Origin of the sequence: Bradyrhizobium sp. 482_C4_N1_8 (genome assembly GCF_052075965.1) — a bacterium.
Taxonomy (GTDB): Bacteria; Pseudomonadota; Alphaproteobacteria; order Rhizobiales; family Xanthobacteraceae; genus Bradyrhizobium; species Bradyrhizobium barranii.
In genome coordinates, this window is the sequence record NZ_CP197231.1 from 339,674 (window position 1) to 450,168 (window position 110,495).

General features: G+C 64.8%; 109 protein-coding genes and 1 tRNA gene (2 of these 110 running past the window's edge). 55 read left to right on the forward strand and 55 right to left on the reverse strand.

From position 1 onward, the window contains the following. The 6 genes from AB7Z56_RS01575 to AB7Z56_RS01600 all read left to right on the forward strand — a co-directional run. Nucleotides 1–706, forward strand: partial view of a cytochrome P450 gene (locus AB7Z56_RS01575; RefSeq protein ID WP_063980337.1) — the 3' portion only. 662 nt of this gene lie to the left of the window's left edge; 706 of the gene's 1,368 nt are visible here — the last part of the coding sequence; its start codon lies off the left edge, out of view; it ends in the stop codon at nt 704–706. Nucleotides 707–757: 51 nt separating this feature from the next. Then, complete coding sequence (locus AB7Z56_RS01580) at nt 758–2,167, forward strand: adenylate/guanylate cyclase domain-containing protein (protein ID WP_063980338.1); 1,410 nt, start codon at nt 758–760, stop codon at nt 2,165–2,167. A gap of 121 nt (nt 2,168–2,288) precedes the next feature. Next, nucleotides 2,289–2,777, forward strand: coding sequence for a TerB family tellurite resistance protein (locus tag AB7Z56_RS01585; RefSeq protein WP_063980339.1), 489 nt, complete (start codon nt 2,289–2,291; stop codon nt 2,775–2,777). Nucleotides 2,778–3,008: 231 nt separating this feature from the next. After that, nucleotides 3,009–3,788: an SDR family NAD(P)-dependent oxidoreductase gene (locus AB7Z56_RS01590; RefSeq protein WP_063980340.1), complete on the forward strand. Its 780-nt coding sequence runs from the start codon at nt 3,009–3,011 to the stop codon at nt 3,786–3,788. Nucleotides 3,789–3,979: 191 nt separating this feature from the next. Then, on the forward strand, nt 3,980–4,774 hold the full coding sequence (locus tag AB7Z56_RS01595; protein ID WP_063980341.1) for a glutamine amidotransferase: 795 nt from the start codon (nt 3,980–3,982) through the stop codon (nt 4,772–4,774). A gap of 112 nt (nt 4,775–4,886) precedes the next feature. Continuing rightward, nucleotides 4,887–5,699, forward strand: coding sequence for an enoyl-CoA hydratase (locus tag AB7Z56_RS01600; protein WP_063980342.1), 813 nt, complete (start codon nt 4,887–4,889; stop codon nt 5,697–5,699). Between the two features lie 242 nt (nt 5,700–5,941). On the opposite strand, the gene AB7Z56_RS01605 is transcribed toward AB7Z56_RS01600, so the two are convergent. Further along, a tRNA-Ala gene (locus AB7Z56_RS01605) sits at nt 5,942–6,017 on the reverse strand. A 184-nt stretch (nt 6,018–6,201) separates the two neighbouring features. On the opposite strand from AB7Z56_RS01605, the gene AB7Z56_RS01610 reads away from it, so the two are divergent. Genes AB7Z56_RS01610 through folD form a run of 3 tightly spaced genes read left to right on the forward strand, consistent with a single transcriptional unit; the run spans nt 6,202 to nt 7,762 of the window. Further along, nucleotides 6,202–6,492 (forward strand): YggT family protein, encoded by a 291-nt coding sequence (locus AB7Z56_RS01610; protein ID WP_441256144.1) that lies wholly within the window; start codon nt 6,202–6,204, stop codon nt 6,490–6,492. A 15-nt stretch (nt 6,493–6,507) separates the two neighbouring features. Then, nucleotides 6,508–6,876, forward strand: coding sequence for a DUF167 domain-containing protein (locus AB7Z56_RS01615; RefSeq protein WP_063980343.1), 369 nt, complete (start codon nt 6,508–6,510; stop codon nt 6,874–6,876). 1 nt (nt 6,877) lies between these two features. After that, nucleotides 6,878–7,762, forward strand: coding sequence for a bifunctional methylenetetrahydrofolate dehydrogenase/methenyltetrahydrofolate cyclohydrolase FolD (folD, locus tag AB7Z56_RS01620; RefSeq protein ID WP_231143756.1), 885 nt, complete (start codon nt 6,878–6,880; stop codon nt 7,760–7,762). Nucleotides 7,763–7,947: 185 nt separating this feature from the next. Here folD and ppa read toward each other — a convergent pair whose 3' ends face one another. Together ppa and AB7Z56_RS01630 are read right to left on the reverse strand one after the other, a co-directional pair. Further along, complete coding sequence (gene ppa / locus AB7Z56_RS01625) at nt 7,948–8,484, reverse strand: inorganic diphosphatase (protein WP_014490715.1); 537 nt, start codon at nt 8,482–8,484, stop codon at nt 7,948–7,950. A 178-nt stretch (nt 8,485–8,662) separates the two neighbouring features. Then, a complete protein-coding gene (locus tag AB7Z56_RS01630; protein ID WP_014490714.1) occupies nt 8,663–9,172 on the reverse strand; it encodes a GNAT family N-acetyltransferase in 510 nt (169 codons plus the stop codon). Nucleotides 9,173–9,433: 261 nt separating this feature from the next. Here AB7Z56_RS01630 and AB7Z56_RS01635 point away from each other — a divergent pair, with 261 nt between their 5' ends. Genes AB7Z56_RS01635 through AB7Z56_RS01650 form a run of 4 tightly spaced genes read left to right on the forward strand, consistent with a single transcriptional unit; the run spans nt 9,434 to nt 12,593 of the window. Next, a complete protein-coding gene (locus tag AB7Z56_RS01635; RefSeq protein WP_441256145.1) occupies nt 9,434–10,333 on the forward strand; it encodes an alpha/beta hydrolase family protein in 900 nt (299 codons plus the stop codon). Next, on the forward strand, nt 10,330–10,797 hold the full coding sequence (locus AB7Z56_RS01640) for a DUF2269 family protein (protein ID WP_063980345.1): 468 nt from the start codon (nt 10,330–10,332) through the stop codon (nt 10,795–10,797). Before AB7Z56_RS01635 ends, AB7Z56_RS01640 begins: the two co-directional genes overlap by 4 nt. Nucleotides 10,798–10,805: 8 nt before the next feature. Further along, nucleotides 10,806–12,125 carry an SDR family oxidoreductase gene (locus AB7Z56_RS01645; RefSeq protein WP_063980346.1) on the forward strand — a complete coding sequence of 440 codons (1,320 nt, stop codon included), beginning with the start codon at nt 10,806–10,808 and terminating at the stop codon, nt 12,123–12,125. 60 nt (nt 12,126–12,185) lie between these two features. Continuing rightward, a complete protein-coding gene (locus tag AB7Z56_RS01650; RefSeq protein WP_063980347.1) occupies nt 12,186–12,593 on the forward strand; it encodes a thiol-disulfide oxidoreductase DCC family protein in 408 nt (135 codons plus the stop codon). 12 nt (nt 12,594–12,605) lie between these two features. Here AB7Z56_RS01650 and AB7Z56_RS01655 read toward each other — a convergent pair whose 3' ends face one another. From AB7Z56_RS01655 to AB7Z56_RS01665, 3 genes are all read right to left on the reverse strand, one after another. Further along, nucleotides 12,606–13,853 (reverse strand): flavin monoamine oxidase family protein, encoded by a 1,248-nt coding sequence (locus tag AB7Z56_RS01655; RefSeq protein WP_063980348.1) that lies wholly within the window; start codon nt 13,851–13,853, stop codon nt 12,606–12,608. A gap of 216 nt (nt 13,854–14,069) precedes the next feature. Further along, nucleotides 14,070–15,896 carry a translational GTPase TypA gene (gene typA, locus AB7Z56_RS01660; protein WP_063980349.1) on the reverse strand — a complete coding sequence of 609 codons (1,827 nt, stop codon included), beginning with the start codon at nt 15,894–15,896 and terminating at the stop codon, nt 14,070–14,072. Nucleotides 15,897–16,185: 289 nt separating this feature from the next. Continuing rightward, nucleotides 16,186–16,962 (reverse strand): Crp/Fnr family transcriptional regulator, encoded by a 777-nt coding sequence (locus tag AB7Z56_RS01665; protein ID WP_135213906.1) that lies wholly within the window; start codon nt 16,960–16,962, stop codon nt 16,186–16,188. A 136-nt stretch (nt 16,963–17,098) separates the two neighbouring features. Between AB7Z56_RS01665 and AB7Z56_RS01670 the strand changes: the two genes are divergently transcribed. After that, on the forward strand, nt 17,099–17,533 hold the full coding sequence (locus AB7Z56_RS01670; RefSeq protein WP_231143759.1) for a response regulator: 435 nt from the start codon (nt 17,099–17,101) through the stop codon (nt 17,531–17,533). A gap of 24 nt (nt 17,534–17,557) precedes the next feature. Here AB7Z56_RS01670 and AB7Z56_RS01675 read toward each other — a convergent pair whose 3' ends face one another. Both AB7Z56_RS01675 and AB7Z56_RS01680 read right to left on the reverse strand, forming a co-directional pair. Then, nucleotides 17,558–19,099 (reverse strand): alkaline phosphatase D family protein, encoded by a 1,542-nt coding sequence (locus AB7Z56_RS01675; RefSeq protein ID WP_063985982.1) that lies wholly within the window; start codon nt 19,097–19,099, stop codon nt 17,558–17,560. Nucleotides 19,100–19,264: 165 nt separating this feature from the next. After that, a complete protein-coding gene (locus tag AB7Z56_RS01680; RefSeq protein ID WP_084794917.1) occupies nt 19,265–20,710 on the reverse strand; it encodes a TAXI family TRAP transporter solute-binding subunit in 1,446 nt (481 codons plus the stop codon). Between the two features lie 151 nt (nt 20,711–20,861). On the opposite strand from AB7Z56_RS01680, the gene AB7Z56_RS01685 reads away from it, so the two are divergent. Then, complete coding sequence (locus tag AB7Z56_RS01685; protein WP_354124616.1) at nt 20,862–21,164, forward strand: 4a-hydroxytetrahydrobiopterin dehydratase; 303 nt, start codon at nt 20,862–20,864, stop codon at nt 21,162–21,164. Between the two features lie 91 nt (nt 21,165–21,255). Further along, entirely contained in the window at nt 21,256–21,639 is a 384-nt protein-coding gene (locus AB7Z56_RS01690) for a YkvA family protein (RefSeq protein WP_063980352.1), read from the forward strand. 253 nt (nt 21,640–21,892) lie between these two features. Here the strand turns inward: AB7Z56_RS01690 and AB7Z56_RS01695 are convergent, their stop codons facing one another. The 3 genes from AB7Z56_RS01695 to AB7Z56_RS01705 form a co-directional block, all read right to left on the reverse strand. Next, nucleotides 21,893–23,047, reverse strand: coding sequence for a TAXI family TRAP transporter solute-binding subunit (locus AB7Z56_RS01695; RefSeq protein ID WP_028152802.1), 1,155 nt, complete (start codon nt 23,045–23,047; stop codon nt 21,893–21,895). An 18-nt stretch (nt 23,048–23,065) separates the two neighbouring features. Continuing rightward, on the reverse strand, nt 23,066–23,926 hold the full coding sequence (locus tag AB7Z56_RS01700; RefSeq protein WP_063985984.1) for a hypothetical protein: 861 nt from the start codon (nt 23,924–23,926) through the stop codon (nt 23,066–23,068). A gap of 395 nt (nt 23,927–24,321) precedes the next feature. Continuing rightward, entirely contained in the window at nt 24,322–25,296 is a 975-nt protein-coding gene (locus AB7Z56_RS01705; protein ID WP_014490699.1) for an NADPH:quinone oxidoreductase family protein, read from the reverse strand. A 235-nt stretch (nt 25,297–25,531) separates the two neighbouring features. Between AB7Z56_RS01705 and AB7Z56_RS01710 the strand changes: the two genes are divergently transcribed. The 8 genes from AB7Z56_RS01710 (at nt 25,532) to AB7Z56_RS01745 (ending at nt 34,452) form a co-directional block, all read left to right on the forward strand. Then, a complete protein-coding gene (locus AB7Z56_RS01710) occupies nt 25,532–26,371 on the forward strand; it encodes an SDR family oxidoreductase (RefSeq protein ID WP_063980354.1) in 840 nt (279 codons plus the stop codon). A gap of 105 nt (nt 26,372–26,476) precedes the next feature. Then, entirely contained in the window at nt 26,477–27,124 is a 648-nt protein-coding gene (locus tag AB7Z56_RS01715; protein WP_063980355.1) for an invasion associated locus B family protein, read from the forward strand. A gap of 217 nt (nt 27,125–27,341) precedes the next feature. Next, a complete protein-coding gene (rlmN, locus tag AB7Z56_RS01720; protein WP_063980356.1) occupies nt 27,342–28,544 on the forward strand; it encodes a 23S rRNA (adenine(2503)-C(2))-methyltransferase RlmN in 1,203 nt (400 codons plus the stop codon). A 169-nt stretch (nt 28,545–28,713) separates the two neighbouring features. Beyond that, a complete protein-coding gene (locus tag AB7Z56_RS01725) occupies nt 28,714–29,208 on the forward strand; it encodes a hypothetical protein (protein ID WP_063980357.1) in 495 nt (164 codons plus the stop codon). Between the two features lie 54 nt (nt 29,209–29,262). After that, nucleotides 29,263–30,039, forward strand: a complete 777-nt coding sequence (locus AB7Z56_RS01730; RefSeq protein ID WP_063980358.1) for a phosphatase PAP2 family protein — start codon at nt 29,263–29,265, stop codon at nt 30,037–30,039. A gap of 93 nt (nt 30,040–30,132) precedes the next feature. Next, on the forward strand, nt 30,133–31,470 hold the full coding sequence (gene argG / locus AB7Z56_RS01735) for an argininosuccinate synthase (RefSeq protein WP_063980359.1): 1,338 nt from the start codon (nt 30,133–30,135) through the stop codon (nt 31,468–31,470). Between the two features lie 163 nt (nt 31,471–31,633). Continuing rightward, a complete protein-coding gene (locus AB7Z56_RS01740) occupies nt 31,634–33,391 on the forward strand; it encodes an alkaline phosphatase (RefSeq protein ID WP_063980360.1) in 1,758 nt (585 codons plus the stop codon). A 104-nt stretch (nt 33,392–33,495) separates the two neighbouring features. Further along, nucleotides 33,496–34,452 (forward strand): homocysteine S-methyltransferase family protein, encoded by a 957-nt coding sequence (locus tag AB7Z56_RS01745; RefSeq protein ID WP_063980361.1) that lies wholly within the window; start codon nt 33,496–33,498, stop codon nt 34,450–34,452. A gap of 54 nt (nt 34,453–34,506) precedes the next feature. On the opposite strand, the gene AB7Z56_RS01750 is transcribed toward AB7Z56_RS01745, so the two are convergent. The 10 genes from AB7Z56_RS01750 to sdhC form a co-directional block, all read right to left on the reverse strand. After that, a complete protein-coding gene (locus AB7Z56_RS01750) occupies nt 34,507–36,672 on the reverse strand; it encodes an OmpA family protein (RefSeq protein ID WP_084794918.1) in 2,166 nt (721 codons plus the stop codon). A gap of 186 nt (nt 36,673–36,858) precedes the next feature. Further along, a complete protein-coding gene (locus AB7Z56_RS01755) occupies nt 36,859–37,101 on the reverse strand; it encodes a hypothetical protein (RefSeq protein WP_063980365.1) in 243 nt (80 codons plus the stop codon). An 83-nt stretch (nt 37,102–37,184) separates the two neighbouring features. Then, entirely contained in the window at nt 37,185–37,571 is a 387-nt protein-coding gene (locus tag AB7Z56_RS01760) for a VOC family protein (RefSeq protein WP_441256146.1), read from the reverse strand. Nucleotides 37,572–37,593: 22 nt separating this feature from the next. After that, the gene (locus tag AB7Z56_RS01765; RefSeq protein WP_063985985.1) at nt 37,594–38,418 is read right to left on the reverse strand and encodes an FkbM family methyltransferase; all 825 of its coding nucleotides are present in this window, start codon (nt 38,416–38,418) and stop codon (nt 37,594–37,596) included. 165 nt (nt 38,419–38,583) lie between these two features. Continuing rightward, complete coding sequence (locus tag AB7Z56_RS01770) at nt 38,584–40,542, reverse strand: ABC transporter ATP-binding protein/permease (RefSeq protein ID WP_063980366.1); 1,959 nt, start codon at nt 40,540–40,542, stop codon at nt 38,584–38,586. 52 nt (nt 40,543–40,594) lie between these two features. Continuing rightward, the gene (locus tag AB7Z56_RS01775) at nt 40,595–42,751 is read right to left on the reverse strand and encodes an ATP-binding protein (protein ID WP_354234259.1); all 2,157 of its coding nucleotides are present in this window, start codon (nt 42,749–42,751) and stop codon (nt 40,595–40,597) included. Between the two features lie 165 nt (nt 42,752–42,916). Continuing rightward, nucleotides 42,917–43,699, reverse strand: coding sequence for a succinate dehydrogenase iron-sulfur subunit (locus tag AB7Z56_RS01780; protein ID WP_028151918.1), 783 nt, complete (start codon nt 43,697–43,699; stop codon nt 42,917–42,919). A 25-nt stretch (nt 43,700–43,724) separates the two neighbouring features. After that, nucleotides 43,725–45,560, reverse strand: a complete 1,836-nt coding sequence (sdhA, locus tag AB7Z56_RS01785) for a succinate dehydrogenase flavoprotein subunit (protein WP_063980368.1) — start codon at nt 45,558–45,560, stop codon at nt 43,725–43,727. Between the two features lie 3 nt (nt 45,561–45,563). Continuing rightward, nucleotides 45,564–45,968, reverse strand: coding sequence for a succinate dehydrogenase, hydrophobic membrane anchor protein (sdhD, locus tag AB7Z56_RS01790; protein WP_063980369.1), 405 nt, complete (start codon nt 45,966–45,968; stop codon nt 45,564–45,566). Further along, on the reverse strand, nt 45,965–46,363 hold the full coding sequence (sdhC, locus tag AB7Z56_RS01795) for a succinate dehydrogenase, cytochrome b556 subunit (RefSeq protein WP_028151914.1): 399 nt from the start codon (nt 46,361–46,363) through the stop codon (nt 45,965–45,967). The genes sdhD and sdhC overlap by 4 nt, the downstream gene beginning before the upstream one ends. 508 nt (nt 46,364–46,871) lie before the next feature. Here sdhC and AB7Z56_RS01800 point away from each other — a divergent pair. Further along, nucleotides 46,872–47,732, forward strand: a complete 861-nt coding sequence (locus AB7Z56_RS01800; protein ID WP_441256147.1) for a sulfite exporter TauE/SafE family protein — start codon at nt 46,872–46,874, stop codon at nt 47,730–47,732. A 192-nt stretch (nt 47,733–47,924) separates the two neighbouring features. Here AB7Z56_RS01800 and AB7Z56_RS01805 read toward each other — a convergent pair whose 3' ends face one another. Continuing rightward, the gene (locus AB7Z56_RS01805; protein ID WP_063980371.1) at nt 47,925–49,454 is read right to left on the reverse strand and encodes a malonate--CoA ligase; all 1,530 of its coding nucleotides are present in this window, start codon (nt 49,452–49,454) and stop codon (nt 47,925–47,927) included. Nucleotides 49,455–49,549: 95 nt separating this feature from the next. On the opposite strand from AB7Z56_RS01805, the gene AB7Z56_RS01810 reads away from it, so the two are divergent. From AB7Z56_RS01810 to AB7Z56_RS01825, 4 genes are all read left to right on the forward strand, one after another. After that, entirely contained in the window at nt 49,550–50,311 is a 762-nt protein-coding gene (locus AB7Z56_RS01810; protein WP_063980372.1) for an SDR family oxidoreductase, read from the forward strand. Between the two features lie 321 nt (nt 50,312–50,632). Continuing rightward, nucleotides 50,633–51,187, forward strand: a complete 555-nt coding sequence (locus tag AB7Z56_RS01815) for a fasciclin domain-containing protein (RefSeq protein ID WP_063980373.1) — start codon at nt 50,633–50,635, stop codon at nt 51,185–51,187. A 183-nt stretch (nt 51,188–51,370) separates the two neighbouring features. Continuing rightward, nucleotides 51,371–52,000, forward strand: a complete 630-nt coding sequence (locus tag AB7Z56_RS01820; RefSeq protein ID WP_014490675.1) for a cytochrome b/b6 domain-containing protein — start codon at nt 51,371–51,373, stop codon at nt 51,998–52,000. Nucleotides 52,001–52,014: 14 nt separating this feature from the next. Then, on the forward strand, nt 52,015–52,797 hold the full coding sequence (locus AB7Z56_RS01825; RefSeq protein ID WP_063980374.1) for a molybdopterin-binding protein: 783 nt from the start codon (nt 52,015–52,017) through the stop codon (nt 52,795–52,797). Between the two features lie 120 nt (nt 52,798–52,917). Here the strand turns inward: AB7Z56_RS01825 and AB7Z56_RS01830 are convergent, their stop codons facing one another. Next, nucleotides 52,918–54,120 (reverse strand): YbfB/YjiJ family MFS transporter, encoded by a 1,203-nt coding sequence (locus AB7Z56_RS01830; RefSeq protein ID WP_063980375.1) that lies wholly within the window; start codon nt 54,118–54,120, stop codon nt 52,918–52,920. A gap of 131 nt (nt 54,121–54,251) precedes the next feature. On the opposite strand from AB7Z56_RS01830, the gene leuB reads away from it, so the two are divergent. Continuing rightward, nucleotides 54,252–55,364 carry a 3-isopropylmalate dehydrogenase gene (leuB, locus tag AB7Z56_RS01835; protein ID WP_231143761.1) on the forward strand — a complete coding sequence of 371 codons (1,113 nt, stop codon included), beginning with the start codon at nt 54,252–54,254 and terminating at the stop codon, nt 55,362–55,364. Nucleotides 55,365–55,505: 141 nt separating this feature from the next. Then, on the forward strand, nt 55,506–56,144 hold the full coding sequence (locus AB7Z56_RS01840) for a DapH/DapD/GlmU-related protein (RefSeq protein ID WP_231143762.1): 639 nt from the start codon (nt 55,506–55,508) through the stop codon (nt 56,142–56,144). 73 nt (nt 56,145–56,217) lie between these two features. On the opposite strand, the gene AB7Z56_RS01845 is transcribed toward AB7Z56_RS01840, so the two are convergent. Both AB7Z56_RS01845 and AB7Z56_RS01850 read right to left on the reverse strand, forming a co-directional pair. Further along, nucleotides 56,218–56,604, reverse strand: a complete 387-nt coding sequence (locus tag AB7Z56_RS01845; protein ID WP_028158592.1) for a hypothetical protein — start codon at nt 56,602–56,604, stop codon at nt 56,218–56,220. Between the two features lie 157 nt (nt 56,605–56,761). Next, nucleotides 56,762–57,550 carry a hypothetical protein gene (locus AB7Z56_RS01850; RefSeq protein WP_063980377.1) on the reverse strand — a complete coding sequence of 263 codons (789 nt, stop codon included), beginning with the start codon at nt 57,548–57,550 and terminating at the stop codon, nt 56,762–56,764. 116 nt (nt 57,551–57,666) lie between these two features. On the opposite strand from AB7Z56_RS01850, the gene AB7Z56_RS01855 reads away from it, so the two are divergent. Further along, a complete protein-coding gene (locus AB7Z56_RS01855) occupies nt 57,667–58,701 on the forward strand; it encodes an aspartate-semialdehyde dehydrogenase (protein ID WP_063980378.1) in 1,035 nt (344 codons plus the stop codon). Between the two features lie 112 nt (nt 58,702–58,813). Here AB7Z56_RS01855 and AB7Z56_RS01860 read toward each other — a convergent pair whose 3' ends face one another. Next, complete coding sequence (locus AB7Z56_RS01860) at nt 58,814–59,458, reverse strand: carbonic anhydrase (RefSeq protein WP_063980379.1); 645 nt, start codon at nt 59,456–59,458, stop codon at nt 58,814–58,816. Nucleotides 59,459–59,627: 169 nt separating this feature from the next. Here AB7Z56_RS01860 and AB7Z56_RS01865 point away from each other — a divergent pair, with 169 nt between their 5' ends. After that, complete coding sequence (locus AB7Z56_RS01865) at nt 59,628–60,509, forward strand: HpcH/HpaI aldolase/citrate lyase family protein (RefSeq protein WP_071908673.1); 882 nt, start codon at nt 59,628–59,630, stop codon at nt 60,507–60,509. A gap of 116 nt (nt 60,510–60,625) precedes the next feature. On the opposite strand, the gene AB7Z56_RS01870 is transcribed toward AB7Z56_RS01865, so the two are convergent. Next, nucleotides 60,626–61,426, reverse strand: coding sequence for a Crp/Fnr family transcriptional regulator (locus tag AB7Z56_RS01870; RefSeq protein ID WP_063980381.1), 801 nt, complete (start codon nt 61,424–61,426; stop codon nt 60,626–60,628). 424 nt (nt 61,427–61,850) lie between these two features. On the opposite strand from AB7Z56_RS01870, the gene AB7Z56_RS01875 reads away from it, so the two are divergent. Then, nucleotides 61,851–63,542 carry a caspase family protein gene (locus AB7Z56_RS01875; protein ID WP_187387861.1) on the forward strand — a complete coding sequence of 564 codons (1,692 nt, stop codon included), beginning with the start codon at nt 61,851–61,853 and terminating at the stop codon, nt 63,540–63,542. A gap of 21 nt (nt 63,543–63,563) precedes the next feature. Here the strand turns inward: AB7Z56_RS01875 and AB7Z56_RS01880 are convergent, their stop codons facing one another. From AB7Z56_RS01880 to AB7Z56_RS01895, 4 genes are all read right to left on the reverse strand, one after another. Further along, complete coding sequence (locus AB7Z56_RS01880) at nt 63,564–63,983, reverse strand: hypothetical protein (RefSeq protein ID WP_063980383.1); 420 nt, start codon at nt 63,981–63,983, stop codon at nt 63,564–63,566. A gap of 246 nt (nt 63,984–64,229) precedes the next feature. After that, nucleotides 64,230–65,015: a hypothetical protein gene (locus AB7Z56_RS01885; protein WP_063980384.1), complete on the reverse strand. Its 786-nt coding sequence runs from the start codon at nt 65,013–65,015 to the stop codon at nt 64,230–64,232. Between the two features lie 80 nt (nt 65,016–65,095). Continuing rightward, nucleotides 65,096–65,701 (reverse strand): 3-isopropylmalate dehydratase small subunit, encoded by a 606-nt coding sequence (gene leuD / locus AB7Z56_RS01890; RefSeq protein ID WP_014490662.1) that lies wholly within the window; start codon nt 65,699–65,701, stop codon nt 65,096–65,098. A gap of 105 nt (nt 65,702–65,806) precedes the next feature. Beyond that, nucleotides 65,807–66,376 carry a pyridoxamine 5'-phosphate oxidase family protein gene (locus AB7Z56_RS01895; protein WP_063980385.1) on the reverse strand — a complete coding sequence of 190 codons (570 nt, stop codon included), beginning with the start codon at nt 66,374–66,376 and terminating at the stop codon, nt 65,807–65,809. 99 nt (nt 66,377–66,475) lie between these two features. On the opposite strand from AB7Z56_RS01895, the gene AB7Z56_RS01900 reads away from it, so the two are divergent. Further along, nucleotides 66,476–67,276: a helix-turn-helix transcriptional regulator gene (locus AB7Z56_RS01900; protein ID WP_283017913.1), complete on the forward strand. Its 801-nt coding sequence runs from the start codon at nt 66,476–66,478 to the stop codon at nt 67,274–67,276. A 4-nt stretch (nt 67,277–67,280) separates the two neighbouring features. On the opposite strand, the gene AB7Z56_RS01905 is transcribed toward AB7Z56_RS01900, so the two are convergent. Further along, the gene (locus tag AB7Z56_RS01905) at nt 67,281–67,679 is read right to left on the reverse strand and encodes a metallopeptidase family protein (RefSeq protein ID WP_063980387.1); all 399 of its coding nucleotides are present in this window, start codon (nt 67,677–67,679) and stop codon (nt 67,281–67,283) included. A 166-nt stretch (nt 67,680–67,845) separates the two neighbouring features. On the opposite strand from AB7Z56_RS01905, the gene AB7Z56_RS01910 reads away from it, so the two are divergent. After that, on the forward strand, nt 67,846–68,127 hold the full coding sequence (locus AB7Z56_RS01910; RefSeq protein ID WP_063980388.1) for a hypothetical protein: 282 nt from the start codon (nt 67,846–67,848) through the stop codon (nt 68,125–68,127). 49 nt (nt 68,128–68,176) lie between these two features. Then, nucleotides 68,177–68,437: a hypothetical protein gene (locus AB7Z56_RS01915; RefSeq protein ID WP_084794921.1), complete on the forward strand. Its 261-nt coding sequence runs from the start codon at nt 68,177–68,179 to the stop codon at nt 68,435–68,437. A gap of 9 nt (nt 68,438–68,446) precedes the next feature. On the opposite strand, the gene AB7Z56_RS01920 is transcribed toward AB7Z56_RS01915, so the two are convergent. After that, nucleotides 68,447–68,746: a DUF1330 domain-containing protein gene (locus AB7Z56_RS01920; RefSeq protein ID WP_063985986.1), complete on the reverse strand. Its 300-nt coding sequence runs from the start codon at nt 68,744–68,746 to the stop codon at nt 68,447–68,449. A gap of 163 nt (nt 68,747–68,909) precedes the next feature. On the opposite strand from AB7Z56_RS01920, the gene AB7Z56_RS01925 reads away from it, so the two are divergent. Then, nucleotides 68,910–69,470 carry a hypothetical protein gene (locus tag AB7Z56_RS01925; RefSeq protein ID WP_063985987.1) on the forward strand — a complete coding sequence of 187 codons (561 nt, stop codon included), beginning with the start codon at nt 68,910–68,912 and terminating at the stop codon, nt 69,468–69,470. Between the two features lie 51 nt (nt 69,471–69,521). Here AB7Z56_RS01925 and AB7Z56_RS01930 read toward each other — a convergent pair whose 3' ends face one another. The 9 genes from AB7Z56_RS01930 to ffh form a co-directional block, all read right to left on the reverse strand. Next, nucleotides 69,522–69,731, reverse strand: a complete 210-nt coding sequence (locus AB7Z56_RS01930; protein ID WP_063980389.1) for a hypothetical protein — start codon at nt 69,729–69,731, stop codon at nt 69,522–69,524. A 94-nt stretch (nt 69,732–69,825) separates the two neighbouring features. After that, nucleotides 69,826–71,232, reverse strand: a complete 1,407-nt coding sequence (leuC, locus tag AB7Z56_RS01935) for a 3-isopropylmalate dehydratase large subunit (RefSeq protein ID WP_063985988.1) — start codon at nt 71,230–71,232, stop codon at nt 69,826–69,828. 322 nt (nt 71,233–71,554) lie between these two features. Further along, nucleotides 71,555–71,935, reverse strand: a complete 381-nt coding sequence (gene rplS, locus AB7Z56_RS01940) for a 50S ribosomal protein L19 (RefSeq protein WP_063980390.1) — start codon at nt 71,933–71,935, stop codon at nt 71,555–71,557. 108 nt (nt 71,936–72,043) lie between these two features. Then, complete coding sequence (trmD, locus tag AB7Z56_RS01945; protein WP_063980391.1) at nt 72,044–72,799, reverse strand: tRNA (guanosine(37)-N1)-methyltransferase TrmD; 756 nt, start codon at nt 72,797–72,799, stop codon at nt 72,044–72,046. 55 nt (nt 72,800–72,854) lie between these two features. After that, nucleotides 72,855–73,520: a TapB family protein gene (locus tag AB7Z56_RS01950; protein ID WP_187387862.1), complete on the reverse strand. Its 666-nt coding sequence runs from the start codon at nt 73,518–73,520 to the stop codon at nt 72,855–72,857. A 53-nt stretch (nt 73,521–73,573) separates the two neighbouring features. Next, nucleotides 73,574–74,254, reverse strand: a complete 681-nt coding sequence (locus AB7Z56_RS01955) for a TapB family protein (RefSeq protein WP_187387863.1) — start codon at nt 74,252–74,254, stop codon at nt 73,574–73,576. A gap of 119 nt (nt 74,255–74,373) precedes the next feature. Continuing rightward, nucleotides 74,374–74,916 (reverse strand): ribosome maturation factor RimM, encoded by a 543-nt coding sequence (gene rimM / locus AB7Z56_RS01960; protein ID WP_063980394.1) that lies wholly within the window; start codon nt 74,914–74,916, stop codon nt 74,374–74,376. 9 nt (nt 74,917–74,925) lie between these two features. Beyond that, complete coding sequence (gene rpsP, locus AB7Z56_RS01965) at nt 74,926–75,258, reverse strand: 30S ribosomal protein S16 (RefSeq protein ID WP_063980395.1); 333 nt, start codon at nt 75,256–75,258, stop codon at nt 74,926–74,928. 85 nt (nt 75,259–75,343) lie between these two features. After that, nucleotides 75,344–76,888 (reverse strand): signal recognition particle protein, encoded by a 1,545-nt coding sequence (gene ffh / locus AB7Z56_RS01970; RefSeq protein WP_063980396.1) that lies wholly within the window; start codon nt 76,886–76,888, stop codon nt 75,344–75,346. Between the two features lie 448 nt (nt 76,889–77,336). Between ffh and AB7Z56_RS01975 the strand changes: the two genes are divergently transcribed. Next, a complete protein-coding gene (locus AB7Z56_RS01975; RefSeq protein WP_441256148.1) occupies nt 77,337–78,401 on the forward strand; it encodes an MBL fold metallo-hydrolase in 1,065 nt (354 codons plus the stop codon). Between the two features lie 158 nt (nt 78,402–78,559). Here AB7Z56_RS01975 and AB7Z56_RS01980 read toward each other — a convergent pair whose 3' ends face one another. After that, nucleotides 78,560–79,279, reverse strand: coding sequence for an SIMPL domain-containing protein (locus tag AB7Z56_RS01980; protein ID WP_063980398.1), 720 nt, complete (start codon nt 79,277–79,279; stop codon nt 78,560–78,562). 5 nt (nt 79,280–79,284) lie between these two features. Further along, entirely contained in the window at nt 79,285–80,028 is a 744-nt protein-coding gene (locus AB7Z56_RS01985) for a GyrI-like domain-containing protein (RefSeq protein WP_071908659.1), read from the reverse strand. A gap of 206 nt (nt 80,029–80,234) precedes the next feature. Here AB7Z56_RS01985 and dapF point away from each other — a divergent pair, with 206 nt between their 5' ends. Both dapF and mtaB read left to right on the forward strand, forming a co-directional pair. Next, complete coding sequence (gene dapF / locus AB7Z56_RS01990; protein WP_063980399.1) at nt 80,235–81,110, forward strand: diaminopimelate epimerase; 876 nt, start codon at nt 80,235–80,237, stop codon at nt 81,108–81,110. Beyond that, nucleotides 81,110–82,363 (forward strand): tRNA (N(6)-L-threonylcarbamoyladenosine(37)-C(2))-methylthiotransferase MtaB, encoded by a 1,254-nt coding sequence (gene mtaB / locus AB7Z56_RS01995; protein ID WP_063980400.1) that lies wholly within the window; start codon nt 81,110–81,112, stop codon nt 82,361–82,363. Before dapF ends, mtaB begins: the two co-directional genes overlap by 1 nt. A 133-nt stretch (nt 82,364–82,496) precedes the next feature. On the opposite strand, the gene AB7Z56_RS02000 is transcribed toward mtaB, so the two are convergent. Continuing rightward, a complete protein-coding gene (locus AB7Z56_RS02000; RefSeq protein ID WP_071908656.1) occupies nt 82,497–83,606 on the reverse strand; it encodes a DUF2336 domain-containing protein in 1,110 nt (369 codons plus the stop codon). Nucleotides 83,607–83,854: 248 nt separating this feature from the next. Further along, the gene (locus AB7Z56_RS02005; RefSeq protein ID WP_063985990.1) at nt 83,855–84,556 is read right to left on the reverse strand and encodes an RluA family pseudouridine synthase; all 702 of its coding nucleotides are present in this window, start codon (nt 84,554–84,556) and stop codon (nt 83,855–83,857) included. 60 nt (nt 84,557–84,616) lie between these two features. Between AB7Z56_RS02005 and ftsY the strand changes: the two genes are divergently transcribed. Further along, nucleotides 84,617–85,564, forward strand: coding sequence for a signal recognition particle-docking protein FtsY (ftsY, locus tag AB7Z56_RS02010; protein ID WP_063980402.1), 948 nt, complete (start codon nt 84,617–84,619; stop codon nt 85,562–85,564). 2 nt (nt 85,565–85,566) lie between these two features. Then, a complete protein-coding gene (locus AB7Z56_RS02015) occupies nt 85,567–86,169 on the forward strand; it encodes a septation protein A (RefSeq protein WP_063980403.1) in 603 nt (200 codons plus the stop codon). A gap of 196 nt (nt 86,170–86,365) precedes the next feature. On the opposite strand, the gene AB7Z56_RS02020 is transcribed toward AB7Z56_RS02015, so the two are convergent. From AB7Z56_RS02020 to ccmA, 5 genes are all read right to left on the reverse strand, one after another. Continuing rightward, a complete protein-coding gene (locus AB7Z56_RS02020; RefSeq protein ID WP_063980404.1) occupies nt 86,366–86,959 on the reverse strand; it encodes a DsbE family thiol:disulfide interchange protein in 594 nt (197 codons plus the stop codon). Between the two features lie 10 nt (nt 86,960–86,969). Then, nucleotides 86,970–87,155, reverse strand: coding sequence for a heme exporter protein CcmD (ccmD, locus tag AB7Z56_RS02025; RefSeq protein ID WP_014490637.1), 186 nt, complete (start codon nt 87,153–87,155; stop codon nt 86,970–86,972). Further along, nucleotides 87,152–87,883, reverse strand: a complete 732-nt coding sequence (locus AB7Z56_RS02030) for a heme ABC transporter permease (RefSeq protein ID WP_063980405.1) — start codon at nt 87,881–87,883, stop codon at nt 87,152–87,154. The genes ccmD and AB7Z56_RS02030 overlap by 4 nt, the downstream gene beginning before the upstream one ends. A gap of 90 nt (nt 87,884–87,973) precedes the next feature. Continuing rightward, nucleotides 87,974–88,642 carry a heme exporter protein CcmB gene (gene ccmB, locus AB7Z56_RS02035; protein WP_028150494.1) on the reverse strand — a complete coding sequence of 223 codons (669 nt, stop codon included), beginning with the start codon at nt 88,640–88,642 and terminating at the stop codon, nt 87,974–87,976. Between the two features lie 277 nt (nt 88,643–88,919). Continuing rightward, nucleotides 88,920–89,522, reverse strand: coding sequence for a heme ABC exporter ATP-binding protein CcmA (ccmA, locus tag AB7Z56_RS02040; protein ID WP_063985991.1), 603 nt, complete (start codon nt 89,520–89,522; stop codon nt 88,920–88,922). A gap of 243 nt (nt 89,523–89,765) precedes the next feature. Here ccmA and acnA point away from each other — a divergent pair, with 243 nt between their 5' ends. From acnA to AB7Z56_RS02055, 3 genes are all read left to right on the forward strand, one after another. Then, complete coding sequence (gene acnA, locus AB7Z56_RS02045) at nt 89,766–92,486, forward strand: aconitate hydratase AcnA (RefSeq protein ID WP_063980406.1); 2,721 nt, start codon at nt 89,766–89,768, stop codon at nt 92,484–92,486. A 217-nt stretch (nt 92,487–92,703) separates the two neighbouring features. Then, nucleotides 92,704–93,480, forward strand: a complete 777-nt coding sequence (locus AB7Z56_RS02050; RefSeq protein ID WP_063985992.1) for a DUF1223 domain-containing protein — start codon at nt 92,704–92,706, stop codon at nt 93,478–93,480. Nucleotides 93,481–94,092: 612 nt separating this feature from the next. After that, entirely contained in the window at nt 94,093–94,464 is a 372-nt protein-coding gene (locus AB7Z56_RS02055) for a DUF2794 domain-containing protein (RefSeq protein ID WP_063980407.1), read from the forward strand. 148 nt (nt 94,465–94,612) lie between these two features. Here the strand turns inward: AB7Z56_RS02055 and AB7Z56_RS02060 are convergent, their stop codons facing one another. The 4 genes from AB7Z56_RS02060 to AB7Z56_RS02075 form a co-directional block, all read right to left on the reverse strand. Then, the gene (locus tag AB7Z56_RS02060) at nt 94,613–95,140 is read right to left on the reverse strand and encodes a GNAT family N-acetyltransferase (RefSeq protein WP_063980408.1); all 528 of its coding nucleotides are present in this window, start codon (nt 95,138–95,140) and stop codon (nt 94,613–94,615) included. 303 nt (nt 95,141–95,443) lie between these two features. Beyond that, nucleotides 95,444–96,235 carry a Bax inhibitor-1/YccA family protein gene (locus AB7Z56_RS02065; protein ID WP_014490629.1) on the reverse strand — a complete coding sequence of 264 codons (792 nt, stop codon included), beginning with the start codon at nt 96,233–96,235 and terminating at the stop codon, nt 95,444–95,446. Between the two features lie 270 nt (nt 96,236–96,505). Next, the gene (locus tag AB7Z56_RS02070) at nt 96,506–99,076 is read right to left on the reverse strand and encodes an ABC transporter permease (protein WP_063980409.1); all 2,571 of its coding nucleotides are present in this window, start codon (nt 99,074–99,076) and stop codon (nt 96,506–96,508) included. Next, nucleotides 99,073–99,795 (reverse strand): ABC transporter ATP-binding protein, encoded by a 723-nt coding sequence (locus AB7Z56_RS02075; RefSeq protein ID WP_063980410.1) that lies wholly within the window; start codon nt 99,793–99,795, stop codon nt 99,073–99,075. The genes AB7Z56_RS02070 and AB7Z56_RS02075 overlap by 4 nt, the downstream gene beginning before the upstream one ends. Nucleotides 99,796–99,850: 55 nt before the next feature. Between AB7Z56_RS02075 and AB7Z56_RS02080 the strand changes: the two genes are divergently transcribed. The 9 genes from AB7Z56_RS02080 to odhB all read left to right on the forward strand — a co-directional run. Further along, nucleotides 99,851–100,486 carry an arylesterase gene (locus AB7Z56_RS02080; protein WP_063985993.1) on the forward strand — a complete coding sequence of 212 codons (636 nt, stop codon included), beginning with the start codon at nt 99,851–99,853 and terminating at the stop codon, nt 100,484–100,486. Nucleotides 100,487–100,660: 174 nt separating this feature from the next. Then, nucleotides 100,661–101,197, forward strand: a complete 537-nt coding sequence (gene thpR, locus AB7Z56_RS02085) for an RNA 2',3'-cyclic phosphodiesterase (protein WP_063985994.1) — start codon at nt 100,661–100,663, stop codon at nt 101,195–101,197. Between the two features lie 240 nt (nt 101,198–101,437). Further along, nucleotides 101,438–102,622 carry a cell division protein ZapE gene (zapE, locus tag AB7Z56_RS02090; protein ID WP_063980411.1) on the forward strand — a complete coding sequence of 395 codons (1,185 nt, stop codon included), beginning with the start codon at nt 101,438–101,440 and terminating at the stop codon, nt 102,620–102,622. A 264-nt stretch (nt 102,623–102,886) separates the two neighbouring features. After that, a complete protein-coding gene (gene mdh, locus AB7Z56_RS02095; RefSeq protein WP_063980412.1) occupies nt 102,887–103,855 on the forward strand; it encodes a malate dehydrogenase in 969 nt (322 codons plus the stop codon). A gap of 205 nt (nt 103,856–104,060) precedes the next feature. Then, nucleotides 104,061–105,257: an ADP-forming succinate--CoA ligase subunit beta gene (sucC, locus tag AB7Z56_RS02100; protein WP_063980413.1), complete on the forward strand. Its 1,197-nt coding sequence runs from the start codon at nt 104,061–104,063 to the stop codon at nt 105,255–105,257. Nucleotides 105,258–105,261: 4 nt separating this feature from the next. Next, nucleotides 105,262–105,741, forward strand: coding sequence for a DUF1579 family protein (locus AB7Z56_RS02105; RefSeq protein WP_063980414.1), 480 nt, complete (start codon nt 105,262–105,264; stop codon nt 105,739–105,741). A 33-nt stretch (nt 105,742–105,774) separates the two neighbouring features. Then, a complete protein-coding gene (gene sucD, locus AB7Z56_RS02110; RefSeq protein WP_025575976.1) occupies nt 105,775–106,659 on the forward strand; it encodes a succinate--CoA ligase subunit alpha in 885 nt (294 codons plus the stop codon). 137 nt (nt 106,660–106,796) lie between these two features. Next, on the forward strand, nt 106,797–109,766 hold the full coding sequence (locus AB7Z56_RS02115) for a 2-oxoglutarate dehydrogenase E1 component (protein ID WP_063980415.1): 2,970 nt from the start codon (nt 106,797–106,799) through the stop codon (nt 109,764–109,766). Between the two features lie 176 nt (nt 109,767–109,942). Further along, nucleotides 109,943–110,495, forward strand: partial view of a 2-oxoglutarate dehydrogenase complex dihydrolipoyllysine-residue succinyltransferase gene (gene odhB / locus AB7Z56_RS02120; RefSeq protein WP_028150479.1) — the 5' end (the start) only. 695 nt of this gene lie beyond the right edge of the window; only the first 553 of its 1,248 coding nucleotides appear in the window; it begins with the start codon at nt 109,943–109,945; the stop codon falls past the right edge of the window.

Genomic DNA, 110,495 nt, shown 5'->3' on the forward strand with positions numbered 1-110,495 from the left:
GATGCTGATCGCCGAGCGCCGCACGATGGGCAAGAAGGACGGCGCGCCGCCGCGCGACCTGTTCGATCTCATGGACGCGGCGCGCGATCCCGAAACCGGCAAGGGCTTTTCGGACGCGCAACTCGTCGACGAGGTCGCGACCATGATCCTGGCGGGTCACGAGACCACGGCGACGGCGCTGTTCTGGGCGCTCTATCTGCTCGCGCTCGATCCGGAGACGCAGGAGGAAGTTGCCTCCGAGACCCACGGCGAGCACCTCGACAGCATGGCCGACATCGATCGCCAGAAGTTCACCCGTGCGGTGATCGAGGAGACCATGCGGCTCTATCCGCCGGCCTTCCTGGTCGCGCGCGCCGCGCGCGAGAAGGACAATGCGGCCGGCGTCGAGATCGGCAAGGGCGACATCATCATGATCGCGCCCTGGCTGCTGCACCGGCATGAGAAGCTGTGGGATCAGCCGAACGCCTTCATTCCCAAACGCTTCATGTCGAACGAGGCGCCCGACCGTTTCGCTTACCTGCCGTTCGGCGCGGGTCCGCGCGTCTGCATCGGCGCGCCGTTCGCGCAAGCCGAATCCGTGCTGGCGCTGGCCCGGTTGATCGGCGCCTTCCGTATCGAGCTTGCCGACAGGGTTCCGGTGATCCCGCTCGGCGTCGTGACGACCCAGCCGGACCACTCACCCTTGTTCCGCATCACGCGTCGGTGACAGACATTCGTCTGCCCGATGGCGCGATCCACCCCAGATAGAGCCTCCGCCATGAGCGACATCCAGGCCCAGTTTTCCGTTCTGAAGCAGACCGCCGACGCCAAGGTGGTCGACGCGATTGCACACCTCATCGAGAACGGCGAGGATCACGAGCTCAACCGCGTCAATGTCCTCGATTTCTCCAGGCAGCATGGCCTCGACGAAGAGCACACGATCTCCACCTTCCTGCATGCGGCGCGGCTCGGACTGTTCGATCTCGGCTGGAATGTGCTCTGTCCGGGCTGCGGCGGCGTGCTGGGTGCCCATTCGACGCTGAAGGCGCTCAAGCCGGACGATTATCACTGCGCGCTCTGCGCCTGCGGCTACAAGGCGTCGGTCGACGATCAGGTCGAGGTCTCCTTCACCGTCAATCCGCGCGTGCGGCGCATCGCAGCGCACGATCCCGATACGCTTCCGGTGTGGGAATATTTCAAGCAGGTATTCTGGAGTTCCGGCGTCGACTTCAACAAGGAATCCTTCGCGACGCTCGCCAACGAGGTGACGCTCGATACACTCGAGCTTCCGGCGGGCGAGAAAGCGACCATGTCGCTGCAACTGCCGGGCGACTTCATCATCATCTTCGAGCCGGTGACGCACGCAGCCCATTTCATCGACGTCCAGGGCGAGCCGACCAAGGAGCGCCAGCAGTTCGCGATCATGTACAACAAGGTGCAGGCTCCGACAGGGACGACGACCATGCGGCCGGGGCCGCTGCGGCTGTCGCTGGAGAACCAGGCCGGCGTGCGCGTGTTGCCGTCGGTGTTCATCGCGGCCGAGGCGCTCCATCATCTCATCGGCAAGCGCAAGCCGTTCCTCACCGCCAAGCGCATGCTGTCGAACCAGACGTTTCGCGATGTCTTCAAGGCGGACAATCTCAGCCTCGACCAGCGGCTCCAGATCACGTCGCTGACATTCCTGTTCACCGATTTGAAGGGCTCGACCGCGCTCTACGAGCGCGTCGGCGATCTCGCCGCCTTCGATCTCGTGCGCGCGCATTTCCATGCGCTGCTCGAGATCATCTCCTCCGAGAAGGGCGCGGTGGTGAAGACGATCGGCGACGCCGTGATGGCGACCTTCGTCCGCCCCGAGCACGCCATCGTCGCGGGCCTGCGCATGCGGTCCGCGATGGACGAGCTCAACAGGCAGCGCGGCACCGACGATCTCATCGTCAAGATCGGCATCCATGAAGGCCCGTGCCTTGCGGTGATGCTCAACGAACGCCAGGATTATTTCGGCCAGACCGTCAACATCGCCGCTCGCGTCCAGAGCCTGTCGACGGCGCAGGAGATCCACATCACGGGCCCCGTGCTCGATGCGCCCGCAGTCGCCGAGGTGCTCGAGCAGCGCGCGATCAAGCCGATCCAGAAGCAGGCGGCCCTGCGCGGCATCGCCGACAAGATGGTGGTGTACGAGATACCGTGACAGATTGCCGAAAGGTAATGCCCGCGCGGAGCTGACGCACGTTGCGGCGGTTGAGTTTCCCACTCATATAACGCTGGTGGCGGCCGCACCCCCGCGGCTTCATCGTTTTCGGTAGGATCCTATGCTCGACGGCCTGCGCCAATTCATCGCTGACATTGTGGCTCCTCATGCCGCGGATCGTGCTTTCGGCGATGGCGATTACCGGCTTGCGGCCACCGCGCTGCTGGTTCACGTGGTCTCGCTGGACGGTCAGCCGACGGCGACCGAGCAGCGCAAGCTGCACAGCCTGATCGAAAGCCATTTCGGGCTGGATCGCGGTACCGCCGATCGCCTGATTGCGGACGCTACCCAGGTCGAGGGCGAGGCCGTCGACCTCTATCACTTCACCAGCGTCATCATGCGCTCGCTCGACGAAGAGGGCCGCAAGCGCATCGTCCAGATGATGTGGGAGCTGGTCTATGCCGATGGCCAGGTGTCCGAGTTCGAGGATAACGTCGTCTGGCGCGCGTCCGACCTGCTCGGGATCGCCCAGCGCGACCGGATCGACCTCAAGCATGCGGTCGCAAATCGCGCCGGTGGTCAGGTCAAGGACGGCGCCGTCGGGGGTTGAGCCGTCTCGACGCGGTATTATCGGCGGTTGTGCTGACCACATGACGAAACTTTAATATACCCCCGTCGGCCAGCCCGGCCCCGGATTTCCCCGTAAAATCCGTGGTTTTCCTGCTTCCCTGTTGCCCGCTCAAGCAGCCATGCTGCCGGTGACGCTTGCCTGTCGCGCTCGGCCTATGCTCTCGTTCCGCCATTGCGGGGCCAAAAAACTTCAATTCAAGAGACTTCGATCGTGACTGAGCGGGTAACGTTGATCACCGGTGCGTCGGCGGGCATCGGCACGGAGCTGGCGCGTGTGTTCGCCGCCAACGGGCATCGCCTCGCGCTGACGGCGCGACGCGCAGACCGGCTGGAGGCGCTTGCGAACGAGCTCGCCGCCAAGGGTGGCAAGAAGCCGATCGTGATCGCCTGCGACCTGCAGGAGGCGGATGCGGGCGAGAAGATCGCCGCCGCGCTTGCCGCCGAAGACGTCGAGCTCGACCATCTCGTCAACAATGCCGGCTTCGGCGTGTTCGGCGATGCGATCGAGCGCGACCGCGTCGAACAGGTCGGCATCGTCGATGTCAACGTCCGGGCTCTGACGGATCTGTCGCTGCGCTTTGCCGATCAGCTGATCAGGAACAAGGGCGGTCTTCTCAATGTCGGATCGGTCGCGGGCTTTCTGCCCGGCCCCGGCATGGCCGTGTACTACGCGTCCAAGGCCTATGTGATTTCCCTCACCGAGGCCTTGCGGGCGGAGCTCGCGCCGCGCGGCGTTCGCGTCACCGTACTTTGCCCGGGTCCGGTGCCCACCGAATTCCAGGCGCGCGCCGGCGTCGGGTCCGGTCATGATACGGCTCTTCTCAACGTGTCTGCCGCCGAAGTTGCGCAACAAGCTTATCGCGGCCTGATGGCCAACAAACGGGCAGTGTTGCCTGGTCTCGGCATCAAGATCGTGCCGTTCGCGCTGCGTTTCTTCCCGCGCGGCTTCATCCTGTCCGCCACCAGCCGGTTCCAGAGGCAGAGGCACTGATTCCTTGTTTTGACGCGTTTTCTTTACGCGAACCGGTACCCACTTCGCTCGAAAACGCTTTAAAGAAAGCTCAGAGCTCCGTAGTGGCCCGGAGCTTGCTTCAATATCGGGACGCGTGTGCGCGAACTCACACGATGTTAACTACCGCTTAGTTATGCTGGCGGTCTGAACCGATAGCACTCGCAGAGGCCATGTCGTTCCGGACGGACAGGTTTGGTGGCGCAGAATTGGTGCCCTTCCCAAGAAGGACGCCGAGCGCCGCCGCCTCCGAAGCCCGGTTGCCGGTTCTGATCATCCTGCATCAGGAATCCTCGACGCCCGGCCGCGTCGGCAATGGGCTGCGCGCGCTCGGCCATCGCCTCGACATTCGCCGGCCGCGCTTCGGCGATCCCCTGCCCGACACGCTCGACCAGCATGCCGGCGCTGTTTTTTTCGGCGGTCCGATGAGCGCCAACGATCCCGACGACTACATCCGCCGCGAGATCGACTGGATCGAAATTCCGCTCCGCGAACAGCGGCCGTTCCTTGGTATCTGCCTCGGCGCGCAGATGCTGGCGATGCAGTTGGGGGCCCGCGTCGCACCGCATGCGCAGGCGCTGACCCAGATCGGCTACTATCCGATCCGCCCGACCGCGGCGGGCCACGCGCTCTGCCCGAATTGGCCGGCGCAGGTCTATCACTGGCATCGCGAAGGATTTGAACTGCCCGTCGGCGCTGAGCTGCTTGCGGAAGGCGATGATTTTCCGATCCAGGCGTTCCGCACCGGCAATGCTTTCGGGGTGCAGTTTCATCCTGACGTGACCTGCGCGATGATGCATTGCTGGACCACGCGCGGCTATGACGGCCTCAGCGCGCCCGGCGCGCGCGAGCGGCATCATCATTTCGCGGACCGTGCCGTGTACGACGTTGCGGAGCGGGCCTGGCTCGATCATTTCATCGATGGCTGGCTGGCGCGCCGGCAGGTGCTGGCGCAAGCCGCCGAGTGATCGCGCCTCTGCGCAAGGCCTTCGCGCAAGGCCTTGCCTGATCCCTGGATATGCTAGGCTCGTTCCTAACGAGCGCGCGCGAACGCGTGCCGGCAGACACAGGGAGAGCGTCATGGCCTATGAACACATTTTGTATGAGGTGAGCGACAAGGTCGCGACCATCACGCTCAATCGCCCTGATCGCATGAATGCGTGGACGCCGACGATGGAGCGCGACGTGCGCCATGCGATGGAAGCATCGAGCGCCGATGACGATGTCCGCGTCATCGTGCTCACCGGCGCGGGCCGCGCCTTCTGCGCCGGCGCCGACATGGATGCGCTGAAGGGGCTCGACCCCAACGACGTCAGGCGTGCCTCGAACCTGCCGCCCTTCGACATGAATCGCCGGCCGGACTGGCAGACGCGTTACGGCTTCTATCCATCGATCGGAAAACCCGTCATCGCCATGCTCAACGGCGCGACCGCCGGCATCGGCCTCGTGCACGCGCTTTATTGCGACCTGCGCTTTGCCGCCGACAATACCGTCTTCACGACAGCCTTCGCGCGGCGCGGACTGATCGCCGAGCATGGCATGTCCTGGATGCTGCCGCGCATCGTCGGCCACGCCAATGCGATGGATCTGCTGCTCTCGGCCCGCCGCGTGTCGAGCGAGGAGGCGCTGCGGATCGGCCTGGTGAACCGGCTCTGCTCGCCGGAGAAGCTGCGCGAGGAGACCTACGCCTATGCGCGCGACCTCGCCGACATGGTTTCCCCGAGCGCGATGGCCGTGATCAAGCGCCAGCTCTACGAGGTGCCGTTCCAGACCCTGGCGGAGGCCACGATCGAGGCCAACCGCGAGATGATGGTCGCGTTGAACGGCAGCGATTTCCGGGAGGGGGTCGCGAGCTTCATGGAGAAGCGGCCGCCGAGGTTCACGGGGAAGTAGGGGGGCTGGCTGAACTCGGGGAAAAGGTCCGCCGTCGCCCTTCGGGCTATGGCGGGACAGCCTTCGCTCACTTCGCTACGAGGGAGCTTGGCTGGCTTGCCTAGCGGTAGCTCGCGAATGTCAGTGATGGTGGATGGGGTCCGCCGTCGCCCTTCGGGCTATGGCGGGACAGCCTTCGCTCGCTTCGCTACGAGGGAGCTCGGCTGGCTTGCCTAGCCGTAGCTCGCGAAGCGAGCGAAGGCTGGTGGAGCCAGGCGGGATCGAACCGCCGACCTCGTCATTGCGAACGACGCGCTCTCCCAGCTGAGCTATGGCCCCGTTTGGCGGCCGCTCTGGTGAATGCGGCCGACAACCGGGCGCCATTTAAGTCCCCGCCAAGGTCAAGTCAAGGACGGGTGTGACCCGGTTTTAACCATCCCCGGCACTGACTTCCCTTGTTTGGGCCGGGGGGAACCGATATCTAGCAAAAAGCGTCAATCCCGACCGAAAGCCAGAGTCTTCAATGCGTGCCGTTCTCGACATCGTCATCATCGTGCTCGACCTCTACGTCTGGCTGCTGATCGCCTCCGCGATCCTGTCCTGGCTGATCGCTTTCAACGTCGTGAACACCCGCAACCAGTTCGTTTCGGCGGTGGCGGAGTTCCTGTACCGGATCAGCGAGCCGGTGCTGGCGCCGATTCGCAATTTCCTGCCCAGCCTCGGCGGCCTCGATATCTCGCCGATCATCCTGATCCTGCTCATCATGTTCATCGAGCGGGTGATCCTGTATTACATCTACCCGAACGTGATCTAAGCAGGCGGGAGCGCCTTGGTTGCGAAAGAGGCCTTCAAGGAACCCTGGCGCTATTCGGTCGCAGGAATCAGCATCGCGCTGCGGGTGACGCCGCGCGGCGGCCGCGACGACATCGACGGGATCGAGCAATTGGCCGACGGCCGCAGCGTGCTCAAGGTGCGGGTGCGCGCGATCGCCGATGGCGGCGAGGCCAACAAGGCCGTTCTGGTGCTATTGGCGAAATCGCTCGGCGTCCCCAAGGCCAGTGTAAAGCTGCTATCCGGTGCCACCTCGCGGCTGAAGCAGATCGCGGTCGACGGCGATCCGGCGCGACTCGGCGAAGCCCTGCGCAAGCTCGCCCAAGCCAGATCGGCAGACGCCAAACCGACAGACCAAGGGAACTGACATGACGGCCAAGATCATCGATGGAAAAGTCATCGCTGCGGAACTCCGCGCGCGCGTCGCTGACGAGGTTGCCCGCGTCAAGCGCGAACACAATCTGGTGCCGGGCCTCGCGGTGGTTCTGGTCGGCAACGACCCCGCCAGCGAGGTCTATGTCCGCTCCAAGCACACCCAGACGCAGGCGGCCGGCATGGCCTCGTTCGAGCACAAGCTGCCGGCCGACGTGTCGCAGGCCGATCTGCTGGCCGTCGTCGCAAAACTCAACCGCGATCCCGCCGTGCACGGCATTCTGGTGCAACTGCCGCTGCCGAAGGGCCTGAACACCGAGGCCGTCATCAACGCCATCGATCCCGCCAAGGATGTCGACGGCCTGCATCCGAACAATGCCGGCCGGCTCGCCGGCGGCTTTGAAGCGCTGTCGCCTTGCACGCCGCTCGGCTCGATCATCCTGACCAAGAGCGTCCACGCCTCGCTTGAAGGCATGAATGCCATCGTGATCGGCCGCTCCAATCTGGTCGGCCGTCCGCTGGTGCAATTGCTGCTCAACGAGAATGCCACGGTGACCATCGCGCATTCGCGCTCGCGCGATCTGCCCGGGCTCGTGAAGCGCGCCGACCTTGTTTATGCCGCGGTCGGCAAGCCGGAGATGGTGCGCGGCGACTGGTTGAAGCCGGGCGCGACCGTGATCGATATCGGCATCAACCGTATCCCCAAGGACGACGGCAAGACCCGTCTCGTCGGCGATGTCGCGTATCAGGAAGCACTCGCCGTTGCCGGCGCGATCACGCCGGTGCCGGGTGGCGTTGGCCAGATGACGGTCGCCTGCCTGCTGGTGAATACGCTGCGCGCGGCGTGCGCGATCGCAGGGCTGCCGAAGCCGGCGGGTTAGGTTTTCTTCACCTCTCCCCGCTTGCGGGGAGAGGTCGGAATTCAAGCGTAGCCTGAATTCCGGGTGAGGGGGACTGTCCGCGAATCTAAGTCTCACCGTCCTTGCGGAGACTCCCCCCTCACCCCGACCCTCTCAGCGCGAGCGAAGCTCGTCGCGGCCCCGCAAGCGGGGCGAGGGAGCAGAGCTCACGCCTTCTTTTTCTTCTCGCGCTCGATGCCTTCGAGGATCAGCTTCTGCGCGTCTTCCGGGCCGCCCCAGCGCAGAATCTTCACCCACTTGCCCTTCTCGAGATCCTTGTAGTGCTCGAAGAAGTGCTGGATCTGCTGCAGCGTGATGTCGGGCAGGTCGGAGTACGACTTCACCTTGTCGTAGCGCTGCGTCAGCTTCGACGACGGCACCGCGAGAATCTTCTCGTCGCCGCCGGCTTCGTCTTCCATGAACAGCACGCCGACCGGGCGCACGCTCATGACGGCGCCGGGGATGATGGCGCGGGTGTTGATGATCAGCACGTCGCAGGGATCGCCATCATCGGACAGCGTGTGCGGGATGAAGCCGTAGTTACCGGGGTAACGCATCGGCGTGTAGAGGAAGCGGTCGACAACGAGCGTGCCGGCTTCCTTGTCCATCTCGTATTTGATCGGTTCGCCGCCCACGGGGACTTCGATGATGACGTTGACGTCGTGGGGTACGTTTTTTCCGATCGAGACCGCATCGATACGCATTCAAGGCTCCGTTGTTGCCGAGGTTAAATCGCGCCCGGCAGCGATTTTGGCGCTGTCATACGCGGGCTTGGCGCGCCAATCCATCGTGTTTTTGTGAAATAATGAATCCAGCGACTACCGGCTCAAAAGGCAACGGTATCGACGGATGGGAAGCGCTGCCGGCTAGACTTTCAGCAGCTCAATTGGTCCAAGCGAAGGCAACCTTGTCGAGCGACTTCGGCCCGAAACGCTCGGAGGAGCGCGCCACCATGCGGCCGCCCAAGGCGCGGTAGAACTCGGTCGCTGGATCGTTGTCCGAGAGCGCCCACACCACCATGCTCTTCAGGCCGCTCTGCATCAGGTCGCGGCGGGCTGCGGTGAACAGGCGGCGGCCGAAGCCGAGACCCTGGAATTCCGGACGCAGATAGAGCTCGTAGATCTCGCCGTCGAAGTGCAGGCTGCGGGCGCGGTTGCGGCCGTAATTGGCATAGCCGGCGATCTTGTCGCCGAACACGAGCACGCTGACGCGGCTGCCTTTGCGAATCGCACTGTCCCACCACTGCGGACCGCGGCGGTTGATCAGCTTTTCCAGTTCGCCGCCGGGAATGATGCCCTGATAGGCGGAGCGCCAGGCTTCGTCATGGGTGGACGCCACCGCAGTTGCATCTGCAGCTTTGGCCGGCCGGACCTCGATCAGGGTTGTGCTCATGGATACGATCAAACCAAGTCGCCGCGCCGGCGGCAAGACCTATCGTTAATTATCGGTTAACGTGTGGATTTTGTGCATCAGTATTTTAACCATGTTGTACCGAAAGAAGACAAGACGCCATTTCGAACGGCACCGGCCTGCCATTGCCGGTGCAAAACTGCCCTGCGGCAACCAATGAACCGCGATGGCAACGCAAAAAGTCCGCCGAAAATGATTCGTTCCTGCAGATCCGTCGCTGTCCGTGTTCGCCTGCGGCGATTCATGCGCCTCTTCAACATCTTCGCCCTCCTGCCTGTGCTGGCCTTGTTGATGGCGTCCCCTCTGTGCGCGCAGGTCACGTTTGGGTCATCGGGTGAGGAGGGCGAGCCGCTTCGCCGGCAACAATGGCGCGTGCCATCGCCGGATACCGACGTTGCCGCGCATGCGCTGCTGTTTCGTCCCGTTGGCGCCGGTCCGTTCCGGCTTGCGGTGATCGCGCATGCCTCGACGCAGAATGTGCTGCGTCGGGCGCAAATGCCGCAGCCTGAATACCGCGCGCTGGTCGCGTTTCTCGTCGCGCACGGCTTCGCCGTGCTGGTGCCGGAGCGGCTCGGCCATGGTGCGACCGGCGGCCGCTATGTCGAGGACCAGGGCGGCTGCGACGAGGCGGATTACGCGCGCTCGGGTCGCGCGACGGCCACCGAAATTTCGCTCGCGCTGGATTTTTTGCGAAAGCAGGATTTCGTTCGTCAAGACTCGGCCGTCGTGCTCGGCCATTCCGCCGGCGGTTGGGGGGCGTTGGCGCTCGCGAACGCCGATCCGAACGCGATCTCCGCGATCATCGCGCTTGCGCCGGGGCGCGGTGGCCACGCCAACGACGAACCGAACCGGATCTGCGCGCCGCAGACGCTTCTCGCCGCGGTGGCCGAGTTCGGCAAGGCGGCGCGCATTCCGGTCACATGGCTCGTGGCGACCAATGACAGCTATTTTGCGCCGGCGTTCTCGTGCCAATTGGCCGATGCGTTTCGCGGTGGAGGCGGCAAGGTGGACTTCCGCACATTGCCGGCCGTCGGCAGCGAGGGGCATTGGATGATCGAGAGCGAAGCCGGCGTCAAAGCCGCCAGCCGCGAGCTCGGGCTTGCGCTGAACCAGTCCAAACCTGCGGCGGCCAAGAAGCCATGACGCTGTATCTCCTGGTCAAATACCTCCATGTGCTGGGCGCCATCGTCATTCTCGGCACTGGCACCGGCATCGCCTTCTTCATGCTGATGGCGCACCGCACGAGCGACGCCGAATTCATCGCGCGTACCGCTTCGGTGGTGGTGATTGCGGACGCGATCTTCACGCTGTCGGCCGTGATCCTCCAGCCGGTGACGGGCGGCCTGCTGATGATGCTTTCGGCCATGCCGATCACGGAACGCTGGCTGCTGGCCTCGCTTGGGCTCTACGTCTTTGCGGGCCTGTTCTGGGTCCCCGTCGTCTTCATGCAGATCGAGATGCGCGATCTCGCGCGCAAGGCGGCCGAGCAGCGCGGCGCTCTGCCTGAACGCTACTTCGTGCTCTACCGCCGCTGGTTCGCGTTCGGTTTCCCCGGCTTCGGCGCGACGATGTTGATCCTGTGGCTGATGATCGCGAAACCGTTTTGAGAGATGCGATGACCCAGCCAACCGTTTTGGTGCTCGGCGCCTCCGGCCTGATCGGGCGCTTCGTCACCGACGATCTGCGCGTGCGGGGATTTCGCGTGGTCGGCGTCGCACGCAGCCTGTCGCCCGCGCAGAAGATGAGCGCACGGGACATCGAGCAGCCGATCTTGTCGCTCGACGCAGCCGCGCTGATGCGCCTCTTCCGCGAGCATGCCGTCGACGTCGTCGTGAACTGTCTTGGCGTGCTCCAGGATGGTCCCGGCAGCGACACCGGCGCGGTGCATCGCGATTTCGTCGCGCGCCTGCTTGAGGCGATCGCCGACAGCGGCCGCGCGATCCGGCTGGTGCACATCTCGATCCCCGGGACCGCGGAGGCGGATCGCACCGCCTTCGCGACGACCAAGCGCGAGGCCGAACGCCTGATTGCAACCTCCGGCATTCCCCACGCTGTCCTGCGGCCCGGCTTCGTCGTCGCACCGTCAGCCTATGGCGGCAGCGCCATGCTGCGTGCGCTCGCCGCCTTCCCGCTCGACCTGCCGCAGAAGGAGATGTCGACGCCATTCCAGTCCGTCGCAGTCGAGGACATTTCGGCCACCATCGCCTGGCTCGCCGCGCGCGATATCGACGACGCCTCAGTCAAAGCCGTGACGTGGGACCTGATGCAGGCCGAGCCGGTCACCATGGTGGGCGTCATCAAACAGTTCCGCCACGCCTTCGGCACAGCCGGCTGGCCGCGCCTCGTGATGCCATCCTTCATGCTCGATCTCGGCGCGAAGATCGGCGATCTAGCCAATTATCTCGGCTGGGTGCCGCCGATGCGCTCCACCGCCATCGCCGAGCTGCGCCGCGGCGTGACTGGCGATCCCTCCGCCTGGATCGCCGCCACGGGCATCGCGCCGAAGACGTTGACTGATGCGATCGGGCGCCATCCCGCCACCATCCAGGACAAATGGTTCGCGCGGCTGTTCCTGATCAAGGCGCTGATCTTCGCCAGCCTCGTTGCGTTCTGGCTTGTCTCCGGCTTCATCGCGCTGTTCGTCTCCTACCGCGCCGCCGCCGGCATCCTGACCGCGCACAATTTTTCGCCCGCGCTGGTCGATCCCATCACCATCGGCACCAGCCTGATGGACATGAGCATCGGCGCGCTGATCGCCTTCCGCCGCACCGCGGCGATCGGCCTGCTCGCAGGCATCGTCGCCTCGCTCGGCTATATGTTCGGCGCGGCAATCCTCACGCCCGACCTCTGGATCGAGCCGCTCGGCGCGCTGGTGAAGACAGGCCCCGCGATCGTGCTGATGCTGGCCGCGCTTATGATGCTGGATAATCGATAGCGTTTTCACGCGAAGTGGATCCCGGTTCGCGCCCAGAAAACGCGTAAGATAGAGAGACTGATGAGCAAATGGCCCGATGATGACGTAATTCTGTTCGACGGCGTCTGCATCTTCTGCTCGCGCTGGGTCCGCTTCGTCGCCAAGCGCGACACGTCGAAGCGGTTTCGCTTCACGCCGATCCAGTCGGATTATGGGGCGCGGCTTGCCCGTACGTTTGGCATCGATCCTGACGATCCCGACACCAATGCCGTGGTTCATGACGGAGAGGTCTTTATGAAGTCCGACGCCGCGCTGATCGTGCTGTCGCATCTGCCGGGATGGCGTTGGGTGCGCGCGTTGTTCGCCGTGCCAAAACTGCTGCGAGACCCCGTGTACAGCCTCATCGCGCGCAATCGCTACCGCATCTTCGGCAAGTACGACGCCTGCTTCGTTCCCGATGCGGATTTGCGGGCGCGGGTGATTGAGTGACGTAGCCGGCGCTTACGGCTTGCCTGAAGCCGCCAGCACTTCCTTCGCCGCGCGCTCCCCGCTGTCCCTGGCGCCATGCGCCGTCGTGAAGAAGCTTGGCGACGTCGCTTCTCCCGCGAAGAACAGCCGCCCATCCACCGGCGCGGCCAGCACCGCGCGGTCTCCAGCGTGCCCTGGCAGTGCGTGTGAATACGATCCTCTCGCGAAGGGGTCGTGGGCCCAGCGCGACTCGTAGAGCGGCTTGAGCTTTCGCCTGATGTCGTTGCCGAGGAAGCCTGCGATCTCGTCGATGCTGTGCGCGGCAATGGCGCCGTCGCCGGCGTCTTCCAGCCCGCGGGCAAAGCTGCCGCCGAAAAAGCCTTCGATGCAGGGCTGTCCGAACGGGCGGATGTGATAGGTGCCCATCTCGGTGCGCATGGTGGCGCCGCGCAGATTGCCCTCTTTCGGAAAGGCTTCTGCATCGTCGAGCGCCAGCGTCACCTTGTCGTCGACGCCGAGCGGCAGGCCGGCTGCCGCATCGACCTTGGCGGGCAGCGGCGGTGAGAAGCGGATCGCCTCATCGGCGATCAGATTGGTCGGAACGGTGACGATCACCTTGTCGGCGGTCAGCGTACCCTGCGATGTCTCGATGCGGAGGCGCTGGCCGGAATGATCGATCAGCGTGACATTGCAGCCCAGGGCCACCGGGCAGGGGGCGCCATAGGCCGCGATCAGTGCGCCATAGCCACGGCGGACGCGCCAGTTGAGATCGCTGTCCTCGTAGGCGTCCCAATCCAGTGTCGACATGTCCTTCAGTTCGCAGCCGTTGATGTAGGTCGAGACGGCGTCGATCATGGGATTCCAGCGATTGCCCGGATCGAGGCTCAGGCTTGCGGGCTCGTCCTTGCCCTTTTGCGCGGCCTGCCACAGCCGCTCGTAGAATGCGTCCATCGCGCGCATGAAATCGTCGCGCTCGGTCTGCGGAAACGCGTTGCCGAAGGCGCGCTCGCGCCAGGGCGGCAGGTCCTTGTTGACCTCGAAGCCGAGCTGCTTGGCGATGTCGACGAAGGAATTCTTGTCGGCCGAGTGCAGCCAGCCGCAGCCGACGTCGAAGGTCACCTCAGGCGAGGCCTGCACGGTCCAGGCACGTCCGCCAATCCGGTCGCGCGCCTCCAGCACGATCATGGAGAGGCCGGAGCCATGCAGCGCATGCGCCGCGCCGAGGCCGGCTGCGCCGGCGCCGATGATCGCGACGTTGACGGAGGAGGGCAGGGAGGTCATCAGCGGGCTCTAGCACGTTCGCGAAGAGCGCTGAAGCCACCACAAAGTGAGGTGTCATCACCCGCCTTGTGCGCACGTTGTGCACTGGGGCGAGTGATCCATCTTCGTAGGGTGGGCAAAGGCGCTCTTGCGCCGTGCCCACCATTGTCGACCGGGATTTCAAGTGGTGGGCCCGCTACGCTTGGCCCACCCTACGGCACTACGGTATGGAGCGGCTTACGCCACCGCTTCCTTGGACTTTTCCGCGCGCTTGCGCTCGTTCGGGTCGAGGTGCTTCTTGCGCAGGCGGATCGACTTCGGCGTGACCTCGACGAGCTCGTCGTCCTCGATATAGGCGAGCGCCTTTTCCAGCGTCATGCGGATCGGCGGGGTCAGGCGCACCGCTTCGTCCTTGGACGTGGTGCGGATGTTGGTGAGCTGCTTGCCCTTGAGCACGTTGATCTCGAGATCGTTGTCGCGGGTGTGCTCGCCGACGATCATGCCCTTGTAGACCTTCCAGCCCGGCTCGATCATCATCGGGCCGCGGTCTTCCAGCTTGAACATGGCGTAGGCCACCGCTTCGCCCTGGTCGTTGGAGATCAAGACGCCGTTGCGGCGGCCCTGGATCTCGCCCTTGTACGGGGCGTAGCCGTGGAACAGGCGGTTCATGATCGCCGTGCCGCGGGTGTCGGTGAGCAGTTCGCCCTGATAACCGATCAGGCCGCGGGTCGGCGCGTAGAACACCAGGCGCAGGCGGTTGCCGCCGGACGGCTTCATCTCGACCAACTCGGACTTGCGCTCGCTCATCTTCTGCACGACGACGCCGGAATGCTCCTCGTCGACGTCGATCACGACTTCCTCGATCGGCTCCATGGTGGCGCCGGTCGCTTCGTCCTTCTGGTACACGACGCGCGGGCGCGACACCGAGAGCTCAAAACCTTCGCGGCGCATGGTCTCGATCAGGATCGCGAGCTGCAATTCGCCGCGGCCCGAGACTTCCATCGCGTCCTTGTCGGAGGCTTCGACGACGCGCAGCGCGACGTTGCCTTCGGCTTCACGCAGCAGACGGTCGCGGATCATGCGGCTCGTCACCTTGTCGCCTTCAGTGCCGGCGAGCGGGGAGTTGTTGACGATGAACGACATCGACACGGTCGGCGGATCGATCGGCTGCGCCGGCAGCGGCACCTCGACGGTCGGATCGCAGAAGGTGTCGGCGACGGTGCCCTTGGTCAGGCCGGCAATGGCGACGATGTCGCCGGCTTCGGCTTCATCGAGCGGCGTGCGCTCGAGACCGCGGAATGCCAGGATCTTGGTGATGCGCCCGGACTCGACCAGCTTGCCGTCGGCATGCAGCACCTTGACCTGCTGGTTCGGCTTGAGCACGCCGGACGAGATGCGGCCGGTGATGATGCGGCCGAGATAGGGGTTGGCTTCCAGGATGGTGCCGATCATCCTGAACGGACCTTCCTCGACCGTCGGCGGCGCGACGTGGCGCAGGATCAGGTCGAACAGCGGCTCCATACCCTTGTCCTGCGGACCCTCGGGGCTTTCAGCCATCCAGCCCTGCTTGGCCGACCCGTACAGGATCGGGAAGTCGAGCTGCTCCTCGCTGGCGTCGAGCGCCGCGAATAGGTCGAACACCTCGTTGATGACTTCGGTCGGGCGCGCGTCGGGGCGGTCGACCTTGTTGATGACGACGATCGGCTTCAGGCCGACCTTGAGCGCCTTGGAGACCACGAATTTGGTCTGCGGCAGCGGGCCTTCGGCGGCGTCGACCAGCACCAGGGCGCCGTCCACCATGTTTAGGATGCGCTCGACCTCACCACCGAAATCGGCGTGGCCGGGGGTGTCGACGATGTTGACGCGGGTGTCCTTCCACTGCACCGAGGCCGCCTTGGCCAGGATGGTGATGCCGCGCTCACGCTCCAGATCGTTGGAGTCCATGGCGCGATCCGTCACCTTCTGGTTCTCGCGGAACGTACCGGATTGCTGGAGGAGTTTGTCGACCAGGGTCGTCTTGCCGTGGTCGACGTGGGCGATGATGGCGACGTTACGAAGGTTCATGAGTGAGCTTCTTTGCGGTCGGACAATGGGTTAAGCGCGATCTCGCCGGTCGGACCGGGACCTCTTCTCGAAACAACGCTGGAAGACTGGAAACGGGCGCTTTCCGCCCAAAAAGGGCCGCCCGGTCATCTCGACCAGGCACCCTACGCGTTGCGGCGCAATATATGCAAAAACCGCCAAAAAACAATGTGTTCTTTGCTAGTTGGTTGACTGAATTTTGTCAGGGAATCTCCGGGGGTTAGGGTAAATTCAGCACCAAACCGGCCTTTGCTCGGGGACGGGGCCTCGATCAGCCCTGCGCCGAGCCGGGGCTGGTCTCCTCGGTCGGATAGACCCCGCGCAGCACTTCCTCGAAGTGCATCTTCACCGCGTCGTTGCACAGGCAGGCGCGCAGGCGCAAGCCGTCGAGATTGCGGACCAGGATCGCGCCGCGTCTTGTATCGAGCACGCCCTCGGCCTTGAACGACTGGAGCACGCGGCTCGCATAGCTGCGGCCGACCCCGAGCAGCGTCGCGAGTTGCTCATGCGTCAGCGGCACGCTGCTCTCGTCGCCGGTCCGCTCCATCGCCGCAATGATCCACTTGGCCGTACGCTGCTCGATGGAGTGGATGGCGTTACAGGCGGTGGACTGGAACATCTGCGCCAGCATGCAGTCGGCATAGCGGGCGAAGATGTTGCGCAGCGAGGCCGAGCGCATCTTGGCAGCGTCCAGCTTGGCGACGTGAATGCGCGCGAATGGTCCGCCGAATTTCACGCAGATGCGGGTATAGGCCGGCAAAAATCCCTCGCTGACGATGCCGCCCACTGCGCCTTCGCGGCCGACCAGGATGGTCTCGACGTCGCGGCCGTCCTCATTGGGAACGAGAAATGTCGCGAGCGACGGCCCACAGGGGAAGTGCACGACCTGGACATCGTCGCCGGGACTGTAGAGCAGCTCGTTGGCCCCGGCGGTGTCCAGGGTGACGTGCGGTGCCAGCAGCGCGTAGTCAGCCGGACTCAAGCGCCGCAGCAGATTGTTGGCCGGCCGGCTGCCGACTTCGGTTGTCTTGCTGATACGCGCGTCCATCGTAAATCCCCTGCTCTCCTTTCAACACTAGCGAGGTCCGATCATGGGCTATGTGCACAAGTGGACAGACGTGAAAACTGTTCTGTGGTGAGTTTCGTTCCGGGAACCCTCCGATGCGCTGGGCGCAGGCGTCGGGATGAGGCTGTCCTCGATCGGTAAGAACATGCAGCCCTCGATATCCACCATCATGATACCTGCTCCCCCGGACGGCTCGACCGGCATGCCCGCCGATGTTCTGATCGTTGAGGACGATCCGATCATTGCGATCGATTTCGAGGATCGCCTGCTCGGATTTGGCGTGAGGAGCGTGCGCACCGTGGGGTCGGTGGCGCAGGCGCTGGCGGCGATCGCAGCGCGCGCGCCGGATTTCGCGCTGCTCGACGTCGAGCTCGGCCGCGAGAAAAGCTTTGCCGTCGCCGACCGGCTGGCGGCTGCGCAAATTCCCTTCGTCTTCGTGACGGGCTACGGCGCCGAGGATCGGATCGCTCCCGAATTCAAGACGCGGCCGCGGCTGCAAAAGCCGTGTTCGAGCGAAGCGCTGGAGGCCGCGCTGCGCTCGGGCGGCTCCTGATCGCCCGTCGGCGTTCTCCCGGCTTCAGGCCAATTTCGGATCGAGCGTGGTCGACCACAGCGCGACGTCGGCGCGGTCGCGCAAGGTCACCGTCATCTGGCCGGATGCGCCGTCGATCTTGACGTGACCGAAGAACTGCATGCCTGCGGACGGCGGCAGGTTCTGGTTGTCCTTGCCCGGCGCTTTGACGAAGCGCACCTCTGGCCCAAAGGTGTTGTCGAGCGCGTTCGGACCGAAGGTGCCCGCATGCAGCGGGCCCGAGACGAATTCCCAGAACGGCTCGAACTCCTGGAATTGCGCCTTGTTCGGATCGTAATAATGCGCGGCGGCGTAGTGCACGTCCGCGGTCAGCCACACCGTGTTGTTGATCGGCGCCATCTTGATGAAGCGCAGGATGTCGGCGATCTCGAACTCGCGGCCGCGCACCGGGCCGTCGCCCTGCGCAATGGCTTCCGATCCGCCCTTCGGCGTGTCCGACACGACGAGACTGATAGGCATGTCGGAGGCGATCACTTTCCAGGTCGCACGCGAATTCAGAAGGCCGCGCTTGAGCCAGGCGACCTGGTCCGGGCCGAGAAAATAGCTCGCGGGCCCGTAAGCGGTTTCGAGATTGGCGCCGTTCGGGCCGCGATAGCTGCGCTCGTCGAGCACGAACACGTCGAGATGCGGGCCGTAGGAGATCTGGCGATAGACGCGGCCCGGCTCAACGATGCTCTCCCGCATCGGATACATCTCGTGAAAGGCGCGGCCGGCGCGGGCTGCCAGCAGGGAGATGTCGCGCACCTTGTAGGACGCCGGCAACTCCTTCGACAGCGACCAGTTGTTGGTCACTTCATGGTCGTCCCACTGCACGAAGATCGGCACTTCGGCATTGAAGGCGCGGACGTTGTCGTCGGTGAGATTGTATTTGTGTGCGGCGCGGTACTCGTCCAGCGTCTCCGCGACCTTGGCCTTTTCGGGGATGGTGACGTTCTTCCAGGTCTTGCCGTCGGTGAGCTTCACCTCGGATTCGATCGGACCGTCGGCATAGATCGTGTCGCCGGAATGCAGGAAGAAATCCGGGCGATGCTTGCGCATCGCGGAGAAAGTGAACATGCCGCCATCATCGGGATTGATGCCCCAGCCTTGCCCTGCGACGTCGCCGCCCCAGACGAAGCTGACGTCGCGACGGTCGGCCGGAGCGGTGCGGAAGCGGCCGACCACCGGCTCGCCCTCGATCGCGGTATGCGAGAGATCGCGAAAGCGGACGCGATAGAAGATGTCCTGTCCGCCCGGCAGGTTCTCGATCAGCATCTTCGCGGTGAAGTCGCTCTCCGGCAGTGCCGCGATCGGCGGCAGTGCGCGGACATCCTTGAAGGACTCGGTCGTGGCCACCTCGACCAGCATCTGCGATGGCCGGTCAGTGCGCGCCCAGACCACGCCACCGTCGACCGTGACGTCGCCGGACTGCACGCCATGCGTAACCGCCGGCCGGTCGGCCGCGCGCGAGAGATGGGGCATCGCGATCGCGCCGAGTGCGCCGGCGCTGGTGGTGAGGAAGCGGCGGCGGGAGAATTTGATGTTCATGGCGGCTTCGCTTTTTGTCTCGTGCGCATCTCGCGTCGTCATTCCGGGACGGTCCGAACGACCGGACCCGGAATCTCGAGATTCCGGACTCGCGCTGCGCGCGCTCCGGAATGACAGCGAAAGCTATACTGAGACAGTATGACGCAGCAATAACGCGGCAAGCGTTTACGCGTTGCCGGCGGCCCTGAATTGCGCGCCTGCGCGCTGCAGGCTTTGCGGCATGGCAAACAGCACGGCCTTGCGGTCGGCGACGGCGGCGTGGAACTGGTCGAGCACGATGTTGATGGCGGTGAGCCCGCCCTCTTCGATCGCGCCGTGATCGAAGCAGCGCAGCGTGTCGCGCAGGATTTCGTCAGCCTCGGTTTGCATCTGGTCGAGCTCGTCGGTCGTCTCGCTCTTGCGCGCCGCCGCGATCAGGTCGAACAGGCGGTCGCGCAAATGGCTGTTGTTGTCGCGCTCGTCCTTCTTCAGGTAGCCCGCGAACCAGGCGCCGATCGAGCCCATCGCCGAGAGCGCCATCAGGGTCCACCAGATGTAATCGCTGTATTTGTCGAGGAAGGTCTTTTCCTCGCCGTCGACGAAGGCGGCGGCGCCCGGATGCACGGGGATCACCGCATCCTTGTCGGTGTCGGGCGTCTCGATCTTCGCCGCCATCGGGAATTCCGCCACCAGTTGCTGGCGCACGGCGAAGAGCTGGCGCGTGAATGCCGCGATGGTGGTATCGGACACCCCTTTGCGCGCCACGATGTGGTGCGAGAAGCTGATGGTCTTGACCTCGTCATCGGGGCGATCGGGCGAGCCGCCATAGGTGCCGGCGGGAATCTCCGATGCTTCGTAGACGGGATGGTTTTGCGCGATCGCGTCCGCGGAATCGATCGCGAGGAAGGTCGGCGTGCCGCTGTCCTTGGCGGAAGCCGCGATCGCATCCGACGTGATCTTGCTGTTGACGGGGCCGGCTGCGAGATAGGCATCGGCCTTCTGGGCCTTGATCGCCTCGGCGGCTTCATTGGCCGGGAACTGTATGACCTCGACCTTGGCGGGATCGACGCCGTATTGCTGGAGGATCACCTTGAGCAAATTGACGTTGGCCTGGGTTCTGCCGATCACCCCGACGCGATGGCCGGCGAGCTGCGCGATCTTGGTGATCTTCGCGCCCTTCTTCTTGCCCTTGCCGGGCACGGTCCACAGCACCACGACGTTCTTGCGCAGGGTCGCGACGGCTTGCGCGTTCTTCGGCACGTCGACGTCGCCGCGCACGATGGCGAGATCGACCTTGTTTTCCGCGAGCGCATCGGCGCTGGCGGTGGCACCGTCGGTCTGGATCGGGCGTAGCCGCACAAAGCTCTTGTGCTGCGCGAAAGCCTGCGTCAGCGCCTGCACCACCTTGAGGTCGTCGCTATTGGCCGGACCGACCGCGATCTTCAACGTCACCGGCCGCATCGCGAAATAGTATCCGCCGACGAGCGCGCCGATGATCGCAAGCACCAGCGCCAGAGACACAAGCGCCGTCTTCCGCGCCGCTGATCGCGGCGAAGGCGGGGTGGGCGCTTCGGCCAGGTCCAATCCCCCGGTCATCGATCTCCCAAACAGGCGCTTGAGGCTCAGTTTCATCTTGGCCGGCGATTTACACCTGCAATCATAGCAAATTTCTTGTCCCGCGGGGTTACATCTCCGTCATGGTTAGCGGATGGACGAAATCCGGTCTGAACCAGGGCCATACGCACGGTGTTAGGGTAAAGTTCCCCTGAAAATGGAGGCGATCATGGCAGAGCGGCTGACGCCGGAAGCACGCAAGCAGGCACTGGGCGCCATATCGGGCTGGACCGAGGTTCAGGGCCGCGACGCCATCGGGAAGACCTTTGTCTTCAAGGATTTCAACGAGGCGTTCGGGTTCATGACCCGCGCGGCGCTGGTTGCCGAGAAAATGGATCACCACCCCGAATGGCGCAACGTCTACAAGACGGTGGAGGTGGTGCTGTCGACCCATGACGCCGGCGGCGTCACCAAGCTCGACATCGAGCTGGCCAGGACGATGAACACGATCGCCAAGCTGACAGCTACCTGACACCTTGCGAGGATCGGCTGCATCCCCATGTTGTGATCAGCAGGAGATGCGGCCATCTGCCGCCCCTGGCTGAATGGGGAGTTTGTCGAACATGGCTGCCGAACACAGCGTCGGCTTCGAGCCGGCCGATCGGCTCGCGGAGGATCATGAGAGCGTGCGCCGCGGTTTCTGGCGCAAGCTGAAGCGTGTCGCCGCGCAATTGCCGTTCGCGGAAGACCTGCTCGCGGCCTATTACTGTGCGTTCGACCGGCAGACGCCGCGCCATGTCCAGGCGTCGCTGCTCGGAGCGATCGCCTATTTCATCCTGCCGTTCGATTTCGTCCCCGACGTGATGCCGATCCTCGGCTTCACCGATGACGCCGCCGTGCTCGCCACCGCCATCCGCATGGTCGCCAGCCACATCACGACGGAGCACCGCGAAGCCGCCCGCGCCGTGCTGAAGCGTGGGGTGGATGGTGCGGAGGCGGCGCAGTAGGCGTTGTTGGCTACACGCCGTAGCCACGCCCACCGCTGTCATTCCCCGCGACCCGGCCACGCCAAGGCTTCGCCGGGGTTGCGGTCCAGGGCAGCCGAAGCTTTAGCGTAGGTGGCAGGCGGGGAATCCGGTAGGCCGCGGCCTCTCGATTCAATCACTGACGTCACGGAGTACTGGATCGCCCGGTCAAGCCGGGCGATGACAGCGAGTGTGTGGGTGCCGCTTGCGACACCATCGGCCGCAATGCCGCTCGTTACTTCTTCTCCGCCCGCGCGTTCCCCGCGTCCCACGCCTGGAATTGCTTGAACAGCGCTTCCCTGTCTGCGTCGGACACCTTCTGGGCCGCGGGGTTCTGCTTGAGGAACGCCTCGAAGCGCTCCCGGGTCACCGGTTCGACGCCGTGCTTGTCGAGCCATTGCTGCGCCACCGGCAATCTGTTCCAGCCCGTCAGAGGTGCCGGGAGCGAGACTTCCTTCCACTTGGGATGGAAAGGCGGGTTCTGCAGGGTCGGGAATTTCGTGAAGAACGCATCCACGAACAGCGCAAGCTTACGGTAACGGTCGGTGTTGGGCGCCCAGTTGTAGGCCGCGAGCACCGCCGGCACCGCGATGGTGTCCACGTTCTCGCCTTCCTTGATCAGGTTCGGATAGTCTTTGGCGGTCAGCGTCGCCGGCAGATAGTCGCTCTGGAGCGGCTTTGCATAGTCGACCCCCGCGAGGTGGAAGCGGCCGTCATTGCTGAAGGTCGACACTGACTTGTACGGCTTGCCGCCGACCACGATGACGGCGTCGATCTCGCCGGCTTTCAGCTTCTCCATCGCGATGCGCTGCTCGACATAGACGAAGTTCGCCTTGATCCCGAGCCGTTCGAACACCGTCAGCGCGGTGACGAAGGTCCCGCCATTGGGCAGATCGACGCTGACCTTCTTGCCCTCGAGATCCTTCAGCGTCGCGACCGATTTCGGCGCGATCACCTGCATCTCTTCATTGTAGAGCTTGGTCACATAGGTGAACTGCTTCTTGATGTCCTTGGCAAAGCCCTTGCGCTCGAGATAGTCGAGCGTGTCCGCCCGCACGATGCCGAGATCGACGCCTTGCAGGAACAGAATGTCGGCGACGCTCTGCACCGAGCCGCGGCCGACGATCGGTAGCACGCGGATCTTGTTGCCGTCGTCGAGCACGGAGGCGAGGTCGGCGCCGAACTGCACGTAGGTGCCGCCGATCGTGCCGGTGATCAGCGTGACCGTATTGGCGTTCAGCGACTGCTTGGTCGAGGTCGAGCCGAACTGGAAGATGGCCTTCAGGCCGTCCGAGACCTTGGCCGGATCGTACTCGGTCTGCTCGGCGCGTGCCGCGAAGGCGCAAATCGTCATGATGGCGGCAACCGCCATTCCCAAAGCGTTACGCATAATACCCTCTGAAAAGTTCTAGTTCTGAAGCTGAGCGAGGCGCTGCCGCGCCTCCGCCGATCCGAGTGCCGCGGCCTTCTGGTACCAGTCACGCGCGACGGTCGCGTCGCCGGCGATGCTCCGCGCGTCGCTGGTGCCCAGCACGGCCGGGTCATAGGTCTGCGCCAGCAGAAACGCGGCCGTTGCATCCTGTGCATTGGCCGCGCGCTCGAGCAGCAGGCGGGCTGCAACAATATCGCCGATCCTCAACAGGCTCTTCGCGCGTGTCATCAGCCCGGCCAGCGTGTCGGCATCGAGCGTCTTGGCTAGCGTCTTGGCGGGCGGAGTGGGCGCCGGCGGCGCCGCGACGGGTGCGGGCGCAGGTATGGGTGCCTGGGCTTGCAGCGCCGTCTGATAGGCGGTCGCGATCGCTTCGCGGCTCGGCGTTGACGGTGCAGGGGGAACCTGCGTGTCGGCGCTCGCCAGCGTCGTGTTGGTCGCGCGGTCCGAATCCTTCAGCGAGCTCTGCGTCATGGCCGGCGTGTTGGCCGACGCCATGGCTTGCTCCGGCGCGATGCCCATCCAGCTAACGGCATTGGCGGGGAAGAGGCCGCGAAAGTCGGACTGATACAGTGTGACCAGAATTGCCAGGGTGGATGCCGTCAGAACGGCCGCGAGAACGCGCGGGACAATTCTGGAGCGCACCTCAATGGGCGCATATTCGCCTGGGTCCGGCGCACCGAGCGGATCGGACAGGAAGAGTGGAATTGGATCGTCCTGCGAAAGATCGGCCCGCGCGGCGCGCGCACGGATAAAGGACGCGGTCGGCGGATGTGATGTGGCTCGATCGGAGTCGAACGCCTTCGACTCCTTCGACGGGCGATGTGCCGTCGTCTCCATGGTCATGCTCCCCATTACCAACGCAACGCAGGGGCAATTCGGCTTAAGTCTTCTTGCTTTTGTCCAAAGTGTCCCGCAAATGGAACCGGTAAAACGCAGTTGGAATCAGCCCAAAAAACGACGACGGTTTGCGCGAATTAGGAAATATTTGGGTTTGATTGAGGCGGAGCGGAGGAATGCACCACGATTTTGGCGGTGATGGTTGAGGAAGGTTTTCCTAGACTCCGCTGACTTTGACCCCGGGGCATCCAGTGGGCCGCGGCGTCTCGGCTGAAATCTCTGGCGTCTCTGAAATCTGGACCGCCCGCCTCAGTACGCAATTGCGCAGAAGGCGGGCGACGACGGTCGCATATGTGGCGAGTGCGTGTGGCAGGCAAGCGCTGCGGCTCACACCATCACGGATGCAGGATCACCTTGCCCATGGCCTGGCGTCCCGCCAGAACCTTCAGTGCGTCGGCGGTTTGTGCCAGCGGGAAGGTGCGGTCGACATGCGAGGAAATCTTTCCTTCCGCGGTCCACTTCACGAGCTTCTCGAGATTGGCGCGGTTCTTGGCCGGGTTGAGCCGGGTCCATGCACCCCAGAACACGCCGCGGATGTCGCAGCCCTTCAGTAGCGCGAGGTTCAGCGGCATCTTCGGAATGTCGCCGGCGGCAAAACCGATCACCAGGAAGCGGCCTTCCCAGGCGATCGAGCGCAGTGCCTGCTCGGCATAGGCGCCACCAACCGGATCGAAGATGATGTCGACGCCCTTGCCGCCGGTGAGCTTGCGCAGGCCCTCTTTCAAATCTTCCTTGCCGTAGTTGAGCGTCAGCTCGGCGCCATGCGCTTTCGCGAATTCGAGCTTCTCGTCCGACGAGGCACAGGCGATCACCTTCAGGCCCATCAGCTTGCCGAGCTCGCAGGCAGCCAAGCCGGTGCCGCCGGCTGCTCCCAGCACCGCGAGCGTCTCGCCCGGCTTCGGGCTCGCGCGGTCTTCCAGCGCATGCAGCGCGGTGCCGTAGATGATGATGATGCCGGCCGCGCGGTCATAGTCGAGATTGTCGGGAATCTTCACGATCGATGCCGCCGGCAGCGCGATCTTTTCGCGCGCGCCGTTGTGGCCGCAGGACGCAACGACGCGATCGCCGACCTTCAGATCAGTCACGCCGGGACCGATGCTCTCGATCACGCCGGCGACTTCGGCGGCGGGCGAGAACGGGAACGGCGGCTTGATCTGGTACTTGCCCTGAATCATCAGGATGTCGAAGAAGTTCAGCGCCGCCGCCTTGATCGCGATCACCGCTTCGCCGGGACCTGCCACCGGATCCGGCACGTCGGCAAGCACGAGATCATCGGGCTGGCAATATTGCGAGCAGAGGATGGCTTTCATGGCGGCACCTTCTTGAGAATACTGGGCGTTTCGAGGCGGAATTATAGTTGGTCCGTTTCTGCCGGATTTAGTGCGGTCCGACAATCCGGTTTCTTTGTCTAGCGCAGCGTGAAGGCCTATCCTCGCGTCATTGCGAGCGCAGCGACGCAATCCAGAATCCGTCCTGCGGAAATAGTCTGGATTGCTTCGCTGCGCTCGCAATGACGAAGTAAGAAGAAAAAGAAGGATTCAAACGATGTTTGAAACGGGTCTGCTCAGGGATAAGCGCATCCTCGTCACCGGCGGCGGCTCCGGCCTTGGCGCCGCGATGGGACGTCGCTTTCTCGCGCTTGGCGCCGAGCTCGTGATCTGCGGCCGCAAGCTCGACCGGCTGGAAGCGACGGCGAGCGAGATGCGCGCGCAGACCGGCGGCAAGGTCACCACGATCGCCTGCGATGTCCGTGACGGTGGCGCCGTCGAGAGCATGATGGACGCGATCTGGCGCGAGGCGCCACTCGATATTCTCGTCAACAACGCTGCCGCAACCTTCATCGCGCAGAGCGAGCATCTGTCGTTTCGCGCCGCGGACGCGATCCTCGCGCCGACGCTGCATGGCGCGATGTATTGCACGCTCGCCGCCGGCAAGCGCTGGATCGACGGCAAGCATGGCGGTGTCGTGCTCTCGATCCTCTCGACCTCGACCATCACCGGCCGCGCCTTCACGGTTCCCTCGGCGATGGCGAAGTCGGCGGTGCTGGCGATGACCAGGAGTCTCGCGGTCGAGTGGGGCCCGAAGGGCATCCGTACCGTCGCGATCGCCCCGGGCCCGTTCCCGACCGCTGGCGCCTCGGGGCAACTCCGTCCTGAGGGCCGCGACGAAGGCTGGACCGCCCGGAACCCGATGGGGCGTACCGGCGAGCACAGTGAGCTCGCCGACCTCGCCAGCTTCCTGGTCTCGGACCGTGCCGGTTACATCAATGGCGAGATGGTCGTGATCGACGGTGGCGCGCATTTGCGCAGCTCGGGCGCCGAGGATTTGTTGCGCTGGACCGACGCGCAATGGGCCGAGCAGCGGGCTGCGCGATCCAAAGGCTAAGCCGCTAACTGCCTTCCCAAATTGGACTTTCCCGGTTATCCCTGCCGGGGGACAAAGCGCGGCCGGGCCATCTTCCAGTCACAATATTGAGGGAACCACTCCAGCATGTGGCGGGTGCTGATTTTAGCCTTGATGACGGGCGTTATGGCCGTGGGAATCACCGATTCCGCGCGGGCGCAGACGGCGCAACCGGCGCCCAAAGCCGCGCCAAAGGCGGCTGCACCGGCGGCCAATCCGGCTGCAAAGACAGTAGCAAAGCCCGAGAGCAAGCCGGTGGCTCCAGCCACCGCAGTTGCGGGCGGCGCGGAGCCGACCCTGATCGGCCAGTTCGGCACCTGGGGCGCCTATTCGGCCACACCGAACGGCAAGAAGGTCTGCTTCGCGCTGGCCAAGCCGTCGTCGTCGAAGACCAACCCGCCGAACCGCCCGCGCGATCCCGCCTATGCCTTCGTTTCGACCCGGCCGGCGGAAAAGGTGAACAACGAAGTCTCGGTCATGATCGGCTATGCGCTGAAGCCGGGCTCGGAATCCTCGGTCGAGGTCGGCGGCGCCGCTTTCGCGATGTACACGCAGGGCGACGGCCTCTGGATCAAGAACGCGGCCGAGGAAGAGCGGATGGTCGAGGCCATGCGCAAATCCGCCGATCTTGTGGTCAAGGGCGTCTCGGCCAAGGGAACGGAGACAACCGATACCTTCTCGTTGAAGGGCCTCGCCCAGGCGCTGGACCGGATTTCCCAGGATTGCAGGCGGTAAACCAGCCGCGTTAAGGCTGCGGTCGGTATCACGGTCGCAATCGGCGGTTCCGGTTGCTATATTGGGGTATCCCAAAGGTGCAGCCGACATGGCCGGGCTAAAGCGCGAAGCGCGTCTTCGCACCAGATGTCCCGGCCATCCACGCGCTAGCAACGGGCGGAATAGAACGTGGATGCCCGGGACAAGCCCGGGCATGACGAGAGATATCAGGCAACCAATGCAACCGACGACCGAGCCGCACAACGCAATACTGGTGGAGAAGACTCCGCTCGAAACCTATGTGCCGCCGGCCAGGCCCTCGCTGATCGGCCTGTCGCGCAGCGAGCTTGCCGACCGCCTCGGCGAGATCGGCGTCGCGCCCGCGCAGCGCAAGATGCGCGTCCAGCAGCTGTGGCACTGGCTCTATTTCCGCGGCGCCCAAAGCTTCGACGATATGACGTCGATCTCGAAGGGCATTCGCGGCGAGCTCGCGCAGCACTTCACCGTCGACCGTCCCGAAGTCGTGGCCGAGCAGATCTCGAACGACGGCACCCGCAAATGGCTGCTGCGGCTGCCGAGCGGCGACAACGTCGAGCGCGCGCATGAAGTCGAGTGCGTCTACATTCCCGAGACCGATCGCGGCACGCTTTGCGTCTCCTCCCAGGTCGGCTGCACGCTGAACTGCTCCTTCTGTCACACCGGCACGCAGCGGCTGGTGCGCAATCTCACCGCCGGCGAGATCGTCGGACAGGTGATGGTCGCACGCGACCGCCTCAATGACTGGGCCGATCGCGAAGACGGCACGCGCCGCGTCACCAACATCGTGATGATGGGCATGGGCGAGCCGCTCTACAATTTCGACGCGGTGCGCGATGCGTTGCTGATCGTCGGCGACAATGAAGGCATCGGCATCTCCCGTCGCCGCATCACGCTGTCGACCTCGGGCGTGGTGCCGAACATCGTGCGCGCGGGCGACGAGATCGGCGTCATGCTCGCGATCTCGCTGCATGCGGTGCGCGACGAGCTGCGCAACGAGCTGGTGCCGCTCAACCGCAAATATCCGATCAAGGAGCTACTGCAGGCCTGCCGCGACTATCCCGGCGCCTCGAACGCACGCCGCATCACCTTCGAATATGTGATGCTCAAGGGCGTCAACGATTCGCTCGACGATGCGAAGCTGCTGGTGAAGCTGCTCAAGGGCATTCACGCCAAGATCAACCTGATCCCTTTCAATCCCTGGCCCGGCACGGCCTATGAATGCTCGGACTGGGACCAGATCGAGAAATTCTCCGAATACATTTTTAATGCCGGCTATTCTTCGCCGGTGCGCACCCCGCGCGGCCGCGACATCCTCGCCGCCTGCGGCCAGCTCAAGTCGGAGACCGAGAAGCTCTCGGCCCGCGAACGTCAGGCGCTCCGCGCCATGGCGATGACGGATTGATAGTTCATGCCTTCGCTCTCGCATCCTCGTCATTGCGAGCGCAGCGAAGCAATCCAGAATCTTTCCGTTGAGACAGTCTGGATTGCTTCGTCGTGGAGCCTGTCATCCGGCCCGCCGAAGGCGGGACCGGGTGGCTCCTCGCAATGACGGCGGAATTGGCATTTCTGTCATGTCCCTGATCGGCCGCCTCATCGTCATCTTCATCGGCTTCCTCGCCGCCTGCTTCGTCGGCGGCATGATCGTCGTCGTCGCGCTGTTGTTTCCGGAGTTTGCCGATCTCGGCGCCGGTCCGGTCGACCAGGGCGCGATCGACATTCTGCTCGGCTTCGGCTTCATCTTCGTCTCGGGCTTTGCGCTGGTTCCGGCGGCGGTGATCGTCGCGATCACCGAAGCGCTCTATATCCGCAGCGCGCTCGCTTATGCCGTGGGTGGCGGCGTAGTTGGCCTAGCCTGCTATCTCGGCCTCATCCCCTTCCACTCCGATACACTCCAGTTCGAAGGCATCGTGCGGCGGCATCTGGAGATCATGACAGGCGCGGGCATCGTCTCCGGCGTGGTCTACTGGCTGATTGCCGGCCGCAATGCCGGCGCCTGGCGCAATCCGCCGCCCCCGCACAAGCCGCCTCCGCCGCTGCCGTCGAATTCGCGGCCGGATGCGCGATGAGTCGCGCCGCTTCCGGGGTTTTCATCTCCTCCCCACTCCGCTAAACCGCGCGCCATGAACCGGACTGGACTCTTCATCGCCCTGGCGCTGTGGCTTGTGATCGGCGTCGTTTTCGGCCTCTATCCCGAGCTCGATCTCAAGCTCGCCGCGCTGTTCTTCGACCCCGAGACGAAGACGTTTCCGCTCAAGCTGAATGAGTGGGCGGGCGTCGCGCGCGACGCCGCCATGTGGGTCGCCTGGGCATTCGTGCTGCCGCCGCTGGTCGCGCTTGTGGTCAAGATGATCCGACCCGACCGGCCGCTGATGGTATCGGGGCGCGCGATCGTATTCCTGCTGGTCACCATCATCATGTCGGCAGGCATCCTCACCAATCTCACCTTCAAGACCTATTGGGGACGGCCGCGTCCGGTGGTGGTGACTGAGTTTGCCGGCGACCAGCAATTCGTGCCGTGGTGGGATCCGCGCGGCGATTGCGCGCGCAACTGCTCGTTCTTCTCGGGCGAGGGCGCGACCGCGTTCTGGACGCTGGCGCCGGCTGCGCTGGCGCCGCCGGCATGGCGGCCGCTCGCCTATGCCGGTGCGGTTATGTTCGGCATGGTCACCAGCGGGCTGCGGATGGCCTTCGGCGGCCACTTCTTCACGGACGTCTCGATCGCCGGCCTCGTCACCTTCGTCGTGATCTGGTTCGCCTACGCGCTGATTTACCGCTGGCCGCGGACCCGGTTCTCGGACGAGGCGGTCGATGCCGCCCTGACCCGGCTGAACATGCCCGCCTACCGGCTCCGCCAGCGCCTGTTCGGCCGCAAGACAGGCCCCGAGCCGTCGATTTGAGCCATTAAATGCGTGCCGAGGCGCGCGAAATTTGATATTCGCGCGGTCAACCCACGAACGCCATCCGCCCCTTGAGACCCGATTGGAAGCCCCATGACCACGATCCTGAAAAGCCTGCCCAAGGGTGAGAAAGTCGGCATCGCTTTTTCGGGCGGTCTCGATACCAGCGCGGCGCTGCTCTGGATGAAGCAGAAGGGCGCGCGCTGCTACGCCTACACGGCCAATCTCGGCCAGCCCGATGAAGCCGACTACAACGAGATCCCGCGCAAGGCCGAGGCGTTCGGCGCCGAGAAGGCGGTGCTCGTCGATTGCCGCACGCAGCTCGTCCACGAGGGCATCGCCGCGATCCAGTCGGGCGCCTTCCACATCTCGACCGGCGGCATCACCTATTTCAACACTACGCCGCTCGGGCGCGCCGTCACCGGCACGATGCTGGTCGCGGCGATGAAGGAAGACGGCGTCAACATCTGGGGCGACGGCTCGACCTTCAAGGGCAACGACATCGAGCGTTTCTATCGCTACGGCCTGCTGACCAATCCATCCTTGCGCATCTACAAGCCCTGGCTCGACCAGCAGTTCATCGACGAGCTCGGCGGCCGCGCCGAAATGTCGGCGTTCATGACCGCGCAGGGCTTTGCCTACAAGATGAGCGCGGAGAAGGCGTACTCGACCGACAGCAACCTGCTCGGCGCCACGCACGAAGCGAAGGATCTCGAAAGCCTCGACAGCGGCATCAAGATCGTCAACCCCATCATGGGCGTGCCGTTCTGGCGTGACGACTGCAACGTCAAGGCCGAGAAGGTCGTGGTGCGTTTCGAGGAAGGCCAGCCCACGGCGCTGAACGGCCAGACCTTCAGCGACCCCGTCGCGTTGTTCCTCGAAGCCAATGCGATCGGCGGCCGCCACGGACTCGGCATGAGCGACCAGATCGAGAACCGCATCATCGAGGCGAAGAGCCGCGGCATCTACGAGGCGCCCGGCATGGCGCTGCTGCACATCGCCTATGAGCGCCTCGTCACCGGCATCCACAACGAGGACACCATCGAGCAGTACCGCATCAGCGGCATGCGCTTGGGACGCCTGCTGTATCAGGGTCGCTGGTTCGATTCGCAGGCCCTGATGCTGCGCGAGACCGCGCAGCGCTGGGTCGCACGCGCCGTCACCGGCGAGGTGACGCTGGAGCTGCGCCGCGGCAACGACTATTCGATCCTCAACACCGAGAGCCCGAACCTCACTTATGCGCCGGAACGGCTCAGCATGGAGAAGGTCGAAGACGCCGCATTCACGCCGGCCGATCGCATCGGCCAGCTCACCATGCGCAACCTCGACATCGCTGACACGCGCACCAAGCTGAAGCTCTACACGGATACCGGCCTGCTGTCGGGCAGCGAAGGCTCGCAGATCTTCAAGCTCGAGAGCGACAAGGGTTGATCTTGTAGCCCGGATGGAGCGAAGCGAAATCCGGGGCCTCTCGTCCAGCCGCTAGATTCCCGGATTGCGCTTCGCTCCATCCGGGCTACGCGCTTAATGACGATGTCATGCGCGACCGCTAGGGTTCCGCTCCTGTTGTGAACGGGATTGCGGAGCATCGAGCATGGTCAAGGGATCGGCACTCGCCTCACTCATCGTCCTCTGTTGGACAACGTCGCTGTCGGCGCAGACGATCTATCCGATCGATCGTGCCGAGATCCTGGCTGGCGCCCGGTTCGACTTCAAGGTCGAGTTTCCCGGGCCGGTCGATCCGGCCAGGCTGAAGGTGACCGTGAACGGCGCGGACTATGCTGCCGCGTTCGGACGTAGCGGGACCTTCATCGATCGCGAGGACGGCAAGGACCAGTCGGCGCTGATTTTGCGCGACGTCACGCTGGCCAAGCCCGGCACCGTCACGGTGGATGTCAGCGATGGCACGCAGCAGCGCAGCATCGCATGGACGGTTTACGACACCGGTCCGCGCAAGGCGAAGAACGTCATCCTGTTTATCGGCGACGGCATGTCGCCAGCGCATCGGGTCGCAGCGCGAATCCTGTCCAAGGGGATTGCGGAAGGCAAGAGCCGCGGCAAGCTCGCAATCGACGACATGCCCCATATGGCGCTGGTGGCGACCGCGGGCTCGGACTCGATCATCACGGACTCCGCGAACTCGGCCAGCGCCTATGCGACCGGCCACAAGAGCGCCGTCAACGCCCTGGGCGTCTATGCGGACCGCACCGCAAGTCCGTTCGACGATCCCCGCGTCGAAACCATCACGAGTCTTGCCAGGCGGAGGCACGGCATGGCGATCGGTGTCGTCACCAACACCGAGATCGAAGACGCAACACCGGCCGCGATGGTCGCGCACACCCGCCGGCGCGCCGCCTATGACGAGATCGTCGAGCAGTTCTTCGCGGCGAAGCCGGATGTGCTGATGGGCGGCGGCAGCGCGAATTTTCTGCCGAAATCCGCGGCCGGCTCCAAACGCAAGGACGAAGCCGACTACATCGCGAAATTTCGCGAAGCAGGCTATCAGGTCGCGACGACCGCGAGCGAGCTCGGCGCTTCTGCCGCAAAGCCGGAGACAAGCAAGCTGCTCGGCCTGTTCGCGACCGGCAACATGGATGGCGTGCTCGACCGCAAATTCCTCAAGGGCGGCGGCGTGAAGAAATTTCCCGAGCAACCTGATTTGACCGAGCAGGTGCGGGCGGCGCTGAACATGCTCTCGAAGAACGAGACCGGCTTCTTCCTGATGGTCGAATCCGGACTGATCGACAAATATGCGCATGTCCTCGACATGGAGCGCGCCGTCTACGATACGATCATGCTCGACAACGCAGTGCGCCAGACGCGCGAATGGGCACGGGCGCGCGGCGACGACACCCTCATCCTGGTGCTGGCGGACCACAATCATCCCAACAGCCTTGTCGGCACAGTGAATGACGACATGGGCACCACGCCCAACGTGCCGCTGCGCGAGCGTGTCGGCGTCTACGAGCAGGCTGGATTTCCCAATTATCCGGCGCCGGATGCCGAGGGCTATCCGTCACGCGTCGATGTGAGCCGCCGGCTCGCCATCTTCTCGGCCAGCCTGCCGGATCACTACGAGACGTTCCGCCCGAAGCTCGACAATCCCAACGAGCCGACCGTCAAGGCCGGTGACGACGGGACCTTCAAGGCCAACGACAAATACAAGGACGTCCCCGGCGCGGTGCTGCGCCCGGGCAATCTGTCGGCGATGATCGGCGCCAGCGTGCATTCGGGCGAGGACGTCATCCTGACGGCGACCGGGCCGGGCAGCGAGCGCGTGCACGGCTCGATGGACAACACCGAGGTGTTTCGCGTGATGGTCGATGCGCTTGGGCTCGCCGCAGGGCAGTAGGAGCAGTCGCGTACCGCGCGACATTATGCGGCACCATCTCGCATGAGACCGGAAGGAGGTTGAAACGACCGAATGAGTGGGGCCTCGCAGCGACGGAGCGACCAATGGCGAAGTACAGAGACAATCTGCCTCAGCGCCGCGGCGGTATCTTCCTGACCGACGGCGGCATGGAGACGACCCTGATCTTTCACAAAGGTCTGGAGCTTCCTCACTTTGCTGCCTTCGTGTTGCTCGAGAGCGAGGCCGGCCGCTCGCATCTGAGGCAGTATTACGAGGCCTATCTTGCGATCGCGCGTCAGCATGGGCTCGGCTTCGTGCTCGACAGTCCGACCTGGCGCGCCAATCCTGATTGGGGTGTCAAGCTCGGCTACGATATGGACGCGCTCACGGCGATCAACGTGCGGGCAATTCTTTTTCTCGAGGAATTGCGCGGCACATGGGAGACCTCCGGCCTGCCCTGTGTGATCAACGGTGCGATCGGTCCGCGGGGCGACGGCTACAAGGCCGGCAACATGGATGCGACGGAGGCGATGGACTATCATTCGTCCCAGATCGCCTCCTTCGCCGAGGCCGGCGCCGACATGGTGACCGCGTTCACGCTGAACAGCGTCAATGAAGCCATCGGCGTGGTGCGTGCTGCAAAGATGCACGCGATCCCGGTTGCCATCTCCTTCACGGTCGAAACTGACGGTTGCCTGGTCAGGGGAGAGACCCTGCGGGAGGCGATCGAAGTCGTCGATCGTGCAACGGAAAGCGCCTGCGAATATTTCCTGATCAACTGCGCTCATCCGACCCACTTCGAGAGTGCCCTCCAAGCCGGCGAGCCATGGGTCGAACGCATTCATGGCGTCAGGGCCAATGCGTCGGCCAAGAGCCATGCCGAGCTCGATGAGTCCGAGGTGCTCGACAGCGGCGATCCCGCCGATCTCGGCCGCCGTTATGTGGCGCTCAGGCGGGCATTCCCGCGCATGCAACTGCTCGGCGGCTGCTGCGGTACCGATCACAGGCATGCCGCAGCCATCTGCGCTGCCTGCGTGCCGCTTCAGGCAGCGGGCGCCTGATCCAAACAAAAATGGCCGGGATTGCTCCCGGCCATTTTGCATTTGTGCTTCGCCTCAGCGCGGCGGCGCGGTGCCGGGCGGGGGCGGCGGCAGCGAGGCCTGGCCACCGTTGAGCAGCGGCGTGATGTTGCGGACGGTGACGCGCCGGTTGATCAGGCTCGGTCCTTGCGTCTGCTCCTTCAGATACTGCTCGCCATAGCCCTGCGAGGTCAGGTTCTCGGCGGGCACCCCGAACTGCTGGGTCAGCAATTCGGCCGCGGACTGCGCACGGCGATCCGACAATGACAGATTGTCGACCTCGTTGCCGACCGCGTCGGTGTGTCCCTCGATCAGGAACACCGCACGCGGGTTGCGCTGGATCGCACGGTTGAGACCGTCGGCGATCCCCTGCAGCCGGGCCGCCTGGTCCGGCGGGATGGTCCACGAGCCCGTCTCGAAGGTGATCGTGTTGACGTCGATGCTCGGCATCTGCATGCGAACATTGGGGCTGTAGCGGATCTCGTCGAGCGTGTAACGCCGATCGATCCGCTGTACCGGCGGTGCCTCCATGGTCTGGTAGATCACGTCCGGCGATGCTTCCTCGGCGTCGACGATGTAGCGATCGTAGGGAATGTTCACGACCGGCGGCGGCGCATCGACATAGAAGCCGCCGACCGACCGCGGATCGCGGTAGCTGTTGTCGATGATGATGATCTCGCGCCCGCCGGGGTCCCTGCGGATTCGCCGCAGCAACGAACCGTCGGGACCGACCACGGTGATGACCTCGCTGCCATCAGGACGGATCACGACCGTGCGGGTCTCGCCGCCGACGGTGTCGGTGCGGATGTCGCGGGCGCCATAGCGGAAGCGATAGAGGTCGTTGCCGCGGACGTAGGCCTGTCCGCCCGGATCGCGGATGATGATGCGATCCGGTTCGGTGTAGACGGTGCGGCCGCCTTCGATGGCCTCGCGTCGCTGGTTGTGCAGGTCGGCAATGGTGGCTCCGATCACGGCGCCGGCCACCACGCCCGCACCGATCGCGAGCGGTGTCAGGTCACGCTGCGGCGGGCGCGGCGGAGGTGGCAGCGGTGCGACGACTGTCGGCCTGGCCTGGAAGGCAGGCGTAACCGTCGGCGGAGCGAATTGCGCCCGGTTGGGCGGCGGCGTTGCGGCCGCCGAGCCTGGGACTGTGCTCGGCGCAGCGGCACCGGCGGGCGCCGCGGGCCGCGGCGGGAGGCCGCCGGCCTGGGGCGGCGCAGCCGGAGTTCCGGCTGCGGGCGCGCCCGCGGGAGGCGTTCCGCCCTGTTGACCAGGGGTCGGCGTCGCCGCTGGAGCTGTGCCGGGGGCGGGCGTCGGTCCTGCACCGGGACGGCCCGGCAGCGGCGTCGGAGCGCCACCGGGGGCCGGCGTGGCCGTTGGAGCGGGCGCGGCACCGGGGGCCGGTGTCGGTGATCCTGCAGCCGGAGGCGTGCCGGGACGTCCGCCGGGCGGCGGGGTGCCCGGGCGTCCAGTCGGCGGTGCGCCGGGCGTGGCGCCCGGTGCCGGCGTTGCCGTCGGAGCAGGTGTTGCCGTCGGAGCAGGCGTGGCGGTCGGTGCAGCCGCGCCAGGGCGGGCCGCAGGCGCGGCCGGTGAAGGCGACGGCGTAGCCGCAGGTGCCGGCGCCGGACGTGCGGGTGCTGCTGCGGGCGGCGTTGCTGCTGCCGGCGGAGTCGGAGCGGGACGCGCGGCAGGCGGAGCTGCGGCGGGAGGCGGCGTCGGCGTGTGCTGCTGCGCGGCCGGGGGCGGCGGAGTTGGCGCAGGCGCATGCTGCTGGGGTGCCGCAGCCGGAGGCGGCGACGGCTGCTTGGGAGCTGCCGGCGGTGGGGGTGGCGGCGGAGGCGGAGGTGTCGGACGTGCCGCAGGCGGAGGAGGCGGTGGTGGGGTCGGGCGCGATGGCGCGGCAGCCGGCGGCGGCGGAGCGGGAGGATGCGGAGGTGCAGCTGCGGGCGGCGGCGCCGTGGGGCGCGCAGGAGCTGCAGGCGGTGCCGCGGCAGGAGGAGGTGGTGCGGCAGGACGTGCGCCAGGCGGCGGTCCCTTCGGCGCTTCCTTCGGAGGCTGCTTCGATTTGTCGGTCTCTGGTGGTTGTGTCTGCGCTTGCGCGACCACGAGCGGCGGCGCGCTTTGCGCATGCGATGCGGAGCTTGCGAATTGCATCGCGGTCAGAGCCGTCGTTGCAAGCAGCACGAAACGAAGGTTGGTCATGATGGTGAACTTCCCCGGAAGGTTCTTTGACGAAGTGTCGGGATGAACAGCTACGCGTTAGGCCGGAATGTGGCGGGCGAAGAGGTCGCGGGCCGATTTATTTCTGCACGCAAATCACCTCACTATGGTGACGTTCATTGCGCATTCAGACGCAGGTTGCAATTGCCTCACATGTGATGCTTCGCCTCACATGTGATCGCGCAGCGAACTTGCATCCGTCGCGGGATTCGGCGTGAGCGGTCCGTTCTGTCCGCGCGATGGAATCTCTTCCGGCACGTGGCCCGGCAATTCGTCGGGCCGCGGTGATTCGCCGGGCTCGCGCACGGGCGGCGCGATTTCAGGCTGCGGATTGCCCGGCGGAATTCCAGGCGGCGGCTCGGTGGGCGTGCCGGGCGTCGACGGTGGAATCTCGGGCGGTTCGATCGGCATCACATCATCGAGGTCAGTTGTCTGGAGAATGACAACGATGATGCCGCGCCGATGTTCCTTGTCGTGTCGTGCCTGAACGCGCGCTATTCCGGCGCGTGGCAGACGGCCTCGATGTTGTGTCCGTCAGGGTCGAGCACGAACGCGCCGTAATAGTTCGCATGATAATGCGGGCGGATGCCGGGTGCGCCGTTGTCGCGGCCGCCGGCGGCAATCGCCGCCTTGTAGAAGGCGGCGACCGTGGCGCGATCCTTGGCGAGAATCGCGATATGCACCGGCTTGTTCATCGCGCCTTCCGCACCGAACCAGAGGTCCGGCTTGCCGTTGGCGCCGAAGCCTGCCGCCGCAGCGTGGCCAGTCTGCTCCGCCGTTACCTCCATGATCAGGCTGTAATCGAGTGGTGCCAGCGCCTTGGCGTAGAACGCTTTCGCGCGCTCATAGTCGGAGACCGAAAAACCCAGATGGTCGATCATCGCAAATCTCCCTTGCTCACGGCTAGCGCGACAGGAACGTATTGCTCCGTGTCTTGCGCGCGATCGCAAAGCCGCGCGCGACCATGTCAGCGATACAATCCTGCTGCCATTCGTTTTGTGACAGATGCTCGATCACCACCGCGCGCGGCCACAGCGATTGCGGCGCGTCGCGGAAGAAGCCGATCAGCACGCGGTCCTCGAACCCCTCGACGTCGATCTTGAGCGAATCGACTTGGCCGACGCCGGCCTCGTCCAGAATGCGTGTCAGCCGCAGCGACGGCACCTTGATGGCCTCCGCGCTGGCCGTGCCGGTGACGACGTGCGTGGCGCCGAGATTGCCGCCGCCGCTCTCGATCATGAGCTCGCCGTCGCTGTCACCGGCGGCAGCCTGCACCAGGCGCACCTGCGTCGTCTTCGACGCGGCGTGGTTGAACGAGAGCCGTCCAAACGTCATCGGATGCGGTTCGATCGCGACCACCTTGCCATTGGTGCCGACCTGCTGCGCCATCACCAGGGCAAAGGTGCCGACATTGGCGCCGACGTCGACGAACACGCCGCCTGCCGGGGTGTGTCGGCGCAGGAAGTCGAGCTCGTCGAGATTGTAGTCGGGATTGAACAGCGCGCCGCGCTCGGTCGCGCTGCCCTGGTGATAGAAGCGGAACGAGGCGCCCTGGTACTGCACATCGATCGGCCCGCCGCGTATCAGGTTGACCAGCCGCGACATCCACGGGCGGAACGCACCGCGCTTCAGCCCCGACTGTTGCGCAAGGCGGATGATCGCAGCCTGTGCCGCGTTCGGCGCAAACGCGCCAAACGGCGCGGACGAAGGGGCGTTGTCGGGCGTCAAGCAGGTGGTCCTCGTTGCAGGCGGCGCATGCATAGCCGGTTTTGATGAGGACTCCAATGTTGCGGGAAAAGAATGTAGCCCGGATGGAGCGCAGCGAAATCCGGGGTTCTCGCCGCTCTGATGGACCGTCCCGGATTGCGCTTCGCTCCATCCGGGCTACGGACCTCACGCCGCCTTTTTTGGCGCGGCCTTGCGCTGCCTCAGGAATCGCCCGAGCAGCTTGCGCTTGCCCTTGCGCGGGATCAGGTCGATATCGCTGACGAGCTTGGCGCCGCCCTTGCGGCGTTCCAGCACGATCTTGCGGCTGTGGAAGGCTTCCAGTTCGACGCGATGGGCGACGCTGACGATGGTCGCCTTCGGCAGCTCGTCGGTGACCATCTGCATCATCTTGTCCTGGCTCTTCTCGTCGAGCGCGGAGGTCGCTTCATCGAGCACGACGATGTCGGGATTGTGCAGCAGCAGCCGCGCGAAGGCGAGGCGCTGCTTCTCGCCGCCTGACAACGTCTGATCCCACGGTCCCTCTTCCTCGATCTTCTCCTTGAGGTGGTCGAGGCCGACCTTGTGCAGGGCTTCGCCGATCTCCTCCACGGTCCAGTCGTCCTCGGCGCCGGGATAGGCGACGGCGCGGCGCAGGCTGCCGGACGGCACGTAAGGCCGCTGCGGCAGCATGAACAGGCGCCGGTCGGGATGGAAATTGACGCTGCCGCCGCCCCATGGCCAGAGCCCCGCGATGGCGCGCACCAGCGTGCTCTTGCCGGTGCCGGATTCGCCCGCGACCAGCAGCCGCTCGCCCGGCTCGATCACCACCTCGGTCTCGCCGACCACGGCCGTGCCGTCGTCGAGCGTGACGGAGAGATCCTTCATCTCCAGCATGGCGTCGTTGCTGGTCTCGCCGCGCTTGATGCGGCCGAGGCCGTCGCCCTGCTCGGCGCGCTCGAGGCCGTCGAGCGACATCATCAGCGAGGCGATGCGCCGGGCGCAGGCGTTCCAGTCGGCGAGCCTGGGATAATTGTCGACCAGCCAGCCGAACGCGCTCTGCACGATGGTGAAGGCGGAGGCCGCCTGCATCACCTGTCCGAGCGTCATGCTGCCGTCGAGGAATTTTGGCGCGCAGAGCAGGAGAGGGACCACGGGAGCGACAAGGCTCGAGCCTTGCGAGACCAGCGTTGTGCGCATGTGCTGGCCGGCCAAACGCGCCCACTGCCGCAGCACGTTGGTGAAATTGCGGTCGATGCCGCCGCGCTCCTCCTCCTCGCCGCCGAGCAGCGCGATGCTCTCGCCGTTCTCGCGCACGCGCGTCAGCGTGTAGCGGAAATCCGCCTCGGCCTGGTTCTTGTCCTCGGAGACCTGCACGAAGCGCCGGCCGATCACCAGGATCGAACCGGAGGCGATCGCGGCGTAAAGGATCGCGGCGATGACGAGGAAGCCGGGGATGGTGATGGCGGAGCCGCCGAGCGTGACCGTGAGCGCGCCGCCGATGGTCCAGAGCACGATGATGAAGGTCGCAGCCGACAACAGCGCCGACGTGACGCCGGCGAGGAAATCGACCGGGGAATCGGTCGCCACGCGCAGATCCTCGGCGATCCGGTATTCTGGATTCTTGTGGTCGCCGCCGACCAGGTTGAGCTGATAATAGCGCCCGTTGGCCAGCCAACGCGTCAGCACGCTTGCCGTGAGCCAGGCGCGCCAGCGGCGCTGAATGCCCATGCGCGCGAACACCTGCGCGACGCCGAGCACGATGCTGCCGATCGCGAGCGGGAAGAACACCGCGGTGAGATGGAAGACGGTGGTCGCCTCGCGCTTCTCGATGGCGTCGAAGATCGCGCGATTCCAGACATTGATGCCGTATTGAAAGCCGACGGTGAGGACGATCAGCACGACGAGGCCGATCGAATAGAGCCACGCCAGCCGGTCGCCGTTGCGGCCCCAGAAGCCGCGTGCGCTGATCCAGAAGCGCGTCAGCAGATAGTCCTTGCGAACCTGCTCGGCCTCCTCGGGCGAGAGTGCGGGATCGGGCTCAATAACCTCCGGCGGCGGCGGCGTGACCTCGTCGCCGTTCTCGCCCTTGATCTCGACAATGGGGGGCTTCCTGCCCTGTTCGCGCTTTGCGGCCGGCTTGTGCATGAGCGGATAACGCGAACCAAATCAATCGGTTCCCGTTGGTTCCGTGCCGCCCTCACTCGGCGGCGCCGTCGCGGACCGGCCGGAGCCTCGCGGCCCGATGGAGAACCCGCGACAATTCCTCGATCGAATAGGGCTTTTGCACGAGATCGAAGCCGGCGGCGCCATCTTGTGACAGGGCCTGACTGTAGCCCGTGGTCAGCACGATCGGCACGCGGATGCCGCGCTCGCGGATCGCTTGCGCCAGATCGAGCCCGGTCATCCCGGGCATCACCACGTCGGAGAACACGACGTCGAAGCGATCTGTGTCCACGGTGAGCTCGGCAAGTGCGTCGGTGGCGTTGTCCACCAAAGTGATGCTGTAACCGAGCTCGGTGAGACCGTCGGCAGCGAAATTGGCGAGCTCGATATTGTCCTCGACCAACAGCACCGACATGCCGCTGCCGGCCACCGCCGGCGCGGTGTTGGGCGCCTGCCGCTGCGGCAGCAGGTCCGCCGGCACGCGCGGCAGATAGAGTGAGAAGGTGCTGCCCTGGCCGACCTCGCTCTCGACGGTCACCTCGCCGCCGGATTGGCGGGCGAAGCCGAACACCTGCGACAGGCCGAGACCGGTGCCCTGGCCGACCTGCTTGGTGGTGAAGAACGGCTCGAAGATGCGGCCCAATCGTGCGGCGGGAATGCCGATGCCGGTGTCGCTGACGGCGACACTGACGAAGCCATCGTTGCCTGCAAGATCATGGCTGCCCGAGACGTGCACCAATGTATCGGGTACGGTCGCCGCCGCCTGCACGGCGAAGGTGATCCTGCCTTTGCCCTGCATGGCGTCGCGCGCATTGGTCGCCATGTTGATCAGAGCCGTCTCGAACTGGCCGGCATCGGCCTTGACGAGGCAGGACTCGGTCGGCAGCCGGATTCCGATCTCGATCGCCGGCCCGAGCAGCGTGGCGAGCATGTCGTGCAGCGACTGCATCCGCTCCCCGACGTCGAACACTTCCGGTTTCAGGGTCTGGCGCCGCGCGAACGCCAGCAGCTGCGAGGTCAGCTTGGCGGCGCGCGCGACCGCGTCCGCAATGGCATTGATGTAGCGCTGCCGCCGCTCCTCGCTCAGCTGCGGCCGGTTCAACAAGTCGACCGAGGCACGAATCACGGTGAGGAGATTGTTGAAGTCGTGCGCGACACCACCGGTGAGCTGGCCGAGCGCTTCCAGCCGCTGGCTGTGCTTGAGCGCCTCCTCGGCCTCGCGTCGCGCCGTGGCCTCGGCGTGGAGATGCTGGGTGCGCCGGAACGCGAGCGCAAGCAGCAGAAACAGTAGCGCCGTGGCGGGAATGCCGAACACCAGATGCTGGCCCATGGTGGCGAGCCAGCGCGCGCGGATCGCCGAGGTCTTGAGCCCGGCGCTGACATAGATCGGATATTCGGCGACGCGCCTGTAGCCGACGCGCCGCTCGATTCCGTCCGAGGGCCAGGCGATGGTGATGAGGCCGTGCTCGGGGTGAGCGGCGATCTGCTGCCCGACCGGTCCGGTCGGATCGAGCCGGAAGTCGCGGTCGAGCCGGGGAAAATGAGTGAGCACCACGCCGTCCGTGCGTCCCATGGCGAAGAAGCTGCCGGGATCGGAGCCGATCCTGGCATAAAAGCTCTCGAAATATTCCGGCAGGACGGAGGCCTGGATGACGCCGATGAAGCTGCCATCGTCGGTTTCGCGGCGCCGGCTCATGCCGAAGAAGCGTGCCCCCTGATAGGGCGGACGCGGCGTCAGGGCTGCGCCGACGAACGTGCCAATGTTCTGGTCGACATGGGCGTAGAAGTAATCGCGGTCCGCAAAACTCAGATCCTGCGGTGGCGAGGCGAGGCTGTTGACCAGCGATTTCCCGTTCGAGTCGAAGATCCAGGCCGATTTGAGCTGCGGCAGCGCATCGGTCAGCCGTTTCAGGCGGCGATGCAGCGCCGGTTCGCGCGAGCGGATGACCTCGTCGGGAAGGCCGCGCACGACTTCGTTGAGTTCGGCCAAGCTGCGGTCGATGGTCTCGAACACCTTGAGCGCGTGCTCATGGGCGACATCGAGCGTGCGCTCGATCTCGCGGTCGGCGATGTCCTTCGTCGATGTGTAGGAGATCGTGGAGGTGAAGACGAACAGTGCAATCGGCAGCGCCAGGGATGCCGCCATCATCCACTGCAACAGTCTCAGCGAGTTGCGTTGCGCACCCTGCACAGTCGCTCCGGTCCCTGACCGGAGAGCTTACTTGAAATTCCCGCTGGGAAGGAAGTGGCCTGTCGATGGAACCGGAGGTTGTAATCCGGACGTTCGCGCGTGGTGCGGGCTATGGCGTAGAATGCCCCGGCCGTCGCGGCCGGGGAGCCGTAGCATGAATGAGGCCTAGATCTGGCGCTCGACCATCTTGAGCTTGAGCTCGGCGATGGCTTCCGCCGGATTCAGGCCCTTCGGGCAGGCCTTGGCGCAGTTCATGATGGTATGGCAGCGGTAGAGGCGGAACGGGTCCTCGAGATTGTCGAGCCGCTCGCCGGTCGCCTCGTCGCGGGAGTCGGAGACCCAGCGGTTGGCCTGGAGCAGGGCGGCCGGGCCGAGATAGCGATCGCTGTTCCACCAATAGCTCGGGCACGAGGTCGAGCAGCAGGCGCAGAGGATGCACTCGTAGAGGCCGTCGAGCTTCTCGCGGTCCTCATGGCTCTGGCGCCATTCCTTCTGCGGCGTCGGCGAGGTCGTCTTCAGCCACGGTTCGACCGAGGCGTACTGCGCGTAGAAATTGGTGAGGTCAGGAACGAGGTCCTTCACGACCGGCTGGTGCGGCAGCGGGTTGATCTTGACCGCGCCGTCCTTGACGTCATGCATCGAGCGCGTACAGGCGAGCGTGTTCTGGCCGTCGATGTTCATCGCGCAGGAGCCGCAGACGCCTTCACGGCAGGAGCGGCGGAAGGTCAGCGACGGGTCGATGTTGTTCTTGATCCAGATCAGGCCGTCCAACACCATCGGACCGCAATCATGGGTGTCGACGTAATAAGTGTCGACGCTCGGATTCTTGCCGTCGTCCGGATTCCAGCGATAAACGCGGAATTCGCGAACGTCTGTCGCGCCCGCCGGCTTCGGCCAGGTCTTGCCGCCGGTGATCTTGGAGTTCTTCGGAAGTGCGAATTCAACCATTTCGATTAAGGCCTTCGCTGTTCGCTCAGTACACGCGCGCCTTGGGCGGGATGTACTGCACGTCGTTGGTCATGGTGTAGTCGTGAACGGGGCGGTACTCGATCTTGACCTTGCCGGCATCGTCCAGCCAGGCCAGCGTGTGCTTCATCCAGTTCTTGTCGTCGCGCGCGGAGAAGTCCTCGCGGGCGTGGGCGCCACGGCTCTCGGTGCGGTTGGCGGCGGAGTCCATCGTCACCACTGCCTGCGAGATCAGATTGTCGAACTCGAGCGTCTCGATCAGGTCGGAATTCCACACCAGCGAGCGGTCGGACACGGCGATGTCGGTGATGCCGCTGTGGACCTTCTCGATCAGGTTCTGGCCTTCGCTCAGGATGTCGCCGGTGCGGAACACCGCGCAATTGTTCTGCATCACGTGCTGCATGCCTTCGCGCAGCTTCGCGGTCGGCGTGCCGCCGGAGGCGTAGCGGTAATGGTCGAGGCGGCCGAGCGCGAGCTCGGACGAGTTCGCCGGCAGCTCCGGCTGCTTGGCGTTGGGCGTGAGCTTTTCGGCAAGACGCAAAGCGGCGGCGCGGCCGAACACCACGAGGTCGATCAGCGAGTTGGAGCCAAGGCGGTTGGCGCCGTGCACGGAGACGCAAGCCGCTTCGCCGATCGCCATCAGGCCTGGGATGACGGCGTTGTCGTCGCCGTCCCGCTTGGTCAGCACTTCGCCATGATAGTTCGTGGGGATGCCGCCCATGTTGTAGTGCACGGTCGGCACGATCGGGATCGGCTCGCGCGTCACGTCGACATTGGCGAAGATTTTTGCGGATTCGGAGATGCCCGGCAGGCGCTCGGCCAGCACCGCGGGATCGAGATGGTCGAGATGCAGGAAGATGTGGTCCTTCTTCTTGCCGACGCCGCGGCCTTCGCGGATCTCGATGGTCATCGCGCGCGAGACGACGTCGCGCGAGGCGAGGTCCTTCGCGGACGGCGCATAGCGCTCCATGAAGCGCTCGCCCTCGGAATTGACGAGATAGCCGCCTTCGCCGCGCGCGCCTTCGGTGACGAGACAGCCCGAGCCGTAAATGCCGGTCGGGTGGAACTGCACGAACTCCATGTCCTGCATCGGCAGGCCGGCGCGCAGCACCATGCCGCCGCCGTCGCCGGTGCAGGTGTGTGCCGAGGTGCAGGAGGCGTAGGCGCGGCCGTAGCCGCCCGTTGCCAGGATCACGGTCTGGGCGCGGAAGCGGTGCAGCGTGCCGTCGTCCAGCTTGAGCGCGATGACGCCGCGGCAGGTGCCCTGGTCGTCCATGATCAAATCGATGGCGAAGAACTCGATGAAGAACTCGGCCGCGTGACGCAGCGACTGGCCGTACATCGTGTGCAGCATGGCGTGGCCGGTGCGGTCGGCGGCGGCGCAGGTGCGCTGCGCCTGGCCCTTGCCGTAGTCCATGGTCATGCCGCCGAACGGGCGCTGGTAGATCTTGCCGTCCTCGGTGCGCGAGAACGGCACGCCCCAATGTTCGAGCTCGTAGACCGCCTCGGGCGCGTTGCGCACCATGTATTCGATCGCGTCCTGGTCACCGAGCCAGTCCGACCCCTTCACGGTGTCGTACATGTGCCAGCGCCAGTCGTCCTTGTGCATGTTGCCGAGGGAAGCCGAGATGCCGCCCTGGGCCGCGACCGTATGCGAGCGGGTCGGAAACACCTTGGTGATGCAGGCGGTGCGCAGACCGGCTTCGCTGCAGCCGACCACGGCGCGCAGGCCCGCGCCGCCGGCGCCGACCACGACGACGTCATAGGTGTGGTCTTCGATCGGATAGGCTTTGCCGTTGGTGGCGGGAGCGCCGTTGCCCTTGCCATTCGTCGCTGTGGCCATGGGTTACACTCCGGATGAAAGCTTGAGGATCGCGTAGGTCGAGGCGAGCGCCACAGCGATCGAGAAGAAATTGTTGAGCATGATCGAGATGAGCTTCAGCTTCTCGTTATGGATGTAGTCCTCGATCACCACCTGCATGCCGATCTTCATGTGCCAGGCGCTGGCGGCGATGAAGAGCAGCAGGATCACCGCGATCGGCAGCGAGCCGAGGATCTGTGCGGCACCGGCCTGGTTGCGGCCGAGCAGCATCATGATGATCACGAGCACCGGAATCATCAGCAGCGTCATGGCGACGGCGGTGATGCGCTGGCGCCAGAAATCGGACGTACCCGAATGCGCCGCACCGAGATTGCGGACGCGGCCGAGCGGGGTGCGCATGCTGCGCTTGGGCGTATCGGTCGCGCTCATCGTCCGCCTCCGATCGCATAGGCGATGATCCAGATCAGGACCGTGAGCACGATGCCGCCGATCAGCGCGCCCCAGGTCAGGGCCTCGCGCTCATTGGGCTTGAAGCCGTAGCCGAGGTCCCACACGAAGTGCCGGATACCGCTCAGCATATGGTGCATCAGCGCCCAAGTGTAGCCGAACACGATCAGCCGGCCGATGATGCTGCCGGTGAAGGCCTGGACGTGGGAATAGGCGGCGGGGCCGGAAGCCGCCGCGATCAGCCACCAGGCCAGCAGCAGGGTTCCGACGTAGAGCGCGATACCGGTGGCGCGATGGACGATGGACAGCGCCATCGTCAGCGTCCAGCGGTAGACTTGCATGTGGGGGGAAAGCGGTCGTTCGATCCGTGCGGTCATGGGCTTTTGATGTTTATTGCGGCCCAGCAGGGGGCACGCGGGGATCGCGAAAGGTCGGCTCTATTTACGGAGTCGATTTCGCCTGCGCAATCACCAAATCGCCATAAATCGAACCGCGGTTCAGCTCTAGAGCGTTGATGATGCAAGGCCAATCAGTGGCTTGGTATACCAGCACTTCTGTCCGCCAACGAAAAACAGAATATAGATTCATTTGTTCTGAAGGGACCGATGCGCGTTGAAATTGCTATTGGAACGCCTCTAAACGGACCATGCCGTCCAAACCCGCCCGGGGCCGGTCTTTTGAGCCGCTAACGCCTTTCGGACGGCACCAAACAGCTCCCGCCCCGGCCCGTTTTGGCCCCTGTCCGGATATGCGCACCTTGCATTCCACCCCAGCCGCAAGATGTGGCGTGTCGACCGCGAGAATCAGATCGCCTAAAGCTCCGCACGCAGCTTTCCGAAGGCATGTTTCGGAGAAGTTGCGACCAGTCGCCGGGGCAGGTCAGGGGTGATTGCAGGTCTTGATATCAAGGAGATCGTCGAGCTCGCGCTGTTGCTGATCGCAACCGGCGCGCTCTCGGGATTCCTGGCCGGCGTGTTCGGCATTGGCGGGGGCGCGATTCTCGTGCCGGTGTTTTACGAATGCTTCCGGATCGCCGGCGTGCCGCTCGAAGTGCGCATGCCGCTCTGCATCGGCACCTCGCTCGCGGTGATCATTCCGACCTCGATCCGTTCGTTCCAGGCGCACTACAAGCGCGGCGCCGTCGATATGACGATCCTGCGCGTGTGGTGGCTGCCGATCGTGATCGGCGTCGTCGCCGGCAGCGTCATCGCGCGTTACGCGCCGGAGAAGCTGTTCAAGATCGTGTTCGTCTGCGTCGCCTATTCCGCGTCGGCGCGTCCCATCTTCGCGCGCGAGGGCTGGAAGTTCGGCGATGATCTGCCCAAAGGCCCGCTGATGCGCGTCTACGGCTTCTGCGTCGGTATCCTCTCGACGCTGATGGGCATCGGCGGCGGCTTGTTCTCGAACCTGCTGATGACGTTCTACGGCCGGCCCATCCACCAGGCAGTGGCGACCTCGTCGGCACTCGCGGTCCTGATCTCGATCCCCGGCGCGCTCGGCTACATTTATGCCGGCTGGCCGGCGGCGGCGACCTATCCGGCCGTCGCAGCGCTGCAAGTCCCGTTCGCGCTTGGCTACGTCTCGCTGATCGGCGCCGTGCTGGTGATGCCGATGAGCCTCGTGACAGCGCCGCTCGGCGTGAGAGCCGCGCATGCGATGTCGAAGCGAACGCTGGAGGTGGCGTTCGGCTGCTATCTGTTCATCGTCGGAAGCCGGTTTGTGATGAGCTTGGTGGGCGGACAGTGAACGGCTTCGGCTGAACTCCGCGCCACATCCTCCGCTGTCATCGCCCGCGAAGGCGGGCGATCCAGTATTCCACCAGCGCCGGTGATTGATCCGAGAGGCCGCGGCGTACTGGATGCCCCGCCTTCGCGGGGCATGACAGCGTACCGGGTAGAGGCTCCTCGCAATGACGGCGAGAGAGCAGAGCTCCCCCACTCATTTCTTCGCGTAAATATCCTTGTACGTATCCCGCAGCACGTTCTTCTGCACCTTGCCCATCGTATTCCGCGGCAATTCGTCGACGACGAACACGCGCTTGGGCATCTTGAACTTTGCCAGCCTTCCGTCGAGCGCCTTCAGCACCGCGGCCTCGGTGACGTCGGCGCCCTTGTTGCAGACCAGAACCGCCGTGACGCCTTCGCCGAAATCGGCATGCGGCACGCCGATCACGGCGGATTCGACCACGCCGGGCATGGCGTCGAGCTCACTCTCGATTTCCTTGGGGTAGACGTTGAAGCCGCCGGAGATCACGAGATCCTTGCCGCGGCCGAGAATGTGGACGTAGCCCTTGTCGTCGATCTTGCCGAGGTCGCCAGTGATGAAGAAGCCGTCGGGCCGGAATTCGGACTTGGTCTTCTCCGGCATGCGCCAATAGCCCTTGAAGACGTTCGGGCCCTTCACCTCGATCATGCCGATCTCGTCGCGCGGCAGCTCCTTGCCGGTCTCGGGCTCGGTCACGCGCACGGAGACGCCGGGGAGGGGAAAGCCGACCGCGCCGGGCACGCGCTCGCCGTCATACGGGTTCGACGTGTTCATGTTGGTCTCGGTCATGCCGTAGCGCTCGAGCACCGCATGGCCCGTGCGCGCCGACCATTCGCGATGGGTTTCGGCGAGCAGCGGTGCGGAGCCCGAGATGAACAGCCGCATGTGCTTTGTGGTCTCGCGCGACAGCGCGGAGTTCTGGAGCAGCCGCGTGTAGAAGGTCGGCACGCCCATCAGCACCGTGGCGCGCGCCATCAGCTTGATTATGAGATCGGGGTCGAGCTTCGGCAGGAAGATCATCGACGCCCGCGAAAACAGCGTGACGTTGGTCGCCACGAACAGGCCGTGCGTATGGTAGATCGGCAGCGCGTGGATCAGCACGTCCTTGTCGGTGAAGCGCCAATAGCCGACCAGGCTCAGCGAGTTCGACGCGAGATTGTCGTGCGTCAGCATCGCGCCCTTGGAGCGGCCGGTGGTGCCTGACGTGTAGAGGATCGCGGCGAGATCGTCGTTTGCCCGTGAGACGGTCGCGAATTCGCTGCTGGCCTTGTCGGCGGCTTCCGTCAGCGAGCCCTTGCCGTCGGGCCCGAGCGTCTCGACCTTGGCCTTCACCTTGGCGGCGATCGGGGCGAGGCCCTCGGCCTTGGAGGGATCGCAGACCACCAGCGACGGCTCGGCATCGCCGATGAAGTAATCGAGCTCGTTCAGCGTATAGGCCGTGTTCAGCGGCAAATAGACCGCGCCGGCCCGCACGGTGGCGAGATACAGCACGATATTGGCGACCGATTTCTCCACCTGCACCGCGACGCGGTCGCCGGGCTTCACGCCGCGCGCGACCAGCACGTTCGCCATCTGCCCGGCCCGCGCGATCAGGTCGCCATAGCTGATATGGGCGCCGTCCTGCGTCTCGACCGCGAGGCGTTTGGGATCGTCCAGACCGTCGAACAGGCGGGAAAACAGGTTGGCGTTGGCAGCTTGGTTCATGCAAGATTTCCTCGACCGCAAGGCAAACAAGGCCGGTCAAAACCGAGGGCTGGATTAGCAAAAACCGCCCCAATGAAGCAACGGAGACAGTTTGCATGACCAAAAACGGGAAACGCGTGGCCTGGGTGACGGGCGGTGGCAGCGGCATCGGGGAGGCCGGCGCCGAGGCGCTCGCGGCCGACGGCTGGATAGTCGTGGTCTCGGGCCGCCGCAAGGACGCCCTGGATACCGTGGTTGCCAGGATTGCCAAGGCAGGCGGGGCGGCCGAGGCCATTGCGCTCGATGTGTCCAACGCCGCCGAAGCCCAGAAGGCGGCCGATCAAATCGTCGCGAAACACGGCCGCATCGACCTGCTCGTGAACAATGCCGGTATCAATGTCCCCAAGCGGAGCTGGAAGGACATGGAACTGGAGGGCTGGGACGAGCTCGTCCAGGTCAACCTCAACGGCGTGCTGTATTGCATGCGCGCAGTGTTGCCCACGATGCGCAAGCAGCAGGATGGCTCGATCATCAACGTCTCGTCCTGGGCCGGCCGCCACGTCTCGAAGATGCCGGGCCCGGCCTACACCACCACCAAGCATGCGGTGCTGGCGCTGACTCATTCCTTCAACATGGACGAATGCGTCAACGGCCTGCGCGCCTGCTGCCTGATGCCGGGCGAGGTGGCTACTCCCATCCTGAAACTGCGCCCGGTGGTGCCGAGCGAGGAGGAGCAGGCCAAGATGCTGCAATCGGAAGATCTGGGCCGCACCATCGCGTTCATCGCATCGATGCCGCCGCGCGTCTGCATCAACGAGCTGCTGATCAGCCCGACGCATAATCGCGGATTCATTCAGACGCCGAACAACAGGGATTGAGACGAGCACACTGCCGTAGGGTGGGCAAAGGCGCGACGCGCCGTGCCCACCATCTACCCTCGATCGCGAATGAAGTTGGTGGGCACGCTTCGCTTTGCCCACCCTACGGCACCGGGTGCTGAGCCCGCGCTCATACACGGATGCGCCGCTACATAGTTTCACGCATCACGATAAATTATTTCCCGAAACCCCATCGCGAACCCTCCCGTAGTTCGGTCCAACGACGGCACTGCTGCTTCACGCCAAAAGGTCGCAGGCGCCGTTGTTGCCCCAACGCAAACGCCGGCCATTGCCGGTCACAATCCAATCGGGAGACTCTCCATGTCGAAGCGTATTGCCTATCTCGCTGCCGCCGCTTTCAGCGCCCTGGCCATCACCGCGACCGTCGTCGCGCCTGTCCGCGCCGAGGAGAAGACCGTCATGGTCGGTGGCGCCGCGATGTTCCCGTCCAAGAACATCGTCCAGAACGCCGTCAACTCCAAGGATCACACCACGCTGGTCGCGGCGGTGAAGGCGGCCGGCCTGGTGCCGACGCTGGAAAGCAAGGGCCCGTTCACGGTGTTCGCGCCCACCAATGCCGCCTTCGGCAAGCTGCCGGCCGGAACCGTCGACAATCTGGTCAAGCCCGAGAACAAGGCGACCTTGACCAAGATCCTCACCTACCATGTCGTGCCCGGCAAGCTCGAGGCCTCCGACCTCACCGACGGCAAGAAGATGAAGACCGCCGAAGGCGAGGAACTGACCGTGAAGAAGCAGGACGGCAAGGTCTGGATCGTCGATGCCAAGGGCGGCACCTCGATGGTGACGATCTCCAACGTCAACCAGTTGAACGGCGTGATCCATGTGGTCGATACCGTGCTGATGCCGGCGACGTAACACCGCGCGTCCCTGTTTCATCCCGCAAGCAGGATGCGACGAAACGGCGAGCCGGGGGCACCCGGCTCGCTTTATTGTGACCAAGGTCGCCCGCAGACTCGATTCGCCGTCGTGCGGGGGCGTAACGAAAGCGGAAGTATCGGCGTATATTCGGTGTCAGACGACCTTCAGGACGGAACCATCATGTCGAGCCTCACAGTCAGCGACGAGCAGGTCAGCGCCACCCCCGCCAAAGTGATCCAGCCGGCCTGGGTCCGTGTCATGCACTGGACCAACGCGGTCGCCATGATCCTGATGATCCTGTCGGGCTGGCAGATCTACAACGCCTCGCCGCTGTTCGGCTTCAGTTTTCCGCGCGAGTATACGCTTGGCGGCTGGCTCGGCGGTGGCCTGCTCTGGCACTTTGCGGCGATGTGGCTGCTGATGGTCAACGGCCTCGCCTATCTCGTCACCGGCTTCGCCACCGGCCGCTTCCGCAAAAAATTGCTGCCGATCACGCCGTCCGGTGTGCTCCACGACGTCAGGGCTGCCCTGACCTTCAAGCTCGGCCACGACGATCTCACCGTCTACAATTACGTGCAGCGCCTGCTCTATGCCGGCATCATCGTGGTCGGCGTGCTGATCGTGCTGTCGGGCCTGTCGATGTGGAAGCCGGTGCAGCTCTATTATCTCGTGATGCTGTTCGGCGACTATCCGACCGCGCGCTACGTCCATTTCTTCTGCATGGCCGCGATCTGCGCCTTCCTCGTCATTCACGTCTTGCTCGCGCTGCTGGTGCCCAAGAGCCTGCGTGCGATGATCATTGGCCGCTGATTAGGAGACCCGTTATGGCCAAGCGCTCATTCCTCATCCCCGGCGTCGACAAGCGGCTGCTGATCAAGGACTCCATCAAGTCCATGCCGGACTTCACCCGCCGCCGCTTCATCGCCGGCGGCGCCAGCCTCGGCGCGCTGACGCTGCTCACCGGCTGCGACGTCGTCGATTCCTCGTCGGCCGATACCCTGCTCGCGAAGGTCTCGAAGTTCAACGACGCCGTGCAGGCCTGGATGTTCAATCCCGACGCGCTGGCGCCGACCTTCCCGGAAAGCGCGATCACGAAACCGTTTCCGTTCAACGCCTATTACGATCTCGACGACGCGCCCGATGTCGACGGCGCCGACTGGAAGCTCGAGGTGCGCGGTCTCGTCGACAACAAGAAGTCCTGGACGCTGGACGAGCTCTACAAGCTGCCGCAGGTCACGCAGATCACCCGACACATCTGCGTCGAGGGCTGGAGCGCGATCGGAAGCTGGACCGGCACGCCCTTGCGCGATTTCCTCAAGCTGATCGGCGCCGACACGCGCGCAAAGTATGTCTGGTTCCAGTGCGCCGACAAGGACGGCTACAACTCGCCCCTGGACATGCGCAGCGCGCTGCATCCGCAAACCCAGATGACGTTCAAATACGCCAACGAGATATTACCGCGCGCCTACGGCTTCCCGATGAAGATCCGCGTGCCGACGAAACTCGGATTCAAGAACCCGAAATACGTGGTCTCGATGGAAGTCACCAACGACTACAAGGGCGGCTATTGGGAAGACCAGGGGTACAATTCGTTCAGCGGGAGTTAGGCACGCTGCTGTAGGGTGGATTAGCCCTGCGGCTGCGCGAAGCGCGGTCGCACGGCGTAATCCACCTCTTTCGTTTCCGCAGTGGCAGAAGTGGTGGGTTACGCCTTCGGCTAACCCACCCTACGGCACCGATTGCTTGGCCGGCCCCACCTTGCGTTGACACAACGCGGCCACCGCCCCCAACGCCAGCAGCGCCGCCGACACATTCAGCGCGTAACTCAAGCTGCCCAGTGCATCGGTGATCGCACCGACCACGATCGGGCCGAGCGTCTGGCCGACGCCGAACGAGATCGTCATGGCCGCGATCGCGGTCGGCCACATCTCGGGCGGATAGTTGAAGCGCACGAAGGCCGTGGTCGAGCCGACCACGGCGAAGAAGGCAACGCCGAACACGACCGCCGAGACCGCGAGCCACGCCGGCGAATGCCCCAGCATAGGCAACGCCGCGCCGAGCGCGTTGGTGCCGAGGATGATGGCGGTGGCAAGTCCGCCGCGGTCGAGCGCCAGCACGCCGCGCCAGACCCAGGGTGTGACGAAGGCGCTGAGGCCGATCAGGCTCCAGAACGCGGCCTGCGCCGCGGCCCCGCCGCCGCCGTCGCGCACATAGGCGATCATGAAGGTCATGTAGGCGATGTAGCCGGCGCCAAACAGGAAGTAGCCGGCGAGATAGATCAGCACGGGCAGAATCGCGAAGGTGGCGTGGCTGCCTTCCGAGAAACGCACCCCGCTCTCGATGCGGATCAGGAACAGCGGCACGGTCATCACGACGGACAGCAGCGTCAGCGCCCACCACACCAGCCACCACGAGCCCGGCCCGAAATATTGCAGCGTGAACGGGGCGATCAGCCCCGAGGCGAGAATCCCGATGCCGGGCCCGGCGTAGAACAGGCTCAGCAGGAAATTGGCCCGTTCCGGGCGCGACTGCGCGATAGCAGCGGCCAGCGCGCCGCCGGCGACGAAGCCGGCCGCGGCCCCTAAGCCCAGCACGAGACGTGCGAGGCTCAGCGCAACGAAATTGCCGGTCAGTGCGCAGGTGGCGAGCGCGGCGACGCAGGCGAGGGTTCCGCCGCGGATCGCCGCCGACCAGCCGACGCGCTGGATCAGCCGGGACGCGACAAGCGCGCCCACGAGGTAGCCGACGGCATTGATGGTGTTCATGAAACCGGCGGCCGAGTAGGACCAGCCGAGGTCCTCCCGCATATCGGGCAGCACCAGCGCATAGGCAAAGCGGCCGATGCCGAGCCCGACCGTCGCCGCCAGCGACAGGGTCAGGATCAGCCGCGCGGGGTGTGCGTCGGGCGGGGGACGATCAGGGGCGCGCAAGGGATACTCCGGCGTGCGCAGTGTGGCAGGCCCTGCGGGTCTTGCACAGCCGCGAGGCGGCAATGGTGTCTTGCCAAGCGCGCAACGCCGCTCTAGCACTCCGGCCGAATTCGATCTCAGAGGAAACGACCATGGCGACCCACAAATTGCTGCTGCTCCCCGGCGACGGTATCGGCCCCGAGGTGATGGGCGAGGTGAAGCGGCTGATCGACTGGCTCAATTCGGCAGGGATCGCCAAATTCGAGACCGATACCGGCCTGGTCGGCGGCTCCGCCTATGACGCCCACAAGGTGTCGATCTCCGAGGGCGACATGGCCAAGGCGCTGGCCGCCGACGCCATCATCTTCGGCGCGGTCGGCGGCCCGAAGTGGGATGCCGTTCCTTACGAGGTGCGCCCCGAAGCCGGCCTGCTCCGCCTGCGCAAGGATCTCGCCCTGTTCGCCAACCTCCGTCCCGCCGTCTGTTATCCGGCGCTGGCCGATGCCTCCAGTCTGAAGCGTGAGGCGGTCGAGGGTCTCGACATCGTCATCGTGCGCGAGCTCACCGGCGGCGTCTATTTCGGCGAGCCCAAGACCATCACCGATCTCGGCAACGGCCAGAAGCGTGCCGTCGATACCCAGGTCTACGACACCTATGAGATCGAGCGCATCGGCCGCGTCGCCTTCGAGCTTGCGAGGAAGCGCAAGAACAAGGTGACGTCGATGGAGAAGCGCAACGTCATGAAGTCGGGCGTGCTCTGGAATGAGGTCATGACGGCGGTCCACAAGCGCGAATATCCCGACGTCACGCTCGAGCACCAGCTCGCCGATTCCGGCGGCATGATGCTGGTGAAGGCGCCGAAGCAGTTCGACGTCATCGTCACCGACAACCTGTTCGGCGACATGCTGTCCGACATCGCGGCGATGCTGACCGGTTCGCTCGGCATGCTGCCCTCGGCCTCGCTCGGCGAGGTTGATGTGAAGAGCAAGAAGCGCAAGGCGCTGTACGAGCCCGTGCACGGTTCGGCGCCTGACATCGCAGGCCAAGGCCTCGCGAATCCCATCGCGATGATCTCGTCCTTCGGCATGGCGTTGCGCTATTCCTTCGACATGGGCGATCTCGCCGACAAGGTCGATGCCGCGATCGCCGCGGTGCTGGCGAGTGGCCTGCGCACCGCCGACATCAAGTCGGAAGGCACCACGGCCGCCTCGACCACGCAGATGGGCGAAGCGATCCTGAAGGAATTGCAGAAGCTGCACGCGTAGCCACAAACACTGCAATCGTAGGGTGGGCTAAGCGATAGCGCGCCCACCATTTCGATCGCGATTGCCGCGAGATGGTGGGCACGGCGCTTCGCGCCTTTGCCCACCCTACGGCTCTGCCGACGACCTCAGGGAAGCCACCTCATGGATGCCTCGCCCCGCCCCAAGATCGCGGAAACCATCATCCATGAAACGGTCCGCCAGCGCGAAGCCCAGATCGGGCGGCGCTGCGAAATCCTCGCCAACACCCGCATCGAATATGCCGCGCTCGGCGACTACTCCTATCTCGGCGAGAACTGCGAGGTCGCCGACGCGGTGATCGGAAAATTCACCGCCATCGCTAACTCGGTGCGGATCGGCGCGCCCAATCATCCGATGGGCCGGCCGTCCCAGCATCGCTTCACCTATTGCCCTGAATATTACGACGCGACTGCGAGTCGTGACCGCGACTTCTTCGCGGATCGCCGCAGTGACCGCGTCATCGTCGGCAATGATGTCTGGATCGGGCACGCCGCCATCCTGCTACCGGGCGTCACGGTCGGCGACGGCGCGGTGATTGCCGCGGGCGCGGTCGTCAGCCGCGATGTCGAGCCCTACACGATCGTCGGTGGCGTTCCCGCGCGCCCCATCCGCAAGCGATTTGACGATTCGGTCGCCGAAAGCCTGCGCCGCATAGCCTGGTGGGATTGGCCGGACGAACTGATCTTCGAGCGCCTGGGCGATTTCCGCTCCGAGGCGATTGAAGAATTTTGCAGGCGCTACGACCCGGCAGCCAACGCCTGAAGCGGACGCATCTCTCACAAACAAAAATGGTCGGGCGCGAGCCCGGCCATTTTGATTCGGTCGATCATTCCGCTCAGTACAGCGGGAAATTCCGCGGATAGCCGCCGACGTCGGCCGGCGTGCTCAGCGGCTGGCGATCGATCGGGCGGTTGTTGTTCTCGCGGGCGAAGGTCGGATAGCCGATCGCCGGCGGGAAAGCGTAGTCGGAGAACTTGCGGTCGCCCGGATTGACCTCGGTGCCGCCGTCGAGCCAGGAGCGCTTGCTCACATAGAGGCGGGTGCGACCCTGCTGATAGACCGCGTTGGGGCCGCTCGGACCGTAATAGGGCCGGCTGTTGTCGTAACGTTGTTTCTTGGTGTCTGCCGAGGCGGGTGTCGCGAGGGCTGAGGACATGGCAACCACGGCGCCGGCCGCAAGCCACATCGCCAGTTTGTTCGCGGCGGAGAAATTCGAGCTCATCACGTCCCCTTCAGGCGGCAAGCCGCCAATCGATTTCATCCCCATACTAGCCCGGCAAGGGTGGCCGCAACTAGGTCTATTGGGTCACACCAGCTCGGAATAATCGTGCGCGCTGGCAAAAGTTGCATCAATACCAGCCACTTGAGCTTGATGCCGGTTAGAGCGCGCCGCGCAATTGCGCGTTCGCCGCGCCCAGCAGCCAGTCCGACGAACCCTGGGGAGCGCAGGAGCGGCGCTTCAGCTCCGCATGGGCGAACAATTCCGCCAGCTTCGGCTCGTTGCCCGAGGTCAGGAGCGTCAGCCGGTTCAGCGTGCAGGCGATCGCCGCGCGCCGGGCGGGCAGGGTGTCGCCCTGGCAGGAGAAGCCGGAGATCTGGAGCGCCGGCTCTTCGCTGCGCTTGAGGTAGCCGAGGCACGCCCGCGCGGCCTCCGCCGTGCCGGTGGGCCGGAACAGGGCGACGGGACCGAATTTCGTGTCGATCAGGCCGGCCTGCTCGAGCGGCGTTGCGTCACCCAGGCCCATTTGGACCGCCAGGTCCGCTGTCGCCGGGCGGGTCACGTCGAATTCGCCGCCTTCGCGGTAGATCTCGAGCTCCGCCACGGGCTTGTCCGCCTCGCCGGTCCAGCGCATCACGTCCCGGCGACCGCCTTCGGGATGCCTGAGAATGACGTAAGAGGCTGTTTTTTCTGATGAATCGAGCCGACTGAGGGCGAAGGCCGGTTGCGAGCGGTCGGCCACGCTCCACCCCAGCTTCTCGGCGGGCTCATCGTCACGCAGGCTGGGCAGCTGGTCGAGCGCGGCGAGGGCGAGGATGGCAAACAGGACCAGCGCCCCCACATAGGCGAACAGGCGCGCCAGCGTGCCGACGATTTCGTCGGCGAGGGCTGCGAGCGCCAGATGGATCTGGGTAGGGGTTGCGGCCGTGCTGGCCTCTGGCGACTGCATCCACGGCCTTCAGGCATGGTCCAACGTTGTCTTGAGGCCGGTTCTCGCATAGAAGCGCTGCTCTTCCTGTTTAAGCGTCAGCTTCAGGAACGGGCTTTTTCATCGGAGAGTGAACGATGGGTTACAAAGTCGCAGTCGTCGGCGCGACCGGCAATGTCGGACGGGAAATGCTCAACATCCTCGATGAGCGCAAATTCCCCGCGGACGAGGTCGTGGCCCTGGCATCACGCCGCAGCGTCGGCGTCGAGGTCTCCTATGGCGACCGCACCCTGAAGGTCAAAGCGCTCGAGCACTACGACTTCTCCGATGTCGATATCTGCCTGATGTCGGCGGGCGGCTCGGTGTCGAAGGAATGGTCGCCGAAGATCGGCGCCGCCGGCACGGTCGTGATCGACAACTCGTCCGCCTGGCGCATGGATCCGGACGTGCCGCTGATCGTGCCGGAAGTGAACGCGGACGCGACGGCCGGCTTCAAGAAGAAGAACATCATCGCCAACCCGAACTGCTCGACCGCGCAGCTCGTGGTCGCGCTGAAGCCGCTGCACGACAAGGCGACGATCAAGCGCGTCGTGGTCTCGACCTATCAATCGGTCTCGGGCGCCGGCAAGGATGCGATGGACGAATTGTTCTCGCAGACCAAGGCCGTCTACACCAACAGCGAGCTGATCGCGAAGAAATTCCCCAAGCGCATCGCCTTCAACGTCATCCCCCAGATCGACGTCTTCATGGAGGACGGCTACACCAAGGAAGAGTGGAAGATGATGGCGGAGACCAAGAAGATCCTTGATCCCAAGATCAAGCTCTCCGCGACCTGCGTGCGCGTGCCGGTGTTCGTCGGCCACTCCGAGGCCGTCAACATCGAGTTCGAGAATCCGATCACGGCGGACGAGGCACGCGACATCCTCCGCAAGGCGCCGGGCTGCCTCGTCATCGACAAGCAGGAGCCCGGTGGCTACGCCACGCCGTATGAAGCCGCCGGCGAGGACGCCACCTATATCAGCCGCATCCGCGAGGACGCGACGGTGGAGAACGGCCTCGTGCTGTGGTGCGTGTCCGACAATCTTCGCAAGGGCGCGGCGCTCAACGCCATCCAGATCGCGGAAGTCCTGATCAACCGCAAGCTGATCAGCGCGAAGAAGAAGGCGGCGTAACGCACGCTACCGTAGGGTGGGCAAAGGCGCGAAGCGCCGTGCCCACCATCTCTCCCCGATTGCGATAGAAGTGGTGGGCACGGCGCGTTGCGCCTTTGCCCACCCTACGAATTCAAGCCGCGTTGCGCACGCTCTTGAATTCCTTCGCGACCTTGTCCAGCACGAACAGCGACCCCTCTGCCACGCCGAAATAGGCGCCATGGGTCTGCATCTGGCCTGAGTCCACCGCCTTCTGCACGAACGGAAACGTCATCAGGTTTTCCAGGCTGCGGAACACCGCGGCCTTCTCGATGCGCTCGACGAACTGTGCCATGGTTTCGTGGTCGCGCTGCTCGACCACTTCGCCCGGCTTGATGAACATCTGCATCCATTTGCCGATGAAGTCGCCCGGCGTGAGCGGCTCGATCTTGTCGACGAAGGCGCGGATGCCGCCGCATTGCGCGTGCCCGAGCACGACGATGTGCTTCACCTTCAGCACCGTCACGGCATATTCCAGCGCCGCGGAGACGCCGTGCGCATTGCCGTCGGGCTGATACACCGGCACCAGGTTGGCGATGTTGCGGACGACGAACAGTTCACCCGGGCCGACGTCGAAGATCACCTCGGGCGAGACGCGGCTGTCGCAGCAGCCGATCACCATCACTTCCGGGAACTGCCCCTTCACCGACAGCTCGCGATAGCGGCTCTGCTCGGTCGGCAGCCGCTGGGTGGCGAAGGCCTTGTAGCCTTCCAGCAAATGCTTCGGGAATGTGATCATGGCCTATGCCTAACCATAGACCAGAGGGGCGAACAAGCCTTTCGAATAGGCAGGCCAGATGCTATCGGCTTGGCTTGTTGTTTGAGCATGATCCTTTCGGAAAACCGCCGCACACTTTTCCGGGATCATGCTTCAGAATAGACCTGAGGAAACTGGAAGGAATGCTCGCATGACCCGCCCGCGCCGCAGCCATCTGTTCATGCCCGGCTCCAACCCCCGCGCGCTGGAAAAGGCGCGAAATCTCGCCGCTGACGGCTTGATCCTCGATCTGGAAGATTCCGTCGCCCCCGACCTCAAGGGGGTGGCGCGTGACGGCATCGCCGCTGCGATCGCGGACAAGGGGTTCGGCAAGCGCGAGATTTTGATCCGGACCAACGGCCTCGACACGCCCTGGTGGGCCGATGACGTCGCGATGGCCGCCAAGGCCTCGCCTGACGGCATTCTGGTTCCAAAAGTTTCAAGCATCGAGGATCTCCAGGCGATCGGCGCTCGCCTTGCCGAGCTCGGCGCCGCGCCGACGGTGAAAGTCTGGGCGATGATCGAGACCGCGCGCGCCGTGCTTCATGCCGAGGAGCTGGCCGCCGCGGGCCGCGATCCCAAGACGCGCCTCTCCGGTTTCGTGTTCGGCCCGAACGACATATCGCGCGAGACGCGCATCAAGATGCTGCCGGGCCGCGCGGCGATGATCCCGATGATCACCCATTGCATTCTGGCGACGCGCGCCCATGGCCTCGAGATCCTTGACGGCCCCTACAGCGACATCGCGAATTCAGACGGTTTTGCCACCGAATGCGCACAGGGCCGCGACCTCGGCTTCGACGGCAAGACGCTGATCCATCCGTCGCAGATCGAGGCCTGCAACGCGATCTTCACGCCGCCCGAAGAGGAAGTCGCGCGCGCGCGAAAGATCATCGCGGCGTTCGAGCTGCCTGAGAACGTCTCGCGCGGCGCGATCCGGCTCGATGGCGCAATGGTGGAGCGCCTGCACGCCGACATGGCGCGGCGCACGATCGAGATCGCGGACGCGATCGCAGCGATGAGCAAGGGCTGAGGCGTCAACTCGAAGAAGCGATATCCGCTTTTCCCCGCCAGACGGACATCTTCTCGACGTCAAGAGGACTGCCGCTTGTGACCCATGCGGTCATCGCGGCGGTCAGTCCCAATCGCCTATTTTCCCGCCCGCGAAGCGGCTCTGGATTCGTCACCCGCGACGATGGCGCTTTCGCGGGACGGCGCATCGACAGGCTGCGGCGCCGCCAATTCCTGGCAATACATCTGATCGATCTTGCGCTGCATGAGCGCATAGCAATCGCATGCGACCTTCTCGAGCCGCGCCCGATGGATCTCGACAAACCCGCGCCGGTCGGACGGGACGGCGCCGGCATCGCGTAGCTTGCTCATCGTCAGGGTCACTGTCGTCCGTCGCACCCCAAGCAATTGCGCAAGCGCCTCGTGCGTCACCGGAAGCCGGTCATCGGGAACGCGGTCGTGCAGCTGCAGGAGCCACCGCGCCATGCGGCCATCGACCCGGTGCAGCGCGTTGCAGGCGGCGACGTGCTGGAGCTGCAACAACACCGCGCGGGCGTGGACTTGCACGACGTTCCTGATGGCGGCGCTTTGCGCAAAGGCCGCGCGAAACTTGGCGGCGGAAATCAGCGATGCTGTGCCGGCGATCCGAGCAATCGCGGTCACGGATGACAGCGACGGGCCGAGCACGGAGAACGAGGCCAAAGCGCCTTCCCGTCCCATCAAGGTGGTTGCGACCGTTTGCCCGTCCGGCATATCGATCATGAAGGCGATGGCGCCGCTATGGGGAAAATAAACCGGGTCGAGCTCATCGCCCGACCGCACCAGGATGGCATCGGGTTCGAACGAGACCTTCTGGAAGTAGGGCGTGAGCAAACCGAGATCCGCCGGCGGCAACGCCGCCAATAGTCGATTCCCGATGCCCGTGCGGTGGACGGTCACGGCGCTTTCCGGTGAACGAGCACCCAACGAACGACGGTAACCATCTATTTCGTTTGCCATGATTGTCCGGAATTCGAATTGCCGAAGGGCAACCATCCAAACAGAGCCATTCGTCGAGATCAAGCACGGACAATTGCGGAGACCTTGCCGGCATCCTCGCCGCGCAAACAGGGCCTTGCATACATCATACTATTGACGCCCTTTGCTACTGGGCGAGGTGCCACACGTGGTGATCGACCAGTGATTGTTGCGGCGGCGCGTGAGTTTGCCCTGGCCCGGGCGCTTCCGCGCCGATGCCGAGCTGCACCGGCATCGTCAGCTGCTTGTCGTCGGCTCGTCCCGACGACGGCCGTTTCGCCGAAGTCCACGATCTCGGCTTTTCCCGTTGCGGTGGTGAACAGGGGTGCTACCCTCGAAGCCATTGGTGGGTTCGGGCAATCTATTGATGCGTTTTTTTGGGGCAGCTGTCTTTCTCGTCATGTCGCTTTTGTCCGCTCAGCCCGCCCTTGCGCAGGCGCGGGTTGCGCTTGTCATCGGCAATGGCGCCTACGAGAAGGTGCCCGAGTTGCCGAACCCGACTCGCGACGCGGCCGACATCGGCCGCGCGCTGGAGCGGCTGGATTTCAAGGTCACTCAAGTCAAGAACGCCACCGCGCAAGAGATGAGGAAGGCCGTCGTTGAGTTCGGCCGATCCGCCGAAATGTCCGACATCGCCGTCGTGTTCTACGCCGGGCACGGCATGGAAGTCGGCGGCGAGAATTGGCTGATCCCGATCAGCGCCGAGCTGCGCAGCGATACCGACGCCGAAAGCGAGGCGATCAGCCTGCGTTCGGTGAGCCTTCAGGTTTCGAAGGCACGGAAGTTGGGCCTCGTGATACTTGACGCGTGCCGCAACAACCCTTTTGCTGCGAAGATGAAGCGCTCGTTGAGCACCCGGGCCGTGGCTCGCGGGCTCGCGCCGACGGAGCCGTCCGACAATGTCCTGATCGCGTATGCCGCCCGGGACGGCACCACGGCAAGCGACGGCGAAGGCCGGAATAGCCCCTTCACGACGTCGCTGCTTCGCCACATCGAAACGCCCGGCCTGGAGATATCGTTTCTGTTTCGCCGGGTTCGTGACGACGTGATGGCGGCAACCAGGCGCGAACAGCAGCCTTTCGTGTATGGCTCGTTGTCGAAGGAAGAGATTTACCTCAAGGCCCCCGCCGTCGCCGCTCAGGCGCCAGCTGCATCAACTCCGGCGCCCGCAGCTCCCGCGGAAGACGAGAAGTTCTGGCAGGCTGTCCGGACGTCGACGGTGGCAGCTCTCTTTGAGGAATTTCTCGCCAGATACCCCCGCAGCGACCACGCCGTCGAAGCCCGCCAACGAATCAAGGATCTCAAGGCCAGCGAAGTTGCGGCGCTATCATCTCCGGCTGCTGCCCCGAAATCGGATGCGGGCGGGCGCCAGGAGCCTGATGCCAAGCGCGTCGTGCGAAATCCATTTACGCCCGACGACAACAAAAAAATCTCTGTCATCGCGGCAGCTCAGCACCTCGAATTGCCGAGCTTCGCCATCTCGTCCGATCAGAACGATCCACTCAACGCCAATTCCAGGTTTGTCGGCGTGTGGTCCAACAAGCGCGGGTGGACCAATGGCAAGGGACGCTACGCCATGCTGATCATCACGGAGGTCTCCGCGACGGGCTTGGCCAAAGGATACTACCTCTGGGGGCCGCCCACGAAACAATCATGGGCGAAGGATGTGGCGGGATACAAATCGTTCGCCGAGTTCATTTCGAACGATAAATTCTCCATCAATGGAACGCCTGTCACGGTCAAGCTGGACAAGAACGTCCTTGCCCTGACTTCCATCAATAAGGAGAATCCGTCGGAGACCGCGACTATCGAGCTTCGTCCAGTCTGGCAGCTTGTGCCGGTGCCCGAGGATGCCGAACCTCCGACCAAACGCGATAAGACGTCGCGAGCTCATGCAGTCAAGAAAGAGAGCGCGGCCGAACCTGGCCCTCCGGGTCATGCCGGCGGAGCGAGTATGGAAGAGCGCTATCGAGCATGCAGAAAGCTCGTGAAGGGATTTGCCCAGCGCGACGCTTGCGCGCGAAACGGCACGATCTGATCTTTCGATCCAGACGACGCGTCAGCGCGGGGCGACGTCGGCCCGATCGAGCGACTCCAGCGTCGACGCATTGGCACAATAGCCGTGGTAGTTCTCCGCGGCGGTGCCATCGGCGAGATCGCGGTCGCATTGTCCCTTGTGATTGCAGAGCGAGCAGACGCGCTCCATGTCGCGGAGCAGCAGCGGCTGCGCACGACCGAGCCTGTCTGCGCTGATGCCGAGCTGCTCGAGCATCTTCAGCAGCTCGTCGGCAGCGTGCTTGCCGTGACGGACCAGCTCCTCCAGATCGTCAGGCGCGATCCTGAGATCTTGCGCGATCCGGTCGAAATCGGCGCGATCGAGCTGCCGCATCTCGTTCATCTCGCGGCGATGCTTCAGCCAGTTCGCGAAGGATTCGATGAGATCCTGTACGATGGGATAAGGCCTACTTGCGGTGCTCATGCGAGGCTCCGTTCGGGTCGTGGAATTGGAGCCAGACTAGGCACAATGGTGCAGGAGCGCGTTGCGCTGGATCAAATTGAGAATGGGTCAAGAAGGCAGGTCGCGTGTCCCGGACGCGGTGCGGCGCGAAGTGCCGCTCCGCAGAGCCGGGACCCATCTTGCCACATGCTGGGCCCCGGCTCAGCAGCGCATCACTGACGTGCTGCGCTGCGTCGGGGCACGAGCGTGCCGCGCAGCGGAGAGAGCTCAGCTAAACCGCTCCGTCGCCCATGCATACAGGCTGCCCGGGATCGGCTTTTCGCCGCCACGGCCCTTGGGCGAGATGTGCAGGCCGATGATTTCGGGGTTAGTGACGAGGCCGAGATAGCTCGAGGGATCGAAGAACAGTTTTGGCTCGGCATGCACGGCGTAGAACGATTGCTTCGGCAGTGCGTTTTGTAATTCACCGGTGCGGCGCGCGAGCGCAGTGAGCGCCGCCGGTCCGAAGATCGCGACGCGAATATCCGAGAGACGGTTCGAGCCCCCGCGCAGGCGACGCATCATGAAGGTGATGCGATGGCGCACCGACAGCCAGTTCGGCGTCAGCTCCTCCTGCTCCATCAGCTCCTCGAAGGCGGCAACGATGCCGTGCTTCGCCGGCAGATAGATCACGGAATTGCCGAGCTGGCGCGGCCGCTCCCAGGCGAAGTAGGGCTTTGCTGGATCGATCTCGACGGGTTTCAGCAGCAGCACGTCGGCATCGAGCCAGAGGCCGAGGTTCTTCGCCATCAGCTTCATGCGGAAGAAGTCGCTGAACTGCAGCGTGGTCCAGTCGCGCCAGCTTCCGTCCGGCTGCGGCGGTCGCAATCGTTCGGAGAACGCGTGCGGCAGGATCGCCTCGGCATCCGCATTCCCGATGCCCGCGGGCAGGCCGGGAATGGTGTCGAAACTATAGACCGTGACCTTGTGGCCGGCCGCGAGCTGCGAGCGCAGACAGGTCTGGCGCAGTGCGTCCATCGGGCCGTGCCAGAAGGTGACGATGTCGGGCAGCATGCGCGTCAATCTAGGGGTTAATCAGGGCAAAGAAAAAGCCCCGGCGCTCGTCGCACCGGGGCTCGAACTGGAGCTCGATCTCAGGCCCAGGCGCGTTCGCGCTTGAGCTTTTCCTCGTAGGTGTCGATCGAGGCCTTCTTCTCCATCGTCAGGCCGATGTCGTCGAGGCCGTTGATCAGGCAGTGCTTGCGGAACGGGTCGATCTCGAACTTGACCTTGCCGCCGTCGGGGCCGCGGATCTCCTGGTTCGGCAGGTCGATCGTCAGCGTCGCATTGGCGCCGCGCTCGGCGTCGTCGAACAGCTTGTCGAGATCTTCCTGCGAGACGCGGATCGGCAGAATGCCGTTCTTGAAGCAGTTGTTGTAGAAGATGTCGCCGAACGAGGTCGAGATCACGCAGCGGATGCCGAAGTCGAGCAGCGCCCAGGGCGCGTGCTCGCGGCTCGAGCCGCAGCCGAAATTGTCGCCGGCGACCAGCACCTTCGAATTGCGATAGGCAGGCTGGTTGAGCACGAAATCCGGATTCTCGCTGCCATCGTCCTTGTAGCGCTGCTCGGAGAAGAGCCCCTTGCCAAGGCCGGTGCGCTTGATGGTCTTGAGGTACTGCTTCGGAATGATCATGTCGGTGTCGACATTGATGATCTTCAGCGGCGCCGCGACGCCTTCCAGCGTGGTGAACTTGTCCATTTCAGGCTTCCCGGTTTGAAGTCAGGGGAGGGCTATTTAGCCCGGTTGGCACACAAATCCTAGGCCGGATTCGGCAGGCCTAGGGGCGTAAATCGAGGTTCGTCTTCAGCCTGGCGGAGCCATGCTGTCAGGGGCAAAGCCGGTCGGCAGGCCGTCGATGCTCTTCATGTTCTTCAGACCCCAGTATTTTCGCAAATTGTTGACACCCTGCGCCGTCCAGTAGCGCACGAGGCTGCCGCGTTCTTGTCTGTAGTCGAACAGCGGCACGCCCATACCGCATGACGTCTGCACGAGGTCGACCGAGAGGCGCACGATTTGGCGGGCGCCTGCCATGTCCTCGAAGTCAGGAACGAGATCGGAATATTCCGGCGTGCCGCGCATGAGCGATCGAGCCTGGCCATAGAGCCGCAGGATCATCGGGGCGCCGTCGAAGGCGCAAAACATGATGGTCAGCCGCTTGTCGTCGGAGGCGGTCAGATGCGCACGGGTCTCGCTGCCGCTGCCGGTGCAATCGAGGTAGGCGACGTCGCTCTCTCCCAGCACCCGGAATGCCGACAGGCCCTTGGGAGACACGTTGATGCGTCCCTTCGGCGGGGCGCTCGCGACGAAGAAGATCTTCTGCCGTTCGATGAAAGCCCTGTGCTCAGGTTCGATCCTTGCGAATTGCCTGCCCATACCCGTTCGTCCTTTCCGCAGCGACGCCGCAGCGGCAAAGAGTTAGCATGCCGATTATACCCGTTTAAGAATGTTATTTATGCTGGTATAAAAACCACCATGAAGGGACCAGACCCGATCGCTCCTCTCTCGCTCAGCGCGTTCCTGCGCGCGCTCCGGGAGCGCCAGTCTCCGGCAGAATTCGGCCTCGCCGCCGGAGCACGGCGGCGCACGCCCGGCCTCCGGCGCGAGGAGGTCGCTCAGCTCTGCGGATTGAGCGTCACCTGGTACACGTGGATCGAGCAGGGTCGCGATGTCTCCGTCTCGGCTTCGACACTTGCGCGCCTCGCACGCGGATTGCGCCTGTCACGAGCGGAGCGCAGCTATCTGTTCGAAGTTGGGGGCAAGCGCGATCCCGAGCGTCCCGGCCACAGGGATGATCCGCCTGAGGAGGTGCTGGCCTGCGTCGATGCGATCGAAGGGCCGGCCTACATTCTCGATCGCACATGGGGTGCGCGTCGTTGGAATGCGAAAGCGTCCCGGTTGTTTGCCGGATGGCTCGATGCTGACGGCGAAAAAAATCTTCTGCGCTACATCTTCCTCAGGCCCGAGGCGCGAACACTGATCCTCGACTGGACCTCACGCGCGCAACGCGTCGTCGCAGAATTCCGCGCCGCTGTTACAGCCTATTCCGACGATCCGGACATTCGCCGGCTCGTCGAGGAACTGAGAGTTGGAAGCCCCGATTTCGAACGCTGCTGGGAGACGCAGGGGGTTCTGGCACGCGAAGGCGGCGAGCGTGCGTTCGATCATCCGACCATGGGACTGCTGCACTATCAGCAGGTGTCGCTGTCTCTCGCGGGCTGGTCCGACTATCGACTGACGATGCTTCTCGCTGCGCCAACCATACGCAACCGATGACGTCCTACTCCGCCTGAGCCTCAATCGCCGCCATATCGTCGTCCGAGAGGCCGAAATGGTGGCCGATCTCGTGGATCAGGACGTGGCGGACGATGTGGCCGAGCCTCTCGTCGTGCTCGGCCCAGTAATCCAGGATCGGCCGGCGGTAGAGCCAGACCATGTTGGGCAGCCGCGCCACATCGCCCAGGCTCTGCTGGGGCAGGCCGACGCCCTGGAACAGGCCGAGCAGGTCGAACTCGCTATCGCATTCCATCTCGTCCATCACTTCCTCGGTCGGGAAGTCGTCGACACGGAGGATCACGCCCTCACAGAGGCCGCGAAATTCCGCCGGCAGGCGCTCGAAGATGTCGTGCGCCGTCGCTTCCATCTCAGCCAGCGAGGGTGCTTTCAATTCCGTCCACATGGGCTTTTCTTAGCGCGGGTTCCGTGGCGATGCATCCGGCTTTATAGAGGGCTACGAAGAGTTGACGCCGCGCACGAAAACGGGGAGCGTACGGCGCCTCAAGGGGATAGCTCAGGTGGGTGGTGGTGCGATGCGGGCGGGAACAGCAATACTGGTTCTACTTTGCATGGGGTTGTTTTCGCAATTTTGCGTCGGTGCGGAAGCTCAGACGGCCGGCGCCGGTGTCAGGCTGGCCCAGGCGGCCTCGCCAGACGACGTTCCGCCGCCGCGCAGGCGCCCGCCCGCCCGGCTGCGCGTCACGCCCTACTACGCTCCGGACGGCGTCTATCCGCGCTACTATCCGGGTCCCGATGCGGTGCGCGAGTGCAACGCCACCTATGTGCAGGAATATCGGCCGAGCGGCACGGTGATCGTGCCGCATATGAGCTGCTACTGGCGGCGGGGCTGACGCGCCTCAACGGCCGCGTGATGCCCGCATCTTGAGGGCGGAGTTCGTCATGACGAGATGGATTGCATTGGCCGTTGTCGCCGGGCTCGCAGCGGGTTTGCCTCGCGCTTCAACCGCGCAGAGTGTGACGAAGTCGGATGCCTCGGCCGGGACAGCGATTTTCGATGCGAGACGGCACGCAAGACACCATGACGTTGCGCGGCGCTCAGCGCCCCATGATCCGCATTATTACGCGCGGCCCATCTACTATCGTCCCTATCCCTACGGCGTGCCGGCACCCTTCGTGTTCGGCTACGGGCCGTGGTGGTGACGCGCCGCGTTAGCCCGCCGGCGCAAATCCCCTGACCAGCAGCACGGTTGCCTGCGCGCCCGCCTTGCGATCGCGCGAGATGTCTTCGTAGTCCGGCGAATTCGAGAAGGCGAGGAACGCGGCCTCGTCGGGAAACGACATCATGACGAGCTTGTCGAACGGCCACGGGCCCTCGAGCACGCGCGGCTGCTCGTCGGCGGCGAGCAGCCGTCCATTGTACTTTCTGAACACGTCGAAGAACCGCGCCTGATAGCGGTCATAGGCCGCGCGGTCCGTCATCTTCAATTGCGCGATCGCGTAGACGGTCATCTTTCGAATTCCTTTTGTCGTGGCACGGCGCCTCGGCAGGTTGTTCATTCACGAGGGGTTCACGTCGCTGTCCCTAATTTAATCTTGGGAGCGACTGCAATTGAACAGCGATGCGAGCGACGGCTGCGCCGCAATGCTGCCGTTCAGATTCAGGGAGAATTCCATGCTGCGGATCTTGGATGCTCGGACAAGCCCGATACGCTTGCTCGGGCTCGCGGCCGTTGCCACGCTGATGCTGTCGGCCGGAACTGCACAACGTGCCGAAGCGATGACTCCGATCAATCCGACGCCATTGCCGGCGGCGAAGGCTGCAAGCGACGACATGATCACGCAGGTTCGCCACGGTGGCGGCGGTGGTGGACATGGTGGCGGCTTCCATGGTGGTGGCGGTTTTCGTGGCGGTGGTTTCCACGGCGGCGGAGGACATATCGGCGGTTTCCGCGGCGGTGGCTTTCGTGGCGGCCATATCGGCGGCTTCCGCGCCGCACCCGCCTTTCACGGTAGCGGCTATCGCTACGGCGGATTTCGCCACTATGGCGGTTTTCATCGCTACGGGGTCTATCGCCCGCATTACGGCTATCGCCACTTCCACCGGCGCTATTATTACGGCGGCTACTATCCCTACTACAACTATCCGCGCCGCTGCCGGGTGATCTGGACCTATTACGGTCCGCGCCGCGTCTGCCGGTGGCATCGCTGGCACTATCCGTACCGCTATTGGTAATCGCGATCGAAATGAAAAGGGCGCCGCGACGGCGCCCTTTGTTCGTGTGGCCTAGAGCCAATCCTTCAGCTTCCACGACGCCGGCTTCCACCGTGTCAGGTTCTCGAGCTTCCACTGCTTGATCATCGCCGGCGGCCAGCGGCTGAGCTTCGAGGTCTCCTCGACCTCGGGCTTGGCGACGATGGGCAAGGGCGTTGCGCGCCGCCGGTGCTGGCGCGTCGCCTCGCCGATCAGATCGACATATTCAGGCTTGTTGGCCATGAGCTGTGTCCTCGCGAAACCGTCGCGAGGACGCAGTGTCGGCGATGCCGATTAACGGCCGTTTGCCGCTTTAGCTCAAATTGCAGGGAGCGGCTTACCGCCACTCCCTGACGTCGACGAAGTGACCCGCGATCGCAGCCGCCGCAGCCATCGCCGGCGACACCAGATGCGTGCGGCCCTTGAAGCCCTGGCGTCCCTCGAAGTTGCGGTTCGAGGTCGAGGCGCAGCGCTCTTCCGGGGCCAGCTTGTCCGGGTTCATCGCGAGGCACATCGAGCAACCGGGCTCGCGCCATTCGAAGCCGGCCTTGATGAAGATCTTGTCCAGACCCTCAGCCTCGGCCTGCTCCTTCACGAGGCCCGAGCCCGGCACGACCATGGCGTTGACATGCGCTGAAACGGTCTTGCCTTCGGCAATCTTCGCCGCCGCGCGCAGATCTTCGATCCGGCCGTTGGTGCAGGAGCCGATGAAGATGCGGTCGAGCTTGATGTCGGTGATCTTCGTGCCCGCCGTCAGGCCCATGTATTTCAGCGCGCGGTGCTTGGAGAGACGCTTGGCCTCGTCCGCGATCTGATCCGGATCGGGCACGATGCCGGTCACCGAGATGACGTCCTCAGGCGAGGTGCCCCAGGTCACGATCGGCGGCAGCTTGGCAGCGTCGAGGCGCAGCTCGTGGTCGAAATGCGCGCCGTCGTCGGAGCGCAGCTTCTCCCAGTAGCGCATCGCCGCGTCCCAGTCCGCGCCCTTCGGCGCCTTCGGGCGGCCGCGCAGGAAGTCGAACGCCTTCTGGTCGGGCGCAACCAGGCCGGCGCGGGCGCCGCCTTCGATCGACATGTTGCAGACCGTCATGCGGCCTTCCATCGACAACGCGCGGATCGCATCGCCGGCGTATTCCAGCACGTAGCCGGTGCCGCCGGCAGTGCCGATCTCGCCGATGATGGCGAGGATGATGTCCTTGCCCGTCACGCCTTCAGGCAATTTGCCGTCGACGGTCACGCGCATGTTCTTCGCCTTCTTCTGGATCAGCGTCTGCGTCGCCAGCACGTGCTCGACCTCGGAGGTGCCGATGCCGTGTGCGAGCGCGCCGAACGCGCCATGCGTCGAGGTGTGGCTGTCACCGCAGACGATGGTGGTGCCGGGCAGGGTAAAGCCCTGCTCGGGGCCGATGACGTGGACGACGCCCTGGCGCTTGTCGAACTCGTCGTAATATTCGATGCCGAATTGCTTGGCGTTCTCGGCCAGCGCCTTGATCTGCTCGATGCTCTCCGGATCGGGATTCGGCTTGGTGCGATCGGTGGTCGGCACGTTGTGGTCGACGACGGCGAGCGTCTTTTCCGGCGAGTGCACCTTGCGGCCGGTGGCGCGCAGACCCTCGAACGCCTGCGGCGAGGTCACTTCGTGCACCAGATGGCGGTCGATATAGAGCAGGCAGGTGCCGTCGTCGGCTTCGTGCACCAGATGGTCGTTCCAGATCTTGTCGTACAATGTGGTCGGCTTGGACATGAGCTTCAGCTCCAGGAATGTTGTGGTGCGGATATGCGCGGTCACGCGCGGGCAACAAAATCGTCAGCGCAGCTTTTAGGCTGCGCGCGTAAGCTCTGACGTTGCCGAGGTCGCGAAGCGTCCGAAGAACCGGCCAGGCAGCCGCGAGCGATCGTCGATGACGATGCGCGTGACGGGGGCGAGGCTGGTCTGATCTGGAAACATTCCAAGAATATATAGCAGGCCGATTTGGAAGCGCGAGTGCTTTGACGCGCACGGCTGACGCAACAAAAAAGCGCGGGGTTTTGCCCCGCGCTCTCTAGAACTCGTCTGTAAACGGAGCTTACTCGTTGACGGCCTTGGCGTGCTCAGTCTTCTCGACGATGCGGGCCGACTTGCCGCGAAGGTTGCGGAGGTAATAGAGCTTGGCACGACGCACCTTGCCGCGGCGCACCACCTTGATCGAGTCGATCATCGGGGAGAGTAGCGGGAACACGCGCTCGACACCCTCGCCATAGGAGATCTTGCGGACGGTGAAGCTCTCGTTGAGGCCGCCGCCGGAACGGCCGATGCAGACGCCTTCATAGGCCTGCACGCGGGTGCGGTCGCCTTCGACGACCTTCACGTTGACGATCACGGTGTCACCGGGACCGAATTCCGGAATCTCCTTGCTGGCGGAGAGCTTGTCGAATTGCTCTTTTTCGAGCTGTTGGATCAGGTTCATGGGTAAATCTCCATCGGCGCGCCCAGCCGCAGGACGGGGGCTGCGCGAAATTCGTTGATCCAGCTATTGCGGATGTGGCCGCTCCTATAAGGCAAGCCGGAGCGTTTGTCACCCGTCTGTCTTGTTTTTTGGCGTTTTTTGGCGTCTGGCTCGATTCGGGGCTTTGGCCGGGATTTTGGCCCACAAATCAGGCCGCCGGGCCGCCGTCAGGGCCTCGGATTGTGCCCGCCGCCAGGCTGCAACCTTGGCGTGGTCGCCGGAGGTCAGGGTCTCCGGGATCGGAGCCCCCTCGAACAGCTGCGGGCGGGTGTATTGGGGGTATTCGAGCAGGCCCTCCGAAAAGCTTTCCTCGGTTCCCGAGGCCTCCTTGCCCATCACGCCGGGCAGCAGCCGGACGCAGGCGTCGATCAGGGCCAGCGCGGCGATTTCGCCCCCGGACAGCACGTAGTCGCCGATCGAGACCTCCTCCAGGCCCCGTCCGTCGATCACCCGCTGGTCCACGCCCTCGAACCGTCCGCAAACGATCAGGGGACCCGGACCCTCGGCCAGCTCCACCACCCGGGCCTGGGTCAATGGCCGACCCCTCGGGCTCATCAGCAGTTTCGGCCGGTCCGCGCTGATCCCGGCGGCATCGATCGCCGCCGCCAGAACATCGGCCCGCAGCACCATGCCCGGTCCGCCGCCCGCGGGGGTGTCGTCGACGCTCCGATGCCGGTCGGTGGCTGAGGCCCGGATGTCCCGCGCCTCGAGCTCCCAGAGCCCGCCAGCCAGCGCCCGGCCGGCCAGGCTCACGCCGAGCGGCCCCGGAAACATCTCCGGAAACAGTGTCAGCACCGTCGCGCGCCAGGGTGAGGAGGTCGTCATGGCCGCTGGTTAGGGCATTGCGGCCGACAGGTCGAGGCCCGGCCGGCCGAGTTGGTTATTGCTTGCGGCCGTACTCGACGAGCTCGATGACGTTATTGGTCAGCAGATGGCCGTTGCCGCGCGCCACGTAGGTCCGTTTCGCCCAGTGGTCGATGGCCGGCGCGTACCAGGTCATGGCCGAGATCTCGTGCTTGCGGCTCGGATCGTTGGTTGGACGCCTCAGGAGCGTCGTTTCGATCTTGTACGTCTCGAACGTGCCGGCCTTGGTGGTGATGGTCTCCTGGCCGACGACCTTCGAATGGCCCGAGCGTTTCCAGATGAAGCCCTTGCTGCTGTTGACGTCATCGGCGGAGAAGCTCCAGCTATCGCCGATTTTCAGTGGCGCATGGATGCCGCTGCCGTCGCCGGGCTGATATTTCCACTCACCCGCGTTCTTCAGATTCCACGACCGATCGTAGATGTTCAGGCCCTCGGCCTCCTTGCCGTCGGTCGTGACCCGAACGCTGATCTCGGCAGGCGTGACCTCGGTGACGATGTTCCTGCGGACCGCGCTGACCTTGCCGCTGATTTCGTCCCGCACCTCGTAGGTCCAGAAGTCGCCTTGCAGGGGTGCCTCCATCGCGATGACCGGCTTTGCGGCGGCGGGCGGATCGCTCGCCGCCGATGCCAGGGTGGTGCCGGCAAGCAGACAAGCCATCATCGTGGCCGCGTAACGAGACATCTTCATGCTCCCCGGAAGGCTTCGGTCATCGACGGTCGCTTTCGCGCCGGCCGCTAGCGGCGGCCGTATTCGATCATTTCGAGCGCGCCCCGCTCGCGAACCCTGCCGTCCGCTCTGCTGACATAAGTGCGCTTCACCCAATGGTTGATCTCGGGCACGTACCAGGCCTGCTGCTCGGCCTGGGATTTCTTGGTGGGATCGTTGGCGTTTCGCATCTCGATCGAGGTTTCGATCTTGTAGGCCTCGAATGTGCCGGCGCGGGTGGTGATGGTCTCCCTGGCAGTGACCTTCGAGGTACCCGTGCGCTTCAGGTTGACACCCGCCGTGCTGTTCGAGTCGCTGGACTTGAACGTCCAGGTCTTGCCGATCGCGAGCGGCATGCGGATGCCCGTGCCGTCATTCGGCGTGAACCGCCATGCACCATTGTTGATGATGTCCCACGACCGGTCATAGGTCTGGTAGCCGAAACCGGGCTTGCCGAGGATCTCGAACCGGACGCTGATCTCGGTGGCCGACACGTCGGTGATGGTGTGCGTCATGGTCGATTTGAGGTCGCCCGTGATCTCGTCGCGCATCTCGTAGGTCCAGTGGTCACCGACCTGCGGCTCCTCCATCGGGGCGAGCGAGGTGGCTTGCTCGGCTGCAGCCGGCGGGGGGCTCGGTGGCGTCTGCGCACTGACAAGGCCCGCGGATGCGAGCAGGCCGATCGTTGCCATAAGACAGCGGCGCAGCATTTGGAGCTCCGGTGTTGGGGAGAGGCGCGGGAGGGCGATGCAACCAAAGCGTGAACGAGCCGGATGCCCGATGCAAGTGAAGATTTCGCGAGATTTGTTAGCGAGCCGTTACCGCACCGTCATGATGACGGAGCCTCGCTGTCATCATCACCCTCGATCTCCTGCGGCAGCGCGATCACGACGCGGCCGCCTGTGAGATCGACTTCCGGCACCACCGCGTTTGTGAACGGCAGCAGCATCGTCGTGCCCTTTGCAGATCCTTTGGGCGGAGCGATCTCGATGATGTCGCCGGCGCCGAAATTGTGGATCGCGAGCACGCGGCCGAGCGCGTCGCCGTCGGTGGTGACGGCGGCGAGCCCGATCAGGTCGGTGTGGTAATATTCGTCCTCGTCGGTCGCGGGCAGCTTTTCGCGCGCGACGTAGAGCTCGATGCCGTTGAGGCGCTCGGCCTCATCGCGGGTCGTGACGCCCTTGAACGTCGCGACCAGATGATCCTTGGCTTCGCGCGCCTGCGCGACCTCGAACTGGCGCTTGCCATCCTTGGACAGAAGCGGCCCGTAGCGCCTGACCGCAAAGGGATCTTCGGTGAAGGTCCACAGCTTGACCGCACCGCGCACACCATGCGCGGCGCCGATCCGCGCGACGCAGACCAGCGCCGACATGATCTGACCTTAACCCTTCGCGGCGGCTTCGGCCTGCGCCTTGCGCTCCTTGCGCGGCACGGCCTTCTCAGGGTTGTTGCGCGCTTCGCGCTTCTTGACGCCGGCGGCGTCGAGGAAACGCGCCACGCGGTCCGACGGCTGCGCACCCTTGGCGACCCAGGCCTTCACCTTGTCCATGTCGAGCTTGAGGCGGGCCTCGTTGTCCTTCGGCAGCAGCGGGTTGAAATAACCGAGACGCTCGATGAAGCGGCCATCGCGGGGAAAGCGCGAATCGGCGACGACGACGTGATAGACGGGGCGCTTCTTGGTGCCTGCGCGAGCGAGGCGGATAACGACGGACATCTGGTTCTCCTTCAAAGTACAGTTTGTTCGGTTGGTTGGTATTCCGCGTCGCGCGAGATGCTTAGGATCCCTCGCGACGAATTCCTCATTTCTTCTTGCCCGGAAATCCGCCGAGGCCCGGCAGCGTCGGCTTGCCGCTCAGCCCGGTCAGTCCGGGAACGTTGGGCAGGCCGGTGCGCAGACCAGCGGGCAAATCCTTCGGCAGGCTGGGCAGACCTTGTCCGCCGCCTTGCATCTTCTCCTGCAACGCCTTCATCTCTTCGGGCGAGGGCGGCTTCATGCCGCCGCCAAAGCCCATCGCCTGCGCAATGCCGGCGAGCGGGCCACGCTTGCCCGAGCCCATGGCCTTCATCACGTCGGCCATGTTCCGGTGCATCTTGAGCAGCTTGTTGACCTGCTCGACGCTCTGGCCGCTTCCTGCGGCGATGCGCTTCTTGCGGCTGGCCTTGAGCAGGTCGGGATGACGGCGCTCGTCGCGCGTCATGGAATCGATCACCGCGACCTGGCGCTTCAGGATCTTGTCGTCGATGCCGGCGGCCGCGATCTGGTTCTTCATCTTGGCGATGCCGGGCATCATGCCCATCAGCCCGCTGATGCCGCCCATGTTCGCCATCTGCAACAGCTGCTCGCGCATGTCGTTGAGGTCGAACTGACCCTTGCGCATGCGCTCGGCGGTGCGCGCGGCCTTTTCGGCGTCGATGTTGGCGGCGGCACGTTCGACCAGCGACACCACGTCGCCCATGCCGAGGATGCGGCCGGCGATACGATCGGGATGGAAATCTTCCAGCGCGTCGGTCTTTTCACCGGTGCCGATCAGCTTGATCGGCTTGCCGGTGACGGCGCGCATCGACAGCGCGGCGCCGCCGCGGCCGTCGCCGTCGACGCGTGTCAGCACGATGCCGGTGAGGCCGACGCGCTGATCGAAGGCGCGCGCGAGATTCACGGCGTCCTGGCCGGTGAGGCTGTCGGCGACCAGCAGCACTTCATGCGGATTGGCAGCGGCTTTGATCGCAGCCGCTTCCGCCATCATGTCTTCGTCGAGCGTGGTGCGGCCGGCGGTGTCGAGCAGCACGACGTCGTAGCCGCCGAGCTTGCCGGCTTCCAGCGCGCGCTTCGCAATCTGAGCCGGCTGCTGGCCGGCGACGATCGGCAGGGTCGGAATGTCGAGATCGCGGCCGAGCACGGCCAGCTGCTCCATCGCCGCCGGGCGATAGATGTCGAGCGAAGCCATCAGCACCTTGCGCTTGTCGCGCTGGACCATGCGGCGGGCGAGCTTTGCGGTGGTGGTCGTTTTACCGGAGCCTTGCAGACCGACCATCATGATCGGCACCGGCGGCACGGAATTGACGTCGATGGTCTGGCTTTCGGCACCGAGCGTGTTGATCAGCTCGTCATGGACGATCTTGACCACCATCTGGCCGGGCGTGACCGATTTGACGACGGTGGCGCCGATCGCCTGCTCGCGGACGCGCTCGGTGAAGCTGCGCACCACTTCGAGCGCGACGTCAGCCTCCAGCAGCGCGCGGCGCACCTCGCGCATCGCGGCGTCGACGTCCTTTTCGGTCAGCGCACCGCGCCCCGTCAGACGATCGAGAATGCCACCAAGCCGTTCCGACAGATTGTCGAACAATGCCGTTGTCCCTTGTCCTGCTCGCGCAGGGTTGCCGCGTTCACCATCGTCATGCCCCGGCTTAACCGGGGCATCCAGTACGCCGCGGCACCTCGGTTCAGCCGAGCTGCCTCTGGGATACTGGATCGCCCGATCAAGTCGGGCGATGACCACTTCCAAAGCAAGCGATCTTCCAAACACCTTTGCGCCCGAGGGCGCACAGCGCTGTCGGGCGTTGGCCTCTGGCCTCCAGGGCCAGTAGGCGGGTCGAAAAGAAAGCCTTTCCGAGAAAGTGGCGGGGTTAAACGCCGCTCCCGCCCAAAAGTCAAGGAAAGTTAGGGTGCCGGGGTGCCTTTGCCAGGGCAAGGCCCTGAGAATACGGAACTTTTCGCGGCCGGTTCCTTTTGCCTGGGCTCCGCCCATATAGAAGACGATGACTTACCTCCGTTACCATCCCTGAAGCCCGCTTGTGCCGATCACCCGCCGCCGCCTCTTTGGATCGCTCGCCGGTGGCGCCGCGCTGGTTGGTGTTCCGCCCCTCTGGATGTCCCGCATGAAAACCTATGACGGCCCGGTCTCCGACCATTTTGACGGCCTGACCTTCTTCGATCCCGACGGGGCGCCGCCGAGATCGCTCGGCGAGGTGCTGCGGTGGCAATTAGGTGGCCGGGGGCAGCGCGCGGACTGGCCCGACTGGGTGCCCAACCCCCATGCCGACACGCCGCCGCAGCGCGTCGAGGGCGACAAGGTGCGGCTCTCCTTCGTCGGCCACGTCAGCTGGCTGGTCCAGGCCGGCGGCCTCAACATCCTCGTCGATCCCGTCTGGTCCTCGCGGGTCTCGCCCGTCAGCTTTGCCGGACCGAAGCGGCACAACGACCCCGGTATCGCGTTCGAGAAGCTGCCGAAGATCGACGTCGTGCTGGTCTCGCACGGTCATTACGATCATCTGGACATCGCGACGCTGTCGCGGCTTGCCAAGAACTTTGCGCCGCGCGTGGTGACGCCACTCGGCAACGACGTAACGATGCGCAGCGCCGACTCCTCCATCAAGGTGGAGGCCTTCGACTGGCACGATCGCGTCGAGCTCGGCGGCGGCATCGCCGTGACGCTGGTGCCGACCCGGCACTGGTCGGCGCGCGGCATGTTCGATCGCAACAAGGCACTGTGGGCGAGTTTCGTGCTGGAGACACCGGCGGGGAAAATCTACGTGGTCTGCGATTCCGGCTATGGCGACGGCGGGCACTTTCGCCGCGTCGCAGAGAAGCACGGGCCGCTGCGTCTGGCGATCCTCCCGATCGGCGCCTACGAACCGCGCTGGTTCATGCGCGACCAGCACATGAATCCGGAAAACGCCGTGAAAGCGCTGGCCGATTGCGGCGCGCAAGCCGCGCTCGGGCATCATCACGGCACGTTCCAGCTGACCGATGAAGCGATCGACGCGCCGGCCAAGGCGCTGGTCGAAGCGTTGGATGCCGCGAAGCTTCCGCAGGAACGGTTCGTGGCGATGCAGCCGGGACAGGTGGTGGAGATCTAAATCCATCCACGTACACAACTTGCCCCGGACGCAGCGCAGCGTCTCTTCGACGGTGCGCTGCAGAGCCGGGGCCCATGCAGCAGCACGTGCCGTTGGCTTTCTGGGTCCCGGCCCTGCGCAGCGGCGTTTCACGCTGCAGCGCGTCCGGGACAAGAGACTTATTTGCCTTCAGGGCGAATAATCGCCCAGCTGACATTCACCGTCACCGACAGCGTTTCCTCGCCCGGGGCGACTGCCGCGGGCGCCGCCATCGGCGCGGTCGCCATTCTTGCCTTGAACAGCGGCACCGGAGCGCCGCCCTCGGATACGCTGAGCGGCGAGCCGAGCGTGACGCCGGTGGCCTTGGCATAGATCTCGGCCTTGCGGCGGGCGTCCACGACCGCCTGTTCGCGGGCGTCGTCGAGCAGCTTTGAGGCCTGCGTCACCTCGAAGGAGATGTTGCCGATGTCGTTGGCGCCGGCGCCGACCAGCGTGTCGATGATGCCAGCGACCTTGGTCACGTCGCGGATCTTCACGGTAACGCGGTTAGAGGCGCGGAACCCGACCACGGGCGAAGCGCCGGTGGATTTGTTCTGGCCGTATTGCGGCTGCAAGGACAGGCGCGAGGTCTGATAGTCCTTCTCGGCGATGCCAGCGCCCTTCAGCGCCAGCAGTACCTTGCCCATCGCGGCGTTGTTGGCGTCGGAGGCTTCCTTCGCCGACTTGGCGTCGTTGGCGACGCCGGCGTCGATCTGCGCGAGATCGGGCGCCGCGGAGATCGTGGCTTCGCCGCTCACCGAGATCGCGGAGGGAAAATCGTCCGCGCGTGCGGGCGTCGCCAGCAGCGTGGCGGCGAAAGCGGCGGCAAGGGACGTAAAAAGGACGGCAGGCTTCTTCATCTCTCTCACTTCAATGGCACGAACACGTTGATCACGAGCTTGTCCTCCGCCGTCTTCAGGGGATCGGTGAGGTACTCCTCGATAAAGGTGTCCTTGGCTTCCAGCTTCTTGTCGTCGAGGTGATTGGTGATCGCCTCATAGGTGTTGTCCATGTTGTCGTAGGAGCCGCGATGAACGAATTTCAGCGCCTTGCCTTCGGGCGATTTGCCGATGCTCATGTCCTTGGGCAGGTTCTTCGGGTCCTGCTCGACCGGGATCTCGGCCAGGAAGGTGAAGCCGGTGTCGTCGGTCGAGGTGTAGACGATCATCGAATTGCCGGCGGGCTTGATGCCCTGCTTGTCCAGCAGCGTGTTCAGCGCCTTGAAAGCGTCGATCAGCGTGTCGAAGGCCGAATCCCAATTGGCAGTGCCCTTGACCATCACGACCTTCTTCGGCTCGAGCGTGGTCTCCAGGCCAAAGGGATCGGCGGTCTGCACCGGGGCGGGCGTCGCGGCCGCAGCGGGCGGCGGGGCCGCCGGAGCGGGTGAGGGCGAAGCGCTGGCCGCAGGCGATGGCGCCGGAGAGGGCGCCGCCGCGGGCGCAGGTGCCGCACTTGCGGCCGGGGAGGGCGAGGCCGACGGAGCCGGCGAAGGGCTGGCCGACGCGGCGGGCGCCGGGCTCGGGGTCTGCGCCAGAGCGCCGGGCACGCCAAACGACATGGTCGCTGCCGGGATCAGCGCGAGCAGTGCGAGGCGACAAAAACGATTCATTCTATTCTCCCCAAGGGCTTATGCGCCAAGGCCTTACATCCCCAAGGCCTTGAGCCGGCCGCGCGTCCCGGATTGCGCGAACCCTGCCGTTCTAACACGCGAGTGCCGAATTCGTCCCATGACAGATGCGTCATGGCTATGGCGGCAAATCACTGGCCAAGCCGCCAAGGATCGCCATATAAGGCAGGCGAAATTCGGGACATTTCATGAGCGCTCTGGCCAACCACGCATTTGCCAAGATGAACGGCATCGGCAACGAGATCGTCGTTGTCGACATGCGTGATTCCGCCGCGCCGGTGACGCCGGACGACGCCCGCGCGGTCGCGTCCGCGCCGGGCGGCGTGCCCTACGACCAGCTCATGGTGCTCCGGAAGCCGCGGTTCGACGGGACCGAGGCCTTCATCAGCATCTACAACAATGACGGCTCCGAGGCCGGCGCCTGCGGCAACGGCATGCGCTGCGTGGTGCGGCGCATCTTCGAGAAGACCGGGCAGACCACGGCAACGTTCGAGACCGCCGCGGGCCTGCTCAATTGCTGGCAGGGCCCGGCGCCCGATCTCTACACCGTCGATATGGGCGCGCCGAAGTTCGGCTGGCAGGAGATTCCGCTGGCGGAAGAGTTTCGCGACACCCGCTACATCGAATTGCAGATCGGGCCGATCGACAATCCGATCCTGCATTCGCCTTCAGTGGTGAGCATGGGCAATCCGCATGCGATCTTCTGGGTCGAGGACGTCAACGCCTATGATCTCGAGCGTTTCGGTCCGCTGCTGGAAAATCACCCGATCTTCCCCGAACGCGCCAACATCACGCTCGCCCACATCGTCGATCGCGACCACGTCACGATCCGCACCTGGGAGCGTGGCGCGGGCCTGACCAGAGCTTGTGGTTCGGCGGCCTGCGCGACCGCGGTCGCGGCCGCGCGGCTGAAGCGCACCGAGCGCAATGTCGAGATCGCGCTGCCCGGCGGCAAGCTCGGGATCGAATGGCGTGAAAGCGATGACCACGTGCTGATGACGGGCCCCGCGACCTTCGAATATGAGGGCTCCTTCGATCCGGCGCTGTTCGCGCCGGTCGGCTGATGGCCGTCGACGTCGTCACCTTCGGCTGCCGCCTCAATGCCTTCGAGGCCGAATTGATCCGCCGCGAGGCTGAAGGCGCTGGCCTTTCCGATACCATCGTCATCAACAGCTGCGCCGTCACCAACGAGGCGGTGGCGCAGGCGCGCCAGTCGATCCGTAAATTGAAGCGCGAACGACCGGGCGCGCGCATCGTCGTCACCGGCTGTGCGGCGCAGACGCAGAGCCGGATGTTCGCAGACATGGCCGAGGTCGATCGCGTCCTCGGCAATGACGACAAGATGCGCAGCGAAGCCTGGCGCGATGCGCGTGCCGCGTTCGATCTCGGTGCGAGCGAAAAGATCGCCGTCAGCGACATCATGGCGGTGAAGGAGATGGCGCCGCATCTGATCGACGGCTTTGCGAGCGGCCTGCCGCGCGTGTTCGTGCAGGTGCAGAACGGCTGCGACCATCGCTGCACGTTCTGCATCATCCCCTATGGCCGCGGCAATTCACGCTCGGTGCCGATGGGCGCGGTGGTCGATCAGGTGCGGGCGCTTGTTGCGCGCGGCCATGCCGAGATCGTGCTGACCGGTGTGGACCTCACCAGCTATGGCGCCGACCTGCCGGGTGCACCAAGACTCGGCATGCTGACGAAGCAGATCTTGCGGCACGTGCCGGAGCTCAAGCGCCTGCGCATCTCCTCGATCGATTCGATCGAGGCCGATGCCGATCTGCTGGATGCCATCGGCGACGATGCGCGCCTGATGCCGCATCTGCACCTGTCGCTGCAATCCGGCGACGACATGATTTTGAAGCGCATGAAACGGCGGCATTCGCGCAACGACGCGATCGCGTTCTGCGACCAGGTCCGCCGCCTGCGCCCGGACATCGCGTTCGGAGCCGACATCATCGCGGGCTTTCCGACCGAGACCGAGGAGATGTTTTCGCGCTCGCTGGATCTCGTGGAGGAGTGCGGTCTGACGTTCCTGCACGTCTTCCCGTATTCGCCACGCCCCGGCACGCCGGCCGCGCGGATGCCGCAGGTCGCGGGCGGTGCGATCAAGGAGCGTGCGAAGCGGCTGCGTGCGGCGGGCGAAGTGGCATTACGACGGCGGCTGCAAGAGGAAGTGGGTACGACGCGCGATGTGCTGATCGAGAGCGACAGCCAGGGCCGCACGGAGCATTATCTGCCGGTGGCGATCGCGGGTGAACGTATTGGCCGTGTGGTGCCGCTGATGATCGCCGGCAGCGATGGCGAGCGGCTAACCACGTAATCAGTGTCGTCGCCCGGCTTGACCGGGCGACCCAGTACGCCGCGGCTCCTCGGTTCTATCGCTGCCGTCTCTGGAATACTGGATTGCCCGCTTTCGCGGGCAATGACAGCGGAGTGTGTGATGAGCAGCAGGCCTACAACGCCCGCACCTGCCAGAATCGCAGCGTCCGCCGCGCGTTCTCCGACGTCATTCGCGCGTAATTGCTTTTCGCCCTCGCGATATCGGCGGGTTTCATCGCGCCGGTGGCAAAGCGACTCTCGAGCACGGCGGCTGTGGTTTCCCAGCTGAGCTGGGCCGCCTTGCACGGCACCAGCAAGCCGTCCTCGCGCAGGCTCTGCATCAGCGGGCGAATCACTTCGACGGTCGATCCGGACAGGGCCGCTAATGCAGCCACGGTTTCCTCGTAGCGCCGCTGCGTGGCGAAGCCGAGCAGCGTCGCCTCGGTCAGCTGGCCCGTCGCCTTGAGATTTGCGATGGCCCGCTTGGCGCCTTCGAAATCGCGGACGGCCGACATCTCGCGCTCGACACCGACGGTCACGGCGGCGATCGCGCCCTGGATCTCCTCGAACAGATGCGGCGGTGCGCGCGACAGCAGCCGGGTGCGCACGGCATCCGTCGCAGAACGCAGCAACCGGCGGCGCAAATCGGACGGCAGGTCGACGCGGACGCCGACGCTCACGGCGAGCTCGGGATCGGCCTCCGCCTGCCCGACGATGACGGCAAATCCGTTTCCGGAAACGCGCGCGCCGGGATTGGCGGCAAGCCGCCGGCTGACGCTGGGATAGCGCCGCGCCAGCAGCGCGTCGGTGACGATCTCCTTGAGCCACCAGCGACCGGCGACCGCGAGCAGATGCGATTCGCCCTTGCTGGAGGCGATCTTCACCAGCTCGCCATCGTCGAGGCGCGCGGATTCCTGGAGCACGGGGCCGGCGATGCGAATTTCGTCATTATTGGCGAGGCGGCGGATCACGGAGGGCGGCGCCTGCGCGATCGGCGCAAGCTGCGCGCTGATCTCGGCCAGCGCAACGCGTGCGCCCATGTCGGCGATGGCGCGCAGCTCGATGGTGCCGATCAGGCGCTCGAGCACGTCGTCGAACAGCGCGATCTGCTCGTTGCCAAAACTTCCGGCGGAGGAGAGGAACAGGTCGGTGACGCGGCGGGCCGTTTCCAGGCCCTTTTCCGCCGAGCCGAGCCGAATCGCTGATTCGACTTCATCGATGATCGAAAACTCGGCCGTGGACATGACGCGTTGCTCGTCCTGAGCGAATGACGGAAGCTTGTTCTAAGCAATCGCTATCAATAGAGACGAGCACTGAACGTTTCGTAAACCACGGGGCGGAAGGCGAGCACTGCTTTGCTCCCCGACCGGCCACTGCTCCTCATCCTGAGGAGCCCGCGAAGCGGGCGTCTCGAAGGATGGCCGCGGGCGACAGTCGGGCCTTCATGGTTCGAGACGGCGCTGATGCGCCTCCTCACCATGAGGGGCTAAAACTATTCCCCATTCCACCCGCAGGCGCGGAGCTTGTCGTGCATGTGGGGCGGGGCCGGCGCGACCACGCGGATCGGCTCCTTGTTCCGGGAGATCGGTACCACGATCTCGCGGGAATGCAGGTGCAGCCGCGGCTCGCCGAAGCGCGGGCCGTTGCCGTAAATGTTATCACCGAAGATCGGCCAGCCGGTCGACGCCGAATGCACCCGCAATTGATGGGTTCGGCCGGTCACCGGTTCCATGGCGAGCCAGGTCAGCCCGTCGCCCCGGCCCATCACCTTCCAATTTGTGACGGCTTTCTGCCCTTCCGGGTCCGGCTTCTGCCACCAGCCGCGCTCGGCATTGAGCCGGCCGAGCGGCATGTCGATGGTGCCTTCGTCCTCGGCAGGGCCGCCCTCGACCACGGTCCAGTAGGTCTTGCCGATCTTGCCGTGCTTGAAGAGGAGGCCGAGTGAGGCCGTCGCCTTGCGATGGCGGCCGAGCACGAGGCAACCGGAGGTGTCCTTGTCCAGCCGGTGGGCCAGCACCGGCGGCCGCGGCAGGCCGAAACGAAGCGCATCGAACGACGTTTCCAGATTGGCCCCGCCCTTGGGGCCGCGGTGCACCGGCAGGCCGGCGGGCTTGTCGATGACCAGCATCAGCCCGTCGCGATGGAGCACGCGCGCCAGGATCTCGTCGGCGGTCAATTCGGGAACATCGAGCAATTGCAAGACTTTCGGTCAACACTTTCGTTTGGGAGCCGGAACGGCTAACACACCGCCACCATGAACGATACCACGTCAGATCCCCCCAAGCTGAGCTGGTGGCGCCGCCTGTCCAACGGGCTGAAGCGCACCTCGTCCTCGCTCGGGACCGCGGTCGCCGACCTCGTCACCAAGCGCAAGCTCGACCGCGCCATGCTCGACGACATCGAGGACGTGCTGCTGCGCGCCGACCTCGGCACGTCGGTCGCGGTGCGGATCGCGGACGCCGTCGGCACGGGCCGCTACGACAAGGCGATCTCGGCGGACGAGGTCAAGGACGTCGTCGCCACCGAGGTCGAGAAGGTGCTGGCGCCGGTGGCAAAGCCGCTCGAGATCGATACGGCCAAGAAGCCGTTCGTCATCCTCGTGGTCGGCGTCAACGGTTCCGGCAAGACCACGACCATCGGCAAGCTCTCGCAAAAATTCGCATCCGAGGGCCGCAAGGTGATGCTGGCCGCCGGCGACACGTTTCGCGCGGCCGCGATCGAGCAGCTCAAGGTCTGGGGCGAGCGCACCAGGACGCCGGTCATCGCTGGCACCCAGGGCTCGGATTCGGCAAGCCTCGCCTTCAACGCGCTGACGGCAGCGAAGGAGCAGGCCATCGACGTGCTCCTGATCGACACCGCCGGCCGCCTGCAGAACAAGGCCGAGCTGATGAACGAGCTCGAAAAGGTCGTGCGCGTGATCCGCAAGGTGGACGACACTGCGCCGCATGCCGTCTTGCTGGTGCTTGATGCTACGGTCGGCCAGAACGCGCTGTCGCAGGTCGAGGCCTTCCATCGCACGGCGGGGGTCACCGGCCTCGTGATGACGAAGCTCGACGGCACCGCGCGCGGCGGCATTCTGGTGGCGCTCGCGGAGAAATTCAAACTGCCGGTGCATTTCATCGGCGTCGGCGAAGGCGTCGACGATCTCGCGCCGTTCACCGCGCGCGATTTCGCCCGTGCGATCGCCGGAATCGAAAGCTGAGAATGGACAAGACCCAGCCGCATCCGCTGTTCAAGCTCGCGACCGAGCTCGGTCCGCTGCTCGTGTTCTTCTTCGTGAATGCGAAGTTCAATCTGTTCGCCGCGACCGGCGCCTTCATGGTCGCGATCGTGGCGGCGATGATCGCGTCCTATGTGGTGACGCGCCATATCCCGATCATGGCGATCGTGACAGGCGTGATCGTGCTGGTGTTCGGCACGCTGACGCTGGTGCTGCACGACGAGACCTTCATCAAGGTCAAGCCGACCATCATCTACGGCCTGTTCGCGGCGATCCTCGGCGGCGGCCTGTTGTTCGGCCGCTCCTTCATCGCCGTCATGTTCGACCAGATGTTCAACCTGACCCCGCAGGGCTGGCGCATCCTCACGCTGCGCTGGGCGCTGTTCTTCGCCGGCATGGCCATCCTGAACGAGATCGTTTGGCGCACCCAGAGCACGGATTTCTGGGTGAACTTCAAGGTGTTCGGCGTCACGCCGATCACGATGGTCTTCGCCATCGCCCAGATGCCGCTGACCAAGCGCTACGGGATCGAGCCGGCGTCGCTGGAGGCGAGCGAGGCCGACGCGGGGGATGTGCGGAAGGGCTGACGGTCTCTCAGCTCGTCATTGCGAGCTGAAATGCGGCCATACACTCAACTGTCATCGCCCGGCTTGACCGGGCGATCCAGTATTCCAGAGACAGTCGTGAGATACGGTGAGGCCGCGGCGTACTGGATACCCCGGTCAAGCCGGGGCATGACAGCGGTGCGTGGTGCTGGCCCCTGCGCTCGCGCGAGAGCGGAGCTCAGCTCCCTGCCTTCAACGCCTTCTCCATCTGCGGCAACAACACCGTGCGCAGATTGTCCGGCGTGATCGGTCCGACCAGCTTGTAGACGATGGTGCCTTCGCGCCCGACGACGAACGTCTCCGGCACGCCATAGACGCCCCATTCGATCGAGGCGCGGCCGTTGGCGTCCACACCGACGCGGCCGAACGGGTTGCCGTAGCGGCCGAGGAAACGGCGCGCGTTGTCGGCCGCGTCCTTGTAGTTGATGCCGACGAGCTGGAAGCGCTTGTCTTTTGCCAGTTCGGTCAGGAGCGGTGCTTCGTCATGACAGGGTACGCACCAGGACGCCCAGACATTGACCAGGCTGACCTTGCCTTTGAACGCGGCGGGATCGAGGCCCGGTACCTGCGCGCTGTCGGCCTGCAATCCCTCGAGCGGCGGCAGCGCGGTCTGCGGCGCCGGCCGGCCGATCAGCGCGGACGGAATCCGCGAGGGATCGCCGCTGCCGAGCCGGAACCAGAACAGCAGCGCCAGGGCGATGAAGGCGATCAGCGGCAGCACCATCAGGAAGGTGCGGCGCTGCGGCGGAGCGGAAGTCGGTTGATCGCTCATGATTGATCGCTCACGGCGTGTCCGTTGCGCTGCGTCCGGAGCGGCGCGTGACGCCGCTGCGGTCGAGCTCGCGCAGGCGCTCGGTCTGGCTGCGATAGTCGAGCACGATCCAGCCGATCAGGATCACGACGACGAGCGCGGCCGCGGCATAGGACGTCACGATGAAGGACGCGTAGGGACCAAGTGACATCGTCATGCGGCCTTCTGGCTCGCCTGCATCATCTGCAAGGAGCGGACACGGCGGCGCAAAATCTCGTTGCGCATCGCCGCGATATGCAACGTGACGAACAGCAGCGTGAACGCGATGGCCATCAGCAGCAGCGGAATCAGGAACGATTTGTCGAGCGTCGAGCCGCCCATGCGCATCACCGACGCCGGCTGGTGCAGCGTGTTCCACCAGTCGACCGAGAACTTGATGATCGGCAGGTTGATCGCGCCGACCAGCGTCAGCACCGCGGCGGCGCGCGCCGCGCGCGAGGGATCCTCGACCGCGCGCCACAGCGCCATCAGGCCGAGATACATCAGGAAGAGGATCAGCACCGAGGTCAGCCGCGCGTCCCATTCCCAATAGGTGCCCCACATCGGCCGGCCCCACAGCGATCCCGTGAGCAGCGCGAGGAAGGTGAAGGCGGCGCCGATCGGCGCGGCGGCTTTGGCGGCGACGTCGGCGAGCGGATGCCGCCACACCAGCGTGCCCAATGAGGCGATGCTCATCACGCCCCAGACGAACATCGACAGCCAGGCGTTGGGCACGTGGATGAACATGATCTTCACCGTCGCGCCCTGCTGGTAGTCGTCGGGCGCGAGAGCGGACTGGTAGAGGCCGATGGTGAGCAGGATGACGGTCGCGGCCACAAGCCACGGCAGCAGCCGCGCCGTCAGCGCGAGGAACCGTGTCGGATTGGCGAGATCGATCAGCGTCATGGTATTCTGATAATCACAGGTCAGCACTCACGCAATCAGCATAAAAGCGCGCAGCGAAAGTTGATCGGGGTCAAGGGCATCCGGCCCATTTCAATCGAGACCATGGCGCAGGCTCGCCGCCGCCGCGAAAGGGCCGATGACGAGGCTGACCAGCGACAGCGCGCACAGGATCGAGAACGGCGCGCCGAACGTCATGGGACCGACGATCACGGCCTGCGAGGCCGCGACCCCGAAAATCAGCACCGGGATCGACAGCGGCAGCACCAGCACGGCCATCAACAGTCCACCCCGGTGCAGCGTCACCGCGAGCGCCGCGCCGATCATGCCGGTGAAGGTCAGCGCCGGCGTACCGGCCAGGAGCGTCAGCGCCACCGCCCCGGTCGCGACCATGTCGAGGTTGAGCAGCAGGCCGAGCACCGGGGTTGCGACAATCAGTGGCAGGCCGGCGGCCAGCCAATGCGCCAGCGCCTTGGCGGCGCAGGCGAGTTCCAGCGGCGTTCGGCTCATCGTGATCAGGTCGAGCGAGCCGTCCTCGTGGTCGGCCATGAACAGCCGGTCCAGGGTGAGCAGGCTTGCCAGCAGCGCGCCGAGCCACAGGATCGCCGGCCCGAGCCGCGACAGCAGCGCCAGATCCGGCCCCACCGCGAACGGCATCAGGACGACGACGGTCAGGAAGAACAGCACGCCGATCAATGCCCCACCGCCGACGCGGAGCGCGATCCGGATGTCCCGGCGGATGAGGGCGGACAGGGCGGTCATGGGGTGTATCCGACGTCGAGGCCGCCATGGGAGCCTGATTCGTGCCCCAGGCAAACTGCGCTCCCTCCCCCCTTGCGGGGGAGGGCGGGGGAGAGGGGTAGCCCCGAGAGAGATGCTTTTGAAGGGCTGACGGCGAGCGACAGAGCGCTCGCCTCCCCAGCGCTAGAACCGAATCGCCCTACCGTGCCGCACCCCTCTCCCCGACCCTCCCCCGTAAGGGGGGAGGGAACGGAGAGAGCCGGGCCCGGCCGCTTGGAAAACTGAGGGTCCATCGGAATCATGCTGAACCCCCAATCCTCAGCTCCCGCGAATCGATGCCGAGCGGCGCATGGGTCGCAGCGATGATCATGCCGCCCCGGGCCAGATGCTCCCGCATCAGGCCCTCGAACATCTCCTGGCCGGCCACGTCCAGCGCCGTAGTCGGCTCGTCCAGCAGCCAGACCGGGCGGCGCACCGTCAGCAGCCGGGCCAGCGACAGACGGCGGCGCTGGCCGGCGGACAGGAAGGCGGCCGGCAAATGAGTGGCGTGATCGAGCCCGACGATGGCGAGGCTCTTGGCCGCATCACTGCGCTCGCCGCCCAGAAAATCAGCCCAGAATGACAGGTTTTCCGCCACGCTCAGTGCTGGCTTCAGGGCGTCGCGATGGCCGAGATAGTGGCACTGCTCCGGCAGCGTCAGCTCGGCATCGCCGCCGGCGAGCGCGATTGTCCCGCCGGCCGGAATCAGCAGACCCGCGATCAGCCGCAGCAGCGAGGTCTTGCCCGAGCCGTTGCGGCCCACGACCGCCACGGCCTCGCCCGAGACCGCCTCGAAATCGAGCCCGGAGAACACCTCGCGGCCGCCGCGCACGCAGACGACCCCGCGTCCGGACAGCTGCATCTTGCCTTGGTTCAATCCGCTCAAAGCCTGGCCTCAGGAAATCTTGGGGTAGCGCATGGGAATTTTTGGCTCGCGGATTGCTGCGGCACGTTTGTGGCTGTGGCGGCGCGGTTAGAAAGCTTCTATAAGCCCGGAACTACTTGATGCAGCAACTTAACCTGCCCCTGCAAGCGACCCAGCCGGACTCGCTGACGGTGTTAAAATACCCCTTGCCGGGTATAACTAACAATTGGGATTTCCTACATGACCTCGCTCGACAGCTTCAAATGCAAAAAGACCCTCAAGGTCGGCGCCAAGACCTATGTCTATTACAGCCTGCCCACGGCCGAGAAGAATGGTCTGAAGGGAATTTCGAAACTCCCCTATTCGATGAAGGTTCTGCTCGAGAACCTCCTGCGCAACGAGGACGGCCGCACGGTCAAGAAGGAAGACATCGTGGCGGTGTCGAAGTGGCTGCGCAAGAAGTCGCTGGAGCATGAGATCGCATTCCGCCCGGCCCGCGTGCTGATGCAGGATTTCACCGGCGTGCCGGCCGTGGTCGATCTCGCCGCGATGCGCAACGCGATGCAGAAGCTCGGCGGCGATGCCGAGAAGATCAACCCGCTGGTGCCGGTCGACCTCGTCATCGACCACTCCGTGATCGTGAATTTCTTCGGCGACAACAAGGCCTTCGGCAAGAACGTCACCGAGGAATACAAGCAGAACCAGGAGCGCTACGAGTTCCTGAAGTGGGGCCAGAAGGCGTTCTCGAACTTCTCGGTCGTGCCGCCCGGCACCGGCATCTGCCATCAGGTCAATCTCGAATATCTCTCCCAGACGGTCTGGACCAAGAAGGAGAAGATGACGGTCGGCAAGAAGACCGGCACCTTCGAGGTCGCCTATCCCGACTCGCTGGTCGGCACCGACTCCCACACCACCATGGTCAACGGTCTCGCCGTGCTCGGCTGGGGCGTCGGCGGCATCGAGGCGGAAGCCTGCATGCTCGGCCAGCCGCTGTCGATGCTGCTGCCCACCGTCGTCGGCTTCAAGCTGAAGGGCGCGATGAAGGAAGGCGTCACCGCCACCGACCTCGTGCTGACCGTGACGCAGATGCTGCGCAAGCTCGGCGTGGTCGGCAAGTTCGTCGAGTTCTTCGGTCCCGGCCTTGATCACCTGTCCGTCGCCGACAAGGCGACCATCGCCAACATGGCGCCGGAATATGGTGCGACCTGCGGCTTCTTCCCGGTCGACGCTGCTGCGCTCGATTACCTCAAGACCTCCGGCCGCGCTCCGGCGCGCGTCGCGCTGGTGCAGGCCTATGCCAAGGCGCAGGGCCTGTTCCGCACCGCCAAGTCGGCCGATCCGGTGTTCACGGAAACGCTGACCCTCGACCTCGGCGACGTCGTTCCCTCGATGGCCGGTCCGAAGCGTCCCGAAGGCCGCATCGCGCTGCCGTCGGTCGCCGAAGGCTTTTCGCTCGCGCTCGGCACCGAGTACAAGAAGACCGACGAGCCCGGGAAGCGCTTTGCCGTCGACGGCAAGAACTTCGAGATCGGTCATGGCGACGTCGTGATCGCCGCCATCACCTCCTGCACCAACACCTCGAATCCGAGCGTCTTGATCGGCGCCGGCCTGCTTGCGCGCAACGCTGCCGCCAAGGGCCTCAAGGCAAAACCGTGGGTGAAGACGTCGCTCGCCCCGGGCAGCCAGGTGGTCGCGGCCTATCTCGCCGATTCCGGTCTGCAGGCCGATCTCGACAAGGTCGGCTTCAACCTGGTCGGCTTCGGCTGCACCACCTGCATCGGCAATTCCGGTCCGCTGCCCGAGGAGATCTCGAAGTCGATCAACGACAACGGCATCGTCGCGGCCGCCGTGCTCTCCGGCAACCGCAACTTCGAAGGCCGCGTCTCGCCGGACGTGCAGGCGAACTATCTCGCTTCGCCGCCGCTGGTCGTCGCCCACGCGCTTGCGGGCAGCGTCACCAAGAACCTCGCCGTCGAGCCGCTCGGTGAAGGCAAGGACGGCAAGCCGGTGTACCTCAAGGACATCTGGCCGACGACGAAGGAGATCAACGCCTTCATGAAGAAGTTCGTGACCGCGTCGATCTTCAAGAAGAAGTATGCCGACGTGTTCAAGGGCGACACCAACTGGCGCAAGATCAAGACGGTCGAGAGCGAGACCTACCGCTGGAACATGAGCTCGACCTATGTGCAGAACCCGCCCTATTTCGACGGCATGAAGAAGGAGCCGGAGCCGGTCACCGACATCATCGAGGCGCGCATCCTCGCCATGTTCGGCGACAAGATCACCACCGACCACATCTCGCCGGCCGGTTCGATCAAGCTCACCTCGCCCGCCGGCAAATATCTCAGCGAACACCAGGTGCGTCCGGCCGACTTCAACCAGTACGGCACGCGTCGCGGCAACCATGAAGTGATGATGCGCGGCACCTTCGCCAACATCCGCATCAAGAACTTCATGCTGAAGGGCGCTGACGGAAATATCCCGGAAGGCGGTCTCACCAAGCACTGGCCCGACGGCGAGCAGATGTCGATCTACGACGCCGCGATGAAGTACCAGCAGGAGCAGGTGCCGCTGGTGGTGTTCGCCGGTGCCGAATACGGCAACGGTTCCTCGCGCGACTGGGCTGCGAAGGGCACGCGCCTGCTCGGCGTCCGCGCCGTGATCTGCCAGAGCTTCGAGCGTATCCACCGCTCCAACCTGGTCGGCATGGGCGTGCTGCCGCTGACCTTCGAGGAAGGCACCTCCTGGTCGTCGCTCGGCCTGAAGGGCGACGAGAAGGTCACGCTGCGCGGCCTGGTCGGCGACCTGAAGCCGCGTCAGAAGCTGACCGCGGAGATCGTCTCCGGCGACGGTTCGTTGCAGCGGGTTTCGCTGCTTTGCCGCATCGATACGCTGGATGAGCTCGATTACTACCGGAACGGCGGCATTCTGCACTACGTGCTGCGCAAGCTCGCGGCCTAAGCGCGAATTTGTGAACGGTGGCTCACCGCGACGTGAGTAGAAGGTTAAACGAGGGCGGCCTATCACAAGGCCGCCTTCGTGCGTTAGAACACGCGTCCGATGGTCCCGCCCGGCGGAAAACCTCGCCCCGGACGGTTGAGTGTACGATGCCCGTAAGACTACGGTGACCATCAGGCGATAGGATCTTCCCCCACGCGTGCGAGGTGTGACGTTCAACATGACTGCAATGATGGCTTCTAATCTGGTTTCGCGCTGGTCCGGTGCACTCTGGTCGGGAGCACTTGGTATCTGCGCCATCGTCGCCGTCATCCGTCCCGCCGAGGCTGATCCTCGCGCCGTAGTCGAGCTCTTCACATCGCAGGGCTGCTCCTCCTGCCCGCCCGCCGACCAGGTCATCGGCGATCTCTCCAACGACCCGTCGATCATCGCGCTGAGCATGCCGATCGACTATTGGGATTATCTCGGCTGGAAGGACACGCTTGCGGATTCGCGCTTCTCGGCGCGGCAGCGCGCCTATTCGCGCATGCGCGGCGACCGCGAGGTCTATACGCCGCAAGTCGTGGTCAACGGTTCGACGCATGTCATCGGCAGCGATCGCGCCGGCATCGAGAGCGCGATCGGCAAGACCGACAACGGCACAGGCGTAATGAGCGTGCCGGTGACGATGTCGCTTGCAGGCAAGCAGATCAACGTGTCGGTGGCGGCGAGCAAGGAGTCGGCGGTCTCGCACGGTGAGGTCTGGATCTGCTCGATCACGAAATCGGTGCCGATCGCAATCAGCCGCGGCGAAAATCGCGGACAGCAGATCACCTATCACAACGTCGTGCGCAACCTGCTCAAGGTCGGCGACTGGAACGGGCGTCCGGAAAGCTGGACGGTGCCGTTGGAAAATCTCACGCGCGACGGCGTCGACGGCGCTGTGGTCTATGTCCAGGACGGCAGCCGTGAGAAGCCGGGTGCGATGCTTGGCGCGGCGTACACGTCGCTGCACTAGATCCGATCTCTCTCGCCAACGTCGCACTCGCTCTCACGCCTCATGGTGAGGAGCGCGCCCTCGCGCGCGAGGCGGACGATGCTACGCATCGCCGCGAGAACCATGCAGGCGCGGCTGATGCAGCGCGGCCTTCATCCTGCGAGTCACCGCTTCGCGGCTCCCCACGATGAGGGGTGAGAGTTGTCTTCGCGTTAATCAGAGAGAAGTTGGTCGTGCCGGAAACATCTCGGCACAAACCAAAAAGGACCAACTTGCGTTGGCCCTCCTTGTCGCGCGTACAGACCCGATCCTGACGGCCCCGGGGGGCTGGGGGCTGAGGAATCCGGAACCGAAAGGACCGGGTCAACGCACACAGGTCTTTTCGCAATGCAGGGCGGCAGGCGCTTGGCGGAAAAGCGGCGATATCAAGATTCCTTCTAACGATCCCGTGACGGTTTGCCGCGACAGAATTCCACTCCTGCGTGTGCTCCGATTCGCACCCGATTCAATCAGTTGAGTGAAGAGCCCCTTGCGGCGGGGAACAGTTGGCGCGATCATGCAATTGTCATGATCCGCGGTTCCGGGGACGGTCCTTCGCGGATGCGATCATGCCGCGAGATGAGGAGGCGCTCGATGAGTCTGACGCCGGAGGATGCCGATCCGAGCGAGCAGCGCGCCGTGGCGCGCCCCACCGCTGCGAATGCCCAACCCAACCGGGTGACATTCAACCGGCTGGAACTGAACCGCATCCTCAACCTGTACGGCCGCATGGTCGCCGACGGCGAGTGGCGCGACTATGCCATCGACTTCCTGAAGGACCGCGCGGTGTTCTCGGTCTTCCGCCGCGCCTCGGAGGTGCCGATCTATCGCATCGAGAAGGACCCGCGGCTGGCGCGCAAGCAGGGCATGTACAGCGTGATCTCGGCGACCGGCCTGATCCTGCGCCGCGGCCACGAGCTCGAGCGCGTGCTGCTGGTGATCGATCGAAAATTGGCGGTGGTTTAGCCTTACGGACGGTGCCGTAGTGTGGGCAAAGGCGCACCGCGCCGTGCCCACCATCTTTCCTCAATCACCGGGCATGCTGGGCACGCTTCCGCCTTCGCTCTCCGAGCTACGGCGGACAAGTCGCTTTGCCCACCCTACGAGACCGAGGTTATTTCGGCACCGTACTCGCGCCCTCGCCCAGATCCCGCTGCATCATCACCGTGTCGAGCCAGCGGCCGAATTTCAGGCCAACATTGGGATGCGTGCCGATCATCTTGAAACCGCCGCGCGTGTGCACGCCGATCGAGCCGGCATTGGCGGAATCGCCGATCACCGCGATCATCTGGCGGAAGCCGCGCGCCTCGCATTCAGCGATCAGCCGGTCCAGCAGCAATGAGCCGATGCCGCGGCGGTGGAACGCGGGATCGAGATAGATCGAGTTCTCGACCGTGAAGCGGTAGGCCGGCCGCGGTCGGTAGGCGCCGGCATAGGCATAGCCGGCGACGCTACGATCGAGGATGGCGACGAAATAGGGATAGCCGCCGTCGATCAGCGCGCGGTAGCGGCGCGTCATCTCGGCCAGATCCGGCGGCGCCAGCTCGAATGTCGCGGTGCCCTCGCGGACGGCCTGCTTGTAGATGGCGGTGATGGCGGGAAGGTCGGCCTCAATGGCGGGCCTGATCTCAGGTGCGGACATGGCGGCGAGATTAGAGCCTTCCCGCGGTCACTGGAAGGGGCAACGCCGCTTCCCCATGCTCCGTCATTGCCAGCGCAGCAGCCCTCCAATCTTCTCCGCTGTCATGCCCCGCGCAGGGGGGCATCCAGTACTCCGAGACAGCGCGGCTAGAACCGAGCCGCTGCGGCGTACTGGATCGCCCGCCCCAGTGCGCAATTGCGCACAAGGCGGGCGATGACAAGCGGGGGGGCGTCGCGCATCCCGGCCCAAACAAAAACCCCGGCCTCTCGGCCGGGGTTCGTATCCGTTCTCTCGTCGAAGCGCTTAGTCGCGCTGGCCAAGGAGCTGCAGGAGCAGCGTGAACAGGTTGATGAAGTTCAGGTACAGCGACAGTGCGCCGGTGATGGCCGCACGCTCTGCGATGTCACCGCCGGCCGAGGCGTAGCCGTAGATGTAGTCGTTCTTCAGCCGCTGGGTATCCCAGGCGGTGAGGCCCGCGAACACCAGCACGCCCACCACCGAGACGATGAACTGCAGCATCGTGCTCGCCAGGAACAGGTTGACCAGGCTCGCGATGATGATGCCGATCAGGCCCATGAACAGGAACGAGCCCATCCCGGTCAGATCACGCTTGGTGGTGTAGCCGTAGAGGCTCAGTGCGCCAAACGTGGCCGCGGTGATGAAGAACACCCGCACGATCGAGGTGTGCGTGAACACCAGGAAGATCGAGGACAGCGAGATGCCCATCAGCGCCGCGAACACCCAGAACAGGATCTGCGCGGTCGAGGGGGCGAGACGGTTGATGCCCGCCGAGATCACGAACACCATCGCGAGTGGCGCGAGCATGAACAGCCACTTCAGGGGGCTGACGAACATCGCGTAGCCGAACGGCGTCAGGAACAGCTTGCCGACGCGGACGGCCTCCGGGGTCGGAACGTCGGTCACGGCGGCCATATAGACGCCGAGCGCGGCCAGGCCGGTGATGGCGAGGCCGATGCTCATGTAATTGTAGATGCGCAGCATATAGGCGCGCAGGCCGGCATCGACCGTCGCGGCGTCAACACGCCCGGCGGCCCTGCCGAAAGGAGAAGCGTAGTTACGGTCTAGGTCCGACATGGTCGAATTCCCGTTGGTTAGCCCGGTCCGGCATGAGGGTCGCCATGCCGCCGGTTCGTCAAATTCTATCTCGGATACCGATCTGTGCCGACTAAATTCTGGCTCATAATCGGGGGTCCGAACCCATTGGATATGTGGGAAACTAACACATTCGCTGCAACCGTCCACGCGCGGCTGAATGTCGCCCTCGCCCGCAATCCTGGCGAGCAGACGTGGTTAATCGCTGGAATCGTGCGATTCCGACATCGCGGGGTCGCCCGCTACCATTTGTCACAAATTCCGCAACACCGTGGCGGGCTTTTTGTTCAATGCCAGCAGCGTCCCAGCGAGCCCAAGTCCGACCGTGACGACCAGGGCCGCCGCGACCACGCCGGCCGCGCTGCCGGCCTGCCAGACGAAACTCAGCGTCATCAGCCGCGTCACGATCATCCAGGCCGCGACGCTGCCGGCGATCACGCCGAACACCGCGGTGGCAAGTCCGATCAGCAGGTATTCGAGGGCGTAGGCGCCGAGCAGCCGCAGCCGGGTCGCGCCGAGGGTCTTGAGGATCACCGCATCGTAGACCCGGTGGCGGTGGCCGGCGGCGAGCGCGCCGCCCAGCACCAGGATCGCCGAGATCAGGGTCACCGCGCTGGCGCCGCGGATCGCCAGCGCCAGATTGGTCACGACCGAGCCGACCGTCTCCATCACCTCGCGCACGCGCACGCTCGTCACCATCGGATAGGTGTCGGCGACTTGCCTGATGATCTTGCCGTCGCCGGCCGCAGTGCCGCCGGCCTCAGTCAGCGTCGCGATATGGGTGTGGGGCGCGCCCTTGAAGGCATTGGGCGAGAACACCAGCACGAAATTGATGCCCATGCCCTGCCAGTCGATGGTGCGCAGATTGCCGATTTTGGCCGGGATGTCGCGGCCGAGCACGTTGACCACGATCTCGTCGCCGAGCTTGAGACCGAGCCCGTCGGCGATCTTCTTCTCCATCGAGACCAGCAGCGGGCCGGAATAGTCGGCGCTCCACCATTCGCCCTCGACCACCTTGGAACCCTTCGGCAATTCGGCGGTATAGGTCAGGCCGCGGTCGCTTTGCAGCACCCATTCGGAATCGGTGGTGGGCTTGAGGTCCTCGGCACGCACGCCGCGCGCGGCGACGATGCGGCCGCGCAGCATCGGCACGTCCTCGACCTTTGCGCCCGGCGCGATCCGGCGCAGATAGCCGTCGAACTGCTCGGCCTGCGTGCTCGGGATGTCGATGAAGAAGAACGACGGCGCGTGCTCGGGGAGGGCCGCAAGGAACTGCCGGCGCAGATTGCCGTCGATCTGGGTGATGGTGACGAGCACGGCGAGCCCGAGCCCGAGCGACAGCACGACGGAGGGCGTCAGCGCGCCGGGCCGGTGGATGTTGGCGATCGCCAGCCGCAGCATCGGCAGGCGCGTGCGCGGCAGCCGGCGCGCGATCGTCATCAGCAGGGCGGCGATGCCGCGGAGCAGGGCGAATACGACGACGGAGGAGGCCACGAACACCGCGGCGATGCGCTTGTCGAAGGACAATCCAATCACGACCGCGATCAGCAGCGCGATCACGACGGCCATGAACACGACATAGCTCCAGCGCGGCCGGTGCCATTCGGAGCTGATGGTGTCGCGGAACAGCGCGGCGACTGGCACGTCGTGCACGCGCCCGAGCGGCCACAGGCCGAAGGCGAGCGCCGTGAGCAGGCCATAGACGAAGGACAGCGCGAGCTCGTCGGCATGCACGGCCGGCACCACCGGCAGCGGCAGCAGTTTTCCGAACAGGCCGACGATGGCGAACGGCATGGCGGCGCCGAGCGCAAGGCCGATCACCGAGCCAATTCCCGCCAGCAGGAGGACCTGCGCCAGATAGATGCCGAACACGTCGCGGCCGGTGGCGCCGACCGCCTTGAAGGCCGCGATGACCTCGAGCCGGCGGTCGATATGGCTCTTGACGGCATTGGCGACGCCGACGCCGCCGACCAGGAGCGCGGCGAGGCCGACCAGCGTCAAGAATTGCGTGAAGCGGTTGATGTTGCGCTCGAGCTGCGGCGAGGCATTGGAGCGGCTGCGGATCTCCCAGCCGGCCTGCGGCGCGGCGTTGCGCGCGTCCGCGATGAAGGCGTCGGTGGCGCGCTCGCTGTTGCCGGTATCAGGCAGCTTCACCCGGTACACCCAGCGCACCAGGCTGCCGGGCTGGATCAGGCCGGTGGCGCGCAGACCCGCCTCGCTGATCAGGAAGCGCGGCCCGAAACCGATGCCGCCGGCGAGCTTGTCGGGCTCGGCTTCGACGGTGCTGCGGATCTGGAACGTTGCGCTTCCGATGGTGACGCGGTCGCCGGTCTTCAGCGACAGCCGCGCCAGCAGCGTCGGATCGGCGGCGGCACCGAACGCGCCGTCGCGCTCCGCGAGCAGGTCGGACATCGGCAGCGGCGGCGCCAGCGTCAGCTGACCCAGCATCGGATAGGTGTCGTCGACCGCCTTCATCTCGACCAGCGCGAGCTGGCCGTCGGCGGCGCGCGCCATGCCGCGCAAGGTCGCGGCGGTGGAGACGGTGCCGCGCGAGCGCAGGAAGGAGACCTCCTCGGGCTTCGCCTCGCGCTGGAACAGCACGAAGGAGACGTCGCCGCCGAGCAACGTACGGCCCTCGCGCGCGAGACCGTCGCTCAGGCTCGCCGAGACCGAGCCGACGCCGGCGATGGCCATCACGCCGAGCGCGATGCAGGCGATGAAGACATAGAAGCCGCGCAGGCCTCCGCGCAATTCACGCAGCGCGTAGCGCAGCGACAGCGCGACGCCGTTGGGCTTCGCGAACGGTTCGGCCGCGATGCTCATGCCGGTGCAGACTGGGTGTCGATGCGGCCGGAGCGCAGGCGGATCACGCGATCGCAGCGCTGCGCGAGCGAGGAATCGTGCGTGACCAGCACCAGCGTCATGCCGCGCTCGGCATGTTTGGTGAACAGAAGATCGACGATTTGTTTTCCGGTGGCCTCGTCGAGATTGCCGGTCGGCTCGTCCGCGACGAGGATGGCGGGATCGGGCGCCAGCGCGCGGGCGAGCGCGACGCGCTGCTGCTCGCCGCCGGACAGCTGCGTCGGATAGTGATGCAGGCGATCGCCAAGCCCGACCGATTGCAGCTCCTGCGCCGCGCGTCTTGCAGCGTCAGGGTTGCCGGCGAGTTCGAGCGGCACGGCGACGTTCTCGAGCGCCGTCATGGTCGGGATCAGATGGAAGGACTGGAAGACGATGCCGACCTGGCGGCCGCGGAAGCGGGCCAGCGCGTCCTCGTCGAGGGCATTGAAAGGCGTGCCTGACACCACCACCTCTCCGCTATCAGGACGCTCCAGCCCCGCCATCACCATCAGCAGCGTGGATTTGCCCGAGCCTGACGGGCCGATCAGGCCGATCGTCTCGCCCGAGGCGACCCGCAGGCTGATATCCTTGAGGATGTGAACGCGTGCCGCGCCCGTACCCAATGAAAGATTGACGTTGGAGATGGCGATGGTGTCCGGCGCGGTGCCGGCGAGCGAAGAGGTTTCGATGCGACTGTCCATGGTCCGGTCATATGGCAACTCCGCATACGCGGTCGAGAGGCGTTACGGATTCTTCATGCACATAGCCGTGTTGATGATCGCTTTGATGACGGTGGCGGATCCGGCATGGGCCGAAGCGGCAAAGCCGGTCAAGCTGGTCGTTCTCGGCGATTCCCTGAGCGCTGGCCTCGGCCTCCCGGCCCAGGACGCATTCCCCACAAAACTTCAAAAAGCCTTGCAGGCCAAAGGCATAGCGGTCGAGATGACCAATGCGGGCGTGTCCGGAGATACCTCGTCCGGCGGCCGTGACCGGCTCGACTGGTCGGTCCCGGACGGAACCGACGGCGTGATCATCGAGCTCGGCGCCAACGACGCGCTGCGCGGCATCGACCCCGATTTGACGCGTACTGCGCTGACCGACATCGTCCAGCGATTGAAGGCACGCAAGATCGCGGTGATGCTGTGCGGCATGCTGGCGCCGCCGAATTACGGCGCGGAATACGCCGCGCGCTTCAATTCGATTTATCCGGATCTTGCGAAAAAATTCGACGTGCCGCTCTATCCGTTCTTCCTCGACGGTGTCGCGGCCGACGCCAAGCTCAACCAGGCCGACGGCATTCATCCGACCGCGGCCGGCGTCGACATTATCGTTAACAACATCATGCCCACCGTGGAGGCATTTTTGCGCAACATAAGCGAGCAGCGCCGCTGAAAAGCGGGCAGCGCTAACCGTAATTCCCAGGGTTTTACCGGGGTGAGGCGCGCGATGCTTCGCAGAGTCACACAACTGCGATAGGAATCAGGGTACCGGTGATTCGTCGCCGGCTCTACAATTTGGATATGATCCTTCCCAGGGATCATGCCCAAGCATCGGGAGTGCGAAACGATGCCGCGTTTGTTCACAGGTCTGGAAATTCCGGCCGAGATCGGCCAGACGCTTTCCAATTTGCGGGGCGGCCTTCCCGGCGCCCGCTGGATCGATCCCGAAAATTATCACGTTACCCTGCGCTTCATCGGCGATATCGACGGCATGTCCGCCAACGAGATCGCATCGATGCTGTTTCGCGTTGATCGCAAGCCCTTCGAGGTGAAGGTGCAGGGGCTCATGAGCTTCGGCGGCCGCAAGCCGCGCGCGGTGGTCGCGACCATCGCGCCGAGCAAGCCGCTGATGGAATTGCAGGCCGAGCTCGAACGCATGATGCAGCGGATCGGCCTCGACCCTGAGGGGCGCAAGTTCACCCCGCATGTCACGCTGGCCCGGCTGCACGACGCGTCCGACCGCGACGTCGCCGACTATCTCTCGCTGCGCGGTTACTTCCCGAGCAAGGCGTTCATGGCCGAACGGTTTGTCTTGTTCTCGTCCCGCGCATCGACCGGCGGCGGCCCCTATGTGGTCGAGGACGCCTACGAGCTGTGTGAGTAGCACCGCTCTCGTGCCCCGGACGCGGCGCAGCGCCATCAGCGCGTTTACGCGCGTCTTCGACACGCTACGGCGGTGCGCTGCTGGGCCGGGGCCCATCGCTCCACGATGGATGTACGAAATAGTGGGTCCCCGCTCTGCGCACCGTCACTGCTTCCCGTAGCGCGTCCGGGACGCGGAACGCATACCCCGCCCACCAATTCACGGCTTGCAATTTCCGCGCATCTCTGGCGGTAAAGAGCCATGCTCTCCACCCCCAGTTCCTCATTCCGCGAGGCATACCAGGCCCAGATCGCGTCCGGCGCGATCGAGCCCGATGCTGCGCAGGCCGACATCGCCGAAGCCTATGCGGCGCTCGACCAACGGCTCGCGAACTACAAGCCGCAGCGCAAGCAGGGCCTGCTCAGCCGTTTGTTCAGCGGCGACAAGGACGAGGCGCCGCGCGGGCTCTACGTCCATGGCGAAGTCGGCCGCGGCAAGACCATGCTGATGGACCTGTTCTTCCAGCACAGTACCGTCGAGCACAAGCGCCGCGCGCATTTCCACGAGTTCATGGCGGAAGCGCATGAGCGCATCTACGATTATCGCCAGGGCATCTCGCGCGGCGAGATCGCCGATGGCGACGTCATCACGCTGACCGCGAACGCGATCTTTGAGGAAAGCTGGCTGCTTTGCTTCGACGAATTCCACGTCACCGACATCGCGGACGCGATGATCCTCGGCCGCCTGTTCGCAAAGCTGTTCGAGCTCGGCACCGTGGTGGTCGCGACCTCCAACGTCGCACCCGACGATCTCTACAAGGGCGGCCTGAACCGTTCGCTGTTCCTGCCCTTCATCAAGCAGATCACCGACCACATGGACGTGTTGCGGCTCGATGCGCGCACGGATTTCCGCCTGGAAAAGCTTCAGGGCGTGCCGATGTGGCTGACGCCGGCCGACGGCGACGCGGACGCAGCCCTCGACCGCGCCTGGTCGAAGATGACCGGCGGCGCCAAATGCAAGTCGCGCGATATTTCGTTCAAGGGCCGCATCCTGCACGTGCCGTGCTCGGCCCATGGCGTGGCGCGGTTCGGATTTGCGGATCTCTGCGAAAAACCGCTCGGCGCGTCCGACTACCTCCGCCTCGCGCACGACTATCACACCATCCTGGTCGACCATATTCCAGTGATGGATTTTTCCCAGCGCAACGCCGCCAAGCGTTTCATCACGCTGATCGATACGCTCTATGACAATGCCGTGAAGCTGATGGCCTCGGCCGATGCCAATCCGATCTCGCTCTACCTCGCCCACGAGGGCAACGAGGCCATGGAGTTCAAGCGGACGGCCTCGCGCCTGATCGAGATGAGCTCGGAATCCTATCTGGCGCTGCCTCACGGCCGCAAGGATTCCACCGCCAGCGGCTCCACCAAGGGTCTGGTGGAGACTTAAGTCCTATTTGCCAGCGCTGTCATTCCGGGGCGTCGCAAAGCGACGAGCCCGGAATCCATACTCCCGCTGGTGGTTATGGATTCTCAGATGCGCAATTGCGCATCGTAGCTCGCGACTTTCGTCGCGCCCCGGAATGACAGGGATGCGCTTCAATGTTCGCCAAGCCCGACAATTGGGCATCCACCGACTTGAACGGGGGGAGCGAAAGGGATAACCACCCGTCTCAGTTTTCCCCTCCTTAACGTGTCTAAAGGACAGGTTCACATGGCGCGCGACAAGATTGCTTTGATTGGCTCCGGTCAGATCGGCGGAACGCTGGCTCATCTCATCGGCCTGAAAGAACTGGGCGACGTGGTGATGTTCGACATCGCCGAGGGCGTGCCGCAGGGCAAGGCGCTCGACATCGCCCAGTCCTCGCCGGTCGACGGTTTTGACGCGCACTACACCGGCGCCAATTCGTACGAAGCCCTCGACAACGCCAAAGTCTGCATCGTCACCGCCGGCGTGCCGCGCAAGCCCGGCATGAGCCGCGACGATCTCCTCTCCATCAACCTGAAGGTCATGGAGCAGGTCGGCGCCGGCATCAAGAAATACGCCCCCGACGCCTTCGTCATCTGCATCACCAACCCGCTCGACGCGATGGTGTGGGCGCTGCAGAAGGCTTCGGGCCTGCCGCACAAGAAGGTCGTCGGCATGGCCGGCGTGCTGGATTCCTCGCGCTTCCGCTACTTCCTGGCCGACGAGTTCAACGTCTCGGTCGAGGACGTCACCGCCTTCGTGCTCGGCGGACACGGCGACACCATGGTGCCGCTGGTGAAGTACTCCACCGTCGCCGGCATTCCGCTGCCCGACCTCGTCAAGATGGGCTGGACCTCGCAGGCGCGCCTCGACGAGATCGTCGACCGCACCCGCAACGGCGGCGCCGAGATCGTCAATCTGCTCAAGACCGGCTCGGCCTTCTACGCGCCTGCTGCTTCCGCGATCGCGATGGCCGAGAGCTATCTGCGGGACAAGAAGCGCGTGCTGGCCAGCGCCGCCTACCTCAACGGCGAATACGGCGTGAAGGACATGTATGTCGGTGTGCCCGTCGTGATCGGCGCCAAGGGTGTCGAGCGCGTCGTCGAGATCGAGCTCACCGGCAAGGACCGCGAGGCGTTCGACAAGTCGGTCGGCGCCGTACAGGGCCTGGTCGATGCCTGCAAGAAGATCGCACCCGATCTTCTCGGCCGCTAAGCGAGAGCAATCCCCGCCGAAGATCGAAAAACCGGTCTTCGGCGGTTTCATTTCCGGGCCCCGCGTCGGGCGGCGCCCGGTTCGGCAGTCCAGAGATCTCGATGTCAAAGAATCCGGGTTGCAGTTCCTGTGGTATATGGTATGCCAGCCACAAGACTGAGGTGGGCCCTAGAGGTCACCGCCCGCGGGTTCAGGGAGCGACCATATGAATATCCATGAATATCAGGCCAAGGCGCTGCTGAACGAGTTCGGCGTCGCGATCTCAAAGGGCGTCCCCGTCCTGAAGCCCGCGGACGCGGAAGCTGCCGCCAAGGCCCTCCCGGGCCCGGTCTGGGTGGTGAAGAGCCAGATCCACGCTGGTGGCCGCGGCAAGGGCAAGTTCAAGGAAGCCTCGGCCGGCGACAAGGGCGGCGTCCGCATCGCCAAGTCGGCCGCTGAGGTCACCGAATTCGCCAAGCAGATGCTGGGCGCGACCCTCGTGACGATCCAGACCGGCCCCGCCGGCAAGCAGGTCAACCGCCTCTATATCGAGGACGGCTCCGACATCGACAAGGAATTCTATCTCTCGCTCCTGGTCGACCGCGAGACCTCCCGCGTCTCCTTCGTGGTGTCGACCGAAGGCGGCGTCAACATCGAGGACGTCGCGCACAACACGCCCGAGAAGATCGTCACCTTCTCGATCGATCCCGCGACCGGCATCATGGGCCATCACGGCCGCACCGTTGCGAACGCGCTGAAGCTGTCCGGCGATCTCGCCAAGCAGGCCGAAAAGCTCACCGCGCAGCTCTACACCGCCTTCGTCGCCAAGGACATGTCGATGCTGGAGATCAACCCGCTGGTCGTGACCAAGCAGGGCCAGCTCCGCGTGCTCGACGCCAAGGTGTCGTTCGACGACAACGCGCTGTTCCGTCATCCCGAGGTGCTCGCGCTACGCGACGAGACCGAGGAAGACGCCAAGGAAATCGAGGCGTCGAAATACGATCTCAACTACGTCACCCTCGACGGTAACATCGGCTGCATGGTCAACGGCGCCGGCCTCGCCATGGCGACGATGGACATCATCAAGCTCTACGGCATGGCGCCGGCGAACTTCCTCGACGTCGGCGGCAGCGCCAGCAAGGAGAAGGTTGCGGCCGCCTTCAAGATCATCACCGCCGATCCCAACGTGAAGGGCATCCTGGTCAACATCTTCGGTGGGATCATGAAGTGCGACGTGATCGCCGAGGGCGTCACGGCCGCCGTGCGCGAGGTCGGCCTCAGCGTGCCGCTGGTGGTTCGCCTCGAAGGCACCAATGTCGAGCTCGGCAAGAAGATCATCCGTGAATCCGGCCTGAACGTGGTGCCGGCCGACAATCTCGACGACGCCGCGCAGAAGATCGTGAAGGCCGTCAAGGGAGGCTGAGGCCATGACCCAGGACCATCTCGCCGCATCATCTCCGCTTGCAGAGCACACGCGCCTCGCCGCGTTCGCCGGCGAATGGAATGGCGAAGAGGTGGTCTTCCCGTCACGCTGGACGGAGGGTGGGCCGGCAACTTCGCATGTCGTCGCGCGCATGGACCTGAACGGATTCTACCTGATCCAAGATGCTGTCCAGATCCGCGACGGCAAGCAGGTCTTCGCCACCCACGGCCTCTTCACCTACGATCGTGAGGACCGGACCTACAAATTGTTCTGGTACGACTCGCTCGGCTATACGCCGCCCTCGCCCGCCTCCGGCGGCTGGGTCGGCAAGACCCTGACGCTGGTGCGCGGCTCGCTCCGCGGCAATGCGCGCCACGTCTACGAAATCATCGACGACAATTCCTACTCGTTGAAGATCCAGTTCTCGCCGGACGCGGAAGGCTGGGCCGACGTGCTCACCGGCATCTACCGCCGCATCCACTGACCTCTCACTCGTTAGTTCGCGAAAGCAGACCTCATGTCCATCCTGATCGACAAGAACACCAAGGTCATCTGCCAGGGCTTCACCGGCAAGAACGGCACCTTCCACTCGGAGGCCGCGCTCGCCTACGGCACCAAGATGGTCGGCGGCACCTCGCCGGGCAAAGGCGGCGCCACGCATCTGGGCCTGCCGGTGTTCGACACGGTGCGCGAGGCGCGTGAGAAGACCGGTGCCGATGCGTCGGTGATCTACGTGCCGCCGCCGGGCGCGGCCGATGCGATCTGCGAAGCCATCGACGCGGAGATCCCGCTGATCGTCTGCATCACCGAAGGCATTCCTGTTATCGACATGGTGCGCGTGAAGCGCTCGCTGGCCGGTTCCAAGTCGCGCCTGATCGGGCCGAACTGCCCGGGCGTCATGACCGCCGGCGAGTGCAAGATCGGCATTATGCCCGCCAACATCTTCAAGACCGGCAGCGTCGGCATCGTCTCCCGCTCCGGCACGCTGACCTATGAAGCCGTGTTCCAGACCTCGCAGGAAGGCCTCGGCCAGACCACCGCGGTCGGCATCGGCGGCGACCCGGTCAAGGGCACCGAGTTCATCGACGTGCTGGAAATGCTGCTCGCCGACCCCAAGACCGAATCGATCATCATGATCGGCGAGATCGGCGGTTCCGCCGAGGAAGACGCCGCCCAGTTCCTCAAGGACGAGGCCAAGCGCGGCCGCAAGAAGCCGATGGTCGGTTTCATTGCCGGTGTCACCGCGCCTCCCGGCCGCCGCATGGGCCATGCCGGCGCGATCATCTCCGGCGGCAAGGGCGACGCCGGTTCCAAGACCGATGCGATGAAATCGGCTGGGATTACAGTGTCTCCGTCTCCCGCCCGCCTCGGCCACACGCTTGCCGAAAAGTTGAAAGGCTAATTCACTTCTTCGTACTTTTCCGGGCGAAGTTTCGTAGCAAATAGGATAAATGGTGCCTGTCGCGCTGGGCCTCTGCCGGGGAGCTCAGCGCCAGCGCCGTTTGTTATGCGCGAACCGAAATCGCCAGGAACTTAAGCATGTCTCGCCAGGACGCGAACGCAGCCTTTGCCCTCTCTTCCTTTTTGCAGGGCACCAACGCCACCTACATCGACGAAATCTACGCCCGCTACGAGAAGGACCCGTCCTCGGTCGACGCCGAGTGGCAGGAGTTCTTCAAGAGCCTCAACGACCAGCCCGGCGATATCAGCAAGAATGCCGAAGGCCCGTCCTGGGAGCGCGCCAACTGGCCGCTGACCCCGCAGGACGACCTCACCTCCGCCCTCGACGGCAACTGGGCCCAGGTCGAGAAGGCGGTCGGTGCCAAGATCGCCGCCAAGGCGCAGGCCCAGGCGGGCAACAAGGGCGCTGATTTCTCGTCCGCCGACCTGCTCCAGGCCACGCGCGACTCGGTCCGCGCGCTGATGCTGATCCGCTCCTACCGCATGCGCGGCCACTTCCACGCCAAGCTCGATCCGCTCGGCATCGAAGCCCCGCGCAACCGCGAAGAGCTCGATCCGCGCACCTACGGCTTCAGCGAAGCCGATTTCGACCGCAAGATCTTCCTCGATCACGTGCTCGGTCTCGAATACGCCACGCTGCGCGAGATCACCGCGATCTGCGAGCGCACCTACTGCCAGACGCTCGGCGTCGAGTTCATGCACATCAGCAACGCCGCGCAGAAGGCGTGGATCCAGGAGCGCATCGAGGGGCCGGACAAGGAAATCTCGTTCACCCGCGAAGGCCGGCGCGCCATCCTGACGAAGCTGGTCGAAGCCGAAGGCTTCGAGAAGTTCTGCGACACCAAGTTCACCGGCACCAAGCGCTTCGGCCTCGACGGCGGTGAATCGCTGATTCCCGCGCTCGAGCAGATCATCAAGCGCGGCGGCAATCTCGGCGTGAAGGAAGTCGTGCTCGGCATGCCGCATCGCGGCCGCCTCAACGTGCTGACCCAGGTGATGGGCAAGGCGCACCGCGCCCTGTTCCATGAATTCAAGGGCGGCTCGGCCAACCCTGATGCTGTCGAAGGCTCCGGCGACGTCAAATATCACCTCGGCGCCTCCTCGGACCGCGAGTTCGACGGCAACCGCATCCATCTGTCGCTGACCGCCAACCCCTCGCATCTCGAGATCGTCGATCCCGTGGTGCTCGGCAAGGTCCGCGCCAAGCAGGACCAGCACGGCGATCCGCCGGACCAGCGCATCTCGGTGATGCCGCTCCTGATGCATGGCGACGCGGCGTTCGCCGGCCAGGGCGTGGTCGCGGAATGCTTCGGCCTGTCTGACCTGAAGGGCTACCGCACCGGCGGCTCCGTGCACTTCATCGTCAACAACCAGATCGGCTTCACCACCTATCCGCGCTACTCGCGCTCGTCGCCCTATCCGTCGGATGTGGCGAAGATGATCGACGCGCCGATCTTCCACGTGAACGGCGACGATCCGGAAGCAGTGGTTTTCGCGGCCAAGGTCGCGACCGAATTCCGGCAGAAATTCCACAAGCCCGTCGTCATCGACATGTTCTGCTACCGCAGGCATGGCCATAACGAAGGCGACGAGCCGGCTTTCACCCAACCGGTGATGTACAAGAGGATCGCGGCCCATCCGTCGACGCTCGAGCTCTACGCCCGCCGCCTGATCAGCGAAGGCGTGATGACCGAGGGCGAGGTCGACAAGGCCAAGGCCGATTGGCGCGCGCGGCTCGACGCCGAGTTCGAGGCCGGCACCTCCTACAAGCCGAACAAGGCCGACTGGCTCGATGGCAAGTGGTCCGGCTTCAAGATCGCCGACCAGGAAGAGGATGCGCGCCGCGGCGTCACCGGCGTCGACACCGCCGAGCTGAAGGAAATCGGCCGCAAGATCACCAAGGTGCCGGATGGCTTCCGCGTCCACCGCACCATCCAGCGCTTCCTCGACAATCGCGCCAAGGCAATCGACACCGGCGCCGGCATCGATTGGGCGACCGGTGAAGCACTGGCGTTCTGCACGCTGCTCAACGAGAACCACCATGTCCGCCTGTCGGGCCAGGATTCCGAGCGTGGCACCTTCTCGCAGCGCCATTCGGTCCTGATCGACCAGGAAGACGAGAGCCGCTACACGCCGTTCAACCATCTCGGCCACGAGCAGGGCCATTACGAGGTCATCAACTCGCTGCTGTCGGAAGAAGCCGTGCTCGGCTTCGAATACGGCTACTCGCTCGCCGAGCCGAACACGCTGACCCTGTGGGAAGCCCAGTTCGGCGACTTCGCCAACGGTGCGCAGGTCGTGTTCGACCAGTTCATCTCCTCGGGCGAACGCAAATGGCTGCGCATGTCCGGCCTCGTCTGCCTCTTGCCGCACGGCTATGAGGGCCAGGGACCGGAGCACTCCTCGGCGCGTCTGGAGCGTTATCTGCAGATGTGCGCCGAAGACAACATGCAGGTGGTCTACCCGACCACGCCGGCGAACTACTTCCACGTGCTGCGTCGCCAGCTTCATCGCGAGATCCGCAAGCCGCTGATCCTGATGACGCCGAAGTCGCTGCTGCGCCACAAGCGGGCGGTGTCGCGCCTCGAGGAGCTCGCGAAGGGAACGACCTTCCACCGCATCCTCTATGATGACGCCCAGATGCTGCCGAACGAGGCGATCAAGCTCGTCCCCGACGAGAAGGTCCGCCGCATCGTGCTCTGCTCCGGCAAGGTCTATTACGACCTCTACGAGGAGCGCGAGAAGCGCGGCATCGACGACATCTACCTGATGCGCGTCGAGCAGCTTTATCCGGTGCCGCTGAAGGCGCTGGTGGCCGAGCTGTCGCGCTTCAAGAAGGCTGAAGTGGTGTGGTGCCAGGAAGAGCCCCGCAACATGGGCGCCTGGCACTTCATCGAGCCCTATCTGGAATGGGTGCTGAACCAGGTGCACGGTGTGAGCCGGCGTCCGCGTTATGTCGGCCGCGCCGCTTCCGCCGCGACCGCCACTGGTCTGATGTCCAAGCATCAGGCGCAGTTGAAGGCGTTCCTGGACGAAGCACTGAGCTGATCTTTCTGAACTGCGTCATGCCCCGCCTCGTGCGCAATCGCGCACTGGAGCGGGGCACCAGTACGCCGCGGCGTCCGTGCAGAATACGAACGTCCGGCTTGCTGGATGGCTTGCCTTTCGCGGGCCGATGACGACCGAATTTTTGACCGCACCGGCGATCCCTTAAGGAAAAGACCATGACTGAAATTCGTGTGCCGACGCTCGGCGAATCCGTCACCGAGGCCACCATCGGCCGCTGGTTCAAGAAGGCCGGCGATCCCGTCGCCGTCGACGAGCCCTTGGTGGAGCTCGAGACCGACAAGGTCACCATCGAAGTCCCGGCGCCCTCCGCCGGCACGCTGAGCGAGATCGTCGCTGCCGATGGCGCAACCGTTGCGGTCGGTGCGCTGCTCGGCCAGATCACCGACGGTGCCGGCGCTGCGAAGCCCGCCGCTGCTCCCGCGAAGCCCGCCGCCGCTGCTGCTCCGGCCGCCGTGGCTGCTGCTCCTGCGCCGGCTCCGGCCGCGAAAGCGCCGCCGGCCGACGCCCCGCTCGCCCCGTCCGTGCGAAAGCTCTCGGCCGAGACCGGCATCGACGCTTCGACCGTTCCGGGCTCCGGCAAGGACGGCCGCGTCACCAAGGGCGACATGCTCGCCGCGATCGAGCGTGCGGCCTCCGCGCCGACCCCGGTCAACCAGCCCGCCGCCGCCGTCCAGGTCCGCGCGCCGTCGCCCGCCGATGACGCCGCCC

What these genes read in the sequence shown, in the direction of transcription:
- AB7Z56_RS01690 (WP_063980352.1), top strand. Translation starts at nt 21,256, where the DNA reads ATGGCTGCCGAACACAGCGTCGGCTTCGAGCCGGCCGATCGGCTCGCG.
- AB7Z56_RS02080 (WP_063985993.1), top strand. Translation starts at nt 99,851, where the DNA reads ATGCACATAGCCGTGTTGATGATCGCTTTGATGACGGTGGCGGATCCG.
- ccmD (WP_014490637.1), bottom strand. Translation starts at nt 87,155, where the DNA reads ATGACGATGTCACTTGGTCCCTACGCGTCCTTCATCGTGACGTCCTAT.
- AB7Z56_RS01760 (WP_441256146.1), bottom strand. Translation starts at nt 37,571, where the DNA reads ATGATCGACCATCTGGGTTTTTCGGTCTCCGACTATGAGCGCGCGAAA.
- AB7Z56_RS01955 (WP_187387863.1), bottom strand. Translation starts at nt 74,254, where the DNA reads ATGCTGCGCCGCTGTCTTATGGCAACGATCGGCCTGCTCGCATCCGCG.
- mtaB (WP_063980400.1), top strand. Translation starts at nt 81,110, where the DNA reads ATGGCCGTCGACGTCGTCACCTTCGGCTGCCGCCTCAATGCCTTCGAG.
- AB7Z56_RS01750 (WP_084794918.1), bottom strand. Translation starts at nt 36,672, where the DNA reads ATGACCAACCTTCGTTTCGTGCTGCTTGCAACGACGGCTCTGACCGCG.
- AB7Z56_RS01910 (WP_063980388.1), top strand. Translation starts at nt 67,846, where the DNA reads ATGGGGTTGTTTTCGCAATTTTGCGTCGGTGCGGAAGCTCAGACGGCC.
- AB7Z56_RS01740 (WP_063980360.1), top strand. Translation starts at nt 31,634, where the DNA reads ATGGTCAAGGGATCGGCACTCGCCTCACTCATCGTCCTCTGTTGGACA.
- AB7Z56_RS01670 (WP_231143759.1), top strand. Translation starts at nt 17,099, where the DNA reads ATGAGGCTGTCCTCGATCGGTAAGAACATGCAGCCCTCGATATCCACC.
- AB7Z56_RS01840 (WP_231143762.1), top strand. Translation starts at nt 55,506, where the DNA reads ATGGATGCCTCGCCCCGCCCCAAGATCGCGGAAACCATCATCCATGAA.
- AB7Z56_RS01655 (WP_063980348.1), bottom strand. Translation starts at nt 13,853, where the DNA reads ATGACCTCCCTGCCCTCCTCCGTCAACGTCGCGATCATCGGCGCCGGC.
- AB7Z56_RS01985 (WP_071908659.1), bottom strand. Translation starts at nt 80,028, where the DNA reads ATGAATCGTTTTTGTCGCCTCGCACTGCTCGCGCTGATCCCGGCAGCG.
- ccmB (WP_028150494.1), bottom strand. Translation starts at nt 88,642, where the DNA reads ATGACCGCCCTGTCCGCCCTCATCCGCCGGGACATCCGGATCGCGCTC.
- AB7Z56_RS01915 (WP_084794921.1), top strand. Translation starts at nt 68,177, where the DNA reads ATGACGAGATGGATTGCATTGGCCGTTGTCGCCGGGCTCGCAGCGGGT.
- leuC (WP_063985988.1), bottom strand. Translation starts at nt 71,232, where the DNA reads ATGTCCAAGCCGACCACATTGTACGACAAGATCTGGAACGACCATCTG.
- AB7Z56_RS02075 (WP_063980410.1), bottom strand. Translation starts at nt 99,795, where the DNA reads ATGGACAGTCGCATCGAAACCTCTTCGCTCGCCGGCACCGCGCCGGAC.
- AB7Z56_RS01580 (WP_063980338.1), top strand. Translation starts at nt 758, where the DNA reads ATGAGCGACATCCAGGCCCAGTTTTCCGTTCTGAAGCAGACCGCCGAC.
- AB7Z56_RS01825 (WP_063980374.1), top strand. Translation starts at nt 52,015, where the DNA reads ATGGCCAAGCGCTCATTCCTCATCCCCGGCGTCGACAAGCGGCTGCTG.
- AB7Z56_RS01675 (WP_063985982.1), bottom strand. Translation starts at nt 19,099, where the DNA reads ATGAACATCAAATTCTCCCGCCGCCGCTTCCTCACCACCAGCGCCGGC.
- argG (WP_063980359.1), top strand. Translation starts at nt 30,133, where the DNA reads ATGACCACGATCCTGAAAAGCCTGCCCAAGGGTGAGAAAGTCGGCATC.
- AB7Z56_RS01705 (WP_014490699.1), bottom strand. Translation starts at nt 25,296, where the DNA reads ATGAAAGCCATCCTCTGCTCGCAATATTGCCAGCCCGATGATCTCGTG.
- acnA (WP_063980406.1), top strand. Translation starts at nt 89,766, where the DNA reads ATGACCTCGCTCGACAGCTTCAAATGCAAAAAGACCCTCAAGGTCGGC.
- AB7Z56_RS01770 (WP_063980366.1), bottom strand. Translation starts at nt 40,542, where the DNA reads ATGCACAAGCCGGCCGCAAAGCGCGAACAGGGCAGGAAGCCCCCCATT.
- AB7Z56_RS01855 (WP_063980378.1), top strand. Translation starts at nt 57,667, where the DNA reads ATGGGTTACAAAGTCGCAGTCGTCGGCGCGACCGGCAATGTCGGACGG.
- AB7Z56_RS01850 (WP_063980377.1), bottom strand. Translation starts at nt 57,550, where the DNA reads ATGCAGTCGCCAGAGGCCAGCACGGCCGCAACCCCTACCCAGATCCAT.
- AB7Z56_RS02020 (WP_063980404.1), bottom strand. Translation starts at nt 86,959, where the DNA reads ATGAGCGATCAACCGACTTCCGCTCCGCCGCAGCGCCGCACCTTCCTG.
- AB7Z56_RS01650 (WP_063980347.1), top strand. Translation starts at nt 12,186, where the DNA reads ATGAGCAAATGGCCCGATGATGACGTAATTCTGTTCGACGGCGTCTGC.
- AB7Z56_RS01730 (WP_063980358.1), top strand. Translation starts at nt 29,263, where the DNA reads ATGAACCGGACTGGACTCTTCATCGCCCTGGCGCTGTGGCTTGTGATC.
- AB7Z56_RS02070 (WP_063980409.1), bottom strand. Translation starts at nt 99,076, where the DNA reads ATGAGCATCGCGGCCGAACCGTTCGCGAAGCCCAACGGCGTCGCGCTG.
- AB7Z56_RS01780 (WP_028151918.1), bottom strand. Translation starts at nt 43,699, where the DNA reads ATGGTTGAATTCGCACTTCCGAAGAACTCCAAGATCACCGGCGGCAAG.
- AB7Z56_RS01880 (WP_063980383.1), bottom strand. Translation starts at nt 63,983, where the DNA reads ATGAGCACCGCAAGTAGGCCTTATCCCATCGTACAGGATCTCATCGAA.
- AB7Z56_RS01610 (WP_441256144.1), top strand. Translation starts at nt 6,202, where the DNA reads ATGCGTGCCGTTCTCGACATCGTCATCATCGTGCTCGACCTCTACGTC.
- AB7Z56_RS01600 (WP_063980342.1), top strand. Translation starts at nt 4,887, where the DNA reads ATGGCCTATGAACACATTTTGTATGAGGTGAGCGACAAGGTCGCGACC.
- rlmN (WP_063980356.1), top strand. Translation starts at nt 27,342, where the DNA reads ATGCAACCGACGACCGAGCCGCACAACGCAATACTGGTGGAGAAGACT.
- AB7Z56_RS01745 (WP_063980361.1), top strand. Translation starts at nt 33,496, where the DNA reads ATGGCGAAGTACAGAGACAATCTGCCTCAGCGCCGCGGCGGTATCTTC.
- sdhA (WP_063980368.1), bottom strand. Translation starts at nt 45,560, where the DNA reads ATGGCCACAGCGACGAATGGCAAGGGCAACGGCGCTCCCGCCACCAAC.
- AB7Z56_RS01585 (WP_063980339.1), top strand. Translation starts at nt 2,289, where the DNA reads ATGCTCGACGGCCTGCGCCAATTCATCGCTGACATTGTGGCTCCTCAT.
- AB7Z56_RS01635 (WP_441256145.1), top strand. Translation starts at nt 9,434, where the DNA reads ATGCGCCTCTTCAACATCTTCGCCCTCCTGCCTGTGCTGGCCTTGTTG.
- AB7Z56_RS01865 (WP_071908673.1), top strand. Translation starts at nt 59,628, where the DNA reads ATGACCCGCCCGCGCCGCAGCCATCTGTTCATGCCCGGCTCCAACCCC.
- rplS (WP_063980390.1), bottom strand. Translation starts at nt 71,935, where the DNA reads ATGAACCTGATCCAACAGCTCGAAAAAGAGCAATTCGACAAGCTCTCC.
- sdhC (WP_028151914.1), bottom strand. Translation starts at nt 46,363, where the DNA reads ATGACCGCACGGATCGAACGACCGCTTTCCCCCCACATGCAAGTCTAC.
- AB7Z56_RS01640 (WP_063980345.1), top strand. Translation starts at nt 10,330, where the DNA reads ATGACGCTGTATCTCCTGGTCAAATACCTCCATGTGCTGGGCGCCATC.
- AB7Z56_RS02000 (WP_071908656.1), bottom strand. Translation starts at nt 83,606, where the DNA reads ATGTCCACGGCCGAGTTTTCGATCATCGATGAAGTCGAATCAGCGATT.
- AB7Z56_RS01905 (WP_063980387.1), bottom strand. Translation starts at nt 67,679, where the DNA reads ATGTGGACGGAATTGAAAGCACCCTCGCTGGCTGAGATGGAAGCGACG.
- AB7Z56_RS01980 (WP_063980398.1), bottom strand. Translation starts at nt 79,279, where the DNA reads ATGAAGAAGCCTGCCGTCCTTTTTACGTCCCTTGCCGCCGCTTTCGCC.
- rpsP (WP_063980395.1), bottom strand. Translation starts at nt 75,258, where the DNA reads ATGTCCGTCGTTATCCGCCTCGCTCGCGCAGGCACCAAGAAGCGCCCC.
- leuD (WP_014490662.1), bottom strand. Translation starts at nt 65,701, where the DNA reads ATGGACAAGTTCACCACGCTGGAAGGCGTCGCGGCGCCGCTGAAGATC.
- AB7Z56_RS01695 (WP_028152802.1), bottom strand. Translation starts at nt 23,047, where the DNA reads ATGCGTAACGCTTTGGGAATGGCGGTTGCCGCCATCATGACGATTTGC.
- AB7Z56_RS01680 (WP_084794917.1), bottom strand. Translation starts at nt 20,710, where the DNA reads ATGAAACTGAGCCTCAAGCGCCTGTTTGGGAGATCGATGACCGGGGGA.
- rimM (WP_063980394.1), bottom strand. Translation starts at nt 74,916, where the DNA reads ATGTCGGCGCTGGTCTGCGTCGCGCGGATCGGCGCCGCGCATGGTGTG.
- dapF (WP_063980399.1), top strand. Translation starts at nt 80,235, where the DNA reads ATGAGCGCTCTGGCCAACCACGCATTTGCCAAGATGAACGGCATCGGC.
- sucC (WP_063980413.1), top strand. Translation starts at nt 104,061, where the DNA reads ATGAATATCCATGAATATCAGGCCAAGGCGCTGCTGAACGAGTTCGGC.
- leuB (WP_231143761.1), top strand. Translation starts at nt 54,252, where the DNA reads ATGGCGACCCACAAATTGCTGCTGCTCCCCGGCGACGGTATCGGCCCC.
- AB7Z56_RS01950 (WP_187387862.1), bottom strand. Translation starts at nt 73,520, where the DNA reads ATGTCTCGTTACGCGGCCACGATGATGGCTTGTCTGCTTGCCGGCACC.
- AB7Z56_RS01715 (WP_063980355.1), top strand. Translation starts at nt 26,477, where the DNA reads ATGTGGCGGGTGCTGATTTTAGCCTTGATGACGGGCGTTATGGCCGTG.
- AB7Z56_RS01685 (WP_354124616.1), top strand. Translation starts at nt 20,862, where the DNA reads ATGGCAGAGCGGCTGACGCCGGAAGCACGCAAGCAGGCACTGGGCGCC.
- typA (WP_063980349.1), bottom strand. Translation starts at nt 15,896, where the DNA reads ATGAACCTTCGTAACGTCGCCATCATCGCCCACGTCGACCACGGCAAG.
- trmD (WP_063980391.1), bottom strand. Translation starts at nt 72,799, where the DNA reads ATGACGACCTCCTCACCCTGGCGCGCGACGGTGCTGACACTGTTTCCG.
- AB7Z56_RS02065 (WP_014490629.1), bottom strand. Translation starts at nt 96,235, where the DNA reads ATGTCGGACCTAGACCGTAACTACGCTTCTCCTTTCGGCAGGGCCGCC.
- thpR (WP_063985994.1), top strand. Translation starts at nt 100,661, where the DNA reads ATGCCGCGTTTGTTCACAGGTCTGGAAATTCCGGCCGAGATCGGCCAG.
- AB7Z56_RS01645 (WP_063980346.1), top strand. Translation starts at nt 10,806, where the DNA reads ATGACCCAGCCAACCGTTTTGGTGCTCGGCGCCTCCGGCCTGATCGGG.
- AB7Z56_RS02115 (WP_063980415.1), top strand. Translation starts at nt 106,797, where the DNA reads ATGTCTCGCCAGGACGCGAACGCAGCCTTTGCCCTCTCTTCCTTTTTG.
- folD (WP_231143756.1), top strand. Translation starts at nt 6,878, where the DNA reads ATGACGGCCAAGATCATCGATGGAAAAGTCATCGCTGCGGAACTCCGC.
- AB7Z56_RS01925 (WP_063985987.1), top strand. Translation starts at nt 68,910, where the DNA reads ATGCTGCGGATCTTGGATGCTCGGACAAGCCCGATACGCTTGCTCGGG.
- AB7Z56_RS01630 (WP_014490714.1), bottom strand. Translation starts at nt 9,172, where the DNA reads ATGAGCACAACCCTGATCGAGGTCCGGCCGGCCAAAGCTGCAGATGCA.
- AB7Z56_RS01815 (WP_063980373.1), top strand. Translation starts at nt 50,633, where the DNA reads ATGTCGAAGCGTATTGCCTATCTCGCTGCCGCCGCTTTCAGCGCCCTG.
- AB7Z56_RS02105 (WP_063980414.1), top strand. Translation starts at nt 105,262, where the DNA reads ATGACCCAGGACCATCTCGCCGCATCATCTCCGCTTGCAGAGCACACG.
- AB7Z56_RS01725 (WP_063980357.1), top strand. Translation starts at nt 28,714, where the DNA reads ATGTCCCTGATCGGCCGCCTCATCGTCATCTTCATCGGCTTCCTCGCC.
- AB7Z56_RS01710 (WP_063980354.1), top strand. Translation starts at nt 25,532, where the DNA reads ATGTTTGAAACGGGTCTGCTCAGGGATAAGCGCATCCTCGTCACCGGC.
- AB7Z56_RS01930 (WP_063980389.1), bottom strand. Translation starts at nt 69,731, where the DNA reads ATGGCCAACAAGCCTGAATATGTCGATCTGATCGGCGAGGCGACGCGC.
- AB7Z56_RS01700 (WP_063985984.1), bottom strand. Translation starts at nt 23,926, where the DNA reads ATGGAGACGACGGCACATCGCCCGTCGAAGGAGTCGAAGGCGTTCGAC.
- AB7Z56_RS01595 (WP_063980341.1), top strand. Translation starts at nt 3,980, where the DNA reads ATGTCGTTCCGGACGGACAGGTTTGGTGGCGCAGAATTGGTGCCCTTC.
- AB7Z56_RS01900 (WP_283017913.1), top strand. Translation starts at nt 66,476, where the DNA reads ATGAAGGGACCAGACCCGATCGCTCCTCTCTCGCTCAGCGCGTTCCTG.
- AB7Z56_RS01860 (WP_063980379.1), bottom strand. Translation starts at nt 59,458, where the DNA reads ATGATCACATTCCCGAAGCATTTGCTGGAAGGCTACAAGGCCTTCGCC.
- AB7Z56_RS01665 (WP_135213906.1), bottom strand. Translation starts at nt 16,962, where the DNA reads ATGGACGCGCGTATCAGCAAGACAACCGAAGTCGGCAGCCGGCCGGCC.
- zapE (WP_063980411.1), top strand. Translation starts at nt 101,438, where the DNA reads ATGCTCTCCACCCCCAGTTCCTCATTCCGCGAGGCATACCAGGCCCAG.
- AB7Z56_RS02015 (WP_063980403.1), top strand. Translation starts at nt 85,567, where the DNA reads ATGGACAAGACCCAGCCGCATCCGCTGTTCAAGCTCGCGACCGAGCTC.
- AB7Z56_RS01820 (WP_014490675.1), top strand. Translation starts at nt 51,371, where the DNA reads ATGTCGAGCCTCACAGTCAGCGACGAGCAGGTCAGCGCCACCCCCGCC.
- AB7Z56_RS01895 (WP_063980385.1), bottom strand. Translation starts at nt 66,376, where the DNA reads ATGGGCAGGCAATTCGCAAGGATCGAACCTGAGCACAGGGCTTTCATC.
- AB7Z56_RS01755 (WP_063980365.1), bottom strand. Translation starts at nt 37,101, where the DNA reads ATGCCGATCGAACCGCCCGAGATTCCACCGTCGACGCCCGGCACGCCC.
- AB7Z56_RS01805 (WP_063980371.1), bottom strand. Translation starts at nt 49,454, where the DNA reads ATGAACCAAGCTGCCAACGCCAACCTGTTTTCCCGCCTGTTCGACGGT.
- sdhD (WP_063980369.1), bottom strand. Translation starts at nt 45,968, where the DNA reads ATGAGCGCGACCGATACGCCCAAGCGCAGCATGCGCACCCCGCTCGGC.
- AB7Z56_RS02055 (WP_063980407.1), top strand. Translation starts at nt 94,093, where the DNA reads ATGAGTCTGACGCCGGAGGATGCCGATCCGAGCGAGCAGCGCGCCGTG.
- AB7Z56_RS01885 (WP_063980384.1), bottom strand. Translation starts at nt 65,015, where the DNA reads ATGCTGCCCGACATCGTCACCTTCTGGCACGGCCCGATGGACGCACTG.
- AB7Z56_RS01810 (WP_063980372.1), top strand. Translation starts at nt 49,550, where the DNA reads ATGACCAAAAACGGGAAACGCGTGGCCTGGGTGACGGGCGGTGGCAGC.
- AB7Z56_RS02030 (WP_063980405.1), bottom strand. Translation starts at nt 87,883, where the DNA reads ATGACGCTGATCGATCTCGCCAATCCGACACGGTTCCTCGCGCTGACG.
- ftsY (WP_063980402.1), top strand. Translation starts at nt 84,617, where the DNA reads ATGAACGATACCACGTCAGATCCCCCCAAGCTGAGCTGGTGGCGCCGC.
- AB7Z56_RS02060 (WP_063980408.1), bottom strand. Translation starts at nt 95,140, where the DNA reads ATGTCCGCACCTGAGATCAGGCCCGCCATTGAGGCCGACCTTCCCGCC.
- mdh (WP_063980412.1), top strand. Translation starts at nt 102,887, where the DNA reads ATGGCGCGCGACAAGATTGCTTTGATTGGCTCCGGTCAGATCGGCGGA.
- sucD (WP_025575976.1), top strand. Translation starts at nt 105,775, where the DNA reads ATGTCCATCCTGATCGACAAGAACACCAAGGTCATCTGCCAGGGCTTC.
- AB7Z56_RS01845 (WP_028158592.1), bottom strand. Translation starts at nt 56,604, where the DNA reads ATGAGCTCGAATTTCTCCGCCGCGAACAAACTGGCGATGTGGCTTGCG.
- ccmA (WP_063985991.1), bottom strand. Translation starts at nt 89,522, where the DNA reads ATGCAGCTGTCCGGACGCGGGGTCGTCTGCGTGCGCGGCGGCCGCGAG.
- ppa (WP_014490715.1), bottom strand. Translation starts at nt 8,484, where the DNA reads ATGCGTATCGATGCGGTCTCGATCGGAAAAAACGTACCCCACGACGTC.
- AB7Z56_RS02050 (WP_063985992.1), top strand. Translation starts at nt 92,704, where the DNA reads ATGACTGCAATGATGGCTTCTAATCTGGTTTCGCGCTGGTCCGGTGCA.
- AB7Z56_RS01920 (WP_063985986.1), bottom strand. Translation starts at nt 68,746, where the DNA reads ATGACCGTCTACGCGATCGCGCAATTGAAGATGACGGACCGCGCGGCC.